Below are 114,514 nucleotides of genomic sequence, written 5' to 3'. Positions count from 1 at the left end.
GTGATCTCCCGGTCGCCGACGGCACCGAGGTCAGCGCCGATATCGACAGCCGGTTCTCCTCGCATCCGAGCCTGATCAAGACCGTCGCCATCTGGACGGCCGTGCTCGCCACCCTGGTCGCGCTGTTCGCCCTCTACCGCCTGGACCGGCTCGACGGCCGCCGGGTGCGCCGCTTCCTGCCGCAGCGCTGGTGGACCTTGCGGCCCGTGGACGCCGCGGTGCTGGGCACGCTGGTGCTGTGGCATTTCATCGGCGCCACCACCGCCGACGACGGCTACCTGTTCGGGATGGCCCGCACCGCCGGTCACGCGGGCTACATGGCCAACTACTTCGGTTACTTCGGCGTCCCCGAAACCCCGGTCGGCACACCGTATTACGACCTGCTGGGCCGGATGGCCGACATCAGCACCGCCAGCCCGTGGATGCGGCTGCCCGCGCTGCTGGCCGGCATCGTCATGTGGCTGGTGCTCAGCCGCGAGGTGATTCCCCGCCTCGGCGCGCGCATCCGCCACGACAAGCTGGCCCTGTGGACCGGCGCGCTGGGCTTCCTGGCCGTCTGGCTGCCCTACTGCAACGGCCTGCGCCCCGAGCCCATGGTGGCCCTCGGCGTGCTGCTGACCTGGGTGTCGGTGGAGCGTTCGATCGCCACCCGGCGGCTGCTGCCCTACGCGGTGGCCATTCTGATCGGCGCGTTCGCCTGTACCGTCGGCCCGTCCGGCATCATCTGCGTCGCGCCGCTGCTGGCCGGCGTCCGCCCGCTGTGGCGCACCATCGACCAGCGGGCCAAGGCCATGAGCGCCGCGGTCGCGCCGGGCGCGGGCCTGTTCCCGGCGCTGCGCGCCCGCTGGGTCTCCTACCTGGCGCTGGGCCTGCCGCTGCTGGCCGCCGGCGCGGTGGTGCTCGCGATCATGTTCAACGATCAGCCCATCTCGGCCATGTTCGAGATGCGCCGGGTGCACGACCTGGTCGGCCCGAACGTGCACTGGGACGGCGAATACATTCGCTACCAGTACCTGTTCATGCCCACCATCGACGGCTCCATGGCGCGCCGCTTCGGCATGCTCATGCTGTGGCTGGGCATGGCGGTGTGCGCGTTCGTGCTGCTGCGCAAGGGCGGCCGAATCCCGTTCGCGGCCGCCGGCCCGGCCCGGCGCCTGCTGGGCAGCTGCGTCGGCGTCATCCTGCTCATGATGACCACCCCCACCAAGTGGACCCACCACAACGGCATCTACGCCGGGCTGGCGGGCGCGGTGGCGGTGCTGGCCGCGGTCGCGGTCGGGCCCAAGGTGCTGCGCTCGCCGCGCAATCGGGCGCTGTTCGCCGCCGTGGTGTCGTTCGTACTGGCCATCTGCTTCGCCAGCATCAACGGCTGGTGGTACGTGTCGAACTATTCGATCCCGTTCAACGACAAGTCGATTCAGGTCGCCGGGTTCGAGCTGAGCAAGGCGTGGCTGGGGCTGGCGCTGCTGTTCCTGGCGCTGGCCGGCTGGTTCCATGTGCGCGCGCCCGAACCGGGTGCGCCGCACCGCATCTCGAAACGCGGCTGGCGGCTGGTGGCGCTGCCGCCGCTGACCGTGGCCGCGGCGCTCATGGTGATGCTCGAGGTGGCGTCGCTGGCCAAGGGCGCGGTGGCGCAGTACCCGGCGTTCTCGCTCGCCCGCTCCAATGTGGATGCGGTGCTGGGCAAGTCCGGCGGGCTGGCGCGCGACGTGCTGGTCGAGGTGGACCCCAACAAGGGCATGCTGAAGCCGGTGAACGGCGACGTGTTCGGCACCTTCACCGCGGACGCGACCGGCTTCACCGCCGACGGCGTATCGAAGGATCTGCGCGCCGACGACGAGATCGACACCGGCGGCGGCATGTCCAGCCAGGTCAGCAATCGCTCCGATCACACCGTGGACGGAACCACCACCACCGCACTGCCATTCCGGTTGAACCCCGGGACGACGCCGGTGCTCGGCAGCTACGGCAGTTCGGGCGTGTCCGCGCTGACCACCGGCTGGTACGCGCTGCCCAAGGCCGACGAGCGGTCGGGGATCATCGCCGTCACCGCGGCCGGGCGCATTCGCTCGGTCAACAAGGACGGCATCGTCACGCCGGGGCAGTCGGTGGAAATCGAGTACGGGACAACCGGTCCCGACGGCACCATGCAGCCGCAGGGGCGGGTCACCCCGATCGATATCGGTCCCGCGCCGACCTGGCGCAACCTGCGGGTGCCGCTGTCGGAGATTCCGGGCGCTGCCACCGCCGTGCGGATCGTCGCCGAGGATCGCAATGGCGATGCCAAGCAGTGGGTGGCGCTGACGCCGCCGCGCATTCCGCAGACCCGCACCCTCGATGCGCTGGTCGGCTCCGAGACGCCGGTCCTCACGGACTGGGAAGTGGGCCTGCAGTTCCCGAACCAGCGGCCGTTCAACCACCGGTACGGCATCGCCGAAGTGCCCGAGTACCGCATCCTGCCGGATCGCGGCGGCGCGGGCATGACCACGCTGTGGCAGAGCCACGACGGCGGCGGCGCGCTCGGCTGGAGCTCGATGCTGTTGCGCCCCTACACCCTGGCCACCTACGCCAAGGACGACTGGCGCAACGACTGGGGCGAGCTCCAGCAGCTCGCGCCCATCGACCCCACGGCGGTCCCGGCCAAGGCCGCGATCACCACCGAAACCCGTTCGGGGCGATGGACTCCCGGGCCGATCAATGTGACCGGCTGGCGCTGAGAGGGACAACTCTCGTACCTCTCAGGGGCAAGCCCCTGAAACCCACGTGGAATCGACGAGGCGGTTCAGCCCTGCATCATCTCGGCCATGCGTTTCTCCATCTCCTCGGGACTGACGTCCTCGACGTGGGTGGCGACGGTCCAGCGGTGGCCGAAGGGGTCTTCGAAGGCGGAGGTGCGGTCGCCGTAGAACTGGAGTGCCGGGGCCTGCATCTCCTTGGCTCCGGCGGCCAGGGCGGCCGCGTGGGCGGCATCCACGTCCTCTACATAGGTGTAGAGGTTGACGGGGGTGCCGCCGACCGCTTTCGGATCCAGGAAGCCGAGGGCCGGGGCCGGGTCGCCGAGCATGACCACGGAATTGCCGAACTGCATTTCGCAGTGGGCGATCTTGCCGTCCGGTCCAGGCATGCGCACGCGCTCGTCGGCGCCGAACACGTGTTTGTAGAAATCGATCGCGGCGGCCGCGCCGTCCACCGCGAGCGCGGGGGAGACGACCGGGTAACCCTCGGGAATGTGTTTGACATCGGACATCGGAAATCTCCGATCGAGGTTGTTGTCGGACACCCCAGATGCTAGGCCGGGGCACCGACAACGATCGCCGGAATCTTCGATGCTCTAGGGTCCGGTGGCGCCGCTGAGTTTGCGCACCTGCGCCGCCGTCAGGGCGCTGAGCTGCTGCGAATCCGGTTCGCTCGCACCGGACATATTGATTTGCACGACCGTGGCGCCCACCAGAATCACGCTTACCGCCGAATACAACGTGACGCCCTGGCTGGTGGTGTGAACGCGGAACGCGATCGACGCGTCACCCGCGTTCGGCTGTTCCAAACCGCCCAGCCGGAATTCGACTTTGGTATTGTCCGCGTCCGTTCCGGAGTATTTCGTGCATTCGCGCAACAGTGATTGCACCGCCGAGAAGGCTTGCGCCGCTCCGCCGTTCGCATAGGACGCGGCATCGATATCGACGCTGGCGAAATTCGGCCCGCCGAATTCGGCCACCGCCGACGCCGCCGCACCCGGCGCCTGATCCGCCACGGGCGCCAGCACCCGCGCGCACCGCGCCGGATCGGTCGTCGAACCCGCCCCGCTGGTACTGCCCGGCGCGGGATCCGGGAAAGCCGTATAGCCGCTGGGCAATTGGCCCGCGTCGAGCAGATCGTTGCGCAGGGTCACCTGGTCCAGCGCGGTCGCCGGCCCGGACCCGGCCGGCGGCGTCACCGACGGCCCGAGACTCGGCAGCGGCGACCCGGAATCCTTGGCGCCGCAGCCGCTCACCGCCAGGGTCACCGCCGCGGTGAGGGACAGCAGCGCGATCGTCCGCCGGATCATGCGCCCCACTGCACCTGGGTGCGCAGCGTCTGCCGCAGCACGACCGAACTGTGCGGGTCGCGATAGGTCTGATTGCCGCCGACCTCCACCGCGCCCGAAACCGGCAGCGGCAGGCCCAGATCCACGGTCACATCGCCGGTGCCGTGCATCAGGTAGTCCACGATCTCCAGCTGCCCCGCCTCGTTGGGCAGATGCCACACCGTCGATTTCGGCGTCTGCACCACGTTCAGCGCGATGGTCAGCAGATTGCCCTCGCGATGGGTCAGCGTCGCGGTGGTCACCTGCTCCAGCGGCACGCTGCCCGAGATCTGCTGGCGCACCGTCCACACCGCGCCCACGCCGACCGGTTCGTCCGGGAACGCGATGGACTGGTACACCGCCTGATAGAAGGCCTGCTCCAGCGCCGCGCGCGCCACATCGGTGGTGGCGGGCTTGGGCGAGAGCCGCAATGCCGTGATCGCGCCCAGATCGCTGATGTCGAACCCGACCTGCGAGCCGTCGGCGGGCAGCAGCGCCTTGGCCATCGCCGGATCCGGTGAGGTCACTGAACCCAGGGTCAGATTCACCCGATCGTTGCCGGCCTGCGCCGTCAGCGGAATGGTCACCGCCGGCGGGGAGAAGTCCCGCACCGCTTGGCTGTTGATCTGCTGCTCGATGTGATGATCGGTGCTCAAGGTCACCTGTTGGGTGGTGCCCTCCGCGACCGCGGGACGCAAGGCCGCGCGGGGTTCGGCGCCCGGTTCGATGACCGTGGTGGTCATCGTGGATATCGGCACCGTCACCTCTTTGCCGAGCCCGACCGGTTCGGTGCCGTCGGCCTCGGCCGAGGTTTCCGACCGGCTGCTGCATCCGGCTCCGAACGCCGACAACGCGACCGCGAGCGCCAGCAGCAGGACTCCGGAGCGAGCACCGCGCTGGAACCCCGGACGCGCTCGGCCGGGTGAACCGGTACAGCGTGCGGTGGCGTGCGCCGAGCTGGGGGATGAAGACAACACCGTCACGTCGAACAGGTTACGGCTCGTTCCTGATAATCAGCTTGGGATCGCGCCCGCGCCCGGGCAACCCATTGCCATAAGGAATGATGTGTCGGGTGAGTACCGACCGGCCGCGCGACCCCGACGCAGATGAAGCCGACGTTCCCGTCATCGCAGAGACGTCCGGAGCGGACGCAGCCGACCTGGCGAAGACCGATCCGGCCGCCCCCGCGCAGCCGAACGGCAACAGCGGAAGCGCCGATATCGCCGGTGCCGCGCGAGCCGAGCACGACAGCGAAAAGGCCGGTGCCGCAGCCGATACGCGGGCTGCCGGTGACGGCGAAGCAGCTGAACAGGCTGTTGCCGGGCGCAAACGCCTGCCGTTGCTGCTGACGCTCGCGGCCGTGCTGCTCGGCCTGGATCTGCTGACCAAGACCATCGTGGTGGCGCAGCTGAAGCCGGGGCAGCCCATCTATCTCATCGGCGACTTCGTGCGCCTGAGCCTGGTGCGCAATCCCGGCGCGGCCTTCTCCATGGCCACCGGCATGACCTGGCTGCTCACCCTGATCGCCACCGCGGTGGTGATCGGCGTGATCCGGATCGGGCGCACGCTGCGGTCGGTGCCGTGGGCCATCGGGCTGGGCATGGTGCTGGGCGGTGCGCTGGGCAATCTGATCGACCGGCTGTTCCGCGCGCCCGGCCCGCTGCAGGGTCACGTGGTGGATTTCGTGGCGGTCGGCTGGTGGCCGGTGTTCAATGTGGCCGATTCGGCCATCGTGTGCGGCGCCATCCTGCTGGTCGCGCTGACGGTATTCGGTTTCGAGCCGGACGGCACCCGGGCCGGCCGGAAAGAGGAGGACGAGATCGCGGAGGAGAAGACGGTATGAGGGAAACCCGGAGCATGCCCGTGCCCGACGGCCTGGACGGCATGCGGGTCGATGCCGGCCTGTCGCGGCTGCTCGGCCTGTCGCGCACCGCGGTGGTGGCGCTGACCGAGGAGGGCGCGGTCCAGCTGGACGGGGTGGCGGCGGGCAAGTCCGACCGGCTCACCGGCGGCGCCTGGCTGGAGGTCGAATTCCCCGAGCCCAAGCGCGAACTCACCGTCGAGGCCACGCCCGTCGAGGGCATGAAGATCCTCTACGCCGACGATGACATCGTGGCGGTGGACAAGCCGGTGGGCGTGGCCGCGCACACCGGCGTCGGCTGGACCGGACCCACCGTGGTGGGCGGGCTGGCGGCCATGGGCTACCGCATCTCCACCTCCGGCGCGCACGAACGGCAGGGCATCGTGCACCGGCTGGACGTCGGCACCTCGGGGGTGATGGTGGTGGCGCAGTCCGAGCACGCCTACACCCAGCTCAAGCGGGCGTTCAAGTACCGGACGGTCGAGAAGCGCTATCACGCGCTGGTGCAGGGACATCCGGATCCGAGCTCGGGCACCATCGACGCCCCGATCGGCCGGGCGCGCGGCAACGACTGGAAGTTCGCGGTCACCGCCGACGGACGGCCCTCGATCACGCACTACGACACCGTCGAGGCGTTCCAGTCCGCGAGCCTGCTCGACATCCATCTGGAAACCGGTCGCACGCATCAGATCCGGGTGCATTTCTCGGCGGTGCGGCATCCCTGCTGCGGTGATCTCACCTACGGCGCGGACCCGCGGCTGGCCGAACGGCTGGGCCTGGAACGGCAGTGGCTGCACGCCCGGCAGCTGGGTTTCAACCATCCGGCCGACGGGCGCTGGATCGAGATCACCAGTGCATATCCGGCCGACCTCGAGCACGCCCTGGATGTACTCCGTAGCGTGTAGCCGGTGAAACGTGCCGTAATCGCCGCGATCGCCGGGCTTCTGGTCCTGCTCGACATCGTCGTCGGGGTGGCGATCCCGCCCCGCGCGGGCGTCATCGCCACCGACCGGCTGGGCCCGGACTACGGCGAGCGGATCGACGATTACCTGCTGCGCGCACGGAACTCCTTGCAGGGCAACGACACCGGCGCGCACTGGGCGCTGCTCTCCTTCACGGCGGCGGTCACGGCCGACAGCGTGCCGGGATACGCTGCCGGGCACCGTATTTCGGAGGTCGACTATCACGTGGCCATCGACCGGGTGGCCACGCCCATCGTGTCGATCGGCGTCCCGGCCGGTGAAGCGGTGGCGGTGAAGTCCATCGACGCGGCCGGTTATCTGGTCACCGCCAACCCGTCCTACGACGAGCGTTCGGCCCGCGTCCAGCAGGTGGTGGCCGCGCGCCTGCACGCGCACTGCGCCTGCGTGGTCGGCGTCGTCGTGCACGCCCCGCTGCCCGATTTGCGGAACATGGCGGACCGTCCCGGCATCCGCGCGATCGAGGCCCTGCCCGCCGACGCCTCGGCCGGCGTGTTCGCGGTATCGCCGCTGCTCCCGGAGTATTCGGCCACGGTGACGGCGTCCCCCGACGACGGCCCGGTGCCCGCGAACTGACCCGTCCCGCGCCCGCAGTTCTAGAACGTGTTCTAATTACGGGGAGATCTTGGAGCGGAAAGGGATCGAACGAGATGGTCGCATTCTTCACGCCGGTGGACGGCAGCCTGGTACCGACCGCGATGTCGGTCAGCGCCTGGTCGCCGACCAATCTGGCCGGAACCGCCGTCTGCGGCCTGCTGGCCCGCGAACTGGAAATCCACGGTCCCGCCGCCGATTTCATCCCGGCCCGCTTCACCGTCGATCTGTTCCGCCCGGTGCTGAACGAGCCGATCACGCTGCGCGGCGAGGTGGTCCGCGACGGCACCCGGGTCCGGGTGGTCGACGCCGCCCTCGTGCAGCGCGACGAGGTCCGCGCCCGCGCCTCGGTCATGTACCTGGCGGTCGGCGAGCAGCCGCCCGGCGAGGTCTGGCAGGCCGGGCACGACCTGCCCGTCCCCGAATACGTACTCGACTCGCCATACGGCGAGGCCCCGCATTTCAAATCCGGCGACCAGGGCTGGACCCCTGACTTCGGGTCGGGCGCCAACAACCTGCGCAAAGCCGTCTGGCAGAACCTCCCGGCCCTGGTCGAAGGCGAACCCCTCACCCCCTTCCAGCGCGCCGCCTTCGTCGCCGACTGCACGAACATGGTCTGCAACTGGGGCACCGCCGGCGTCGGCTTCATCAACAGCGACGTCACCCTCACCCTGGCCCGCCTGCCCATCGGTCACGAGGTGGGCCTGCACGCCCAGGATCACATCTCCGCGGCGGGCGTCATGGTCGCCACCGCCACCCTCTACGACCGCACCGGCCCGCTCGGCGCCACCGTCATCACCGGCCTGTCCAACGCTCGCCGTCAGGTCGACCTGGCCGCCTTCGCCGAGGGCCGGTCCCTCCCCGTCACCGCGAACTGAGTTCGCCGCGACTCAGCGGAAGCGCCAGCGGGTCGCGCCGTGCGGGTCGGTGAGGCCGAGGGCGACCGCGGTATCGGGCTCGAAACGGTAGAGGTACCAGGGGGCGGGGCCGGCGCTCTGGGCGCTGTACGGAGCGGTGACCGCGTCGCCGTCGCGGGTCGCGGGCCAGCCGCCGGCGGCGAAAACGGCGGCCACCCGGTCGAGTTCGGCGTGATCGACGACGCGGGTGGCCGTGCCTTCGAAGATCAGGTCGGATTCGGGGAAACGGAACGAGAGGGTGCAGGCCGGGTTCGCGGCCAGGTTCCGGGACTTGCGGGTGCCCGGGCCGCTGGTGAAGTAGATGAAGCCCTGGGTTTCCACGGGGCCGATGCCGGTGGAATGCGGGCGGCCGTCGGGGCCGACCGTGCCGAGGAAGGCGGGGGTCTCGGGCAGGCCGATGCCCGCTTCGAAATGCTTGCGCACCAAGCTCCACGGCAGTTCGGCGGGCTCGTAGATATTGAGATCGGTGGCTTCGACGGGGTCGGGCAGCATGATTCCTCCTCGGGTCGGTGATACGAGTCGAGACGGGCGGCGCGGCGCGGATTCATCGGTCCGGTCCGGCAAGTATGTCCCGGGCCGGGTGCCTGTCGGAGGACTGTGCAAGATTGGAGGGAGCTCAGCTGAGGAGAGGGGTCGGGAACCGATGGTTTTGACTGCCGAACAGGCCGATCGGGCCAGGGGCGTGCTGCTCGGGACGGCGGCGGGGGACGCGCTGGGGGCGGGATACGAGTTCACGCATCCCAAACCGGACGTGGTCATCCGGATGAAGGGCGGCGGCGCGTTCGACTGGGCGCCGGGGGAGTGGACCGACGATACGGCGATGGCCATCGCGGTGGCGCGCGCGGCGGCCGAGGCCGGGAACCTGCACGAGGAATCCGGATTGGACGCGGTGGCGCGGGAATTCGTGGTCTGGTGGGACACCCGCCCGAAAGACGTGGGCGCGCAGACCAGCCAGGTGCTGCGGCACCGCGATCTGTCGGGGCGCGAGATGCAGATCCACGCGCACGAACTCGGCGGCCTGAAGGCGGGCAACGGCTCGCTCATGCGCACCGCGCCGGTGGCCCTGGTGTACCTGGACGACGAACCGATCAAATGCGCCAAGGCGGCCGCGGTGGTCAGCTCGCTCACGCACTACGACCCGCAGGCCATGCAGGCGTGCAAGATCTGGTCCCTGGCCATCCGGCACGCGGTGCTGCACGGCACGTACGACGGTGTGCGGGAAGCGCTTTCGATCGTGGACGCCGGATTCTGGGGGCCGCTGCTGGACACCGCGGAACACGGTGCGCCGGAAGACTTCCCGAAGAACGGCTGGGTGGTGCACGCCCTGCAGACGGCGTGGTGGGCCATCACCCACACCGATTCCCTGCCCGCCGCACTGGAAGCGGCGGTGCGGGCCGGCGGCGACACCGACACCACCGCGGCCATCGCGGGCGGGCTGCTGGGCGCGCGCTGGGGCGCCGCGGCGATTCCGGCGGAATGGCTGGAACTGCTGCACGGCTACCCGGGCTATCGCGCGGACGATCTGGACAAGCTGACCGAACGGATCCTCGAGCGCTGACGCGGGGCGCGCCCCGGAAAGGGGCGCGAAAGCCTCAGTCCGGCAGCCGGACCACGCCGTCGAGATACCGGCGGCACCGCCCCGACAGCCGTACCCGTTCCCCGGTGAGCGTGCATCGCAGGGCCCCGCCGCGCGGCGAGAGCTGGCGGGCCGACATGGTGGTGCGGCCGAGTTCCTTGGCCCACAACGGGGCCAGCTGCGCGTGCGCGGAACCGGTCACCGGATCCTCGGGGATGCCGACCCCGGGCGCGAACACCCGCGAGACGAAATCGATCTCGTCGCCGGTGGCGGTGAGAATGGCGGCGCGGCTGAGTTTCGGGAAGATCGAGAAGTTGGGCCGGGCGTCGGCCACCTCGTGCTCGGCGGTGACCACCAGCACGATGTCGGTGCCCTCGTAGGCGCGCAGCGGCCGCACCCCCAGCGCCTTGGCGAGCGCCTGCGGAATGTCCTCGTGCACATCGATTTCGACCGACGACACCACCGGCAGATCCAGCACCAGATCGTCGCGGTCGCGGTCCACCCGCAACCAGCCGCTGCGCGTGTAGAAGTGGACCCGGTCCGCGCCCGGATGCATATCGTCGAGGATCTGCGCGGCGGCGGCCAGGGTGGCGTGCCCGCACAGGTCCACCTCGACCGCGGGGGTGAACCAGCGCAGGTGGAAGGCCGGCGAATTGTCCGGCGGCGCACCGGCGTCCACGGGTAGCGCGGAGGTGTAGAAGGCGGTTTCGGCGAGGTTGTTCTCCTCGGCCAGGTGTTGCAGCAGCTCGTCCGGGAGCCAGTTCAGCAGTGGCATGACGGCTGCCGGATTGCCCGAGAACGGTGCGTCGGCGAACGCGTCGATCTGGTGCAGGAGGACCTCCATGAGGCCCAAGGTACCCGGGGATTCAATGCCTGCCCAGGACAAGGCAGTTCACGGCGAGCCAAACCATGCGACCAGTTTGGATGTAAAGCAGCGGCGGCGGGCCGTGAGGCCCGCCGCCGCGTACCGGCTCCGAATTCCGCTGAGATCAGCGCTTTTCGATCACTTCCTCGGGGGCGGTGGGCAGCAGGTGCGGCGTCTCGCCCTGCAGGCGCGCCTGCAACCACCACGCGGCCTCCACCAGCACCACGCCGATCGCCCCGCACACGATCGCCGAGGTCGTCAGCGCGACATTGGACGGATCGAGTTTGAAGAAGTGCCGGGTGAACGGGACGCTGAACAGGATCAGGTATCCCGCAACGGAACCCGCGACCAGCAGGATCTTCCACCAGTTCCACGGCCGCGCCACGATCGCCAGCACCCACACCGCGATGATCAGCAGTGTGATCAGCGCCGTGGTCCCGGCCTGCACCTTCTCGGTCTCCCCGGCATCGGGGCCCTGGTAGGCGATCAGGTAGGAGATGAACGTCATCACGCCGATGACCACGCCGGACGGGATCGCCAATCGCATGACGCGCCCGACGAATCCGGTGCGCGCCCGCTCGTTGTTGGGCGCGAGGGACAGGATGAACGCCGGAATGCCGATGGTGAACCAGGCCGCGATGGTCACGTGCCGCGGCAGGAACGGATAGCCGATCGCCTTGTAATGGAAGATCTGCGAACCGATTCCGGCGATGCCGATCAGGAACGCCAGCACCACCGAGTACACCGTCTTGGTGAGGAACAGGTTGGAGACCCGTTCGATATTGCCGATCACTCGGCGGCCCTCGGCCACCACGTAGGGCAGGGTGGCGAACTTGTTGTCCAGCAGCACGATCTGCGCGACCGACCGGGTGGCCGGGCTGCCCGAACCCATGGCGACGCCGATATCGGCGTCCTTGAGCGCGAGCACGTCGTTGACGCCGTCGCCGGTCATGGCGACGGTGTGGCCGCGCGATTGCAGGGCGCCGACCATGGCGCGCTTCTGATCCGGGCGCACCCGGCCGAAGACGGTCTGTTCCTCCAGCACGTCCGCCAGCTCGTTCTGGTCGGTCGGCAACTTGCGGGCGTCGACGGCGTGCGCACCGGCCGCCAGGCCCAGCGATTCGGCCACCGCGCCCACCGACACCGCATTGTCGCCGGAGATCACCTTGGTCGAAACGTGCTGGGAGGCGAAGTATTCCAGGGTGCCCTTGGCGTCGGGTCGCACCTTCTGCTCGAGCACGACCAGCGCCGCGGGGGTCACCTGGCCGGGCGCGTCCTTGGCGTCGACCGACCGGTCGCTACTGGCCAGCAGCAGGACCCGCAGGCCCTTGGCGCCGATCTCCTGTGCGACAGCGGCGGTTTCGGAGTCCGGATCCAGCAGCACATCGGGCGCGCCGAGCAGCCAGTTGCCGTGCTCGCCGTAGGAGAAGCCGCTCCACTTCTTGGCCGAGGTGAACGGCGCGATCCCGCTGACCTGCCAGCCGGGCGCGTCGGTGAGCGCCTCGGCGATCGCGGTGACCGAGGCGTTCGGCCGCGGATCATCGGAGGCCATGGCGGCCAGCACGGTGCGCAGTTCGGCTTCCGGAACCTCGCCCACCGGACGGACTTCCGCGAGCCGCATGCCGTTCTCGGTGAGCGTGCCGGTCTTGTCGGCGCACACCACGTCCACCCGGGCCAGGCCCTCGATGGCGGGCAGTTCCTGCACCAGGCACTGCCGTCGCCCCAGTCGCACCACGCCGACGGCGAAGGCGATGGAGGTCATCAGCACCAGGCCCTCGGGCACCATCGGCACCAGGGCGGCGACCATGCCGTTGACGGCGGGCCGCCAGGATTCCTTGGACGACACCAGCTGGTTGTAGATGGACAGCAGGCCCGCCGGAATCAGCAGGTAGGTAATGACTTTCAGAATGGTGTCGATGCCGTTGCGCAGCTCGGACTTGACCAGCGTGAACTTACTCGCCTCGTCCGCCAGCTTGGCCGCATAGGCGTCCTTGCCGACCTTGGTGGCCCGGTATGCCCCGCTGCCGGACACCACGAAGCTGCCCGACATGACCTGCGCCGCAACGCCTTTGTCGATCGGGTCGGCCTCACCGGTGAGCAGCGACTCGTCCACCTCGAGGAGTTCGGCCTCGACCACCTCGCCGTCGACCACGATCTGATCGCCGGGCCCCAGCTCGATGATGTCGTCGAGTACGACCTCCTGCGGCGCGACCGCGCTGGCCTTGCCCTCGCGCCGCACCACCGGCTGCGCCTGCCCGACGATGGCCAGCTTGTCCAGGGTGTTCTTGGCCCGGATCTCCTGGATGATGCCGACCGCGCTGTTCGCGACGATCAGCAGCCCGAACATCCCGTCGATGATCGAGCCGGTGGCCAGCACCAGAATGAACAGCACACCCAGGATGGCATTGATCCGGGTGAAGACGTTCGCCTTGACGATGTCCCGGACCGACCGGCTGGCGCGCTCGGGCACATCATTGGTCAACCCATCCCGTCGCCGCTGCTCCACCTCGGCTGTACTCAGCCCTAATGTGGGTGGACTGGGCGCACTCGACTCCTGCGTCGTGATCGACATGCCGAACAGCCTAGATGGCTGTCCGGAAAACGCAGGTGAGCGGCGCTCGGCCGACGTCAGCGGGTCGCCGGCCCGCTTCGGGGAATTCGTTTCGTCTGGTAATAACCGCGCGCTACGGTAGTTCGGTGAGCGAACGATCCCAGCAGGAACTAGGTGTCAGCTTCGGCGTCGGCGCGTACCTGCTCTGGGGATTGTTCCCGGCCTTCTTCGGTTTGCTGGCGTTCGCGAGCGCGGGCGAGGTGCTGGCCGAGCGGATTCTGTGGACGCTGGTGGTCTCGCTGGCGCTGCTGACGGTCTCCGGCCGGATCGGGGAATTGCGGCGGATCGACGCGCGGACCTGGCGGCTGGCGTTCGTGGCCTCGGCGGCGATCTCGATGAACTGGGGCGTGTACGTCTACGGCGTCATCTCCGGGCAGGTGGTGGAGTGCGCGCTCGGGTACTTCATCAATCCGCTGGTGACGGTGGCGTTCGGGGTGCTGATCTTCCGGGAGCGATTGCGCCGGACGCAGTGGGCCGCACTGGCGTTGGGCGCGGCGGCCGTGGTGGTGCTGACCGTCGACTACGGGCGGCCGCCGTGGATCGCCTTGATCCTCGCGTGCTCGTTCGCCACCTACGGGCTGGTCAAGAAGGTGATCAAGCTCGACCCGCTGCGGGGGCTGGCGGCCGAGGGGCTGGTGGCCGCGCCGTTCGCGCTCACCGCGGTGATCGCGCTCGGGGTGACCGGTCAGGCCACCTTCGGGTCGAGCGTGTCGCATACCGCGCTGCTCATGTCGACCGGGCCGGTGACGCTGGTGCCGCTGCTGCTGTTCGCGCTGGCCGCGCCGCGAGTTCCGTTGTCCACCATGGGGATCCTGCAGTATCTGACGCCCGCGTTGCAGCTGACCTGGGGCGTGGCCGTGGTGCACGAGGACATGCCCGCTTCGCGCTGGGCCGGATTCGCCTTGATCTGGCTGGCTCTGGCCGTATTCACCGTCGATGCCCTGCGGCGGTCCCGGAAGACGGTCGCCACTCCGGTCACCGTGCCGGAATAGCGCGGAACCGCGCACCCCTCATCAGATGCGCGGTTCCGGCGGGCTGGCTCAGGGTTGCTTCGTACCCTGCGCCTTTTCTACGAACTGGTTGGTATAGGTCGCGTCCAGGTCGATGCGATCGCGGACCGGTTTCACATTGCGCGAGTACTGGCCCAGGATGCGCAGGACGTTCTCCGCGCCTTCGCGTTTCATCAGGCCGTCGCCGTTGAACATGCTGATGGAATCGCGCACCGACTTCACGTACAGGTCCGGATTGCCGCCCGCGTACTGCGACGGCATCTTCGCGGCGATCTCCTCGGGGGAGTGCTGCTTGATCCACTGCAGGGTCTGCACGAACGCGGTGGCCAGCTTCTGCACGATATCCGGATGCGATTCGACCGTCTCGCAGCGCATGTAGAGCGAGGCCGCCGGGTAGAGGCCGCCGAGCGCCTTGCGGGTGCCCTCCTCGTTGCGCATATCGATGAGGATCTGCGCCTCGCCCGAGGTCACCATCTTGGCCACGGTCGGGTCGGTGGTCATGCCCGCGTCGATGCCGTTGTGGTTCATGCCGGCGATGAAGGTCTGTCCCGCACCGACTTTCACCCGGGTGTAGTCGGAGGTGCTCAGGCCCGCCTGACCGGCCAGGCCCTGGGTGAGGAAGTCGGTCGAGGAACCGAGCGAGGTGACGCCCAGGTTCCGTCCCTTGAAGTCGGCGGGCGATGTGATGGTCGCCGCGTCCTCCTTCGACACCAGCTCCACCTCGCCGGGCACATCGGCGAACTGCACGACGGTCTGGATGCACTGATCCTTGGCCTGCAGATCGATGGTGTGGTCGTAGAACCCCACCACCGCCTGCACATCGCCGGTGAGCAGCGCGGTTTCGGCGTTCGCGCCGGACTGTTCGCCCAGCAGCTGCACGTCGATGTCATTGCGTTCGAAATTGCCCAGCTGCTGGGTGAGCATGGCGGGCAGGTAGATGACCTTCTCCAGGCCGCCGACCATGATGGTGATCTGCGGGCGGCCGTTCTCGGTCGGGATGGCGCGCGAATCGCGGCAGCCGGTGGCCAGCAGCAGCGAGGCGGCGAGGGCGAGCAGCGCGAAAGGCTTGCGGTACTTCATGCCTCACACCCCGTGGCCCGAGCCGGACTGCGCCGGACGCCATTTCAGCAGGCGGTTCTCCGCGATGCCGATCAGCCATTCCGCCACCAGCGCCACCACCGTGATGATGATCATGCCCGCGTAGATGCCGGCCGCGTCGAAGGTGCCCTGGGCGTTGGAGATGAGCAGGCCCAGACCCTTGCTGGCGCCGGCGTATTCACCGACCACCGCGCCGATCAGGGCGAAGCCGAAGGCCGTGTGCAGGGAGGACAGGATCCAGGTGGTGGCGCTGGGCAGCACGATGGTGCCCAGGATCTGGGTGCGGCTCGCGCCCAGGATGCGGGCGTTGTTGATGACGTTGCCGTCGACTTCGCGGGCGCCGGTGAAGGCATTGAAGAACACCGCGAAGAACACCAGCACCACCACGGTCGCGACCTTGGAGCTCAGGCCCAGGCCGAACCAGATGATGAACAGCGACGCGAGCACGATGCGCGGAACCGCGTTGAGCGCCTTGATGAACGGCGCGAGGACATCGGCCCAGTAGCGGGAGCGGCCCAGCAGCACGCCGAGCACCACGCCGGCCACGGTGCCGATCACGAAGCCCAGCACGGCTTCCTGCACGGTGGTGTACAGCTGCAGCCAGATGGAGCCGAATTGCGTGCCGTCGGTGAACCATTCGACCAGGCGATCCCAGATGAGCGACGGCTTGGAGTAGAAGAACGGGTCGATCCACAGCGTGGCGGTCAGCTCCCACGAACCCAGCCACAGCGCCACCAGCAGGGCGCGCAGGCCCCAGGTGCGGGCCTTGGCCTTACGGGCGTTGTTGCGCACCCGCGCCAGAATCTGCTCCTCGGTCTCCACCTCGAATTCCGGTGCGCTCTTGGCGGTTTCGGCCATCACATCAAGCGACACGGGAGGCTCCCTTCTTGCGCGCCGCATCGACCTGATCGCGCAGCGTCTCCCAGATTTCCTTGTAGAGGTCGCGGAACTCCTCGGTGAGCCGCACCTCCTCGACATCGCGCGGGCGCTCCAGGGTGACGGTGAAATCACCGCAGACCGTGGCCGGGCTCGCCGTCATCACCACCACCCGGTCGGCCAGCACGATGGCCTCCTCCAGGTCGTGGGTGACGAAGATGACCGCCGCCCCGGTGCCCGACCACACCCGCAGCAGTTCGTCCTGCATGAGCTGGCGGGTCTGCACGTCCAGGGCGCTGAACGGCTCGTCCATCAGGATGATCTCGGGCTCGTTGACCAGGGTCTGGGCCAGGGCCACACGCTTGCGCATACCGCCGGACAGCTGATGCGGGTAGTACTTCTCGAACCCGGCCAGCCCGACCTTGGTCACCCATTCCTGGGCGCGCTCGCGGGCCTCGCCCTTGGCCTTGCCGCGGAAGCGCGGGCCCAGCGCCACATTGTCGATGACCGTGCGCCACGGCAGCACCGCGTCCTGCTGGAACATGTAGCCGACGCCGTCCGGGATGCCGCGCACGTCCTTGCCGTGCACCAGGGTCCGGCCCGCGGAGGCCGGTTCCAGGCCGGAGACGAGCGACAGCGTGGTCGACTTGCCGCAGCCGGTCGGCCCGACCACAGCGACGAATTCGCCCGGCGCGACCGTGAAATTCAGATCCCGCACGGCGGTGTGGATACCGCCGCCGGTGCCCGGGAAACGCTTCGTCGCGCCCCGCAGCTCGATCAGTGGGGAGTTCATTGACAGCTCCTGTTGTCCTGCGTCGCACGGGAGTGACGTGCAACCGATGTGGGTACGGTAAGTGCCCTGGGTCACACGGCCCGGGATTGTGCGCACAACCCGCGCAAGCGGCAATAGCGGCATTGTGCGCATTGTGCTCACGCCGGTGTGCTTTGATGGCCGGGTGAGCGTGTTCGGCCGCCGCGCGTTTCCCGTGCGGTTGCGGACACAGATCGTTCTGCTGCAGGTGGTACTCGTCGCGTTGACCCTCGGCATAGCGTTCGGGGTGTTCGCCTACGTCAGTGACCAGCGCCTGTCCGGCGAATACGGGCAACGCGCGCTGGCCGTCGCGCGCACCGTCGCCTCGGATCCCGAGGTGCGTTCCGAGGTCTCCCGCTACTCCGACGCAAACCTGAAATCCGGCCCGGCCCTCACCGCGGAACTGTCTTCGGGCGAGCTGCAGCAACTGGCGGTAGCCGCCGGCCAGCGCACCGCCGCCCTCTTCGTCGTCATCACCGACGACGCCGGCATCCGCCTGGCCCACCCCGACCCCACCCGTCTCGGTGAACGCGTCAGCACCGACCCCTCCCGCGCCCTGGCCGGCTCCGAAGTGGTGATCCGAGAACGCGGCACCCTCGGCGAATCCGTCCGCGCCAAAGTCCCCGTCCTCCGCCCCAACGGCGAATCCGTAGTAGGCGAAGTGAGCGTCGGCATCTCCACCGAGGCGGTCCGCGACCAACTCCTCCGCGACCTCCGCCGCGCCGGCCTCCTGGTCGGCCTCGCCCTCCTGGCCGGCGTAGCCGGCTCCCTCCTGCTGGCCCGCCGCTGGCACGGCCTCACCCTCGGCCTCGAACCCCAAGACCTCGCAGAACTGGTCCGCGAACAAGACGCCGTCCTGCACGGCATCGGCGAAGGCGTAGTAGCCGTCGACCCCCACTGGCGAGTCACCGTCGTCAACGACGAAGCCCGCCGCCTCCTCGGACTACCGGAGATCGACGGCGGAGCCGCCATCCAGAGGGGCGGCGCCAGCGAACTCACCGGTCGCGCCATCGACGACATCGGCCTCACTCCCCGTGTGCTGCAAGCCTTCCGGGCGGCGGACGGCGTGCCGGTGCAGGCCGCGGTCGGTGATCGCATCGTGGTGATCACCGCTCGCATGGTGCGGCGCGACGGGCGGGAGTTGGGTGCCGTGCTCTCCGTCCGGGACCGCACCGACGTCGAATCGCTCACTCGCCAACTCGACGCGGTCCGTTCCATGAGCACGGTGCTGCGCGCGCAGCGTCACGAGTTCGCCAACCGCCTCCATCTGCTCAACGGACTGCTGCACGACGACCGCGCATCCGAAGCCACCCAATACATTTCGGAACTCCTCGGCTCCGGTCCACTCGGCGCGGCACTGCCCGGCATGGACGCCGTCCACGACCCCTACTTGCAGGCCTTCCTCGCCGCCAAGGCCGCCCATGCCCGGGAAAGCGGTGTCACGCTGCGCCTCGGCCCCAATACCTGGGTGGACGCCAGTCTCGTGCTCCCCGTGGATGTCACCACCGTGCTGGGGAATCTCCTCGACAATGCGATCGAAGCGGCCCGTATCGGTGATAGCCCGCGCGAGGTCGAAGTCGAACTGCTGCAGGAGAACTCGACTCTGCATCTGGCGGTGTCCGACAGTGGCCCGGGCATCGACCCGGGCCTGGCCGAAGCGATCTTCACCGAAGGCGTCTCCACTCGCCCCGACACCGGTCTGCCGGGCGGTCGCGGCGTGGGGCTGGCGCTGGCTCGCCAGATCGCTCGCGCGTTGGGTGGTGAGGTCCGCCTGGCGCATACCGGTGGTGGTCGGGTCGAGAACTCGGGTGATACCGAGGCCGCGCCGTTGGGTGGAGCCGAGTTCATAGCGCGACTGCCGGGGGTATTGGTGGAAGGAGAATCGGCGTGGGCCGAACGGATTTGACGGTGCTGGTGGTCGATGACGATTTCCGGGTGGCGAATCTGCATGCCGGAATCGTCACGGCGCTGCCGGGTTTCACGGTCGGGGGCACCGCGAATTCGCTGGCTGCGGCGCGGGAGGTGCTCGGTGGTGCGACGGTGGATCTGGCGTTGGTCGACGTGTATCTGCCGGACGGGTCCGGGATCGATCTGGTGCGTGAGATGCGTTGCGACGCCATGATGCTCACCGCGGCCACCGAGGCGGAGACGGTGCGTGCGGCGTTGTCGGCGGGCGCGCTGGGGTATCTGGTGAAGCCGTTCGACCATGCCACGCTGGCCGCCCGGCTGGCTGGCTACGCGCGCTATCGCCGGATTCTGTCCGCGTCCGAGGTCACCGCCCGCGATGTCGATCACGCGCTCGAAGCGTTGCGGCCCGGGAGCGGCGGTGGGTCGGCGGCCGGCGTCGCTGCCGTGGCCTCGCCGACCAAAACGCTGGTGCTGGAAGCGATTCGGGCCGCGACCGCCTCGTTGTCGGCCGCTGAGGTGGCGGCCGCGACCGGCATGTCACGCGCCACCGCGCAGCGCCATCTGGCGGCTCTGGTCGGGTCCGGCGAACTGCGGATGCAATTGCGCTACGGCAGCACCGGGCGTCCCGAACAGGAGTACTCGCTGCCGCGCCGGTCCTGAGCGCTCACGGGGCGGTGGACATGACGGCACGGACGGTGTCGCGGAGCCAGATGTGGGCGGGGTCGGCGTCTTGGCGCGGGTGCCAGGCCATGGCGAAGGGGAGCGGTGCGAGGTCGAAGGGGAGGGGGAAGGTCACCAGGCCGAATCGTTCGGCTACCGGGCTGAGGCGGTGCGGGAAGTGGCCGACGAGGTCGCTGCCGTGCAGGAGGAACAGGGATGAGGTGAAGGTGCTGGTGGTGGCGGCCACGGTGCGGCGCAGGCCCTGCTTCTCCAGTTCGGTGTCGATGGGGCTGTGCGAGCGGCCGCGCCGGGAGACGATCAGATGTCTTGCGCGGGCGAAGGTTTCGGGAGTGACCGGAGCTTCGAGGAGCGGGTGATCGGGGCGGGCCAGACCGACCATGTGGTCGTCGAAGAGGGGCTCGGTGAGGATTTCCGGGGCACGGGTGTCGATGATGCCGACCTCGAGGTCGGCCTCGCCATCGCGCAGAACGGGCAGGTCGATGTGGCTTTCCTGGAGGAAGCCCAAGCGGAGACCGGGCGCTTCGGCCGCGGCGCGTGCGAGCAAGGCGGGACCGTAGGCCGCCGCGATGACGTCGGGCATGAGCAGGGTCATACCGCGCACCAGGGTGCGCAGATCCGTCGAAGTCGCCGCGGCGAACAGGGCTTGAACGCGTTCGACCAGGTCGCGAACCTCGGCTTCGATGGCGAGCGCGTGCGGGGTCGGGACCATCACGCGGCCCGCGCGCACCAGCACCGGATCGCCCAGCGCCTTCCGGATCCGGCCCAGGGCGCGGCTGACGGCCGGTTCGGACAGGTGCAGGCGGTCGGCCGCGCCGGTCACGCTGCGCTCGGAGAGCAGGGCGTCGAGGGTGACCAGCAGGTTGAAGTCCAGATTGCGCGGGTGCCCGGTTGATTGCGCCTGATGCATTTATTACTTTCCTGGATTGCATTTGAGTAATTAATGCAGGCAGCATACCGTCGAAGACGTCGCGACACCGATAACCACCATGACGCTCTCGTCAGGAGTTTCCGTGTCATCCCATTCCTCCGACGCCGTGCTGGACACGGCGTCCATCCCTGTCGAACACGCACCGCCGCAACGAATTCCGCGTGCGATCGTGCTCACGCTGTGCGCCTGCGTGGCGCTGGCGCAGAGCATGGTGGCCTCGGTCAATCTGGCCATCCCGCTGCTCACCAGCTCCCCGCTGCATCCCGGCGGCGAGCAGCTGCTGTGGACCGTGGACGCCTACGTCATCGTGTTCGCCGGGCTGCTCATCCCGGCCGGTGCGCTCGGTGACCGGTACGGGCGCAAAGGCGCGCTGCTGACCGGCCTGGCGCTGTTCGCGGCCGGTTCGCTGCTCAGCGCGGCCGCACCGAACATGGCGCTGCTCATTGCGGGCCGGGCGGTGTCCGGCGCGGGGGCGGCGTTCATCATGCCCGCCACCATGTCCATCCTGGTCGGCCTGGCCCCGGATGCGATGGCCCGCGCCAAGGCGCTCGCGGCCTGGACGCTCGCGGTCGGTCTGGGCGGCACGCTGGGCAATATCGGCGGCGGGCTGTTGCAGCAGTACCTGTCCTGGAGAGCGCTGTTCTGGGTCGTGGTGCCGCTGGCCGCGCTGCTGGCGCTCACCGTCCTCCGGGTCGTGCCGCGTACCCCGCGTCGCGCGGCGGCCCCCGATCCGTTCGGCGCGCTCCTGCTCACCCTGGGCGCGACGGCGATCCTGTACGGCATCATCGAAGGTCCCGGCCGGGGCTGGGGCGCACCGGAAGTGCTCGCCGGATTCGCGCTCGGCGCGGTGCTGCTCGCGGTGCTCGTCGCTTACCTGCTGCGGGCCGCGCATCCGCTCGTCGATCCGCGCGTATTCCGTTCGCGCCCTTTGCGAATCGCCCTGCTGGGCACCGCGGCCAGTTTCTTCGGCATGTTCGCGCTGTTCTACGTGAACGCCCAGTATCTGCAATACGCCAAGGGCTACTCGCCCGCGCTCACCGGCCTGGGCATCACACCGGCCGCCCTCGGCATGATGGTCATGCCCCGCTACGCCGTCCGCATCCAAATGCGTTACGGGCCGCGGCTTCCCGCCGCCGGCGGCTTGGCGCTCATCGCCCTGGGCCTGCTGGCGATGGCCACCGCCACACCGGGCACCCCGTACCCGCTCTACGCCCTGTACCTGATCGTGCTCTCCTCGGGCATGGGGTTGTGCGCGCCCGTGCTGACCACCGGCGTGATCGCCGGCCTCCCCGCCGAACAGGCCGGAATGGGCGCCGGATTGAACACCGCCGCACGGGAATTCGGCGCCGCGCTGGGCGTCGCGGTGGTCGGCACCGCGCTCGCGGGCCATGCGCACGCGGTCGCCGATCCGGCTGCTTTCGCCGACGCCATGGGCACCGGCCTGGCTCTGGTCGGCTCGGTGGTACTGCTGGCCGCGGCCACGGTGGCCCTGGGCTATCGCACCGCGCGAGCGTGAGAACGGCTCGTCAGCAGTGGTTTCCGGGAGTATTCAGCCCGGCCGGCGGCCGTCGATCAGCGTGCCGCCGGGAACCGCTGTTGCAACCACCCGGTCACATACCCCAGCACCTGCGGATCGATGGTGGTCTCGATCTTGGCGTACTCGTCCGGCAGCCCGGTGCCGGCGGGTTGCATCAGATGGTTCAGCCCGTCGAACACCACCACGGTCGCATCCGGATCCGTGCTCAGCAGCGCCCGCGCCGGACCTTCGTTCTGCTTGGCGGGCACCTGCAAATCCTTGCCGCCGTAGAAGGCCAGCACCGGAATTCGCATGGCGGACAACGCCGGAACCGGATCGTAGGTGAAGAGCCCGGCCATGTACTGCGTCACGGAGGCGTCGATCTCCGCGCTGGTCGCGCGTTCCTCGGCGGGCAGCGAATCATTGTGCTGGTAGGCGAAGTCCCGGGCGGCCGCCATATCCCCGATCCGGAAGATATTGGCCAGCCCCGACAGGAACCCGATCTGCGAGCTGAGCTGTTCGGAACTCGCGCCCTTGGCCCGCAGGATCAGGTCGTTCTGTTCCAGCACCACTTCGGAACCGGTCACCGACGGCCCCGCCATCAGGATCGCGAACGCCACCCCGCTGTCGGGTCGCGACGCGTACAGCGGCGCCAGATACCCGCCCTCGCTGTGCCCCAGCAATCCGATTCGCGCCCGGTCGATTTCGGCCCGCCCGCGCAGGAAGCTCACGCCCGCCCCCACATCGTCGGCGAGTTCCTGATAGGTGGAGGTGTCGAGATTCCCGCCGGTCCCGCCCACCCCGCGGTCGTCGGTGCGCAGCACCGCGTACCCGGCCCGGGTGAGCGTATCGGCGAGCAGCAGGAAGGGCTGATGCCCCAGCAGGCTCTCGTTGCGATCCTGCGGCCCGCTGCCGGTGATCAGCACCACCGCCGGGAACGGCCCGGTCCCGTTCGGCACGGTCAGCGTGCCCGCGACGGTGATCTCCCCGCTGCGATAGCCGACCTCCTCGGACCGGTACGGCCACGGCGGCTTCGGCTCCTGCGGCCGGGCCCCGGCGGGTTTCTCCGGCGCGGGCCGCTCGGCGCTGGTCACGGGCGGCGGAGCCGTCGCCGGCGGCTCGGAATCGGCACATCCCGAGGCGACCAGGGCGACGAGCAGGGCGGGCACTAACGACCGCGGCAGGCGCACGATCTCCAGCCTACGCGCGTCCTGTGACTCCAGTCACAGGACTGTTGGCGGATCCGGCGGCGATTCGCTAATTTCGAACGAGTGGCGGTGCTCCTGTCGGCCGACTTGTACCGGTCCAGGGTCGGGATCGCCACGGACACAGGAGAAATCCGATAACTATTCAGTTCAACCACACCATCGTCGGCTGCAACGACCACCGGGAATCCGCCCAATTCTGGGGCGACATACTCGGATTGGAGGTGGGGGAGCAATGGGGTCCGTTCATTCCGGTCAAAGTCGCGAATGACGTCACCTTCGATTTCGCGAACGTTCCCCCCGATCTTCCCGGTGGTATTCAGCCGCAGCACTACGCCTTCCTGGTTTCCGAAGCCGAATTCGATTCCGGCTACGCGAAAATCGTCGAACGCGGGCTCACCTACTGGGCGGACCCGCGCGGACAGGCGGAAGGCCAGATCAACCACAATGACGGCGGCCGCGGCATCTACTTCCGCGATCCCGCCGGTCACTACCTGGAAATGATCACCGTCCCGTACGGCGGCTGGCCGCAATAGCCGGCGTCAGGGCGTGACCGCCACGCCCAGGGTCAGCGCGCCATAGCTTTTCGGCGTGTGCGCTTCGTAGAAGACGTCGAGGTCGCGGATTTCGAACCCCGCGGCCTCGACCAGCCCGCGAATATCCCGATTCAGATGACAGCCGCCGGCGATGACCTTCTGAATCGGATTCAAACGGTTCTGCCAGGTCCGCACTTTCGCATCCGGCGCGCGCCCGTGCTCGACGAAATGAAAAGTCCCGCCGGGGGCCAGCACCCGCTGCACTTCGGCCAGCGCGGCCGCCACATCGGGAATGGTGCACAAGGTCCAGGTGGACAGCGCCGAATCGAAGGAATCGTCCGGGAACGGCAGCGACTGCCCGTCCAGTCCGGCGCGTTCCACCGGCGCCGTGGCCGCGGCGACGCGTTCGGCCGCCATCTTCCAGCCCAGGTCGGCGGGTTCCACGGCGCTCACCGATTTCACGGCCGCCGGATAGAACGGCACATTGCGGCCGGAGCCGAAGCCGATCTCGACCACCCGCCCGTGCAGTCCCGCGCAGGTCCGCTCCCGGGTCGCATCCAGGAACTTGGATCCGCACGTCAGGTCGACCAGGTGCGGCAGGAGCCGGTCTTCGTAGATGCCCACGTACCCATAATGCCCCCGTTTCACACCGCCGTCGCCATAACGCTCGCGTCACCACTCGGCAAACCGGAATAACCTCTCGGCCAACGGGAATAACTCTGGCGAGCGGGTCATTGCCCGCCGCGAGAAGGGACTCGTACCGTGGAACCCGTGAGCAATGACGCTTCCTCCCCGGGCCTATCGCACCTACCGGCCGGTGTCGGCGGTTACGCCGTCCCCGAATTAGGGCCGCTGGTACGGACTTTCGCACGACGCATGGGCGGGCGGCCCGGATCGGGGGGCGCCGTCACGGTGCGGCGGCACGGTGAAACCCTCGCCGAGATCTGGGTGGGGGAGCGCTCCGGCGGGAACGCCTGGACCGCGGACACCGGGTCGATCGTCTTCTCCGCCACCAAAGGCGTGGCCGCCACGGTCATTCATCGCCTGGCCGACCGGGGGCTGATCGATTACGACGCGCCCGTCGCCGCCTATTGGCCGGAGTTCGCGGCGGGCGGTAAGCAGGCCATCACCGTGCGGCAGGTGCTGACGCATCGGGCCGGGCTGTCCGGGCTGCCGTCGATCGCCCGCGGCCTGGACGACGTGCTCGATCACCGGTTGATGGAGGCGCAGCTGGCCGCCGCGAAACCCGATCGCCTGCTGGGTGTTCCGGCCTATCACGCGCTGACCTTCGGCTGGTTGCTGGCCGGGCTGGCGCGGGCGGTCACCGGGCGCGGCATGGCCGAACTGTTCCGCACCGAGGTGGCCGAACCGCTCGGCACCGACGGCATTCACCTGGGCCGGCCGCCCGCGAGTTCGGCGACCATCCCCGCGAACCTGGACGGCAACCGGCTCGCCCCGGTCGGCAGCACCTATGCCTCGATGTTCCTGGGCCGCGCCTACGGTTTCCCGGCCGTGCTCGGCACGCTCGCCCGCTGCCTGTTCCTGCCCGGGCTCGAAGGTCTGGTGGACGGTGACGAACCGCCGGTGCTCGACACCGAGATGCCCGCCGGGAACGGCGTCTGCACCGCCTCCGGCCTGGCCACCCTCTACGGGGCGATCGCGAACGGCGGCATGCACGAGGGCCGCCGCTACCTCTCGCCCGGCACCATCAAGGCCATGCGCCGCATCGAGACCTATCAGCTCGATCACGCCCTCGGCTACGCGCCGATGATGTGGCATCTGGGCTATCACTCGCTGCCGATGCCGGGCGCGCGCGGCGGTTTCGGGCATGTCGGGCTCGGCGGTTCGCTCGGCTGGGCCGATCCGAATTCCGGCGTGTCCATCGGTTTCGTGCACAACCGGCTCGGGATGGCCGCGCTGGTCAACGAGCAACTCGCGTCGGCATGGGTGCTGCCGCTGGCGGTCCGGGGCGCGCGTGCCGTGCGCCGTACCGCCGACCTCGTTCCGGTGCGCGAGGTAGCTTGACCGGAAGACGCAGGGCCCGGCCGGATTTCCCGGCCGGGCCCTGCGCCGCGGGTGGATCAGCGGCGGGCGATGGCTTCGAACACGGTGGGGTCCACCAGGGTCGAGGTATCGCCGAGCTCGCGGCCTTCGGCCACATCGCGCAGCAGGCGGCGCATGATCTTGCCGGAACGGGTCTTGGGCAGCTCCGGGACCACATGAATATCGCGCGGCCGGGCGATGGGTGAGATCTCCCGGGAGACTTCGGCTTTCAGCTCCGCCACCAGCGCGGAGCCGGTATCGGTGGCCTCGGCGGTCAGGATCACGAAGGCCACGATGCCCTGGCCGGTGGTGGCGTCGGACGCGCCGACCACGGCTGCTTCGGCCACGCCTGAGTGCCCGACCAGTGCGGATTCGACCTCGGCGGTGGAGATGCGGTGGCCGGAGACGTTCATGACGTCGTCGACGCGGCCCATCACCCAGAGATCGCCGTCGGCATCGAGGCGGGCGCCGTCACCGGCGAAATACCAACCGCTGGAAGCGAATCGATCCCAGTAGGTTTCCTGGAACCGCTGCATATCGCCCCAGATGCCGCGGGCCATGGCGGGCCAGGGCTGATCCAGGACCAGCAGACCGTCGGCGTCCTTGTCGCCCAGATCGTTCCCGTCCTCGTCCACGATCTTGGCGGAAATACCCGGCAGCGGGGTCATGGCCGCGCCGGGCTTGGCGGCGGTCACGCCCGGGAGCGGGGAGATCATGATGGCGCCGGTTTCGGTCTGCCACCAGGTGTCCACGATGGGGGTTTTGTTGCCGCCGACGACTTCGCGGTACCAGCGCCAGGCTTCGGGGTTGATCGGCTCGCCGACGGAGCCGAGCAGGCGCAGGCTCGACAGGTTGTGGGATTCGGGGATTTCGCGGCCCCATTTCATGAACGTGCGCACCAGGGTGGGGGCGGTGTAATAGATGCTGACCCCGTACTTTTCGATGATTTCCCAGTGGCGGTGCTCGTTGGGGAAGTTCGGGGTGCCTTCGTAGACGACCTGGGTGACGCGGTTGGAGAGGGGTCCGTAGACGATGTAGGAGTGTCCGGTGACCCAGCCGATGTCGGCGGTGCACCAGTAGACGTCCTGTCCGGCCTTGTGGTCGAAGACGTAGTGGTGGGTGTAGGAGGCTTGGGTGAGGTAGCCGCCGGAGGTGTGCAGGATGCCTTTGGGTTTTCCGGTGGTGCCGGAGGTGTAGAGGATGAACAGCGGGTGCTCGGCGTCGAAGGCCTGCGCCTCGTGCTCGGGCGAGGCGAGGGAGACGGTTTCGTCCCACCACAGGTCGCGCCCTGCGGTCCACTCCGTCTCGATCCCCGTGCGCCGCACCACCAGCACGTGTTCGACGGTGGCGGCGGCGGTCGAATCGCCTTGCGCGGCAAGCGCTTCGTCCACCGCCGCCTTGAGCGGGGCCGCCGTGCCCCGCCGCCACTGGCCATCGGAGGTGATGACCAGCCGGGCCTGTGCGTCGTCCACCCGCTGCCGTAGCGCGCTCGCCGAGAACCCGGCGAACACCACCGAGTGCACCAGCCCGAGCCGCGCGCACGCCAGCATGGACACGATCGCCTCGGGAATCATCGGCATGTAGATGGCCACCCGATCCCCGGCCCGCAAGCCGAGTCCGGTGAGAACGTTCGCCGCCCTGCACACTTCGGCCAGCAGGTCGGCGTAGGTGAGGTCGCGCGCATCCCCGGGCTCACCCTCCCAGTGGATCGCGACCTGATCCCCGTGCCCCGCCTCGACATGCCGATCCACGCAGTTGTAGGCCACATTCAGCTGCCCGTCCGCGAACCACTTCGCGACCGGCGCGCCGGACCAGTCCAGCACCGAGGTGAACGGCCGATGCCAGTGCAAGCGCCCGGCCTGCTCCGCCCAGAACGCGTCCCGGTCGGCGGCCGCCCGGTCGTACAGGGCGGCGCCGGTATTCGCCTGCGCCGCGAAGCCGGCACTCGGCGGGTAGGCGGCGAGACGGTCGTGCACGATGCTGGTCACTGCGTAATCTCCTGTCGAAAAGTCATGCGGGGCACGGGGATTGCCGATCAGTGCGCGATGGCCTGCTCGGCGCCGACGCCCGTGAGGGAACGGACTTCCATCTCCGCGGCCTTGCCCGGATCCTCCTTGCCGCGGCCGGCGAAGGTGCCGGCGATACCGAGCACGAAGGCCAGCGGGATGGACACGATGCCCGGGTTGGACAACGGGAACCAGTCGAAGTCCATGCTGGGCAGCATGGCCGTCTTGGAACCGGACACGGCGGGGGAGAAGACGATCAGCACGATGGTGGAGATCAGGCCGCCGTACATGCTCCACAGCGCGCCGGTGGTGTTGAAGCGCTTCCAGAACAGCGAGTACAGGATGGTCGGCAGGTTCGCCGAGGCCGCCACCGCGAACGCCAGGGCCACCAGGAAGGCGATGTTCTGGCCATTGGCGAGAATGCCCAGGCCGATGGCCATGATGCCGACCACCACGGCGGTGATCCGGGAGACCTTCACCTGCTCGGCGTCGGAAACCTTGCCGCGCTTGATGACTCCGGCGTAGATGTCGTGCGCGAAGGACGCCGACGCGGTGATGGTCAGACCGGCGACCACGGCCAGGATGGTCGCGAACGCCACCGCCGAGATGATGCCCAGCAGCAGCACGCCGCCCAGTTCGAACGCCAGCAGCGGGGCCGCCGCGTTCTGCCCGCCGGCCGCGGCCAGGATCTTGTCCGGGCCCACGATGGCCGCCGCGCCGTAGCCGAGCACCAGGGTGAACAGGTAGAACGCGCCGATCAGGCCGATCGCCCACACCACCGAACGGCGCGCTTCCTTGGCGGTCGGGACCGTGTAGAAGCGCATCAGCACGTGCGGCAGACCGGCGGTGCCGAGCACCAGCGCCAGGCCCAGCGAGACGAAGTTCAGCTTGGAGGTGCCGCTGCCGCCGTACTGCGCGCCGGGCGCGAGGACGTCACGCTTGGCGACCGCCTTGGTGGCCGATTCGGACACATGCTGCTGCGCCGAACCGAGGATCTCGGAGAAGTTGAACCCGAACTTGCCCAGCACCAGCACCGTCATGAACGCCGCGCCGGCGATGAGCAGCACGGCCTTGATGATCTGCACCCAGGTGGTGCCCTTCATACCGCCGATCAGCACGTACGCGATCATGAGCACGCCGACCACGGCGATCACCACGGACTGGCCGGTGCGGCTCTTGATATCCAGCAGCAGCGCCACCAGGCCGCCCGCGCCGGCCATCTGCGCCAGCAGATAGAACAGCGACACCGCGAGGGTGGTGAGGGCGGCCGCGGTGCGCACCGGGCCCTGCTTCAAACGGAAGCTGAGCACATCGGCCATGGTGAATTTGCCGGTGTTCCTGAGCATTTCGGCCACCAGCAGCAGCGCTACCAGCCAGGCCACCAGGAAGCCGATGGAGTACAGGAAGCCGTCGTAGCCGTAGACGGCGATGGCGCCCGCGATGCCGAGAAAGCTTGCGGCGGAAAGGTAATCGCCCGCGATGGCGATGCCGTTCTGCGGGCCGGAGAACCCGCGCCCGCCGGTGAAGAAGTCGGCCGCGCTGGCATTGTTGCGGCTGGCCTTGATCACCACCACCATGGTGACGGCGACGAACAGCGCGAAGATCGCGATATTGGCGGCCGGATTGCCGACGGTCGCGGCGGCGGCATAGGTCACGGTGCTCACGCCCGGCCCTCCATCTCATTGCGAATGGCCGCGGCGCGCGGATCCAGCTCCCGGTTGGCGAACCGCACGTACAGGCCGGTGATCAGGAACGTCGACACGAACTGCCCGAGTCCCAGCACCAGGCCGACGTTGATGTTCCCGACGACCTTGGTGGCCATGAAGTCGTGGGCGTACGCGCCGAGCAGCACGTACACCAGGTACCAGGTGAGGAACAGCGCCGTCATCGGGAAGACGTACCGGCGCAGCCGATTCCGCAGCTCCTGAAACTCGGGGCTGGCCTGCACCGCGGCGAATTCCGCCGCCGTGGGCGTGTGCGGCGGGGTGGATCCGCCGACCTCTGTCGTACTCATCGAACGTCCTAGCGTGTGACGTGGCTTACTTGCCGCAGACCGTATCCAGCCGACCGTGACCGGACCATGATGTGGGCTGGGTCACTCGCTGAACGCCCGCGGTCGTGCGCCGAACGGTCGATCCCGCGCGACGAACGGTTACGCCAATGGTCATCGCGGCAGGCTTGCAGCCGGGATTCACACGCCCACCGCATGGAACATGCCGGAATGACCGGGGGCGGTCAGCGGGCGCGCTGACCCGGTTCGCGATCCGCGCCCAATCCGAGCCGTTCGGGGGCGTGTAGCCGCACGAAGATTCGCGCGACCTCCGGCACCGTCTGGCCGCGCGTCACCCGGCTCACGAGGATCATGACGGCGAAGGCGAGTGGAACACTCACCGCCGCTGGATAACTCAGCACCGCCTCCAGCCAACCCCCGGCCAGCCGCTCCGACACACCCCCGGTCACCGACACCACGGTCGCACCGCCGGAGACCAGTCCGCCCGCGATCAACCCGGCTGCCGCACCGGCCGCCGTGAGCCGTCGCCACCAGATGCCCAGCACCAGCAGCGGGCACAGGGTCGAGGCCGCGACGGCGAACGCCAGTCCGACGGTGCGAGAAAGGTCCAGGGAGGCCACGGTCAGTGAAAGTCCCAGCGGGACCAGTCCGGACACCAGCGCGGCCAGCCGGAAGTCGCGAATTCGGCCGGGCAGCATATCCGTTCCGATCACGCCCGCGAGGCTGACCAGCAGGCCCGAGGAGGTGGACAGGAAGGCCGCGATCGCGCCCGCCGCGACGAGCGCGCCCAGCAGTTCACCGGGCAGCCCGTCGAGTACGGAACCGGGGAGCAGCAGCACGGCCGCGTCGGAGGCGTCACCGAGCTGCCGGGCCGGTACGTACAGGCGCGCGAAGACGCCCAGCAGGATCGGGAAAAGGTAGAACAATCCGACCAGCCCGATCACCGTCGATGCGGTCGTGCGCGCGGCCCGGCCGTCCGGGTTGGTGTAGAACCGCACCAGCACGTGCGGCAATCCCATGGTCCCGAGGAATGTCGCCACCATCAGCGAATACACCTGGAACAGCGGATGCGCCCCGCCCAATCCGCCACCGGGCGCGAGCCATTCGGCCGGCAGCGGTTCGGGCGCGTGTGCTCCGCGCAGGAAGTGCGCGGCCAGCACCAGTGCGGGAATCGCGATGGCGGTGAGCTTCAGCCAGTACTGAAACGCCTGCACGAAGGTGATGGACCGCATCCCGCCGCCCGCCACCGTCCCGATCACGATGGCCCCCACCGCGATCGCGCCCACCCAGTCCGGTACGCCCAGCAGAATCCGCAAGGTCAGTCCCGCGCCCTGGAACTGCGGAATCAGGTACACCCCGCACACCAGCACCACCACCAGCGCCGCGAGCCGCCGCAAACGCACCGAGCCCAGCCGGAATTCGGCGAAGTCCGGCACGGTGTAGGCCCCCGAGCGCCGCAGCGGAGCCGCCACGAACAGCAGCAGTCCGAGATATCCGGCGGTGAACCCCACCGGATACCACAGCGCGTCCGCGCCGTACTTCGCGATCAGTCCGGCGACGCCGAGAAAGCTTGCCGCCGAGAGATATTCACCCGAGATCGCAGCCGCATTCCACCGCGCCCCCACACTGCGTGACGCCACCAGGAAGTCGGAAGTGGTGCGCGCCAGCCGAACCCCGTACGCCCCGATCCCCACCGTCGCGACCGCCGCCAGCAGCAGCGCCGCCCAGGTGAACCCCGATGCCCGCGAATCCACCTCAGTCCCCGGTCAATTCGGCGAAGTCCTGCTCGTTCCGCTCCGACCAGCGCACATAAACCCGCCCCACCCCGTACAACAGCGGAAAAGCCAGCACCCCCAACAGCAACCACGGCAACCGCACCCCCAACACCTCCGCCCGCCCCACCGGCCCGAGAAACAGCACCGGCAAAACCCCGAGCAGCACCACCGTCCCCACCCCCAGCCGCGCCGCCAACCCGAACTGCGCCCGAATCAACCCACCGATCAACGCCGCCCCGACCTCGGTCTGCTCGGCCACCTCCACCCGCGTCCGCACCGTCCGCGCCCCACGGCGCTCGGCCAGCACCACACGCTCCCGCACAGGTCGCCGCTGCTCGGCATTCACCGGCTCATCCTACGAGCGCCCGACCGGAATCCGGCTCGGCTGCAACACCGAGTCGGGGTACGCCGTCAGGCCGGGAAGTAGCTGGGGTCGGGGTGGCAGGTCAGGTCGGTGGCGGGGAGGGCGCCGGTGGCGAGGTAGTCGTTGACGGCGGCGGTGACGCAGGGGCTGAGGCCGACGCGGAAGGCGCCGTGGATTCGGGCGCCGGCCAAGGTGACCAGGCGGGAGGCGGTCAGGTCCGCGTGCAGGGCGAGGCCTTCCTGGTAGGCGGTGCGGGTGTCGTGTTCGGAGACGAGAATGAGCGCCGGGGCGTCGTTGCGGACCGCGGTGGCGGGTTCGACCGGGTCGGGCCAGTAGGCGCAGGCGGTGATGTTGTTGGCGAACGCGCCGAATACGGGCTGGTCGGCGCGGGTGCGTTCGATATTGGCCTGGTAGTAGGCGGGGTCCTGCGGGGCGCGGTTGTCGCCGCACAGGACGGCGGCCAGGCTCGCCGCTTCCAGCGGAACCGCCGCGGTCACTTTGGCTTTGAGGTCGTCGAGGTCCAGGGGGAGACCGTCGACGCCGTCGGAGATCATGCGGACGACGGTGGCCAGGCGGGCGTTCCACTGCGGGTTGGCCAGCAGCGCGAAGATCATCAACGGGACGGTGTGCTCGTCGACCAGGTAGACCGAGCTGATGCTGGCGACGGGATGCGCGGCGGCCCGGCGGATCATGTCCTCGATGAAGGCGCGGACCGCGGGCGCAGTGGCGCCGAAATGGTATTCGTCGTCGTGTCGCGCCGCCCAGGCTGCCCAGTCGTCGAGGGCGTACTCGTTGATCGCGCCCATGTCCTGGTAGTGGCGGGTCCACACCTTGTCGGGATCCACGGCGCTGTCGAGTACGAAGCGGTCGGTTCGGCCCGGGAACATCTGCATGTAGACGGAGCCGAGGTAGGTGCCGTACGACGCCCCGAAGTAGCTGACCGTCTGCTCGTCGAGCGCGCTGCGGACGATATCCATATCGCGAGCGGTATTGCGGGTGGTGATGTTCCGGATCTTCTCGGCGTCGGGCGTGGTGCACGCGGTGGCGAGCGCGGCCGCGAGGGTGGTGTCGCGGGCGTAGCCGAGGGCGTCGAATCCGGCCGAGTAGAGGATGCTCGGCACGGGGAAGGCGCAGCTCACCTTGTCCGAGCGCCCGATGCCGCGCGGGTCCATGCCGATCAGGTCGTATTGCGCGCGTACCGAATCCGACAGGTTCTTCTGCGTGGCCACCATGTACCGCAGCCCGCTGCCGCCCGGCCCGCCCGGATTCGACAGCAGCACCCCGCGCCGCCGGGCCGGATCGGTGGCGGCGATCCGCGAGATCGCGATGCTCAGCGTGCGACCGTCGGGCTTGGTGTAGTCCAGCGGCACAGTGACATTCGCGCACAGTGCGCCCGCGTCGTCGAGGGTGGCGTCCTCGCACGACCGCCAGTCCAGCCGCTGCCCGTAGTACCGATCGAGGCCCGCCGGAATATCGGAGCCGGTCGCGCCCGCCACGGGTGTGGCCGCCGCCAGCAGCGTCACACTCAGCGCGATCCGTCGAATCCACCCGGCGGGCATGGTCTCTCCTTGCGGTCACTGGTCGGCCGTTGACATGACACCATCCGTCAGCGGAGCGTTCCAGCCCCGACTTCCGGGAGCCGCCAACGGTGCTCACGCGACGGATCGGCGTTCACCGTAGGCCCTTGCCGCGCGGCGGGACCAGCTTTTGCTTGAGCTCGCGCACCTGACGCCGCGCCACCGGCAATTCGACGGCGGGCGCGTCGCCCTCGGCGCGCAAGCGCACCACCGTCGCGGTCCCCGCTGTGCGCAATCCGGTGACCTCCCGCAGCGCCACCAGGTACGACCGGTGCACCCGCACGAAACCGGCCTCGCGCCACCGATTCTCCAACTCGGACAGCGGAATCCGCACCAGATGCGAACCGTCGCGAGTGTGCAGCCGGGCATAGTCGCCGTCCGCCTCCACCCAGCTCACGTCCGCGCGATCGACCAGCGTGGTGACGCCGCCGAGCTCGACCGGAATGACCTCGTGCGGATCCGATTGCCCCGGCGCGGGCGCGGCGACCGTGCGCGCGGCCACGATCCGCCGCACCGATTCCGCCAGCCGCGCCTCCCGCAACGGCTTCAGCAGATAGTCGACCGCCCCGAGATCGAACGCCGCGACCGCCTTGTCGTCGTGCGCGGTCACGAACACCACCGCGGGCGGATGCGCGAATTCGCTCAGCACGCCCGCGAGTTCGAGCCCGTCCAGCCCCGGCATATTGATATCGAGGAACACCGCGTCGACCGGATGCGCCCGCAGCACCCGCAGCGCCGAGGTCGCGTCCCCGGCCTGATGGATATCGCCCACCTCGGCCTGCGCGCGCAACAGGAACACCAGCTCGTCCAGAGCCGGCTTCTCGTCGTCTACGGCCAGCACCCGCAGCGTGCCGGGTCCGGTGTCGGTGGTCTGAGTCACAGCCGGACTATCGTACGGTGAAAGCTCCGAGCAGGACGGTGAGCGTCTCCCGCAGCTGTCCGGCATCCAGCGAATCCGCGCCCGCACCGGCCAGCTGATCGAACATCAACCCGTCGACGCAGCCCACGAACCCGAGCGCGCGCGCCTCCGCGTCCGGTGCACCCAATCCGGCGAGCAGTTCCGCCGCGAGCGCCCGGAATCGCGCCCCGCTGTCGGCGAGGGCGCGCCGCAGTTCCGGCCGCCGCGTGGATTCCAGGGCGAGTTCGTAGCGGGCGAGCATCCGTTTCCGATCCGGTCCCAGCCAGCGCGTCATGAGCGTGCACAGCAGCTCGGCGACCTGCTCGATACTGCCGAGTTCCAGTGCCCGCGAAGGCAACTCGCCACTGTCGCGCTCGGCCAGCCGGTCGACCGTGCCGGTGAGCAGCGCCTCGCGGGTGCGAAACAGATTGGAGCACGACCCTTCCGGCAGCCCCGCGGCCTGATCGACCGCCCGGTGGGTGAGCCCGCGCAACCCGCTGCGCGCCAGCACCGTGATGGCGGCATCGGCGAGTACGGCGCGGCGGTCCGTGGTGTCGGTCACGGTGTCTTCCTCTTTCCGCTCGGTCGGACTACAACTGTAGTGACGGCAAACTACAGCTGTAGTGGAGGATATCGTGAGCGAATCACGAACGGCGATCGTGGTGGGCGGCGGCATCGGCGGTCTCGCGACCGCCATCGCCCTGAGCCGGCGCGGCTGGCAGGTCGAAGTGCTCGAGCAGGCGGCCGAAATCGGCGAGGTCGGATCGGGTATCTCCCTGTGGCCCAACGGCCTTCGCGCCCTGGACGCACTCGGCATTGGCGACCGGGTACGCGCCGCCGGCCGCGTCGAACTGGACGCCGGCATCCGCGACCGAACCGGCCGCTGGCTGTCCACCACCGACAGCGCCGAACTCGAGCGCCGCTACGGATCGCTGGTGGTGCTACCCCGCGCCGAACTGTTCGCGATCCTGTCCGACGCCCTGCCCGCCGGCGCGCTGCGGCTCGGCACCACCGTCACCGGGATCGAGAACGGACCTGTCCTGCGACAGAACCTGAACGCGCGGCAGGGTTCGGTAGCGCGGCAGGAGTCGGTAACGCGGCAGGACCTGGCAGCGGGGATGGACGCGGCGGCGGACCAGGGACCGGCCGCGGCGCCGGGGTCGGCTGCGCTGAAGCTCGTGCATACGGGTGGTGTCTCGGAAGCGGATCTGATCGTCGGCGCGGACGGCATTCGCAGTGTGATTCGCGCGGCGTTGTGGCCGGACGCGCCCGCGCCCCGATACGCGGGCTACACCGTGTGGCGGGCGATCACCGCGCCGCTGGACTTCGCGTTCAGCAGCGGTGAGACCTGGGGGCGCGGTGAGCGTTTCGGTATCGCCGCATTGTCCGACGGTGGCGCCTATGTTTTCGGTTGTGCGAACGCGCCTGCGGGGGAGCGGCGGCCGGGGCGGGAATTCGAGGAGCTTTCGCGGCGGTTCGGTGACTGGGCGGATCCGATACCCGGCGCGCTGGCGGCCATCGATCCGAAAAGCGTGCTCCGGCATGACATCTACGATCTGCCGCCGTTGGACACCTTCGTCCGTGCGGGCGTGGCGTTGGTCGGGGACGCGGCGCATGCCATGACGCCGAATCTGGGGCAGGGGGCCAATCAGGCGATCGAGGATGCGGTCACTTTGGCGGCGGTGCTGGACGGGGTGCCGGTGGGGGAGGGGCTGGCGGAGTACGACCGGGTGCGGCGGCCGCGGACGCAGGCGATCGCGCGGCGGTCCCGGGTGATCGGCGCGGTCGCGCATTGGACGTTCCCCGGCGGAACTCGGTTGCGGGACATGCTCGTTCGGCTGACCTCGTCGCGTTCGATGCTGGACAGTCTCGACTCGGTGCTCTCCTGGGAGCCGCCTCAGACCTGAATTCCGGCGCGGAACTTGGGTATGCGCATACTCACCTTCGTGCCGGCGCCCACCGCGGTGTCGACGACCAATCCGTAGTCGTCGCCGAACGCGGCCCGCAATCGATCGTCGACATTGCCCAGCCCCACGTGCGCCCCCTCGGCGGCGTCGAGGCCGCCGGATCGCAGCAGTTCCGGATCCATGCCCACCCCGTCGTCCTCGACGCTCACCACGCAATCGGTGCCCTCGTCGACCGCGGTGATGACGATTGTCCCGCCGCCCGCTTTGGCCGCGAGCCCGTGCCGCACAGCGTTTTCCACCAGCGGCTGCAAGGCCAGGAACGGCAGCACCACGTTCAATACCTCGGGGGCGATCTGCAGGCGCACCTGCAGAGCATCGCCGAAGCGGGCGCGCTCCAGAATCAGATACCGGTCGATGTTCTTCAGTTCGTCGGCGAGGACGGTGAATTCTCCGGCGCTCCGGAACGAATATCGGGTGAAGTCCGCGAAATCCAGAATCAATTCGCGAGCGCGCACCGGATCCGTGCGCACGAACGAGGCGATGGTATTCAATGCGTTGTAAATGAAATGCGGTGAGATCTGGGCGCGCAATGCCCGCACTTCCGCCCGATCCAAGCGGGCCCGCGAGGCATCCAGTTCCGCGAGTTCGATTTGCCCGCAGGCGTATCGCGCCACCTCGGCCACCGCCCCCAGCATGCCCGGATCCGGGCGCTCGGAGGTGACCGCGCCGAGCACCCCGACCATACCGTTGTATTCGGTGACCATCGGCTGCGCCAGCAGGGTCCGTCCTTCGGTGCCCGCCCCCGAGACCAGCACCGGCCGCCCGGTTTCCACGGCCCGCCGCGCCGCATCGGCGAAGACCGGTTCGAGCGCTCCGTACGGACCGTCCCAGGCCAGCAACGCACCCGAGGAATCGGACAAACCGAGCGCCTCGGCTCCGGTCAGCGCCCGCAGCGAGGGCGCGGCCTCCCGGGCCGACTCGGCCGTGAGCCCGCGCCGCAACGGCTTCGCGGCCAGGGACGCGGTGTGCAGCGCCATGTGCACCGCCCGCTCGGCCGGCGTGGTGACGGTCCGGCGAAACCATCTCATCGCCCGATTATCACTGTGCCGCTCCCGCAGTGACATTCGCCACGGCCGAACCGGGGACGCAACGCGACACGCGAGGACGCCACGCCGATCTTCGCGCTCGGCTCCGCGTGGCTTCGAAACCCGTCGGTGGGGGCGCTTAGTATGTCTGGGTGTCAGCCTCGTCGGGATCATTCGTCCATCTCCATAACCACACCGAGTACTCGATGCTCGACGGCGCGGCGAAGATCACGCCTCTGTTCAAAGAGGCGAACCGGCTGGGTATGACCGCTGTCGGCATGTCCGACCACGGCAATATGTACGGCGCCTCCGAGTTCTACAACTCGGCCAAGAAGATGGACATCAAGCCCATCATCGGTATCGAGGCCTACATCGCCCCCGAGTCCCGGTTCAACACCAAGCGCGTGCTGTGGGGCGACCCGTCGCAGAAGAGCGACGACGTCTCGGGTTCGGGTTCCTACACCCACATGACCATGGTCGCGGAGAACGCCACCGGTTTGCGGAACCTGTTCAAACTGTCCAGCCTCGCCTCCATCGAAGGCCAGCTGGGCAAGTGGGCGCGCATGGACGCGGAGATCATCGCCGAGCACGCCGAGGGCATCATCGCCACCACCGGCTGCCCGTCCGGCGAGGTGCAGACCCGCCTGCGCCTGGGCCACGAACGCGAAGCCCTCGAGGCCGCCGCCAAGTGGCAGGAGATCTTCGGCAAGGACAACTTCTTCCTCGAGATCATGGACCACGGGCTGTCCATCGAGCGCCGGGTGCGCGAGGGACTGCTCGACGTCGGCCGCAAGCTCGGCATCCCGCCGCTGGCCACCAACGACTGCCACTACGTGCACGAGAGCGATTCGGCCAACCACGAGGCGCTGCTCTGCATCCAGACCGGCAAGACGCTCTCCGACCCGACCCGCTTCAAGTTCGACGGCTCCGGCTACTACCTGAAGTCGGCCGAGGAGATGCGCGCCATCTGGGACGCGGAAGTGCCTGGGGCCTGCGACAATACGGTGCTCATCGGCGAACGCGTGCAGTCCTACGACGATGTCTGGGCGCACCGCGACCGGATGCCGATCTTCCCGGTGCCCGAGGGCTACACCCAGGCCACCTGGCTCGAGCACGAGGTGATGGCCGGCCTGGACCGCCGGTTCGCGGGCCGCGAAGTACCGCACGACTACGTCTCGCGCGCCAAGTACGAGCTCGGCGTCATCAACGAAATGGGCTTCCCGGCCTACTTCCTCGTCGTCGGTGACCTCATCACCTACGCGCGCTCGGTCGGCATCAATGTCGGCCCGGGCCGTGGTTCGGCCGCCGGTTCGCTGGTCGCCTACGCCATGGGCATCACCAATATCGACCCGATTCCGCACGGTCTGCTGTTCGAGCGATTCCTGAATCCCGAGCGCGTGTCCATGCCCGATATCGATATCGACTTCGACGATCGCCGCCGCGGTGAAATGGTCCGCTACGCCACCGACAAATGGGGCAGCGACCGGGTCGCCCAGGTGATCACCTTCGGTACGATTAAAACCAAAGCGGCGCTGAAGGACTCGGCTCGCGTCCAGTTCGGCCAGCCCGGTTTCGCCATCGCCGACCAGATTTCCAAGGCGCTGCCGCCGCCGATCATGGCCAAGGACATTCCGCTGTCCGGCATCATGGATCCCGAGCACGAGCGGTACAAGGAAGCCGCCGAGGTTCGTGAGCTCATCAATACGAACCCGGACGTCAACAAGATCTACGAGACCGCCCGCGGCCTCGAGGGCCTGATCCGCAATGCCGGCGTGCACGCCTGCGCGGTCATCATGTCCAGCGAACCGCTCACCGACGCCATCCCGGTGTGGAAGCGCGCGCAGGACGGCGCCATCATCACCGGCTGGGACTACCCGTCGTGCGAGGCCATCGGCCTGCTGAAGATGGACTTCCTGGGCCTGCGCAACCTCACCGTCATCGGTGACGCGCTGGTCAATATCAAGAACAACCGCGGTATCGAACTCGACCTCGACACGCTGCCGCTGGAAGATCCCGCCACCTACGAATTGCTCGCGCGCGGTGACACTCTCGGCGTGTTCCAGCTCGACGGCGGCGCCATGCGCGATCTGCTGCGCCGCATGCAGCCCACCGGCTTCGAGGACATCGTGGCCGTGCTGGCGCTGTACCGCCCCGGCCCGATGGGCATGAACGCGCACAACGACTACGCCGACCGCAAGAACAACCGGCAAGAGGTCAAACCGATCCATCCGGAGCTCGAGGAGCCCCTTAAGGACATCCTGCGCGACACCTTCGGTCTGATCGTGTACCAGGAACAGATCATGCAGATCGCGCAGAAGGTGGCCGGTTACTCGCTCGGCCGAGCCGATATTCTGCGCCGCGCCATGGGTAAGAAGAAAGCCTCCGTGCTGGAAGCCGAATTCGAGGGCTTCGAAGCGGGCATGATCTCCAATGGCTTCACCAAACCCGCCATCAAGGCGCTGTGGGACACCATTCTTCCGTTCGCCGGTTACGCGTTCAACAAATCGCACGCCGCCGGCTACGGTCTCGTGTCCTTCTGGACCGCGTACCTCAAGGCCAACTACCCCGCCGAATACATGGCCGGTCTGCTCACCTCCGTCGGTGACGACAAGGACAAGGCCGCCGTCTATCTGGCCGACTGCCGCCGCCTGGGCATCCAAGTGCTGCCGCCGGACGTGAACGAGTCCGAACTCGAATTCGCCTCCGTGGGCAATGACATTCGCTTCGGCATGGGCGCGGTGCGCAATGTCGGCGCGAACGTGGTCGCCTCGATCATCGCCGCGCGCAAGGAGAAGTCGAAGTTCACCGACTTCTCCGACTACCTGAACAAGATCGACGCCATCGCCTGCACCAAGAAGGTCACCGAATCCCTCATCAAGGCGGGCGCTTTCGACTCGCTCGGCCATCCCCGCAAGGGCCTGCTGCTGGTGCACTCCGACGCCATCGACGCGGTCATGTCCACCAAGAAGGCCGAGGCCATCGGGCAGTTCGACCTCTTCGGCGGCCTGGACGAAGGCGATGATTCGATCGCCAGCGTCTTCAATGTGAAGGTCCCCGACGAGGAATGGGAGACCAAGCACAAGCTGGCGCTGGAGCGGGAAATGCTGGGCCTGTACGTGTCCGGGCATCCGCTCAACGGCGTCGAGCACGTGCTGGCCGCCCAGTCCGACACCCAGATCCCGGCCATTCTGGAAGGCGATGTCAAGGACGGCGCGCAGGTCACCATCGGCGGCATCTTCGCCAATGTGACCCGGCGCGTGAACAAGAACGGCATGCCCTGGGCGTCGGCGCAATTGGAGGACCTCTCCGGTGGCATCGAGGTGCTGTTCTTCCCGCAGTCCTATTCGGTGTACGGCATGGACGTCACCGAGGACGCCATCGTGCTGGTCAAGGCGCGCGTCAATGCCCGCGACGACCGCATCTCGCTGATCGCCAACGACCTGGTGGTGCCGGACCTTTCGCATATCGGCGTGGAGAAGCCGCTGTCGGTGATCATCCCGACCCGGCTGTGCACGCCCGACAAGATCGGCGCGCTGAAGCGGGTGCTGACCAGCCATCCGGGCACCGCGGACGTGCACATCAAGCATGTCGGTTCCCGCGACCGCACCACGACCCTGAAGGTCGCCGACAACCTGCGGGTCTCCCCGTCCTCGGCGCTCATGGGCGATCTGAAAGCGCTGCTCGGCCCGGGGTGCCTCGCCAGCTGATCCGCACCTCCCCGGAATCCGCTGGTCACGGCGGTAGGGTGCTGATCATGGCGGCCCTACCGCGTGTGCGCAGTCTCGCCGTGCTCACGGCCCTGGCGCTGCTGGCGGCCACGGCCTGCGAGGATCACCCGCATTCGGTGGTCACCACCTCGGTCCGGCAGGCGCCGGCGCCGGGCGGGCCGCCCGCGGCCGCAGCGGTGGTCAGCGCCGGGCCGGACGGTTTGCGCCTGCGCGGACAGCCGTGGTGGCCATCGGGTTTCAACGGGCCGCAGCTGGCCACCGACTACTCGATCAATTTCGGGTGCGGGGCCGAAGTCGATCTGGACGCCTTCTTCGCCCAGGTGCCCGAGCATTCACTGACCCGGTTCGGCATGTTCCAGGCCTTCGCCCTCGACAAGGAATCCGGCGAGCTCGACTTCCGGGCCGCCGACCGGGTTTTCGCGGCGGCCGAGAAACACGGGCGGCTGATCCTGCCCGTGCTCACCGACCAGGCCGGGCAATGCGGCGACGAGATCTTCAAACAGCGCGAGTGGTATATCGACGGCTGGAAGAAATCCAACCGGATCCTGGGCCGCACCATCATGAGCTTCCAGGACTGGGTGCGCACCGCCATCTCCCGCTGGCGCGGTTCGCCGGTACTGGCCGGATGGGAGCTGGTCGGGGAACCCGAAGTGAGCAAATGCAATCGGGGCGGCTGCGATCTGCGGCACCGGACCTGCCCCAGCGACGCGCCCCAGGTGCTGCGGCACTTCATGGACGAGGCGGGGGAGCTGGTGCGCGGACTGGACCCGCACCGGTTGATCTTCGCCGGTTTCGTGGGCGGCAGCCAATGCGGCATCGCCCGTGACGCTTTCCGCTACGTCAGCGAATCGGCGGGTATCGACGTGGTCGAGTATCACGACTACTCCGAGGACGGCAATCCGCTGCCCGGCGGCCCCAACAACGGTCTGGCGCGGCGCATCACGCTGGCCCGGGAGATCGGGAAACCGCTGCTGGTGGCCGAACTCGGCGAATACGCCGGCTCCTGCGAGACCCTGGAGGATCGCCGCGACATCGTGGACCGCCGCATGACCGGGCAGCGGGCGGCGGGTACGGCGGGCGCGCTGATCTGGGCCTATGTGCCCGATCCGCGGCCCGACGAATGCACCTACGATGTCGGCCCGCAGGACCCGCTGTGGGAGCTGGTGGCGGCCAAGACCACGCTCGGCTGAGCCTCAGCTGCCGATCACCCGGTACAACCGCCAATCCGGTTGCCCGGCGCCGTCATTGGGGATCTCCAGCTCCAAGGTGGCGATCTGCGCGCCGTTCTCGTACATGGTCGGATAACGCCGGTTGATGGCGTCGGAGGTGCCGCGACCGGTATTCGGCACCGCCAGAATGTATTTCACGCCGCGCTCCACCGGGCGATTGAGATTGCGCACGAAGTCCGAATCGGACGGGATGACGAACTGGTCCGGGCGATCGGAGGCGACCAGCACCGCGAAGCCGTACACGGTGTCCATGACGATCGAACCCGGCGGCAGATCCAGGGCGTCCAGATAGTTCGCCAGCTTCCGCTCGGTGGAGAAGGTGGCGGCGATGCGGGCCGCGTCGGCGTACTTGTCCGAGACATTGTCCGGGTCCGGGAACAATACGGCGCGCAACGGATACTCCTGCACCGCCATCAGCTGGCTGTTCATCCCCATCCCGGTCACCGGCAGCGAGCCGATGAGCAATACGGACACCAGCACCGCCGCAACCGTCACGGCCGCCCGAGGCGTACCGGCCCCCGTCATCCCGGCGTGCTCGTGGCCGGGATCCACACGCCCACTGCCGTTCTCGCTCGTGCTCTCACCGGGAACGTCCGCGTACTTCCCCAGCCGCTTGCTCGGCGGGAATCCACGCTCCGGCACCAGCGTCAACGCCAGAATCGCGGTCAATGGAATCGCCGCGATATAGAACCGCAGGAAGGCGAAGGTGGAACCGGTGACGTAGGTGAGGGTCTGGAACGCCAGCACCGCGCCGAACAGCAGGATCGGCACCGCCGGTTGCCAATCCCGCCGCCGCACCGCCAGCGCCGCGGCGACCGGCAGCAGCAGCGGCAGGATCGGCGCGAGAATCAGCATGGCCCCGATCGAATACTGCGCGGCCTCCAGGGGATGGTCCGGCTCCCCGGCCCCGGACTGCTGCAGGATCGCGGAATTGCCGTACTGCGAGGTGAACTGCTGGAACGCCTGCCCGGTGATCAGCCAGCTGGTGGCCGCCCACACCACGAACGCCAGCGCCACCGGCGCGATCAGCAAGGCGAAATCCATGACCGCCCCGGCCGTGCGCTGCGTGGTGCGTCGCCGGTAGCTGAACCCGAACACCAGCACCCCCGCCGCCATCGCGGGCGCGAGCGCGTCGTAGCGGGTGAGATAGCCCAGGCCGAGCGCGATTCCGGCCGCCACCAGATCGTGCACGCCGTCGGTGCGCACCCAGCGCATCAGCCGCCGCACCGCCCAGCAGCAGCAGAACAGGAACAGCGCCTCGCTCATCCCGTTGCCGCCGTAGAACACCACCATCGGATTGAGCGCGAACACGGCGGTGATCAGCACGCACAACCAGTGCGGCGCACCGCGATCCACGCCGATGCCCCAGACCATGGTGACCGCGCCCGCCATGAACAGCGCCGTCATCACCACCCCGGACAAACCCCAGCGGGTGATGGCCGGGAACCATTGCGAGAACGCCACGAACGGCAGCTGCGCCAGCGAGGTCAGCGGCGTGAACACGAACCCGATCGCCGACAGGTGCGGGTCCCGGCTGAACAGCGCCGACTGGGTGGCCGAGACCCGGCTCAGCGCATCGCCCACGAGATTCGCCCGCCCGGCGGTGAGGAAGGTCCCGGTCACCAGATACAGCAGCGTGGCGGCGGCGAACACCACCCGGGGCGCGCGGTTCACGACTTGTCCTCCGACGATGTGCCCAGACCGTGGAAGGTCTTCTCCCAGTAGGACGGATTGCGCACCAGCTGCCAGCACCCCTTGGCCGCCGCGACCGCCATCAGCACCCAGTACAGCGGCGAGGTCAGGCAGGCCAGGAGCAGGTCCGGCCGGTCGTTCTCCCGGCAGGCGATCATGTTCATGTACACGGTGGCGGCATTGCCGAGCACCAGCGCGATGAGCGCCGGGAAGTACACCGCCGCCGGGAACATCTTCTCGATCACCTCGGGCTGGCCGAAGATCCAGGCCAGCGTGACGAACCAGAACACCAGGTTCAGGCAGGCGATGATCGGCGTCCCGGCCAGGATGAGGGTGAACCGCAGGAAGCTGACCGGCCCGATCTTGCGCCACAGTTCGACCGGTCGCCGCGCGTGCACCAGCCAGCTCTGCAGATAGCCCTTGTACCAGCGCGACCGCTGCCGGATCCAGTTGATGGCATCCGGATTGGCCTCCTCCAGGGTCACCGAATCGATGACGGCCGTGGAGTATCCGCGCGCCGCGATCCGCACTCCCAGATCGGCGTCCTCGGTCACGTTGTACGGATCCCACGCCCCGATGGCGGTCAGCACATTGCGCCGGAAGTGATTCGAGGTGCCGCCCAACGGAATCGGCGCACTGCTGCGCATCAAACCCGGCAGCAGGAAGCTGAACCACAGCCCGTAATCCATGGTGAACCAGGAGGTCAGCAGATTCTGCCGGGCATTGTGAAAAGCCAGCTTGGCCTGAATGCACACCACCGACCGCGGCAGGCCCGCGAAAGCCGCCACCACCCGGCGCAATTGCAGCGGATCGGGAATGTCCTCGGCATCGTAGATGGTGACGATATCGCCGGTCGCGGCATGCAATCCGTAATTGCAGGCCTTCGGCTTGGTCCGCGGATCCGCCGCCGGCACCAGCACGATGGTGATGTGTTCACTACCGGCCGTACCGATTCCGGCCCGCCGCGCCGCCTCGATGGTCGGGGTGTCGTCCTCCTCGAGCAGCAGCAGCGCCTGCATCCGATCGCGCGGATAGTCCAGCCCGTTCAGCGCCGCGATCAGATCACCCACCACCTCCGGCTCACCGTAGGCCGGCACCAGAATCGTGTACGGCGGCAACTGCTCGTCGGGCAGCGCCCGCGCCGTGGCATCGTCGATGGTCAGGATGGCATCGCGTGACATGCCCCGCGCGAACACCAGCACCCGGTCCACCATCACCGCGATGTACCCGAGGGTGGCCGCCGCGATCACCACGGTGAGCGTGGGCATGGGCGCGAACACCGCGCACCCCAGCACCACCGCGCACACCGCCAGCACCGTATTGCGTTGCCACGGTAGGAAAGCCACCGACGCCGAGGCCATCGGATCGTCCTCGCGCAGCCCGTGCACCGCCGCGTGCAACGCCCGCTCGCGTTCGGCGGGGGTGGCCAGGCCGGGAAGTTCGCTCATCCGCCCGCTCCGATCCGGACCACCTCGCGCGCCACCGCGGTCAGCATGGGTTCGTCCTTGTACTCCGATTCCGGATCGCCCAGATCCGATTCCGGGTCGATGATCACCGCATTGCCGCGCAGCACCTGGTGCGCCTGATTCTGGATGAGCGCGGTCACCGAGGCGTTCGGCTGCGGGAACGCCGCGTCCGGCAGATGATTGTCGGCCGCGATGAGACTGACCCGTTCCGCGCCGTCGCGGCCCTCCCAGTTCCAGCTCAGCCAGGTCCAGCTGAGCAGCTGCCGGTCGTCGACCACGGTATTGAGCCGGCCGACCACGCCGTGCCCGAGATCGATGCGCCGCGGCGGGCTCACCCGCGGCTGCGCCAGCGCGTACATGGTGAACTCGGGGTAGTACTCCAGGCTGCGCGACTGCCGCACCCGGATGACGTCCACCATGATCCGACGGCGCCGGGATTCCTTGTCCCACTCCGGATTACCGCGCACCGCCCGCCACTGCTGCCGGCTCCAGCTGTTGTGCGAGCCGAAGTACCTCGAGGCCCACGGGTATTGGCGCTCGTTCAGCAGCTGCCAGCCCGGCGGTGTGGCGGGATTGCTCGCGACCGACATCCCGGGCAGGTCCGCGATCTTGATTTCGTATTCCTCGGGCGGCGGGATCAGCGCCACCAGGCCGGCCGCCACTACCGCCGTGGCCAGGGCGCTCGGCGAGCGGGATGCGGTGTGCGGCAGCATCGGCCGGTCCAGCGGCCGCGCGTGCGCCCAGTTCCGCTGATCGAAGTACATCACCGTGGTCGCCGAATACACCGCCGCCACCGGCGGAATCAGCTGATAGACCAGCAGCGGCGCGTCCGGGAACCACACCCACAGCACGAACAGCGTGATCGCGCCGGCCACCAGCGCGAGCAGGGCGCCCGCCAGTGCCCGGCCGCGGGTGCGTCCGGAACCGATGGCCGCCGCGGCCGCCGCCGGAATCAAGGTCACCGCGCCCGCCGCCACGTGCGAGCCGCCCAGCAGCACCACCAGCAGCCGGTACTGGACCGGGGTCGCGCACAGCAGCACCAGCAGCCACACCGGCCAGAACCGGAACACCGGCCGCAGCCCGAACAGCAGGATGCTCACGCTCATCAGGAACAGCGGCGCGGCCAGCAGATCCAGATGCCAGATCTCGTATTCGTAGCGGTAGCGCAGGACCAGCAGCCCGATCAGCGCGCCCGTGCACACCAGGCCGAGCAGACCGGCGATGATATCGGTCTGGCGGTCGTAGATGGGCAGTTCCGGGCCGCGCCGCAGCGCCATCCCGGTGGCGGCGAAGGCGGCCAGCACCGGGAGGGCGAAGAAATAGCCGATATCGGAGCCCTGTTCGATGTCCTCGATCAGCTCGGCCCACAGATTCCAGAACGCCGCTCCGGTCAGCGCCACCACCAGCACCAGCCGGAAGACGGTCAGCCACGGCACATGTCGTTCCGGCGCGCGGGTCTCCTCCACGGTGGCGGTCATGGCCGGGTCAGCGGGAACGCCGGCGCTGCAACAGGATCACGGCCCCGGCCAGCAGCCCGGCCACCAGGATGGCGCTGCCGACCAGGGTCAGCTTGCGCGCCAGCGGAATATCGCGATCGGGCTCGGCGCTCGTCACGAACTCTTCGGGGGAGGAGGCGACCGGATCGAAGAGCTCCGGTTCCCGGTCTCCGGCCTGCAACAGCACCGGCCCGGTCAGCTGGAAGGACCGCTCCGGATCGGCGACCAGCCAGTTCAGCAGGCGGTCCAGATGTTCCGGGGCCGCGGTGGAGGTGGCCACGACCACCGTGCGCTTACCGCTCCAAGTCGCTTGCAGCGAACCGAAATTCAGCGGCGGCGACAGATCGATGGTGGTCTTGAGATAGGCGTCGTCACCGTAGACGGTGAGGGTGTCGCCACTGCGCGACAACGGCATCGCGATCGCGGACGGAACCTCGCCGTCCGGCACGATCAGCACCGCGGGCAGGCTGCTGTTCGCGGCATCGCCGAAGGAGGTCAGTTCCGGCCGCAGCGGCACCGCCGTCAGACGCTGCAGGGCCACCAGCACCTGTGCGGCCCGGACGGTATCGGCGAACCCGGGGGTCTGCAATCCCACCCGCACCCGGGGCAGCAGCGCCTGCGGCAGCGCGCCCAGCCCGCCCGGCGCCGGCGGCGCGGACAGCGTGCTCTGCACCTCGCCCTCCGGATCGATGGTCAGCGTGACCGGCTGCTCCAGACCGCAACCGTGGGTCAGGCCCGCCTGTTGCAGGGTGACCGTCACGGTGGTGAACCGGCTCAGCAACTGATTCGGGATGGTCACCCACTGGTCGAAACGCCCGGACGGTTCCACCGGCCAGGCCGCGATCTGCCGGTCCCCGACCGCCACGCTCAGCTGCCCGTTCAAGGTGTCCGGCAGCGGAGTGTGATTGCCGTAGAGATTGATCCGCACGCCCTGCGACGGCCGCCCCAAGCGGGTCTGGTCGATGGCGAAGGACACCTGCACGTATCCGATGGCGGTGGCGCTGAGCTGGTTCTGCCCCAGCTCCTGCAGCGTGGTCGATTCCGGGGCCAGCTGCGGCGCGGCGGGCAGGCCGATGGCGGTGGCGTCGGTGCCCAGCGCCGCGCGGGCCAGATCGCTGGTGAGCAGGCGCATCTGGACCGGCAGCGACTGCGCGTCACCGGACACGGTCAGCACCGGCGCGGGCCCACCGGCCAGCCGCAGCCCCGGATCGCTCGATTCGCGCACCGCCACCTGGCGTTCCAGGAAGGCCGGGGGATGATCGGGAAGCGTCGCGCCGGAATCGAACCGGCGCACGTCCACCGCCACGGGCCGATTGACATAGCGCGCGGTCACCGCCGTCACCAGCTGCAGCGCGGCCGCCGACTCGGTCTGCGACGGGTTCGCGGGCAGATACACGGTGAGCCGGTCCAGTGCCGCCGGCAGGAACTCGGCCACCGTGGCGGGCTGCTGTTCCTCCCCGAAGTAGGTGACCGCGGCATCGGTGAGCGTCATCGGCTGCCCGGTCCAGTCGTCCGGGCAGATGCCGGGTTCGGGCACCAGCGCGGAGATCAGCGTGACCGCCACCGCATTGCCCTTCACCTCCGCCCCGGCCAGCGAGATGCGCAGTGGCGCACGGGGATCGGCGGGCAGATTCACCCTATCCAGCACCTTCTGCCCCGATCGCGCCTCCAGGGTGCCGCGCGCCAGGGTCGGCGGCAGCTGCACCGTGCCCACGAGGGCGGTGGGCGCCAGCCCGGGCAGGATGGGCAGGGTGAGCGTGATCTCGTGGGTCCGCCCCGGGAACCGCAGCGCCTTGCCCAGGCCCAGGCTCTGCAGTGCGAGCGGATGATCGGCGGGTTCGGCCGTGGCGATCACCGGGGTGGTGACGGCCAGCGCCGCGGTCGTGAGCGCCAGCAGCGCCAGGGCCGAGCGGCGCAGCACGCCGGAGGGGAGAGCACGCAGGGTCATCGCTGAGCTCCTGAGCTACGTCGGTGGGCGCGAAATCGCCCTACAGCCAAGTGGATTCGCCGAAAACCGCACCGCTGTCGTCGACCTCGGGGGATTTCGTGAAGAGATAGGTGTAATGCCGGATGGCGACCGGCCCGGTGCACTGGTTGACGATGATGTGGAAGTCGCGGATCACGATGGTCCCCACCGTGCCCGCCACCACCTCCTTCTCGCCGACCGGGACCTCCTTCACCTCACCGGCCGAGAGGTTCAGCGTGGCAACGGGATTCGGGTTCGCGCCGAGTATCAGCGGCGGAATGGCCGCGCCCGGGTCGGTGCCCAGGATCTTGCCCGGATCGATGGTGGTGCCGACGGTGAGGTCCGGGGTGGCGCCCACCGTGCCCGCGCCGATGCTCACCGCGCAACCGACGTGATAGCCGGTCTTGAGCACCCCGGTGGCGGGGCCGAGGATGTGCCCGTAGGCGATATTGTCGACGAACGCCTCGCGGGTGGTGCCCACCATATTGAGTGGGGCGACGCGATTGATCCGTTCGTCACGATGGCCGACGACGAAACTCCCGTTGAGCGATTGAATCGTGCGCTCGTGCGGCGGCAGCGCTTCGACGTCGGCATGCGCCGCTGCGGAGGGGGTGAGGGTGGCGGCTGCGATGAGAAGGCTTACGGTCCCGAGTTTGCTGGCCACCAGCAGACTGTAGTAGCCGACACGTATCAATCTCGGGAAGACACGCGGTGGTCAGTCTGGGAAATCCCTGCTCAGGACGATATGCGGTGTAGCCGCTCGGGGTGATTCCGGTTCAGCCGCGCGCGAGGGCGATGAGCCAGCGGGCCGAGGTGATGGTCGCCGCCGCCAGCACGGCGATCTGCGGCGAACCGGTGATCAGCGCCAGCAGCAGGCCGACGACCAGGCCCGCGCCCAGGGCTTCGAGCTTGTACACCGGCCACGCCGTGCCCGCGAGCTCCACGCTCGCCCGGCGTGCGGGAGAACGGTCGACTTGCGTGGGGTGAACCAGTGCCATCAGCTCAGGCTACCCGCGGACCATAAGTTCGGGCAACCGAACTTTGCTGTGGTGTGGTCCATGGAACAAGAACGCGGCGGCGCGTGTTGTGCCCGGCATGCCACTAACCGGAGAGTACGAACCCAGCACATCCGATTGGGCCCGCGAACAGGCCGAGAAGTTCGAGAATTCGGGCGGCACCGAGGGCACGACCATCAAGGGCAAGCCGATCGTCCTGCTCACCAGCCGCGGCGCCAAGACCGGCAAACTCCGCAAGACCGCGCTCATGCGCGTCGAGCACAACGGTGAGTACGCCGTGGTCGCCTCGCTCGGCGGCGCGCCCAAGCATCCGGTCTGGTACTGGAACATCAAGGCCGAACCGCACGTCGAGTTGCGCGACGGGGCCGTGGTCAAGGACTACGACGCCCGCGAGGTGACCGGCGAGGAGAAGGACCTGTGGTGGAAGCGGGCCGTGGAAGCCTGGCCGGATTACGCCGGATACCAGACCAAGACCACCCGCGAGATTCCCGTCTTCGTCCTCACGCCCCGCGACTGAGTTCGGATCGGACAGTGCCCCGGCAGTTGCTGCCGGGGCATTTTCGTAGGTGGCAAACCGGATGATTCGCCCGATTGTCGGCGCTGCCTCGAGCGCGCGCCCCGCTCCCGGCTAGCATGTTCGGGTGTCTGATCCGCTTGCTGTAGCCGAGAAAGTGTCCAATCCGCTGCCCGAACTGACGGCGGACGAGATCGATGCGGCCGCGAAGCGAATTTCCGACATTATCGAGCCGACGCCGCTGCAACGCATCGCACGGCTGTCGGCGCTGACCGGGGCCGAGGTCTACCTCAAGCGTGAGGACCTCACCGCCGTGCGCTCCTACAAGCTGCGCGGCGCCTACAACCTGATCGTGCAGCTGACAGCGGCCGAGCGCGCGGCCGGCGTGGTGACCGCCAGCGCCGGAAACCATGCCCAGGGCGTGGCTTTCGCCTGCAAGGCCATGGGCATCAAGGGCCGCATCTACGTGCCGACCACCACCCCGAAGCAGAAACGCGACCGCATTCGCGTGCACGGCGGCGAGTTCGTGGAGCTCATCGCCACCGGCGACACCTACGACGCGGCCGCCGCGGCCGCCGCCGACGATGTCGCCCGCACCGGCGCGACCATGGTGCCGCCCTTCGACGATCCGCGCACCGCGGCCGGGCAGGGCACCATCGCCGCCGAGTTCCTGGAACAGCTGGGCCGCGAACCCGATCTGGTGATCGTGCCGGTCGGCGGCGGCGGCTGCCTCGCCGGCGTCGGCACCTATCTGCGCGAAAGGTCGCCGCGCACGGCCATTCTCGGCGTGGAGCCCTCCGGCGCCGCGTCCATGACCGCCGCGCTGGTGGCCGGGGGACCGGTGACGCTGCCCGAGATCGATCCGTTCGTGGACGGGGCGGCGGTGCGCCGCATCGGCGCGGTGCCGTTCCAGGCGGTGTCGCGCTTCGGCGGCCACGTCCGCTCGCACGCCTCGCTGCCGCTGCTGACCAGCACCGAAACCGATTCCGGCGCAGGGTCTTTCCGCATGATGCAGGTCGACGAAGGCGCCATCTGCACCGCCATGCTCGAGATCTACCAGAACGAGGGCATCGTGGCCGAACCGGCGGGCGCGCTGTCGGTGGCCGCGCTGCGCGAGGTGCACATCGAACCCGGCTCCACCGTGGTGTGCCTGCTGTCCGGCGGCAACAACGACGTCTCCCGCTACGGCGAGGTGATCGAGCGCTCGCTGGTGCACCAGGGGCTGAAACACTATTTCCTGGTGGACTTTCCGCAGGAGCCGGGCGCGCTGCGGCGCTTCCTGGACGAGGCGCTGGGGCCCGACGACGACATCACGCTGTTCGAGTACGTCAAGCGCAACAACCGGGAAACCGGTGCGGCTCTGGTGGGTATCGAACTGGGCGCGCCGGAGGGACTGGACGCGCTGCTGAGCCGCATCAAGGCCTCGCGAATCCAGTGCGAGCGGCTGGATCCGGGTTCCCCGGCCTACCGCTACCTCACCTAGACGTGCAGCCGGTAGCCGGCGGCGGCCGGGTGAATCAGCTGGGGCGCACCGAGTTTGCGTTCCAGCCTGGTCATCAGGTCGTCGATGGCGACCGGTGACGGCTCGTTGCAGTATTCGGCGAGTTCGCCCCGGGTGACCAGACTGCCCGGCCGCGCCGTCAGCAGTTCCAGCGCGGCGAATTCGCGCATGGTCATGATCAGCAGCACCCCGCCGCGCTGCACCCGCCGCCGGACCCGGTCCACCACCAGATCGCCGATGGTCAGGATCGGCGACGGCGCGTGCGCGCGGCGCTGGCACAGCGCCCGCACCCGGGTGGCCAGCTCGCCGAGCGAGAACGGCTTGGCCAGGTAGTCGTCCGCGCCGCCCGCGTAGCCCTCGGTCCGGATCGCGGGACTGTCGCGGGCGCTGATCAGCAGCGCGGGGGTGTGATCACCCGATTCGCGCTGCCGGCGCACCAGATCCAGGCCGTCGCCGTCGGGCAGCCCGCGGTCGACGATCAGGCAGTCGTAGAGCCGGGCCCCGCAATGCCGGCACGCCTCGGCCAGATTCCGGGTCAGATCGACGGTGAATCCGGCATCACGCAAACCCTGGGCAACGCGTTCCCCCAGCTCGTCGTCGTCCTCGCACACCAGTACCCAGGCCGTGCGTCCGGTTCCTCGATCGTCGAGCATGGCGCCAGATTGTCACAGAGATCATGAACGAATCATGAGCGATCGCCGTATAGGTCCGCCGCGTTAACACTACGGTCGCGGTTAACAACCGCGTCGGGGGCGCGCGATGACTCGGGTAGTCCACTACGCATGAAACCGAACAGTCAGGGGCGGAGGCTAGTTTCATGAAGAAAAGGCTGGTGGTGTGCTGCGACGGCACTTGGAAAGCCGAATCCAGCGACACCGTTTCCAATATCGTGAAAATCGCGCAGGCCGTGAGCTTGCGAGGCACCGACGACAACGGGGAAGTCGTCGGGCAGCGGGTCTTCTACGTTTCCGGTCCGGGAGCGCGCGGATTCGCCACGGACAAGTTGCTGGGCGGCGCCTTCGGCTACGGGCTAGAGGCGAATCTGTCCTCGGCGTACTGGCAATTGGCGCTCAACTACGAACCCGGCGACGAGATCTACATCTTCGGTTTCAGCCGCGGCGCGTACACCGCGCGCAGCCTGGCGGGAATGATCGACCGGCTCGGAATCCTCAAGCCCGAGGCCATGATTCGCAAGCAGATCTACAAAGAGGCGCTCGATATCTATCGGACGCCGAAACCGCTGCGGGGTGATCCGGTTCCGGATCGCGCGGTGCAATTCCGCGCCGACAACTCCTTCCCCGAATCCAGCCGGATCCATTTCCTGGGCGTCTTCGACACCGTGGGCGCGCTGGGCATTCCCGGGATTTCGCGTCGGCGCTACAAATTCCTCGACGTGCACCTGTCCGCCGGCGTGCACTGCGCCCGGCAGGCGCTGTCCATCGACGACCGGCGGCGCGCGTTCGAACCGTGCCTGTGGACGGTGCCGGTGGAATTGCGGCACAAATATCGCCGCACCGACCGGGTCAAACAGGTCTGGTTCGAAGGTAAGCACAGTGACGTCGGCGGCGGTCTCGAACGTTGTGTGCTGTCGGATCTGTCGCTGCGCTGGATGATTCACGAGGCGCACGCCGAGGGCCTGGAATTCGATCCGGTGCGGCTGCGCGAGTTGCTGCCGGACGATCCGGCGCCGGCGCTGCGGCACGAGATCCGCACCTGGCCGGGCCTGGGTTACAGCATCCTGAATCTCGTTCGGCTGCTTCGGCATCCGCGCAGCAAGCGGTTCTACTGGGACGCGTGGCGGCGGCTGCTCACGGACGGCGATCAGAACAGCTACCTGGCCTCGACGGTCGATATCTCCCAGCACGCCAACCTGCGCCGCTGGGCGGCGGCGCTGCCGGACGACGCGGCGCTGTCCGGCCTGATCGAGCAGATACCCACCGGGCCGCTGCCGCAGCGGCGGCCGGCGCCGGTCACCCGGCCGATCTTCGTGCCCGAACCGGCCGCGACCGACACCGTGCTGGTGCTGGAGACGGCCGAACCGGACGACGAGTCGGCCGCCTGATCAGCGCACCAGCAGGGCCACGGGCAGGCGCGCGAAGAGCTTCTCCAAGCGCGCCCGGCCCGAGAAGGTGTGGCCGGTGAGCCGATCGGTCCAATGCCCCTGCGGCAGATCCAGGACCGTATCGGCCCAGCCGCCCTCCTCGTCGAGCCGGATGCTGTGCCGGGTGGCGGCCACGATCACCTCGGGCGTCTCCCCGGCGCGGCCGCGCGCGAAGGACACCAGGTGCGAGGCCTGCTCGCCGCCGGCGAAGAGCGGAGTGTAGGTGCCGCCGACGAAACAGTCCGGGCGTTCCCGGCGCAGCCACAGCGCATAGGCCGCGATCCACATCTTGACCGCGCCGGACGGGTCCAGATCCGGTGTGCCGGTGAGCGATTGCAGCAGCAGGGTGCGGTGGGTGAAGTCGACCGGGCGCCGATTGTCGGGATCGACGAGCGCGTCCTCCCACAGTTCGGTGCCCTGGTAGATGTCGGGGATGCCGGGCCCGCACAGCTGCAACAGCTTCTGCGCCAGCGCATCCGACCAGGCGTGGGTGGCCAGATCGGTGACGAACTCGCCGAGTTCCGCGCCGACCGGGCCGTCGATGACGGCGTCGATCCAGCGGTGCACCTGGTTCTCGAATTCGAGATCCGGTTCCTCCCAGGAGGATCGGGTGCCCGCCTCGCGCACGGCCTTCTCCGCGAACACGTGGATGCGTTCCCGGAAACCGGGCACCACCGCGGCCGGGCGGCCGTCGGCCGGCCAGGCGCCGAACATGTTCTGCAACAGGAACAGCGTGGTCGCGCCGTCCGGGCCGGGGGCCATCTCGTTCCAGGTGGTGACCGCGCGCGCCCAGATATCGGGCACCTGCGAGAGCATGCCGATACGGGCCCGCACATCCTCGCCGCGCTTGGTGTCGTGGGTGGACAGCGTGCTCATGGCGGCCGGCCAGCGCACGGCGCGTTCGGCATTGGCGAGATGGAACTCCACCAGCGAACGGCCCCAGCGGGTCGGGTCCGCGCCCAGCTCCTGCAGCGACACCAGGCGCGCGGCGCGGTAGAACATGGTGTCCTCCACGGCTTTCGCGCTCATGGCCACGCCGACCTGATGGAAGCGCATGGCCGCCTCGCCGTGCGCCGCGAGCGCGGTCGCCAGCACCTGCAGCGGCGCGGTGAGTTCGCCGTTGCGCCGGGCCACCTCGGCCACCACCGCGCGCACCACCCCGGCCAGCGGCGCGTAGTCGGTGCGGGCCACCGGCATGAACGAGAGCACTTCGATGACGGCGTTGGTGAGCGACATGGTGTCGAAGGTGCCGGCCCGCGCATCGTGTTTGACGGCATTGACCAGGCGCCGGATCTCGGGCACCAGCATCGTCTCGGCTACCGCGCGTTTGATGCGGTGCCGCTGTTCGTCGAACCAGGCGCGGTCGCTGCCGTGCCCCGTGAACTGCCGCGAGAGCTCGGTGAGTTGCTTCTCACCGTCCGGGTCGATGAGCACCCCGCCGATATCGGCGAGCGCGTCGTAGCCGGTGGTGCCGTCGATGGGCAGGGTGGCGTCGAGGGGTTCCTGATCCGAGAGCACCTTCTCGATCAGCAGCAGCCGGCCCGGGCCGATGAGTTTGCGCAGCCGGATCAGGTATTCGGCGGGGTCGGCCAGGCCGTCGGGATGGTCCACCCGCACGCCGTCGATCAGGTCGTGCTCGCACCAGGCCGCCAGTTCCCGATGGGTGGCGTCGAAGACCGCGGCCTCCTCCTGCCGCACCGCGGCCAGCCCGCCGACCGTGAAATAGCGCCGGTAGCCGCACAATCCGGACTTCCAGTTGACCAGCCGGTAGTGCTGCTTGTCGTGGATGCGCAGCGCGTTCTCACCGTCGGTGCCGGGTGCGATGGGGAAGCGCATATCGTGCAGCGCCAGCATCGGTTCCGGGCCGCTGCGATCCACGGTGAGCGCGGCCGGATCGTTCTCGTTGGCCAGCACCGGCAGCGCGATGCGCCCGCCCGCGCCGTTGGCGGGACCGAAGTCGATATCGAACCAGCGCGCGTACTGCGAATCCTTGCCGTTCCGCAGCACGTCCCACCACCAGGCGTTCTGCCGCGGGTCGGCGACGCCCACGTGATTGGGCACCAGGTCCACGATCAGGCCCATGCCGCGGCTGCGCACCTCGTCGGCGAGCGCCTTCAGCCCGGTCGGCCCGCCCAGCGCCTTGGACACCGTGGTCGGGTCGGTGACGTCGTAGCCGTGGGTGGAGCCGCGCGCGGCGGTCAGGATGGGCGACAGATACAGGTGCGAAATGCCCAATTGCTGCAGGTATTCGGCGATGCCGCGGGCATCGGCGAAGGTGAGCGCGTCGGGCCGCAGCTGCAGCCGGTAGGTGCTGCGCACGGGCGTCTGCCGGGCGATGGGTCCGGTGGTGTGTTCGGGCGAGCTGGTCATGGCGGTATCGATCATGCCGTACGGCGGAGGACGAGCAGACAACGTGCGGGGACTCGCACGGTGGACGCGGCGGGGTGCACGCGCGGCGCGGCGGGTATGCCGGTGGGGGCGGAGCAGTCCAGGGCTATCTCCCAGTTATTGCCGTGTTCCGGGTCGGGCAGGGTGAAATCGAGCGCCGCGTCGTGGGCGTTGAAGCAGAGCAGGAACGAGGCGTCGGTAATGCGTTCGCCGCGCGGCCCGGGTTCGCGAATGCCGTCGCCGTTGAGGAAGACGGTGAGCGAGCGGCCGAAACCGTTGTCCCAATCCGGATCGGTCATGGGCGCGCCGTCCGGAGTGAACCAGGCGATGTCGTCGGGATGGTCGTGGGTGGGGGCGGGGCGGCCGTCGAAGAAGCGCCGCCGCCGGAACACCGGGTGCGCGGTGCGCAGAGCGACTGCGCGGCGGGTGAATTCGAGCAGATCGGCTTGGGCGTCCAGCAGCGACCAGTCCATCCAGGACAGGGCGTTGTCCTGGCAGTAGGCATTGTTGTTGCCCTGCTGGGTGCGGCCGAATTCGTCGCCGTGCAACAGCATCGGGGTGCCCTGGGACAGCAGCAGGGTGGCGAGCAGATTGCGTTGCTGGCGGGCGCGCAGGGCCAGGATCGCCGGATCGTCGGTCGGGCCTTCGACGCCGCAGTTCCAGGAGCGGTTGTAGTTCTCGCCGTCCAGGTCGCCCTCGCCATTGGCGGCATTGTGTTTCTCGTTGTACGACACCAGGTCCGCCAGGGTGAAGCCGTCGTGCGCGGTGACGAAGTTGATGCTGGCCGAGGGGCGGCGGCCGGTGGCCTCGTACAGGTCCGAGGAGCCGGTGAGCCGGGAGGCGAACTCGCCCAGGGTGGCCGGTTGCCCGCGCCAGTAATCGCGCACGGTGTCACGGTATTTGCCGTTCCATTCGGTCCAGGCGACCGGGAAATTGCCGACCTGATACCCGCCCTCGCCGACGTCCCACGGTTCGGCGATCAGCTTGACCTGGCTGACCACCGGATCCTGGTGCACCAGATCGAAGAAGGTGGAGAGCCGGTCCACGTCGTGCAGTTCCCGGGCCAGGGTCGCGGCCAGGTCGAAGCGGAAACCGTCCACGTGCATCTCGAGGACCCAGTAGCGCAGCGAATCCATGATCAGTTGCAGGGTGTGCGGATGCCGGACGTTGAGGCTGTTGCCGGTGCCGGTGTAATCCATGTAATGCTGCGGATCATCGTCCACCAGACGGTAATACGCGGCATTGTCGATGCCCCGGAAACAGATGGTCGGCCCGAATTCATTGCCTTCGGCGGTGTGGTTGTAGACCACGTCGAGGATCACCTCGATATCGGCGGCGTGCAGGGCGCGCACCATGGCCTTGAACTCGCTGACCGCCGCACCGGGCGCCGGGCTCGCGGCGTATTCGGCGTGCGGGGCGAAATAGCCGAAACTGTTGTAGCCCCAATAGTTTCGCAGGCCGCGGTCCAGCAGGATGCGGTCGTGCAGGAACTGGTGCACCGGCATCAGTTCGACGGCGGTGATGCCCAGGCCGCGCAGATGCTCGACGATCGCCGGATGCGCCATGCCCGCGAAGGTGCCGCGCAGGGGCGGCGGGACGTCCGGATGGGTTTGCGTCATGCCCTTGACGTGGGCCTCGTAGATGACGGTCTCGTGATAGGGCCGCCCGGGCGCGCGGTCGCCGGCCCAATCGAAGAACGGGTTGATGACCACGCCGGTCATGGTGTGGCCCAGCGTGTTCTGACCGTGGTTGTAGGGCGCCGCATCGGCCCCGAATGCGCCCGTGAACGCCTTGCCGTACGGATCGAGCAGCAGCTTGGTCGGATCGCAGCGCTGCCCCAGCGCCGGATCGTAGGGTCCGTGCACGCGGAAACCGTAGCGCTGACCGGGGCCGACGCCGGGCAGATAGGCGTGCCAGACGTACCCGTCCACCTCGTCCAGGGGAATGCGGGTCTCGCGGTCGCGCTCGTCCAGCAGGCACAGCTCGACCCGCCGGGCGACCTCGGAGAACACCGAGAAATTGGTGCCGGCTCCGTCGTAGGTCGCGCCCAGCGGGTAGGCGGTTCCCGGCCAGACCCCGAGCGGGGCTTGGTCGGTGGTCGCGGGGGCCATGCCCAGACCCTATCGGTCCGGTGCGAGGTCCTCGCCGAGTGCCCTGCGCCAGGTCTGGCCGAGGAGATCGTGGCCGAAACTGTGGTGCGAATTCGATTCCGCCAATTCGAATCCGGCGCGCTCGTAGATGCGCCGGGCGGCGGTCAGCACGTCATTGGTCCACAGCACCAGTTCGCGATAGCCGGCCGCGGTGGCGAAGCGCAGGCATTCGTCCACCAGCGCGCTGCCGACGCCCAGCCCGCGGGCCGACGGTTCCACCAGCAGCAGGCGCAGCCGGGCGGTGGTATTGCTCTCCCGCATGCAGTAGACCGCGCCGACCGGGACGCCGTCGTACTCGGCGATCCAGGCGCGCTCCCGTTGCGGGTCAAGGGAATTCAGATAGTCGGCGACGATGCGGGCGACCAGCGCCTCGTACTCCTCGTTCCAGTCGTACTCCTCGGCGTAGAGCACCGCGTTGCGCTGGATCACCCAGCCGTGATCGCCCGGTTTCGGAGCGCGCAAGGTGACATGGGCCGGGTCCGGCTCGCCGGCGTCGAGAATGTTCTCGATGGTGCGCATGGCGCCGACCAGCCGGTTCCGCGCCGCCGGCGAATGCGGCCCCAGCAGCTCCCCGATTTCCCGCTGCGACCGCGAATCCAGCTCCGCGAACACCTCCCGCCCCGCCGCCGTCAACGCCACCACCTGCTTGCGCGCATCGGCCTCCGACCGCCGCCGCGCCACCAGCCCCCGTTCCTCGAACCGGGTCAGCATCCGGCTCAGATACCCCGCGTCCAGATCCAGATCCCGCCGCAGCGCCACCACCTCGGCGGCCCCGAAACTGGCCAGTTCGAACAGCACTCGCGCCTCGGTCAGCGAGAATTCGGTATCGAGCAACCCGCCCCGCAGCACTCCGATGATGCGCGTATACCGCCGGTTGAACGCACGCACCGCGGCGATGTGCCGCGCATCGACGGTATGACCGGTGTATTCGCCGGCGCTGGTGGCCATGGTCGGCTCCAATCCTTTGACTTGGTCAAAGAATACGCCACGCGGGCCGGTCGTGGCCGGATTCGCCGGGATTCCCGCTGACCGCACCCGGACTCCCGGAAACGCTGTTCCGGTGATAACTTGAACGGCGTTCAAGGCTGTCGCGGCGGGTGCCGGGCGGCCGGTCACCGACCCGGAGGACGACCCGTGGCAATGACCCCCGACGAGATCGGCGCCGTCGACGCGGCGCACGTGTGGCATCCCTACGGCGGGTTCCCGGCCAGTACCGAACCGCTGGTCGTCGCGTCCGCCTCGGGTACCCGATTGACCCTCGCGGACGGGCGGGAACTGGTCGACGGCATGAGCTCGTGGTGGGCGGCGGTGCACGGGTACGCGCATCCGGTGCTGGACGCGGCGCTGCTGGCGCAATCGCGGCGGATGAGTCATGTCATGTTCGGCGGGCTGACTCACGAACCGGCCGTGCGGCTTTCGCAATTGCTGGTGGAGCTGACGCCGGAGGGGCTGGACAAGGTTTTCCTCTGCGATTCCGGATCGGTGTCGGTGGAGGTCGCGGCGAAGATGTGCCTGCAATACCAGCGCGCGGTGGGGCGGCCGGAGAAGCGGCGGCTGTTCACCTGGCGCGGTGGGTATCACGGCGATACCTTCACGCCCATGAGCGTGTGCGATCCCGAAGGGGGCATGCACTCGCTGTGGACCGATGTGCTCGCCACCCAGGTGTTCGCGCCGACACCGCCGAGCGAGTATGAGCCGCAATACGTTTCGGAGCTGGAACGGCTGCTGGCCGAGCACGCGCACGAGGTGGCGGCGGTGATCGTCGAGCCGATCGTGCAGGGAGCGGGCGGGATGCGGTTCCACCATCCGCGCTACCTGCAAGATCTGCGTCGGCTCTGCGACGAGCACGACGTGCTGCTGGTGTTCGACGAGATCGCCACCGGATTCGGGCGCACCGGAACGTTTTTCGCCGCCGACGCGGTCGGGGTGCGCCCCGATGTGATGTGTGTGGGCAAAGCGCTCACCGGCGGGTACATGACACTCGCCGCGGCGCTGTGCACCTCCGAGATCGCCGAGACGATCAGCCGCGAGCACGGCGGGCTCATGCACGGGCCCACCTTCATGGGCAATCCGCTGGCCTGCGCGGTGGCGGTGGCATCCATCGAACTGCTGCTCTCGCGGGACTGGCAGGGCGAGGTGCGGCGCATCGAAGCGGAACTGAGAACCGGGCTCGCACCGGCGCGAGAACTCCCCGGCGTGGCCGAGGTGCGGGTGCTCGGCGCCATCGGCGTGATCGAACTAGACCATTCGGTAGACATGCGGAAGGCGACGCATGCCGCAGTCGACTCCGGCGTGTGGTTGCGGCCCTTTCGCAACCTGATCTACTCCATGCCGCCGTTCATCAGCGGCACCGCGGACGTCTCGCGGATCACGACGGCCATGCTCGCGGCCGCGGCCGTCTGATCGCGATCGGTCAACGGCTGGCGCGTTTTTCCTTCACCCGATCGGGACTCTCGCTGTCCGACAGCACTTCCCAGACGCGGAAAACGCAGTGATAGTCGTCGGACCAGCCCCGGGCGATCAGCATGAAGGTGTCGCCGTCGCGCAGGATGGTGCGGCGGCTGACCATCTTCGGATGATCGGGGATGAATTTCGACACGAGGTCGGGCACCTTCGCGAGGGCTTGTTCGCGGGTGCCCACCACCTCGGTGAGGACCTTCGGACTCCAGCTCTTGCTGTCCCCGAAGCCGGTCGTCTGCTCGACCACTATGGCCCACCGTGGCATCGCGCAGCCTCCTTACGCCTACCACCATAGCGCCGGCCGCCCAGTGACACTTGAACGCCGTTCAAGTATGCTTCCGAGCTGTGACCGCCGATCCCCTCAGCTGGCTGGACCGTCGCGCCGCCGAGCGCGTGGACGCCGGGCTGCGCCGTGAACTCCGCCCCCGCGCCCCCGAGACGGCGAGCATCGACCTCGCCTCCAACGACTACCTGGGCCTGGGCCGCCATCCCGAGGTCATCGAGGGCGGTATCGAAGCGCTGCGGAAATGGGGCGGCGGGTCCACCGGTTCGCGTCTGGTCACCGGCACCACCACCGAACACGAGGCGCTGGAAGCCGAACTGGCCGAATTCGTGGGCGCGGAAGCCGGACTGGTCTTCGCTTCCGGGTACGCCGCCAATCTCGGTGCGGTCACCGCCTTGGCCGGCCGGGACGCGCTCATCGTCTCCGACGCGGGCAGCCACGCCTCGCTGGTCGATGCCTGCCGGCTCTCGCGCGCCCGGGTGGAGATCGCGCCGCATCGGGATGTCGCCGCCGTGGACCGATTGCTGTCCGCGCGCACCGAGGAACGCGCGCTGGTGCTCACCGACTCCGTCTTCAGCGCGGATGGCGATCTCGCGCCCCTGGTGGACCTGCATCGCGTAACCCGGGCCAACGGCGCGGTTCTCATCGTCGACGAAGCCCACGGTCTCGGCGTGCGCGGCGCAGGCGGTCGCGGCCTGGTCCATGAGGTGGGCCTGGCCAGTGCGCCCGATCTCATCATCACGGCCACCCTCTCCAAGGCGTTCGGCTCCCAAGGCGGCGTGGTCCTCGCCTCCGCACGGGTCCGCGCCCACCTGATCGACACGGCGCGCACCTTCATCTTCGACACCGGCCTGGCGCCCGCCGCCGTCGGCGCGGCCCGAGCCGCCCTCCGCCTGCTGCGCGCGGATCCCGACATGGCCACCCGGGTCCTGGCCCGCGCCACCGATCTGGCCCGCATAGCCGGTGTCCCGCAACCCGATTCGGCCGTCGTCTCGGTCGTGCTCGGTGCAGCGCAGGTCGCCTACGACGCCGCTCGAGCCTGCCGGGCTCGCGGTCTCGACGTCGGCTGCTTCCGCCCCCCGTCGGTCCCCGAGGGCACCTCCCGCCTCCGCCTGACCGCCCGCGCCAACCTCACCGAACCCGAACTCGCCACCATCGCAACGGTTCTCGGCGAGGTGCTCGCCGAGGCGCGCACCCGCGAATCGGTTTCGGCGTGATCGCGTCCGGCATACGGCGATCGAACACGCGACCTGCCGTGCCGAGTCCTGACAACAGTCCTTCGAATCTGCCCACTCGATAGGTGACAGCGTGAGCCTGCTCTTCATCACCGGCACGTCGACCGATGTCGGCAAGACCGTCGCCACGGCCGCCCTCGCGGCGACCGCCCGCGCCGCCGGAGCCTCGGTGGCCGTGGTCAAACCCGCCCAAACCGGCGTGGCCCCGGGCGAACCCGGCGACCTGGCCGAGGTAGTCCGTCTCAGCAGCGTCACCCGCACGGTCGAACTGGCCCGCTACCCCGAGCCGCTGGCCCCCGACACCGCCGCCCGCCGCTGCGGCGCGCCACTGCTCACCCTCGCCGAAACCGCCGCCGCCATCGAGTCGTGCGCCGACGCCGACCTCACCCTGGTCGAGGGCGCGGGTGGCCTGCTGGTCCGCATCGGCGAATTCACCCTCCTGGATCTCGCACAGAAGCTCGACGCCCCCGTCCTGCTGGTGGCCGCCGCCGGTCTCGGCACCCTCAACCACAGCGAGTTGACCACCCGCGCACTGCAATCCGCCGGCGTGCGTTGCGCGGGCCTGGTCATCGGCTCCTGGCCGGAAACCCCCGACCTGGCTTCGGAATGCAACCGCACCGACCTGCCCGCCGTCACCGGCGTGGACCTGGTCGGATCGCTCCCCGCCGGAGCCGGCAGCTGGTCCGCGGACCGCTTCACCGCCGCGGCTCCCGGCTGGTTCCAGCCCGCGTGGTCGGCCCACTACCTGCACCGCGCGGGCTAGCTCTGGGGTGCGGTGCACGAACCCGGCGCACAACGCACCATCCGGTGAGTACTCCCTGGAGGCGGTGCTGTAATGCTCGGCGCGTCCGGTCAGCGGTTTACGGGCTGCCCGGGTAGAAGACGTGGTTCGCTGCGAGCAGTACTGCCGCAGCGGCGATTTCGCGTTCGGTGCCGTCCAACAGCGGTAGTACGTCGTCCGCGTGGAAGACCGGCAGGTGCAGAGAACCGTGCTGGTGAGCTTCGACGAGTCGCACGATCAGGTCGCCCGGGAGCCGGGGTGGCGGGGTGCGGTGGTCGGGGGAGGGCATGGCCGAGAGCATTCCGGGGTGGGGTGACAGGTGGCGGTGCGCGACTGTCGGCTCATGAATTCCTAATGGGTGGTTTGCCAGGGTTGGGGGATGGACGAGTTCGCGGCGATCGCGCACGTGCTGCGGCGGACGACCTTCGGGCCGTTTCCGGGGGAGGTCGAGCGCTGGGGCGGGCGGGCGGCGGTGCTCGACGGGGTGCTGAACGCGCCCGCGGTGGAGATGGGGACTCCGGTGTTCGACGACGGGGACGAGGTCGATGCCGGTGGGCCGGTGGAGGTTTGGCTGCGGGCCATGCGGGATCCCCGGGCTGGGGTGCACGAGAAGTTGGTGTGGTTCTGGCATGGGCATTTCACGTCGAGTCATGACAAGGCGGACTCCTGGGAGCTGATGTGGCGGCAGCATCGGGTGTTGCGGCGGCACGCGCTGGGGAACTTCCGGGAGCTGGCGCGGGCGCTGACCGTGGACGGGGCCATGTTGCAGTGGCTGGACGGGGACGGGTCGGTGGTGAGCGCGCCGAACGAGAACCAGGCACGGGAGTTGATGGAGCTGTTCACCGTGGGACGGGGGAATTACGGGCAAGCCGACGTGCGCGCGGCGGCGGTGGCGTTGTCGGGCTGGTCGGTGGATGCGGGCGGCGCGGTGTCGTTCGAGCGGGAATCGGGGAATTCCCGGCGGGTTTCGCTGCTCGGCCGGGAGGTGGTGGGGGCCCAGGATGTCGTCGATGTGCTGTGCGATCGGGTGGAGTGTGCGCGGCTGGTGGCCGGGAAACTGCATTACTTCTTTGTCGGAGAAGTGGCTTCCGAACAGCGGCTGGGGGAGTTGGCGACGATCTTCCAGTCGGCGGGCCTGGAGATCCGGCCCTTGGTCGAGGCGATACTGCGGCACGAATCGTTCGCCGGGGCGGTGCACACGCGGCCGCGCTATCCGGTCGAATGGGTGACCGCCGCGCACGCCGTATGCGGAATCGATGATCCGGCACTGGCTTTCGAGACCATGACCGGGCTCGGCCAGTCGCCGTTCTATCCGCCGAACGTCGCGGGCTGGCCGCCGGGCACGCGCTGGCTCGCCCCGGGCACGGCCGTCGCCCGCGCGGCGGCCGTGGTGGACGCCCCGGTGCTCGGCGAAATCGCCGGAGCCGCGGACCCGGTCGCCGTCGCGTTCGCGCGCGCGGGCATCCACGCGCCGACCGCCGCGACCACCACGGCGGCACGCGATCTCGTCTTCGCGCTGCGCCGCGATCCGCGGCAGGCCGCTTCCGCACTCCTGGCGCTGGTACTCACCGCACCGGAATTCGTGCTGGCATGAATTCGGCCTCCCCCGGTCCGGGCGTCGGCGCGGCACCGTCAGCCCCACGAGCACAAGGAATCTCATGATCGAATTCGATCGCCGCACCGCGTTGCGGGCCGGGCTCGCCGTCGGCGCGCTGGGCGTGGCAGGCGGGTTCGCGGCCCGCGAACTGACCCGTACGCCGTCACCGTCGGCGACCCGCCCACCGGCCCCACCACGCCCCGCCGCACTCGCGCATCGCAAACTGGTCGTCATCGAAATGGCCGGGGGCAGTGACGGATTGTCGATGACCTTGCCCTACAACGATTCTCGCTACCGGGACCTGCGCCCCGCCACCGCGATCGACGCCGAACGTGTGCACCCCATCGACTCCGCGCTCGGCTTCCACCCCGAACTGGCGCTGCTCGCCGCGGGCGGGGCGGCGGTGGTGCCCGGCGTCGGCATCGCCACCCCGGATCTCTCCCACTTCGAGATGCTGCACCGCTGGCAGACCGGCGACCCGGACGGCGCCGTCCGCCCCGGCACCGGATTCCTCGGCCGGCTGTGCGACCACCTCGGGGAGGCGAGCGCCCCGGCCGTCGGCGTGGCCCTGGGCGCGGGCGACAGCCGGGCGCTGGCCTGCGAGAAGGTCACCACCCTGTCGGTGGACGCCGAAAACGACGGCCTGTTCCCGGTTTTCGAGGACGAGAACGTACGCGCCGCCTGGCTGGCCGCCCAGCGCGCCATGGCGCACCCCGACCGCGCGGACACCCCGCTGTTCGCCACCGCCCGCGCCGGATCCGCTGCCGCCCTGCGCTTCTCGGACGCCGTCGCGACCCTGCCACCCGCCGCGGACGGCTACCCCGGCACCGATCTCGCCGTCCAATTGCGGCTGGCCGCCCGCCTGCTCGCCGACGACGCCCTCGGCCTGCGCATCATCCACATCCCCATGGGCGCGGACTTCGACACCCACACCGACCACCCCGCCCGCTACGCCGCGCTCATGTCGGACCTGGACGCCGCCCTCGCGGCCTTCCGCGCCGACATCGCCGCCCGCCGCCTCACCGACCGCGTGCTGATCTCCACCTACAGCGAATTCGGCCGCCGGGTCCCCGACAACGGCTCGAGCGGCCTGGACCACGGCGCAGCGGGCACCGCCCTGCTCCTCGGCCCGGTGAACCCCGGCGTCTTCGGCGAGATCCCGTCCTTGCGCGCGTTAGACGCCGACGACAATCTCCGCGCCACCACCAACATGACCGAGTTCTACGCCACCATCGCCGAATCCTGGTTCGGCGTCCCCGCCACCGACGTCCTCCCCGGCGCACCCCGCCCGATCCCGGGGGTGATCGCAGCATGATCCGCCGCGCCTCAGGGGCAGCTCTCGTCTCGGTTCTGGGGGTGGTCGCAGCATGACCGGCCGCGTCTCGGGGGCAGCTCTCGTCTCGGTTCTGGGGGTGGTCGCAGCATGACCGGCCGCGTCTCGGGTGCAACCTCCCTCCCGATCCCCGTAATGGTCGCCGCAGACCGGCCGCGCCTCTGGTGCACCGCCGCCCCGACCGCCGGAGTGATCGCCGCATGACCGGCGGCACCTCAGCGGCAACCCTCGTCAGCGGCACTCCTGTAGGTGATTTGCCTGGTTCGTCCGCGGTGGTGCGCCACCTGCCCGGACTCCTTCGGGTGCTGTAATGGCGAGGGTGCGGGTGCTGGTGTGCGAGGACGATCGGGAGCTCGGCGACGAGGTCGCCGCGGGATTGCGGGCCGCCGGGTTCGCGGTGGACCTGGCGCGTGATTACGCCGACGCGGACCTGAAGATCGCGGTCAATCACTACGACTGCCTGGTGGTCGATCGCGGCCTGCCGGACGGTGACGGCTTGGATCTGGTTCGGGCGCAGCGCGATTCGGGCCGCCGCACCCCGGTCCTGATGCTCACCGCCCGCGACGCCCTCGCCGACCGCCTGGACGGTTTCGCGCACGGCGCGGACGATTACGTCGTCAAACCGTTCGCCATGGACGAACTCGCCGCCCGCGTCCGCGCGCTCTGCCGCCGTCAGGAGCTCCCCGAACCGACCCGCACCACCGTGGCCGACCTGGTGGTCGACCGCCCCCGCCGGCGCGTGCATCGTGCGGGCACCCTGCTCACCCTGACGCCCAAGGAGTTCGGCGTGCTGGAGTTGCTGGCGGTCCGCGCCGGCACCGTGGTCACCCGCGCGGAACTCATCGAATGCTGCTGGGACGAAATGGCCGAGCCCGCGTCGAATGTCGTCGACGTCATCGTCCTCCAGCTCCGCCGCAAACTCGGCGACCCGCCCCTCATCGAAACCGTCCGCGGCGTCGGCTTCATGATCGGCCCGGTGAGCAATGCGCCGTAACCGAGTGATTCGCGTATCGATCCGGCTCCTGCCGGGATCAGGCCGCTCGCCGCTGCGTCTTTTCCACTGCGGCGCGCGGTGATTCGAGTGCGGTGGGTGCCGAAGCGGATACCGGCGCGACGGGCGCACGCGCGTCGCTCGTCGCGCGGCACCGGCCGGTCGGCGCTGACGCCGGGCCGGTTCCGGCGGACGCGCTGGGCGTTGACCGGGTTGTTCACGGTGATCACGGCGCTGTGTCTGATCGTGCTGGGCGGCGTTGCGGCGTCGATCGATTCGCAGTCGCGGGACCGGGCGCTGAACGACGGGGTCGACCGGGTGGTGACCGGATTGGCGCGGGAGGTGTATTGGGACGAGGACGGGAACGCCGATCTGGAGGTGGTGCGTGACGACGACCTCGCCCAGGGGACCACGGCGGTGGCGGTGCTGGTTCGGGACGGGGAGGGGCGTTGGCGGGAAGCGTTCGCGCACGAGCGTGCCGGACTGCCGGAGCAGCTGACCGAACTCGCCGCGCATACGGCCGACGCCGAGGAGCTGGTGCTGAGTACGCTGCCGGATCGCGACGGGAACCGGGTGCGGGTGGCGGCGGAACCGGTGTGGGGCAATGAATCCGAGGTGAGTGCGGTGGTTTTCGCGGCGGCGGGGACCGCGGCGGGTGAGCGGGATCATCGGCGACTGCTGCTGGCCTTGGAATTGGGCGGGCTGGCGCTGGTCGCGGTGGCGGCGCTGGCCGGGCATCTGCTGTCGGGGGTGAGCATGCGGCCCGCCGCGCGCATGCTGGCCGAACAGGAGCGATTCCTCGCCGACGCCTCGCACGAACTGCGCACCCCGCTGACCAAGCTGCGCCTGTATCTCGATGCGGCCCTGCGTGATCCGGCGGATGCCCGGCGCGCGGTCACCGACGCCCGGACGCTCACCGACCGCATGGGCCGCCTGGTCACCGGCCTGCTCGCGCGCACCCGCGCCGAGACCGGCATCGGCGAACTCGACACCCAGCGCCTGCATCTGGACCAACTGGTCGAAGGCGTGGTGGCCGAGAGCGGCCTGCCCGGCATCGACCTGCGCACCGAACCCGCTGCGGTACAAGCCGATCCGGACCTGCTGGCTTTGGCGGTGCGGAATCTGATCGACAATGCCGCGGTGCACGGCGGCGCACCGATCGAGGTGACGGTGGCGCGGGGCCGCGTCACCGTGCGCGACCACGGCCCAGGATTGGATCCCGCCCTGGCAGATCCGTTCGAGCGCGGCGCGACCGGCACGGGTGGGCGGCACGGCATCGGGCTGTCGATCGTGCGCTGGGTGGCCCAGGTACACGGCGGCTCGGTCGAGATCACCGACGCGCCCGACGGCGGCGCGGTCGCCACACTCGCGCTGCCGCCCGCCCCCGAAGCGTGATTTCGCCCCGCCCCGAAGGCCGGCCTGCCGCGCGTCGCCACCTCGGGCCGGGGGCGGCGACCCACCCCGCCGAGGACGATCGTGAGCCGGGCGTATTCGGCGCGACACGCAAGCCCCCTGGCGGTTCCACCCAACCTCCTGTGATCTAGGTCACCTCGGGCGTATGGTGCTCGCGTGACCGCCACCAATGTCGAATGGCTCGTGAGTGCGCAGCGTCCGAACGTTTTCCGCGCGCTGCTGGACGCGCGCTCGGTCCGGACCTGGATGGTGCCGGACGGAATGACCAGTCGCATCCACGAATTCGATGCGCGGGTGGGCGGGCGCTTCCGCATCTCGCTCACCTACGACGTGCCGAACGCGACGGGCAAGACCTCGGCGCGCACCGACACCTTCCACGGCTGTTTCGCCCGGCTGGTCCCGAATTCCGAAGTGGTGCAGACGGTCGAGTTCGAGACCGACGATCCGGAATTACAGGGTGAGATGACGATCAGCTACACCCTGGCCGACGCGCCCGGCGGCACCCGCATCGTGGCCCGGCACGACAATCTCCCGCCCGGCCTGTCCGCCCAGGACAACGAGGTCGGCTTCCGGATGGCACTGTCCCGGCTGGCCGCGGTGGCCGAACGCTGGGTGGCCGCGCATCCCGAACCCGAGTGACCCGGCCGGCTCCCCGGTAGGGCTTGATCGTTTCCGGCTCGTGCTTACAGTGGGTTGGTATGGCCTTGCCGGATTACCCCAATCCGTCCACGGTCGCCGAGTACGACGACCGGCGGCGCCGGGCCCGCCTGCTCGACACCCGCTGGGGGCAGGACTGGGTGCGCTGGCGGCGCGCCCGGCTGATCCTGTTGCGGCTCAGCCTGATTCCGCTGGTGCTGCTGGTGATCTTCGCCCAGTACATGGCGCGCGACGTGGCCCCGGAACGCGCCCGGCTCGCCCGCACCACGCCCGCGGTGCTGCCCATCGCCGGTCCCGCCGACCCGCAGGCCCGGGACGCCGCCGTATTCGACCTGGTCGGGCTCGGCGTGCTCGACGCCTCCGACACCGCCCGCGCCCTGCCCGCCCTCGCCCGGCTGGGTTCGGTGTGGGCGGTGCGCTACGACAATGCCGGTATCGACACCAAGGTGATCGCGGACCTGATCGTGAAGGTCACCGAGGCGGCGAAGATCCCGAACGTCACCCTGGTCGGGCACAGCATGGGCGGGGTGATCGCGCTGGAGATCGCCGCCCACCTGCACACCGAGAGCACCCGGAAAGTCGTTGCGGTGGTACTGGATTGCACCCCCGTCGACCTGCACGCGGTGCGCCCGGAGAGCCGCGACCAGGGCGAGAACATGCAGCGCTGGATGGGCTGGATTCCCGGCGCGCGGGAGAGCCGGATCCTGCGCTTCACGGTCGAGACCTATGCCCGCCACGAGCGATTCCTGCGCGGCCGCAACGGTTTCCGCGCCGATGAGTTCCGCGAGGTGGTGCTGGACGTGCTGGAGGACAAGATCTTCAATGCCGACACCGCCAGCAACGGCCTGATCGAAGCCCAGTTCAAGGCGATCGTGTCGGGCGGCGCGGTCGACGATCTGCGCGCCCTGGCCAAACCGGCCGACGGCAAACCGCGCCCGGCCATCGTGTTCATCCGGCCGCACGAGGCCTACCGCGATCCGATCGTGGACGTCGAGTATTCGCATCGGGCCTTGATCGACCGGGTGGGCGGCGTGGACGGCACCCTGCTGGTGGTGACGACCCGGACCACCGCCCACGCCAATCCGATTCAGCGTCCCGAGGAGTACAACACGGTCATCGCGCAGCAGATCGTGCCGTTCGTGCGGCTGGTGCAGCGGGAATCCGGGACGGGAGCCACGGCGGGCGGATAGCTCGCCTCGCGAACCGGCGGCTCACGCTGCGGGCCGGATCACGCCGCCGCGGTGGCCAGTTCGGACAGCCGCGCGAACTGGGCGTCGGACAGGCGCACCGAGCGGGCCGCCACGTTCTCCGCGAGATGTTCGAGCGAGGTGGTGCCCGGAATCGGCAGGATGGTGGGGGAGCGGTGCAGCAGCCAGGCCAGCGCGGTCTGGGCGGGCGTGGCCCCGATTTCGGCGGCGACCTCGGCGACCGGCGAACCCGGGCCGGTCACCGCGCCTCCGGCGACCGGGAAGAAAGGAATGAACGCGATGCCTTGGGCGGCGGCGTAATCCACCACTTCCTCGTGACCGCGTTCGGCCAGGTTGTACATGTTCTGCACGCTGGCGATCGGGGTGATCTCCTGCGCGGCCCGCAACTGTTCGACGCTGACCTCGGACAGGCCGATATGCCGCGCCTTGCCCTCGTCGACGAGCTGCTTCAGCGCGCCGATCTGATCCTCGAGCGGGTACGCCGGATCCAGGCGATGCAGCTGCAACAGGTCGATACGGTCCACTTTCAAACGGCGCAGGCTCAATTCGGTCTGCTGGCGCAGGTAGGCGGGGTGCCCGAGCGGTACCCATTCGACCGGGGAGGGCCGCAGCACGCCGACCTTGGTGGCGATCACGACCTGATCGGCGTACGGGTGCAGCGCCTCCGCCACCAGTTCCTCGTTCTCGCCGAGCGCGTACGAGTCGGCGGTGTCGATGAGGTTCACGCCCAGCTCGACGGCCTTGCGCAGCACGGCCTGCGCCGATTCCCGATCGGCCGGCGCGCGCCAGATATGGCCCATGCCCGCCTCGAATCCCGGTTCCGGGGCGGCGGCCAGCCGCATGGTGCCGTAGCCGAGCCGGTCGACCGTGAGATCGCCGCCGAGTTCGAATGTGTTCGCCATCGCCATATCCCTTCGCACTGTGGTTGCGGTGGGGTTGAACTCGGCTGCGGTGCGGGGCATTCCCGGCGGCTAGCGGACCGTGTCGTCGAATGCCGGGCGGATGCCGGAACGCGGCGCCAGGTTCCAGGTCTCGAGCTGGACGCGGACCTGTTCGGCGGCATCGATGTTCAGCGGGCCGCTGGTCCACAGCGCGTACGGCAGATTCAGGAACCGGCTCGCGGTGACCGCGCGCAGATTCTGGATGCCCGGTTTGGCGCGCAACAGATCCACCTTCTGCTGGAAGGTCTGCGGCGGATAGTCCACGAAGACGATGGCATCGGGATCGGCCGCCGCCAGGCGCTCCCACGACACGGCGGTCCAGGTGTCGGAGACGTCCTCGAGGGCATTGCGCGCACCCGCCGCTTCCAGGATCGCCTGTGGCGCACCGAATTTCCCGCTGGAGAACACGGTGTCGGAAGCGCTGTCGAAGACGAAGATCACCGGCTTGCGCTCCGGCTGCGGGGCCGCACGCAGGGCCGTGAGCCGCTGGTCGATATCGGCGGTGAGCTGGCCTGCCCGCTCACCTTTCCCGGTAATGGCCCCCAAATCCGTGAGATCGGTCCGCAGCGCCGTCCATGCGTCGGTGATCCCGCGCTCCCCGTCGGCCTGGCGGCAGCTCTCGGTCAGCACATACGGCGCGACCCCCGCCGCCCGCAGCGAATCCGGCGTCAGATTCGTGGCCTCGGAATAGCCGTAATTCCATCCGGCGACCATCACGTCCGGCCGCTGCGCCAGCACCGTCTCCCGCGAAGGATATTCCGGCGCAACCTGATTCAGCTTGTCCACGACGTCCCCGTAGTGCCGCCGCAAGGTATCGGCATCCCGCTTGAGGCTCGACACCGCCACCACCTGCTCCTGCGCACCCAGCGCCAGCGCCATCGAGATCAGATTCCCGTCATTGACGAACATCCGCTGCGCCGGCGCCGGAAACGCCGCCTCCACACCGCAATTCCGTACGGTCAGATTCCCGCTCGCCGCCTGCGGACTCCCGCATCCCGCCACCGCGATCGCCGCCACCGCCGCGACCCCCGCGACCTTCGTAATCCTTTTCACGCCTGAGCCTTTCGCGCAGTGATCAGTAAATGTGTTTCCCCGGTCTCCGGATGCGCCACCCGCGTCGCACCCACCCCGAAAACCTTCTCGAGCACCTCGTTCCGCAGGGCCACCCCCGGCTCCGCCAGCGGTTCGGTCCGCCCGTCGTGCACGACCAGCACTCGATCGCAGTACCGGTCCGCCAGCGCCAGCTCGTGCAGGCTCATGACCACTGTCCGGCCCAATCCCCTTGCCAGTTCCAGCAATTCGAGCTGATGCGTCACATCGAGATGATTGGTCGGCTCGTCCAGCAGCAACACCGGCGTCTCCTGCGCCAGCGCCCGCGCCAGCATCACCCGCTGCCGCTCGCCGCCCGACAGCCGGTGCACCGCCCGGCCTTCGAACCCCGCCAGATCCACCCGCCGCAGTGCCTCCGCGACCACCGCCTGCTCCCCGCCTCCACCCGCACCCCACGGCGGCAGATACGGCGTCCGCCCCAACGCCACCAATTCCCCCACCAGCAGATCCTCCGGCGGCCGCTCGTCCTGCCCCACCAACGCCACCAGCCGAGCCCGCTCCCGCCCCGAAACCCGGTGCACCGCACGCCCTCCGACCAGCACCTCCCCGCTCACCGGCCGTGTCAGCCCGGCCAGCGTCCGCAACAGTGTGGTCTTCCCGCTCCCGTTCGGCCCCACGATCCCCACGACCTCCCCGGCCCGCACCGAGAACTCCACCCCCGTCACCACGGTCCGCCGCCCCGCCGCACAAGCCAGCGCCCGCACGTCGATCCGGGCCGCGTTCATGGGCGGTGTCGCGCTCGCCGCCGCAGCTCCGCTGAGCTCGGTCGTCGTGCGCCGCCACCTCATGCGGCACCGAATCGGTAGCGGCGGCGGCCCATGAGCAGCAGGAAGGCGGGGGCGCCGATCAGGCCGGTGAGGACGCCGACCGGGATTTCGGTGGGGCGCACCAGGACCCGGGTGGCCGCGTCGGCGGCTACGAGGAAGATCGCGCCGCAGAGCGCGGACGTCGGCAGCAGCATGCGGTGCCGCGGACCGACCAGCAGGCGAGCGGCATGCGGTACCACCAGGCCGACGAACCCGATACCGCCGGAGACCGCTACCAGGACGCCCACCAGGATCGCGAGGAGTATGAATAGCGCGATGCGCAGCTCGCGCACCGGAACTCCGATGGAGGCGGCCGCGTCCGGGCCCAGGTTCAGGGCGTCGAGCCAGTTGGCGGCCAGCATGAGGGCCCCCGCGCAGACCGCTACCACGGTGGCGGGCAGCAGGATTCGGGTCCAGTCCGCGCCGGACAGGCTGCCGAGCAGCCAGAACAGGACCGATTGGGCGGCGGCGGGATCGCTGCTGCGGAAGACCAGGTAGCTGCTGAACGCCGCGAACGCGGAGCCGAGCACGGTGCCGGTGAGCACCAGCCGCAACGGAGTCAGTCCGCCCTGCGCGATCGCGATGATGAAGACCGCGGCCGCCGCGAGCAGGGCCCCGGCGAGCGCGCCCGCCGACAGCGCCCACAGCCCAGCCCCGGCGAACACCCCGGATGTGATGACCGCCGCCGCACCGACTCCCGCACCGGAGGAGACGCCGAGCAGATAGGGGTCGGCGAGGGGATTGCGCACCAGGGTCTGCATGGCGGTCCCGGCGAGCGCGAGACCCGCGCCCACGATGGCGGCGAGCACGGTGCGCGGTACCCGCAATTGCCACACGATGGTGTCGAGACCGGAGTTCGCGGGGTTCCCGCTCAGCCGTCCGGCTAGTACCTCGATGACCGAGCGCACCGGCACGATCTCGGCGCCGAACCCGGTCGCCACCACCATGGCGACGATCAGCAAACCCCCGAGCAGGGGTAACCACAACGATGTCCGCGCACGGCTCATCGACCTAGCTCCACAGGCAAATCGCGGCCTCTCCAGAATGCTGCCCGGTGGGGGAGGTCTGACTCGCGCACGAAATTCGCACGCTCACAGTGGCGCGACCGTTCCGGATTCACACCGGATTCCCGCACCCGCCGGGGATGACGGCCGAAACTCTACCGTTCGGTATTAATTCGGCGGACGGGGGTCGTGACCTCAGCGCACCCGGGTGCCCAGCAGATGCCGCACACCGGACACGAACAGCTGCAAGCCGAAATCGAAGCGCGCCGTCGCGTCCACGGTGTCGTGCAGCGGGGAGTTCTCCTCGGTGAGCGCGCCCGCCGAGTCCATCTGGATGCGCGACTGCTCGTCCACGGTCTGACCGAGCACGTAGTACAGCAGGGTGAAGGCCGCGAGATCGGCTTCCTCCCGGGTCATTCCGGCGCGAATGGCCGCCGAGGCCAGGCGCTCGCGGCCCTTGGAGGTGGTGAGCCGGGAGGCGTAGGTGGACGAAACCAGTTCCGCCCCATCGCGATAGGCGAGCAGGCAGGACCGCAGCCGATGCGCGAGCTCGGTGATCTGACTCGACCACTCGGTCGCCTCGACGGCCTCGTCCATGGGCGCGAGAATCCGGTCCGCCACCGCGCCCAGCAGCGCCTGCTTATTGGGGAAATGCCAGTACAGCGCCCCGGGCTGGACATGCAGCGATCCGGCCAGCCGCCGCATGGTGAGATCCGCGAGGCCGTACTGATCGAGAATGGCGATGGCCCCGTCGACCACATCCGTGCGGTGCAGTTGCACTGATTCCGACCCCTTCGTGTTCCGGCTCACGTTTCCGGCTGCTAGCCTACCCTGAACACCGTTCAAGTTGCTCGGCCTACGGGGCCGGACGAAGGGATTTGCGCGCCATGACCCAGGCAGCCGTCACCACCGAAGCCGCCGGCTCGGCCAGCGACGACATTCTCGCCATCGCCCGCGAGCAGGTGCTCGAACGCGGCGTCGGCCTGAACCAGGAACAGACCCTCGAGGTGCTGCGGCTGGGCGACGACAAGCTCGAGGAGCTGCTCGCCCTCGCGCACGACGTGCGCATGAAGTGGTGCGGTCCCGAGGTCGAGGTCGAGGGCATCATCTCGCTCAAGACCGGCGGCTGCCCCGAGGACTGCCACTTCTGTTCGCAGTCCGGCCTTTTCCAGTCGCCGGTGCGCGCCGCGTGGCTGGACATCCCATCGCTGGTCGAGGCCGCCAAGCAGACCGCCAAGACCGGCGCGACCGAATTCTGCATCGTGGCCGCGGTGCGCGGACCCGACGAGCGTTTGATGGCGCAGGTCGCGGCCGGCGTGGAGGCCATCCGCAACGAGGTCGACATCCAGGTCGCCTGCTCGCTCGGCATGCTGAACCAGGATCAGGTGAATCAGCTGGCCGCCATGGGCGTGCACCGCTACAACCACAATCTCGAGACCGCGCGCTCGCACTTCCCGAACGTGGTCACCACCCACACCTACGACGAGCGCTGGGAAACCCTGCGCATGGTGCGCGAGGCCGGTATGGAGGTCTGCTGCGGCGGCATCCTCGGCATGGGCGAATCCCTGGAGCAGCGTGCCGAATTCGCCGCCGACCTGGCGTCGCTGGAGCCGGACGAGGTGCCGCTGAACTTCCTCAACCCGCGCCCGGGCACCCCCTTCGGCGACCTCGAGGTGCTGCCGGCCGCCGACGCGCTGCGCGCCGTGGCCGCCTTCCGCCTCGCGCTGCCGCGCACCATCCTGCGTTTCGCGGGCGGTCGCGAGATCACCCTCGGCGACCTGGGCGCCAAGCAGGGCATCCTCGGCGGCATCAATGCCGTCATCGTCGGCAACTACCTGACCACCCTGGGCCGGCCCGCCGAATCGGATATCGATCTGCTCGGCGAACTGAAGATGCCGATCAAGGCGCTGAACGAAACGCTCTGAGATAGTAGGAAGGTGGTCGTGGACATCGAGGAGCGATACAACCCGTTCACGGGTAAGCGCGTGGTGCCGGGTCTGGACGACCCGATTCCACCTTCCGCCGCACTGGGATTGGAGCCGCCGCGCTTCTGCGAACAGTGCGGCCGCCGGATGATCGTGCAGGTCAGCCCCGACGGCTGGTGGGCGAAGTGCTCCCGGCACGGGGTGCTCGACTCCAGCGATCTGGAACGCCGCTAGTGGCAGCCACCGTGGCCGGCGCCGCGCCCGGGAGGCTATCCGCCGAGGTCGTCAAGCGGGAGGGCCGGGCCGCGGCGCTGGTCTTCCTCGCCGTCGCGGCGTTCAGCGCGCTGGGCGGGGTGGTGTGGGCGTATCTGGCTCCCGCCGAACAGCTTCTGGTGGTGGAGCCCGATCGCGGGGCGCCGCTGACGGGGGAGAGCACGCATCGGTTCGATGCCGTGGCCATCTATGTGCTGATCGCCATGGTGGTCGCGGTGCTGACCGCGGTGGCGACCTGGCGATGGCGGCGGGTGCGCGGGCCGATCCTGCTGGTCGGTCTGCTCGCCGGTGCGGCGCTGGGGTCTTCGCTCATGCGCTGGGTGGGGGAGGCGGTGGCCGAGCAATTGCATACCCGGCCGGCGCATCCGCCCGTGCGGTCCATCGTGGAGATAGCGCCGATCGTGGAAGGCTGGCCGGTGCTACTGGTGCAGCCGCTGCTGGCGGCGCTGGTCGTGCTGATCATGGCCGCGCTCAGCACTTCTGACGATCTGGGCAGCGGTGAATACCTGCCGTTCGGTGGGGAACTGCCGCAGCCCGAGGTCGTCGCACCCGGCTTCGGCACCGCCATGACCTACGGCCCGTACGCCAATGGCGCTCCGGCGCAACCGCTCGGCCCCCGAGATCCCGTGGTGCCGTTCGAGGCTCCCGGCTCCGTGCCGGAATCCGATCGCACCCGCTGAAATTCGCTGGCGACCTGTCAGTGGGTGCCCCTACCGTGGAGCCGGACTTCACGGATGTAAGGGGGACCGGCCATGGGCGCCGTCGCTTCTCAGCCCGGTCCCGCCCCGCAAACCGCCGGGGAGCGACCGGACCTCACCGCGTGGCGGCAGCGCCACGAACTACGCCGATCCAATGCGGCGCAACCCGTTCCGAGCGGACGGGCCTACAAGCGCGCCGACAAACACCGCAAGCGCGACCGCGATTAGTCGGCGCGCCCGAAGTGGCGGTTAGCTGGGCGGTCGCAGGGCTGCGAATTCGTCCGTTACTCGAATCTCCGAGTCGGTGAATCGGTAGACCGCCGCGGGCCGCCCGCCCGCGCGCCCGGGCGATGCCGTCGCACCGGTCGGTGTGATCACCTTGCGCCGGGACAGGACTCGCTGCAGGTTCGTGGTGTCCACGTCGTATCCCAGCGCCGCACAATAGATCTCGCGCAGCGTGGACATGGTGAACCGCTCCGGCGCGAGCGCGAAGGCGATATTCGTGTACGAGAGCTTCGCCGCCAGCCGCGTGCGCGCGTGCTCCACGACGATGCCGTGATCGAAGGACATGGCGGGCAGTGCCGACACCGGATGCCAGCGGGTGTCCGGCGGCAGTTCCGGCTCCGCCGTCAACGGCACCAATCCCAGATAGGCCGAGGCGATCCGGCGATCCCCGGGCACCCGATGTGGATCGCTGAACACCGACAGCTGCTCCAGGTGCGTCAGCTCCCGCACATCGACCTTCTCGGCCAGCTGCCGGGCCGCCGAGGCGTCCAGGTCCTCGTCGTCGCGCAAGCGCCCGCCGGGCAGCGACCAGGTGCCCTTCGCCGGGTCCAGCGCCCGCTCCCAGAGCAGTACCGCGAGTTCGGTGTGCTGGCCCGGTGGGCAGCGCTGGGTGACGGCCGCGGCCTTCCCGTCGGTTCCGGCGGTATTGCGTCCAGCGGCCGCGGAACTCGGCGCTGAACCGCGATTCGCATGTCCTGCACCACTTTCCGATCCGGTGCTAGCACTTCTACCTGCACCGACGGCGTCCGGGAAGCGACGAACCTGGAACACCGCGGTGAGCGTTTCGTGGATGGTGCTACTATGGGGCACGTTTTCGATTCTAAGTCGAAAACCGGTTGTATGCGAATCGGCGAAGCTGCCGGGCGCATGAGAGAAGGAGCCATGCCATGGCTGCACTAGGTGCGACGATCGCGCTGTCCGAGCGCATCGTGGACGGCCCGTCGGGATTCGCGGGCGTCGAGGCGACGCCGGAGTGGGCGGCGGAGATCAAGCGGCTGGCGCGCGAGCGCAATGCCACCATCCTGGCGCACAACTACCAGCTGCCGGAGATCCAGGACGTGGCCGACCACGTGGGCGACTCCCTGGCGCTGTCCCGGATCGCGGCCGAAGCGCCCGAGGACACCATCATCTTCTGCGGCGTGCACTTCATGGCCGAGACCGCCAAGATCCTCAGCCCCGAGAAGACCGTGCTCATCCCGGATCAGCGCGCGGGCTGCTCGCTGGCCGACTCCATCACCGCCGAACAGCTCGCCGAATGGAAAGCCGAGCACCCGGGCGCGCTGGTGGTCTCCTACGTCAACACCACCGCCGCGGTGAAGGCGCTCACCGACATCTGCTGCACCTCCTCCAATGCCGTCGACGTGGTCGCCTCCATCGACCCCGACCGTGAGGTGCTGTTCCTGCCGGACCAGTTCCTGGGCGCGCACGTCAAGCGCCTCACCGGCCGCGAGAACATGCACATCTGGATGGGTGAGTGCCACGTGCACGCCGGCATCAACGGCGACGAGCTCAACGAGCAGGCCCGCACCCACCCGGATGCCGAACTGTTCGTGCACCCCGAATGCGGTTGCGCCACTTCGGCGTTGTACCTGGCCGGTGCGGGCGAGTTCCCGGCCGACCGCGTGCACATCCTGTCCACCGGCGGCATGATCGACGCCGCCAAGGCCGCCAAGTCCAAGCAGGTCCTGGTCGCCACCGAGGTCGGCATGCTGCACCAGCTGCGGAAAGCGGCCCCGGGCATCGACTTCCAGGCCGTCAACGACCGCGCCTCCTGCGCCTACATGAAGATGATCACCCCCGCCGCCCTGCTGCGCTGCCTGGTGGAGAACCGCGACGAGGTGCACGTCGACCTCGAGACCGCCGCCCGGGCCAAGAGCTCCGTGCAGCGCATGATCGAGATCGGCAACCCGGGCGGCGGCGAGTAGCCATGGCCCCCGCCGGGGCCGCGGGCTGTGCGCCCGCGCCGTGGAAGAACTTCACCATCCCCTCGGCCATGTGTCCATCATGGCGGCGGGTACGCACGGTCTCCCCGGAAAGGGGTGGATGTAGTGAACACATCCGTATCGATCACCTGGGAAGCCGAGGCCGACCTGGTGGTGGTGGGCGGCGGCGTCGCGGGATTGACCGCGGCGCGCACGGCGTCGCTGCGCGGGCTGCGCGTGCTGACGCTCAGCAAGGGCGGGCCCACCGACACCTCCACGCAGTACGCGCAGGGCGGGATCGCCGTGGTTGCGCCGCACGGGGATTCGGTGGAATCGCATGTGCACGACACCGTGGTGGCGGGGGCCGGGCTGTGTGATCCGGCGGCGGTGCGGTCGATCGTCGAAGGCGGCGTGGATGCCGTCGCGGCGCTGACCGATCTCGGGGCGGTGTTCGATCTCGGTCGGGACGGCGAGGTTTCGCGGACCCGGGAGGGCGGGCACAGCACCCGGCGGATCATTCACGCCGGGGGCGATGCCACCGGAGCCGAGGTGCAGCGGGCGTTGAACGCGGCCGGGTTGCCGGTGCTGTTCGGGGCCGCCGTCCTGGACATCGTGACCGGACCCGAAGGGGTGCGGGGCGTGATCGCGGTGTCGGAGCAGGGTTTCGGCGTGGTGCACACGCCCGCCGTGCTGCTGGCCACCGGCGGGCTCGGGCAGTTGTACGCCTGCAGCACCAATCCCGCCGGGGCCACGGCCGACGGCATCGCGCTGGCTTTGCGGGCGGGTGCGCTGGTGTCGGATCTGGAGTTCCTGCAATTCCATCCGACCGTGCTGTTCACCCCCGGCGGGCTGGGGCGGCGGCCGCTGATCAGCGAGGCCGTGCGCGGCGAGGGCGCGACTCTCGTGGATTCCCAAGGTGAATCGGTCATGGCGGGCGTGCACGAACGCGGAGATCTCGCACCCCGTGACATCGTCTCGCGCGCGATCGCCGCCCGGATGCACACGCTCGGCACCGACCACGTCTACCTCGACGCGCGCCGCCTCGACGGCTTCGCCCAGCGCTTCCCCAACATCACCGCCTCGTGCCTGGCAGCCGGAATCGACCCGCGCAACACCCTCATTCCGGTCGCCCCCGCCGCCCACTACCAGTGCGGCGGCGTGGTCACCGACACCTCCGGCCGCACCGCCGTCCCCGGCCTCTACGCCGCCGGCGAGGTCGCGCGCACCGGCCTGCACGGAGCCAACCGCCTAGCCTCCAACAGCCTCCTCGAGGGCCTGGTGGTCGGCGAACGCGCCGGTGCCGCCGCCGCCGAACGCGAAGGCAAAGCCGCCCCCATCACCGAAGTCGGCCCCCTCCGTTTCCCCCGCGCCGACCGAAAACTCCTGCAAGAACTCATGACCGAACGCGCCTCGGTAGTCCGCGACGGCGACGGCCTCCGCTCCGCCGTCCTCCGCATGGTCGGCCTCATCTCCGACGTCAGCGCCCCCGACCTCCCCGTCCGCTTCGCCCTCGGCAAAGCCACCCCGCCCGCATCGCCGAACGGACAAGCCTCGGACGCCGTCACGGAAAACTCCGATTCGGCCCCAGCACGTTCGGATTCCGCCGCCGCGGTAATCCGCGAACTCGAGGACTCCGCACTCACCCTCACCGCCCGAGCCCTCCTGCTGGCCGCCGCCGCCCGCACCGAAAGCCGCGGCTGCCACACCCGTTCCGACCACCCCGACCCGCGCGAGGAACTCCGCCGCAGCACCGCGGTCCGCCTCGGCGCCGACGGCCGCCCCAAACTGATCACCGACGGCTGGGCGGAAGACCTCGCCCCCTCGATGCGGTCCGCGTCGTGAGTCGCGCTGTCCACCGCAGGTCGGGAGGCGGCGACGCCGCCCATGCCGGTCTGCACCCCGACGCGGACTTCGGTGGCCCGTCGGCAGCCCCGCTGCCACCGCCCATCCCGGGCGGAGGGCCTGCCGCCCCTCACCACCGACCCGGCATACCGACCGGTCGCGGCAGTCGGGTTCCCCGGCGCGGCGACTTAATCCGGCACGCTTCACCTTTCACGCGAGAAGGAACGTTGTAATGGCACTCGATTCCGCATTGGATCGCGACGAGGTCGTCGCGCTGATTCGTACCGCGCTGGATGAGGATCTGCGGTATGGGCCCGATATCACCACGGTGGCGACGGTTCCCGCTGATGCGGTGGCCAAGGCGGCGATGGTGTCGCGGCAGCCGGGGACGGTGGCCGGGCTGGATGTCGGGTTGCTGGTCCTGGACGAGGTGATCGGGGCGGGCAATTATGAAGTGAGCGAACGGGTCGCGGACGGGACCCGGGTGCAGCCGGGGGATACGGTGCTGCGGCTTGTCGCGCCTACGCGGCAGTTGCTGACCGCGGAACGCACGCTGCTGAACATCGTGTGCCATCTGTCGGGTATCGCCACCGCCACCTCCGCGTGGGTGGATGCGGTCGAGGAGACCGAGTGCAAGATTCGGGACAGCCGTAAGACGCTGCCCGGGCTGCGGGCGCTGCAGAAGTACGCGGTGCGGGTCGGCGGGGGCGTGAATCACCGCATGGGACTGGGTGATGCGGCGTTGATCAAGGACAATCACGTGGTCGCGGCCGGGTCCGTGGTGGCCGCATTGCGCGCGGTGCGTGAGCTGAACCCGGAGATCGAGTGCGAGGTCGAGGTGGACAGCCTCGAGCAGCTCGACGCGGTGCTGGCCGAGGACGTGCAGCTGGTGCTGCTGGACAACTTCCCGTTGTGGATGACGCAGGCCGCGGTGCAGCGGCGCAACAAGACCGCGCCGGGCACGAAACTCGAGTCCTCCGGCGGCCTTTCCCTCGATATGGCCGCCGACTACGCCCGCACCGGCGTCGACTATCTCGCCGTCGGCGCCCTCACCCATTCGGTGCGGGTGCTGGACCTCGGTCTCGATATGTGAGTCTCAGAGCCCGAACTCGCGCGGGTCCAGGTGCAGCACCTGGCAGGCCTCCTTGACGGCGGCGATCTCGTTGGCATCGAAATTGCCGTCCGCATTGCCGATCATGATGCCCATCTGCACCACCGCGCGGGCCTCGGTGTCCTTACCGGTGGCCTTGGCGATCTGCTGCATGACATAGGCGCGCCCGAACGCCGGATCCATGGTGATCCGATTGCAGTTGTCCTCGAACAGCGTCCGCAGTTCGTCGGTGGGGAAATGCTGCAGGATGGAATCCGAGCCGATGAGCTGCGCCACCCGCATGCGCTCACCCGGATCGATGCTGCCGTCCGCCGCCGCGACCAGTGCGCAGATGCCCATGGTGGCGTCCCGGAACGTGCCGCCGCGCAGATCGTTTCGCTTGGCCAGTAGTTGTTCTCGCCATTTCGGCGCGCTGTCCATCAATTTGCTGATGGACGTGGCATGCGAGATGAGGCGATTGAGGAAAGCCATGACACACTCCGAGAATTCTTCCCGGACCGACACCACAACCCCCGTGTCCAGGTCCGGACTGCGCGACGTTACAAGCAGACCCTAACAGCCGGTCGGCCGGTAGGGACACGAAAATTATTCGGCGACAATCGTACTCGTATCGGCCGCGGTACGGGGGCGTGACCAGCGAGTTAAGCGGTGAGTTCGCGTTCGAGCGGAGTACGGAAGCGTGGGATGGGCCGTACTTCGCCGTACCAGGCGCGCAGGCGTTCGGCTTCGGCGGCGATGGCGGCGGTCGCTTCCGCGCCGGCGTCCGCCAATAGCTTCCAGGCGATCTCGCCGTCGGCGCGCTGGGCCCAGCCGCCGACAATGTGCCCGTTCCACCAAATGGTCGGTCCGACATTGCCATTGCGATCGAACAGCGCCGGGCCGTGCTCGCCGAGATACCAGTCGCGGGACTGCCAGCCCATCGGCGTCGGATCGAGCGCGGGCAGCAGCGCGGCCCACGGTTCCGGTTCCGGGGTCGGTTCCAGATCGTCGGACAGTACGAGTCCGGTGACGCCGTCCAGGTCCACCTCGGTGACATCCAGTGCCGCCAAGGTTTTCTTGACCTCGCCCGCGGTCCAGCCGGTCCACCATTTGATATCGCTCACCGGCGCGGGCCCGAAGGTCCACAGCCAGCGCCGCACCAGTTCGGCGCGCGCCCGGTCCGCCGCGAGCGCCGGAATCCCCTGCGGCACCCACGATTCCACCGGCGCCCAGGTGTATTGACTGCTGCCCCAGGACCCGTTCGGCCGCCCGCGCACGATCCGGCCTTCCGCGCCGAGGGTCACCAGCACCCAGGTGGTGATGTTGGTCGGCTTCGAATACGGCTTCCCCGGCGCGGTATCGACCTGCGTCCGTAGTCGCGGCACATCCTTGCCCAGCTGTGCCCCGGTGGCGGCCCCGCGCGCCAGCAGCGCCGCATGCGTCTCCGCTTCGACCTCCGCCCACCACGCGGCCACGTCCCCCTCGACCGCCCCGAACTTCTCCAGATAGCCCGCGTAGGTCTTGCGCTGCTTGTGCGCCAGCCCGTCCCCGCACGCGGCCTGCAGCGCGGGCACCAGATCCAGCGGCGCGACGAACATGGTCCGCCGCATGGCCAGCATGCGCAGCAGCGTCCGATCCTCGTACAGCGCCTTCTCCACATGCCCCGGTTCGGCGATCTGGCTGCGCGCCGCCACCGACAGGAACACCGTCGCCGGATCGGTGGCATGCAACACCACCATCGACCGCACGATGTCCTCCACGTCATCGCTACGATGCGCGGCCGCCAGCCGATGCCGCACCCCCACCCGGGCCCGCCGCTCCGCCACACTCATCGAACGCACGATCGGACTGTAGCCCGGCCCACCGACATCCAGCCGCAAGACCAGCCCTCCCGGGACGACGAGGGACGGGTACGCCGGGATGACGAGGGACGCGGATGCGGGGGTGCGGCGCGGGTGACCGGAGCAAGGGTGCGGACGTGCGATGATGCGGCGATGCGAGGTCGGAGCGCGGGTGTGGTGGTCGGGGCGGTGCTGGGGGTGCTGGCCGCGACCGGGGTTGCGGTGCCGGAGGTTTCGGCCGAGGCAGGGGACGGGGTGCGGGTCGAGGTTCGGGATGTGACGCTGACGGTCGACGGGGAGACGGCGACGGGGCGGGTGTACGAGCCGTATCGGGAGCGGCCGGGGGATGTGGAGGCGCGGGATCTGATCGTGGCGGTGCACGGGCATGCGGGGAGCGCGGCCGACTTCGAGGGGTATATGAGTTCGATCGTGCGCAATACCGGTGCGCCGCTGCTCACCATGGATCAGCGGTCGGCGGCGAGCGTATGGCGGACGGGGGAGTGGAATGTGTGGGCGGGCTGGCGGGACACGGTCAGTGCCACGCAGTGGTATCGCGGTGCGCACCCGGCGATTTCGCGGACCGTGCTGTGGGGGTGGAGTCAGGGCGGGGTGACCAGCGGGCTGGCGGCGGCGTACGCGCCGGCGGGGACCTACGACTATTGGGTGGATACCTTCGGACAGTCGGGCGATTTCACCGGCTGGCTGGAAGCGCCACTGGCGGGTCCTGCCTTGCGTCCGGAGATCGAGCGCGACGCGGGCGGCTGCACGCCGTGGATCTGCCCGCAGGCGTACGCGGACCGGACGCCGACCTTGCTCGCGGACCGCATGAGCATCAAGCGCGCCTTGCTGATTCACGGCACCGCCGACGCCCTCGTCCCCTACGCCTCCGGCCTGGAGACCCGCGCGGCCATGACCCTCACCGGCAAACCGGTCTCCATGTACACCGTGGTCACCGGCCGCGATCTCGACGGCAGCGTGGTCCCCGGCGGCCACGGACTCGGCCCCGTCTTCTACGAATCCGGTTGCGTAGTCCAGCGACTGCTGCTCGACACCGAACCACTCGGCGGCGACCACGACTACCTGATCGATATCGCCGCCGGCATCGACACCGCGCCACCGTCCCCGCCGAACACCCTGTGCGGCGGCTGATCCGCGCTGTTCCGTCAGTCCGCGCTGACGGCTTCGACGATATTGAGCCGGGCCGCCCGTAGCGCCGGGGGAATGGATCCGAGCAGGCTCAAAGCCAGTGCGCCACCGGTGAATACGAGCAGCATCGGGCCGGGCTGGAACTTCACGTCCAGGCTCATCAAGTCGGTGGCCAGGAACGAATACAGGAGCTGGTTGGTCAAACCGAACAGCACCCCGAGTCCGGCCCCCACCGCGCCGATGCCCAGCGCCTCCGCCAGCACCATGCGTAGCGCGAACCGGCGGCTGGAGCCGACCGCGCGCAGGATGCCCAGTTCCCGGCGGCGTTCCAGCAGCGCCAGGGTGAGCGTGTTGAGCAGACCCATGGCCGCGATGATCGACACGATGACCAGCATGATGCGCGACAGCGCGAGCCCCTGCTCCATGGCGCTGCTGACGCCGTCCAACGCCGCGTCCCCGGTGTAGACGTGCACATCCGGCGGCGCGACCTGCCGGACCGCCGCCGCGAGGGCCTCGCGATCCGTGCCGGGTGCGGCGGTGATCTGCAAGGTGGAGGACCCGGGCCGCTCGAACCATTCCCGCATGAGACCGAGGCTGAGCGAAGCGGTTCCGGTGAGCGCCGAGAAATAGGAGACGGTGGCCAGCACCCGCACCTGCCGTGCCCCACTGGGCGTTTGCAAGGTCAAGTCATCACCGGTCGCCACCTCGAGGGTGTGCGCCAGATCCCGCGAGAGCACGATCCCCTCGCCGGCCAGCACCCGGCGCTGAGTGTCGGCGTCCAGCGCCACGAGCATGGCGTAATGACTGTCCGGCTCGACCCCGTACAGCAGCGCCTTGGTGCCCGCCAAGGTGGCGAAGGACAGTTGCCCCTCCACCACTTTCGCCACCCCCGGCACCGACGCCACCCGCTCGGCCAGATCGTCGGGCAGCAGCGCGGTCGGCACCGCGTCCTCGGGCGGCACGGTGACCCAGACATCGGTATCGGCCAGTGACGCGAAAGTCGAACGGGCCGAACGCACCGCGTCCGCATTGGACCCGGTGATGGTGATGGTCATGGCCACCGCGATGGCGACCGTCATGAGCGTGGCCCACACCCGGCGCGGCGCGCGATCGATATTCACGCCCGCGAGCACCCCCGCCGCGCCCAGCCGCCGGGTGAGCGCGCCGGTGACCCGCACGATCGGCCCGGTGCAGGCGAACGCCAGCGCGATCTCGGCGGCGAACGCGAAACCCAGTGCGACAGCGGCGAACAGGCCCAGGTGCGCCCGCGTGATCAGCACCGTCGCGACGATGAGCAGCGCCCCCACCGCCGCAGCCACGAGCCGCAGCCGCCGGGGTACGGCGTCGATGGTGGAGCCGCCGACCGGGGCCAGCGCCTCCACCGGCGACACCCGGTACACCTGCCGGGCCGCGATGGCCGTGGCCGCGAGGGTGGTGAGCACGGTCGCCGCCACCGCGGCCGGAATCGCGTAGGCGGGCAGGAAGTATTGCAGCCGCGCATCGGTCACCTGGGTGAACGCGCCGGGCAGCAGCCCGATCGCATACTGCCCGGCGAAGATACCGGCCACCGCGCCGAGCGCCCCGCCGGCCAGGCTCATGACCAGCGCTTCCATCAGCACGTCCCGCACGATGGTCTGTTTGCGCCCGCCGATGGCCCGCAGCATGGAGATCACCGGCCGCCGCCCGGCCAGCGCCATGCTCATGGTGTTGTAGATCAGGAACGCCGCCACCACGAAGGCGATGCCCGCGCCCATGGTGCCGATGAACTGGATCATCACGATGCCGTTGCCGGTCTGCGCCGCCTGCGCGCCCGGCAGGCCCACCACCGCGCGCCCCGCCACCGCCGCGATGACCGCCGATTTCAATTGCGCCGCATCGGTATCCGGCGCGGCGACGATGAGCACCGAATCCAATTGCTCGCCGCGATCGGTGATGCGCTGCGCCAGCGGCAGCGGGGCCACCAGGAAGTGGCCGCCGTTCAACCGCGCCGACTGCTCGTCGTCGAGCACCGCCGCGACCGTCACCTGATGCTGCCCGATCTGCACCGTCTCGCCTTCGGCGTAGCCCGCGCCGGGCCCGGCGAGCACGCCGTCGCGAACCCGGGTCAGCTTGCCCACCGCGTCCCCGGCGACCGCACCGCGCAGATCCGAATCCAGTGCGGCACTGGACCCGTCGACGCCGAGGATCAGCAGCTGACCCGAATGCGGCCCGACATTGGACCGCAGCATGGGCACCGCGGCCCGCACCCCCGCCACCTTGGCCACATCGTCGCGCACCGACTGCGCGAAGCCCGCGTCGGTCACTCCCGAGATCTCCAGCGCCGCATTGCCGGACAGCCCGGCCGCGAGCCGTTCGATGGACCCGGTCAGCGACCCGGAGATGCCGAGCACCGTGACCAGGAAAGCCGACGACACTGCCATTACGAATACCGACGCCGCGGTCCGCCCCCAGTGTGTCGCGAACTCGCGAACGGTGAACAACCGCAGGCGATCCAGTAGCGCGATCATGGGTTCAGGCTAGGGTGCCGGGTGAACCGGTGTCCACGATCGCGACGGCTTCGCACGAGGGCGGCGTCCCGCGCGTGTCGGGGCCGATCGGACCGGATATTCCGGTGGTGAGCAGGGTGGCTCGCGATACCGGCGGGTAACCGTCCCAGACGGTAGGCTCGCGGGTGGCGTACGCATGTGAAACAGGGTGGTAGGCAATGAAGATCATCGTGGCCGGGGCGACCGGGACGATAGGAAGACCGCTGGTGACGGCACTGCGCCTGGGCGGGCACCGGGTGTACGCGCTCACCCGCGGCGGCCGCGGCGCGGAGGTGGCACGCGCGCTGGGCGCGACCCCGCTGATCGCCAATGTCCTCGACGCCAAGAGCCTGACCCGCGCCACCGAACGGCTCACCGCCGACGCGGTCGTCCACCAGCTCACCGGATACCGCAATTCCCCGCCCACGCACTATCACAGCCCGGGCCTGCTGCGCACCAACACCCTGCGCGAGACCGGCAGCAAGAACCTGGTCGAGCTGGCCGAAAGGGTCGGCGCCACCCGTTATCTCACCCAATCGCTGGTACTCGGTTACGGAATCCGGGACCACGGCGCGGAACTCGTCACCGAACAGGCGGGTTTCGCCCGGCTGCAAGGCGATCACAACGACGAATTCCTGGCCGCCCTGCACGAGGCCGAAGCGCATGCCTGGCGGGCGCGCGGGCTCGACGGCATCGCCCTGCGCTACGGCGTGATCTACGGTCCCGGCGGCGCGTCCGATCTCATGCTGCGCGCCATGAAGCTGCGCTTGGTGCCGGTGCCCGCCCGCGGCGTGGGCCGAATGAGCTTCGTGCACATCGACGATGTCGTGAGCGCCACCGTCGCCGCGCTGGAACACGGCCGCGCGGGCCAGAGCTACAACATCGTCGACGACGAACCGGTCTCCTGGACGGTCCTTTTCGACGCGATGGCCGCCGCCGTCGGCGCCCGCCGGCCGCTGCGGGTGCCGGGCCGGGCGATGCGCATGAGCTCCCCGCTGGCCGCCGCACAGATGCTGGACCTGTCCATCGGCGTCTCGAATGCCAAGGCCAAGGCCGAACTCGGCTGGAAACCGGCCTTCCCGACCTATCGCGAAGGGGTGACGACCCTCGCCGGTGCGCTGCGCTGACCCGGGAACAGTCCCGTCTCGCCTACCGTTGGCGGTGTAAACGAGGCTCGGCAGAGAGGCAGTCATGACGACTCCGGTGGACCCGTCCTATCGATGGAACGGCGACGACTTGGACCTGGACGGCTACCTGTCCCGGATCGGTTTCACCGGGGAACGCACCCCCACCCTGGCCACCCTGCGCGAATTGGTCGGCCGCCACACCACCACCGTCCCGTTCGAGAACCTCGAGATCATCCTCGGCCGCGGCATCCCCCTGGACGTGGAGTCCTTGCAGGACAAGCTGATCCGCCGCCGGCGCGGCGGCTACTGCTACGAGAACGTGGGCCTGTTCGCCGCCGTCCTGGAACGCCTCGGTTTCGAATTCACCGGCCTGTCCGGCCGCGTCACCATGGGCGCGCCCGGTCTGCGCCCGCCCACCCACGCCCTGCTGCGGGTCACGCCCGCCGACGACGACCGGGCCTGGCTCTGCGACGTCGGCTTCGGCTCCGGCCCCCTCGAACCGGTCGAGCTGAACCCCGATCGCGGCGAAATCGCCCTGGGCGCTTGGCGTTACCGCCTGGAGCTGGGTTCCGGCGCGCTCGGCAGCGAGCTGTGGACGCTGCATCAGTTCGGCCGCGACGGCTGGATCGACCGCTATACCTTCACCATGAACCCGCAGTACCGCATCGATTACGCGGTCGGCAATCACTTCGTATCCACCTCGCCGCGTTCGCCGTTCACCATGCGGCCGTTCGTGCAGCGGTTCGGACCCGAGGTGCATCACCAGCTCGACGGCACCACCTGGACCCTCGCCCATCCGGACGGAACGGGCGAAACACGCGAATTGTCAGCGGCGGAACTGCCCAAGATCCTTTCGGAGGTGTTCGACATCGATCTCGACGACGCCGACGCGGCCGTCCTCGCCCGCGGCGCCTGGCCCGCGGCGGCGCGCCCGGACTGACCGCGCGCGCTCTCGCGCGTCGCTGCGCGCCGGTGTGCGTTCGCAAACTCGCACCGCGCCGACCAGGGAATACAGGTGATCTGTCACGCCGAGGTCACGTGAATGCGATCCAGATCTCACCGAGATCTCGCTCATATCTCACGCTGACGTCGGCGTGACGCGCTGCGCCCGCTACACTCGTGCGGGGAAACACGCGGGCAACCGCCTCGTCACAGTCGTCTCGAAGAACTTCGGAGTAGTGCCATCGAAACCGGCCAAGTGATCGCAGGGCATTACCGCCTGGTCGAACGGATTGGTAGCGGCGGCACAGGTGTCGTCTGGCGTGCCGTCGACGAACGGCTGGAACGTTCGGTGGCGGTCAAACAGATCCTCACCCAGCCGAGCCTGTCGCAAGCCGATAAGGACATCGTGCGGCAGCGCGCCGCACGGGAAGCCCGCAACGCGGCCCGCTTCCAGCATCCAAATGCCATCGTGGTGTTCGACATCACCGAGCACGAGGGAGACCCGTGCCTGGTAATGGAATACCTGCCGTCGCAGAGCCTGGCGGTGGTGCTGTCCGCGCAGGGCACACTGCCGTTGCCGCAGTGCGCGCGCATCGGTGAGGCGGTCGCGTCCGCGCTGATCGCCGCACACCGCGCGGGCATCGTGCACCGGGATGTGAAGCCCGGCAATATCCTGCTCGGCGACAACGGGGCGGTGAAGATCACCGACTTCGGCATCGCCAAGTCCAAGGGCGATGTCACGCTCACCGCCACCGGGTTGATCTCCGGCACCGCCGCCTACCTCGCCCCCGAGGTCGCGCGCGGCGCCGAACCGACCCCGGCGGCGGACGTATTCGCCCTCGGCGCAACGCTTTTCCACTCGCTGGAGGGGGAGCCGCCCTACGGCACCAACCCCAATCCGCTGGCACTGCTCTATGCCGCGGCCAACGGCCAGATCAGCGAACCGCGCAATGCCGGACCGCTCAGCGACCTGCTGCTCAGCCTGCTCAGCTTCGAACCCGAGGACCGTCCGAGCATGCTCGAGGTCCGCGACATCATGGCCGAGTTCGCCGAGGTCGGGCCCGACGCCGACGCCACCCGGGTGTTGCAGGCACGCCGCAATGGCGCGCCCGCCGCACCCCGCCGGCAGGAGCCGCCGGCCCCGCGCCCGGCGCCGCAGCGTCAGGTCACCCGGCAGATGGAACGGCGGCCCTCGGCCAATGCCGATATCCCGACCGGCGCCATGAGCCAGGCCCAGTTGCTGGAAACCCCGCCCCCGCGGCCCGCCGCGCCGGGCGGCCCGCCCACCCACAACGGCTTCGCGCCGCACGAGGAGGACGAGCCCCGCTCCAAGCGAAAGCTGGTGTGGGCGGCCCTGGTCGCGGCGGTCGTGGTCGGCGGCGGCGTGGTGTTCGGCATTCTGAGCTCCTCCGGATCGGACAGCCCGAGCAAGCAGACCGGCGGGGTGAGCGCCTCCAGTTCGGCGTCGGCCACCACCACCGGCAAGGGCGGTGCGGCGGGCCTGGGCCAGACCAAGAGCGCCTCGCAGGTGTCGGTGCTGTCGGCGGCCGATGTGATCGAGCGGTTCTACGACGGGCTGGTCTACCAGAGCTACGACGACGCGTGGAATCGCCTGACGCCCGCGGCGCAGAAGGTGTACGGCAGTCAGTCGGCGTTCCAGCAGTATTGGACGCAGAACCGGGTCACCCGGTACTCGAGCATCAGCGGTGCACGCGGCAATGACAGCAACAATGCCGACGGTTCGGTCGACATCGCGCTGGGCAGCCTCACCGCCGGCGGGCAGAACAAGTCGCTCAACCTGCGCGTCATCGACGCGGGCGGCGGCAATCTGCTCATCGACAGCGACACCCGCTAGCTTCCCGCCGTCAGCTCCCCGCCGTCATCCCGGGCAAATTGTGCCGGAATGGCGGCGGCGTGCGTTCCGGCCTATCGGCGGACTCCTTGTCGTGATTAGGCTTTCGCCATGAACGTGCGGCAGCTGCTCGAGGACGAGCGCGGGGAACTGGTCGAGCTGCTGCGGTCGCTGACCGACGCGGAATGGGAGACGCCGTCGCTGTGCGCCGGGTGGCGGGTGCGCGATGTGGTCGGGCATCTGCAGACCGATACCGTCTCGCTGCCCTCGTACGTCATGCTCGGTCTGCGCACCGGACCGTCGGTCGATCGGGTGAACGAGGCGCTGGTGCAACAGTTCCGGAAGCTGCCGCCCACCGAGCTGGTCGATCGGCTGGCGCGGTCCAACGGCTGGTTCTCACGATTCCTGCCGGCGGTCGCGCTGGCCGATATGTGCGTGCACCAGCAGGACATTCGCCGGCCGCTGGGCTATGAGCGAAAAGTCCCGGCGGAGCGCCTGATTCAGGTGCTGGGCAGCCCGGACCCGTTCGCCTTCCCGCGCCGCTACCTCAAGGGCTTGCGCTGGGAGGCCTCGGATGTGAACTGGGCCAAGGGATCCGGGCCGGTGGTGCGCGGACCCGGTGAAGCGCTCGCCCTGGCCATGGTCGGCCGGGCCGTCGCGCTCGACGATCTCGACGGCGACGGCGTGCCGGAACTGCGGGCGCGGCTCAGCGCCTGACGTTCTCGGCGGTCAGGCCCGCCAGCAGTCGCAATGCGGTGGCGCTGGGAGAGTCCGGTTCCACCGTGTGCGCGACCAGCGCCTGATCCGGATCGTCGGGCAGGCGCAGGGTTTCGAAGCCGAGATCCAGCCGGCCCACCACCGGATGCAGATACACGTATCGGCCGTGCGTCTTGTCCTTGAGTTCGTGCTGTTCCCAACGGCTTTCGAACTCCGGACTGCCCTGGCGCAATTCCTCGATGAGTGACGCGATCCCGTCGTCGCCGGGATTGCGGGCCGCGTCCAGGCGCAGATACGCGACCACATCCGCGGCCTTGGCGGGCCAATCCGCGTACAGCTCGCGCATGCCCTCGTCCAGGAACACCAGCCGGGCCAGATTGCGCTCTCCGGGCGGCAGCGCGCCGAAATCGGTGATCAGCGCGGCCGCCAGGCGATTCCAGGCCAGCACGTTCGTGCCCCGGCCCACGATGTAGGCGGGCACATCGGCGGCCGAATCCAGCAGCCGCTTCAACCCCGGCCGCACCTGCTGTTCCGCGTGCGGCTCCTCACCCGACCAGGGGCGGGCCAGCCGGTAGAAGTGTTCGCGCTCCAAGGGATTCAGGCGCAGCGCCCGCGCCACCGCGTCCAGCACCGACTCCGAGAAATGCAGCGTCCGGCCCTGCTCCAGGCGCACATAGTGATCCACGCTCACCCCGGCCAGCAGTGCCAGCTCCTCGCGGCGCAGGCCCGGCACGCGGCGGCGCGCACCGTGATCGACCAGTCCCACCTCGGCGGGAGAGAGCCGGGCGCGGCGCGAGCGCAGGAATTCGCCGAGTTCGGCACGTCGATCCAAGGTCATGGCACCCAGTATCCCGGGCTCCGGCGAGCGCATCCTGGTCATCCCGTGCCCAGGCTCGCGCGGCACTGTTTACCCCGCTTGCCGGCCGCGAAAGTAGTGGTCACAGCCGGAACGATCCGGCCCCGGAGCAGTCCTCCGGGATGCAGCATCAGGAGATATCGAATGACCAACACCCGTCCCTTCGGCGACACCGGCATGGACATCACTCCGCTCGGCTTCGGCACCTGGGTCATCTCGGGACCGAACTGGGAGTACTCGTGGGGCGCCACCGACGACGCCGATTCCATCGCCGCCATCCGGCACGCGGTCGAATCCGGGATCAACTGGCTCGACACCGCCCCCGCCTACGGGCTCGGCCACGCCGAAACCCTGGTCGGGCGGGCGCTTTCCGGCATTCCGGAAGCCGATCGGCCGTACCTGTTCACCAAGACCGGCCTGATCTGGGAGGACGGCGACGACCGGCAGGGGCCGCCGCGCCGCGTCATGCGGCCGGAGAGCGTGCGCGCCGAACTGGAGGGTTCGCTGCGCCGGCTGAACGTCGAGCAGATCGACCTGTACCAGGTGCACTGGCCGGACACCGGTGCGGTCTTCGTCTACGGCGGGGAGGGCGAGAGCATCGCCACCCCGACGCCGCTGGAGGAGTACTGGCAGGTCATGGCCGATCTGAAGAAGGAGGGCAAGGTCCGGGCGATCGGGCTGTCCAATCACAGTGTGGCCGAACTGGATCGGGCCGAGGCCGTCGCGCACGTCGATGCCATCCAGCCGCCGTTCTCGGCCATCAACCGCTCCAATGCCGATGAGATCGCCTGGGCGCACGCGCATTCCACCGGCGTGATCGCCTACTCGCCGATGCAGTCCGGGCTGCTCACCGGCGCGTTCACCGCCGATCGGGTGCTCGCGGCCGACGACTGGCGTTCCGCCAACCCGGATTTCACCACCAACCTGCCCGCCAATCTCGCGCTGGTGGACGCTATGCGGCCGATCGCGGCCCGGCACGGTGCGTCCGTGGCCGAAGTGGCGCTCGCCTGGGTCAATGCCTGGCCCGGACTGACCGGTGCGATCGTCGGCGCGCGCACGCCGGCGCAGATCGACGGCTGGATCGGGGCGCTCGCGCTGGAGCTCACGGCCGCCGACCTCGAGGAGATCGCGACCGCCATCGTCGCCACCGGTGCGGGTTACGGCCCCGCCCGGCCCTGACCCGAACCGCTTCTGCTGGAATCGATTCGGCTTTCCCTTGAACAGACCGTCACCCAACCGAGGAGCATTCATGTCCCTGCACGTCGTCGCCGAATTGCGCGCCGAGCCCGGCCAGGAAGACCGCCTGCGCACCGCCCTCGAATCCATGATCGAGCCGTCGCTCGCCGAACCCGGCTGCATCTCCTACCAGCCCTACGTCAATCCCAACGACGCCGCCCAGATGGTCGTGGTGGAGGAATGGACCGGCGCCCCCGCCCTCGAAGAGCACTTCGCCACCCCGCATTTCAAGCACGTGGCCGAGGTCCTCGAGGGCATCCTCGCCGAGCCGCTCACCATCCGCCGCCTCGTCGCGGAGTAGTGCGCCCCCGTCATTCCGGCGTGCTTTCGGCCGGGATCCACACGGTTCGCCGGGTGTGGATCCCGGCCAAACCCATGCCGGGATGACGGGGTGACCCATCGCGGGATAGCGGGGTGACCCATGCCGGGATTACGGGTGTGACGGATTCCGGGATGACGGGGCATGCCCGCCGGGGTGTTCACCGGTACGCTCGTCAACGTGATGATGCGGATCCGATCGACAGCGCTGCTGGTGAGCGCGCTCGTCATCTCCGCATTGGCCGTCCTGTATCTGGCGGCGGCCGAACCCAATTCACTGTTCGTGCTCGGTGCGGTGGCCGTCGTCGCGGTCACCGCCGCCATGCTTTCGGCGCAACGGCTGCCCATCGCGGTCGTCGCCAATGCCGGTCCGCCGGAATCGGCGAGTCAACGCCGCCGCGGGGCCTATCTGCGGCAGAGCAATCCCGACACCGCCGGGCGTCCGCGCCCCCGCGCACCGGGGACCATTACCGCCTGACCTGCGCCTACTCGGCCGGTCGGGCATTCGCTGCCATCCATTCCCTCGCCCTCGCGTCCGCGCGCGGGCGTCTCGCAGTGAGGTCCCCCATGCTCGATTTCATCTATTACCCCGTGTCCGCGGTGCTCTGGCTGTGGCACACCCTCTTCGCGTCGGTGCTCGGCGCCGCCAGCGGTCTGGCCTGGGTGCTGGCCATCGTCTTCCTGGTCATCACCTTGCGCGCGCTGCTGCTGCGGCCCTTTCTCGCGCAACTGCGGTGGCAGCGCGGGCTGACTCGAATGCAGCCGGCGATCCAGGAGATCAAGCGCAAGCACGCCGGAGATCTGGAACGGCAGGGCCTGGAAATGCGGAAGCTGCAGCGCGAGCACGGCGTCAGCATGCTCGGCGGCTTCCTGCCGATCGTCGCCCAGATCCTGGTCTTCCTCGGCCTCTTCCACGTCCTGCGCTCGTTCCAGAACCCCGAGGTCGCCAACTACGTCTTCGGGCCGGACCAGGTGCGTTCCTTCCTGGACGCCGACCTGTTCGGCGTCTCGCTGAACGCGGTGCTGACCGGCGCCGGCAGCGGTTTCGCCGCGGTGGCCGTCGTGGCCGTCCCGCTCATGCTGATCGCGGCGCTCGCCACCCATCTCACCGCCCGGGCGTCCATCGCCCGGCAGCGTGACGCCGGCGCCGAACCCAACGCCCAGACCGGCATCATGAATGCCCTGTCGCTCTGGATCTTCCCGGCCGGCGCCCTGCTGTCGGGCCTGATCTTCCCGGTCGCGATCCTGCTCTACTTCGTCACCCAGAACGCGTGGACCTTCGCCCAGCAGCATCTGGTCTATCGGCGCTGGGGCGTGGAAACCCCGGTGGGGTCCTGATCGCCGGGGCGGCGAGTGTGACCCGGGTCGCAGCACGGCGCGACCCGGGGCCACGCGGGCCGGTCTGGCGGATAAGCGCTGGCGGTGACCGGATAGTCTGGTAGCTGGTCGTGAGCGGTATTCGATGCCTGCGCGGCCTCCGTGAATCAGCACAGACAAGGACTCTTGAGCGCTATGACAAGCCGCATCGAGCTCGCCCGCGTGGATCTGCGCGGTCGTACTCCCACTGCTGCCGAACTGCGCGCGGCACTGCCGCGTGGGGGCGTCGACGTGGACTCGGTGCTGCATCATGTGCGGCCGGTCGTGGAAGCGATTCGCGATCGAGGGGTCGAGGCGGCGCAGGAGTACAGCGAGAAGTTCGACGGGGTGCGGCCCGCGTCGGTGCGGGTGCCCGCGGCCGAGCTGGAAAAGGCGCTCGCCGAGCTGGATCCGGCGGTGCGGACCGCACTGGAGGTCGCCATCGAGCGGACCCGCAAGGTGCACAACGATCAGCGGCGGACCGACAAGACCACGCAGGTGGTGCCGGGCGGCACCGTCACCGAGCGGTGGGTGCCCGTCGAACGGGTCGGGCTGTATGTGCCGGGCGGCAATGCCGTGTACCCGTCCTCGGTCGTGATGAATGTGGTTCCGGCGCAGGCCGCGGGCGTGGACTCGCTGGTGGTGGCCTCGCCGCCGCAGGCGCAGTTCGGCGGGCTGCCGCACCCGACGATCCTGGCGGCCGCGCAGTTGCTGGGCGTCACCGAGGTGTGGGCGGTCGGCGGGGCGCAGGCCGTGGCGCTGCTGTCCTACGGCGGCATCGATACCGACGGGGCGCAGCTGGAACCGGTGGACATGATCACCGGGCCGGGCAATATCTATGTGACCGCGGCCAAGCGGCTGTGCCGGGGCCTGGTCGGCATCGACGCCGAGGCCGGGCCGACCGAGATCGCCATCCTGGCCGATGCCACCGCCGACGCGGCGCACGTGGCCGCCGACCTGATCTCGCAGGCCGAGCACGATGTGCTGGCCGCCAGTGTGCTGGTCACCGACAGCGTCGAACTCGCCGATGCCGTGGACGCCGCGCTCACCGCGCAGATGGCGGTGGTCAAGCACCACGATCGCGTCGCGGAAGCGCTGTCGGGCAAGCAGTCCGGGACCGTGCTGGTCGACGACATCGCCCAGGGGCTGCGCGTGGTGAACGCCTACGCGGCCGAGCACCTGGAGATCCAGACCGCCGACGCCGCCAGGGTCGCGGCCCAGGTGCGCAGTGCCGGAGCGGTTTTCGTCGGCGCGTGGTCGCCGGTCTCCCTCGGCGACTACTGCGCGGGATCCAATCACGTGCTGCCGACGGCCGGATGCGCCCGGCACTCTTCGGGTTTGAGCGTGCAGACCTTCCTGCGCGGCATCCACGTCGTCGAATACTCCGAAGACGCCCTGAAGGACGTCGCGGGACACGTGGTGGCGCTGGCCAATGCCGAAGACCTGCCCGCGCACGGTCAGGCCGTGTCGATCCGGTTCGGAGAACTGTCGTGAGCGCTGTGACCGTCCCCGGCTCGAACATCACCCTCGACGATCTGCCGCTGCGGGACAACCTGCGCGGCAAGAGCCCTTACGGCGCACCGCAATTGACGGTGCCGGTGCAGCTCAACACCAACGAGAACCCGCACCCGCCCAGCAAAGCGCTGGTCGACGATGTCGCCGAATCGGTGCGCGCCGCGGCGGCCGACCTGCACCGGTACCCGGACCGCGACGCGGTCGGGCTGCGCGGTGATCTCGCCGCCTACCTGACCGGGCAGACCGGCATCGCCGTCGACACCGCGAACGTGTGGGCGGCCAACGGCTCCAACGAGATCCTGCAGCAGCTGTTGCAGGCCTTCGGCGGACCCGGGCGCAGCGCACTGGGTTTCGTGCCGTCGTATTCGATGCACCCGATCATCTCCGAGGGCATCGACACCGAATGGGTGGAAGCCAAGCGCAACGGCGACTTCTCCCTCGATATCGACTACGCCCTCGCGGTGATCGCCGAACGCCGACCCGACGTGGTGTTCGTGACCAGCCCCAACAACCCGACGGGGCACAGCATTCCGGGCGCGGACCTGGAGCGGATCCTCGAGGCCGCGCCGGGCATCGTGGTGGTGGACGAGGCGTACGGGGAGTTCTCCAGCGCGCCCAGCGCCATCGGGCTGATCGATCGGTTCCCGGCGAAACTCGTTGTCAGCCGCACCATGTCGAAGGCGTTCGCGTTCGCCGGCGGGCGGCTGGGATACCTGGTGGCGGCTCCGGCCGTCATCGATGCCATGCTGCTGGTGCGCTTGCCGTACCACCTGTCGGTCGTCACCCAGGCCGCCGCCCGCGCCGCCCTCCGGCACGCCGACGAGACCCTCGCCAGCGTCGCCGAACTCGCCGCCCAGCGCGACCGCGTCGCGATCGCCCTGCGCGGCATGGGTTTCGAGGTCGTGCAGTCCGACGCCAACTTCCTGCTGTTCGGCCGCTTCACCGACGCGGGCCGGGCCTGGCAGCGCTACCTCGACGACGGCGTGCTCATTCGCGACGTCGGCATCCCGCACTACCTGCGCGCCACCATCGGCCTGGCGGCCGAGAACGACGAATTCCTCCGCGTCAGCGAGAAACTGGCGTCCGACGAGCTGATTCAGCTGTGACCACGGAAGCGACCATGGACCGTATCGCCCGGGTGGAACGCACCACCAAGGAATCCAGCATCGTCGTCGAGATCAACCTCGACGGCTCCGGCAAGACCGATATCGCCACCGGCGTGCCGTTCTTCGACCACATGCTGACCGCGCTCGGCCAACACGGCAGCTTCGACCTGACCGTGCACGCCAAGGGCGATATCGAGATCGAGGCGCATCACACCGTCGAGGACACCGCCATCGTCCTCGGCCAGGCGCTCGCGCAGGCGCTCGGCGACAAGAAGGGCATCCGCCGCTTCGGCGACTCCTTCATTCCGATGGACGAGACCCTGGCTCAGGCCATCGTGGACGTCTCCGGGCGGCCGTACTGCGTGCACACCGGCGAGCCGGAACACATGCTGCACACCATCATTCCGTCGGCGGGGCCCGGCGCGTCCTACTCGACCGTGCTCAACCGGCACGTGTTCGAGTCCATCGCGCTCAACGCCCGCATCGCCCTGCACGTGCGGGTCCTCTACGGCCGCGACCAGCACCACATCACCGAAGCCGAATTCAAGGCCGTGGCAAGGGCTTTGCGCGCCGCCGTCGAAAACGACCCGCGCGTGACCGGTGTCCCGTCGACCAAGGGAACCCTGTGACCAAGAAACTCGCCCTCCTGGACTACGGCTCCGGCAACCTGCACTCCGCCAGCCGCGCGCTGGCCCGCACCGGCGCCGAGGTCACCATTACCGCCGATCCCGAAATCGCCCTGGCCGCAGACGGTCTCGTCGTCCCCGGCGTCGGCGCCTACGCCGCCTGCATGGAGGGCCTCAAGTCCGTCCGCGGCGACCGCATCATCGGCAAGCGCCTGGCGGGCAGCCGCCCGGTCCTCGGCATCTGCGTCGGCATGCAGATCCTCTTCGAACGCGGCGTCGAATTCGGCGTCGAAACCGAAGGCTGCGCCGAATGGCCCGGCACCGTGGAACGCCTCGACGCCCCCGTCCTCCCGCACATGGGCTGGAACACCGTGAAGGCCCCCGAGGACTCGGTCCTCTTCGCCGGCATGGACGCCGACACCCGCTTCTACTTCGTCCACTCCTACGCCGCCCAGCACTGGGCCTGGAACGACAACGACAGCCAGATCGCCCCCGCCAAGCTAACCTGGGCCGAACACGGCGTCCCGTTCCTGGCGGCCGTCGAGAACGGCCCCCTCAGCGCCACCCAATTCCATCCGGAGAAATCCGGCGACGCCGGCGCCCAGCTCCTGCGCAACTGGGTCGACTCCCTCTGAACCCCCGAAACCCCCGCCACCGGCGGGGGTTTCGCATTCCTGCGGCTGATACCGCTCAGACGATCTCGATCTTGCTCGCGAGCCAGCGCCCGTCCACATTCGTCACGTCCACCTGCATCGTGTACTGCTTCTGAAACGGCTTCCCGCCGCTCCCGTCATTGCTGATCCGCTGCGTCACCTTGACCCGCGCCTGCGCGTTCTCGCCATCGCCGGTCGCCCGGCCGCATTCGATCGATGCCACCGAGGCGCGCGTGTGCGCGTTCTCCAGCGCGGACCGATACCGGTCAGTCTGGGTCGCCATGTCGGCGTGGAGCTCCCCGGTGCTGAGTTCCAGCATCCGGTCGATGTATTCGCCGGTGCGCTCGTAGTCGGCGGTGGCGAGAGCCTTCACCGCTTCGCAGGCCGCCACGCCCGCCTCGGCCGGTGCTTCCGCGTACGCGTTCGGTGCGCCGAGCGCGACCGCTGTCGCCGCCGCGGCCGACAGACCGGTGGCGAGCAGGATTCGAGATCTGATGATTCCCCCAAAGACGTGGAACTTCACCGGCATTCGCACCGGTCGCAGCATCGTAACCGGAGCGTCCGACATCAGGGTCGTCCCCGAGTGGAAATGCGGGTGGACACCGGATTCGGTGGGCGGGGCAGCGGCCTAGCGTCGAGTGACGAGGAGGTCGTCATGAGATCCACAGCGGTTCCGCTGGGCGTCATCGGCTTCTACGCGGTGGTGGCGAGCTTCGCCTTCGCGACCACCGCGGCGGAGACGATGTTGCTGTACCCGAATATTTTCAAGGACATTCCGGACTCCCTGGCACAGACCCAGGAGTTCATGAGCGTGGTCGCGGTCGGGGACGTGATGCGGCCGATGGGCGGCGCGCTGACCCTGTGCGCCCTCGCGGCCGTCATTGTGGCGTTGTGGTACCGCATCGGCCGCGGCTGGCTGGCGGCATCGCTGCTCTCACTGATCAGCGGCCAATTCCTGCTGTCGATCCTGTACCAGTGGCCGCGCGCGAACATCCTGTTCGACGACCGAGACAAGCACACACGAGCCGAAATCGACCGCGCGGCAAACGAATTCCTGGTCGCGCAGGGCTTCCGGATCGGTGCCGCGTTGCTGACGGCGGTGTTCGCGGTGGCGGCGGCGCTGGTCTGCTATCGGGCGCGGGTGCTGGCGAAGGCGAGGCTGGCGGATGACGCGGGTCTAGCGCGGGCGGGTGCCTGATTCCCAGACGGAGCTGGTTTCGACTCGGGTGAGCCGCCAGCCCTCGGGGGTGCGCCGTGCGTCGAAGCGGTAGACCTCGCCCAGAGTGTATTCGGGATTCGGGGTCGGTCGAGCGGGATCGGTTGCGGCGGGGGCGAATACGGCCATGAGATTGGCGCGGACGGTGGCGGTGTCGCCGTCCAGGTCGACGATCGTATTGGTGATGAAGTGCTGGATGTGGCGGTCGGGGGAGTGGTTTCGTGCGGCCTGGGCGACGAGTGCGGCGCGGTCCGGTGCGAAACCGCCGGGAGTCTTGGCGGTCGCATCGGGGGTGTACAGCGCCCCGAGTTCGTCGAACCGGCCTTCGTCGAGTGCTCGGCCCAGCCGATCGACCAAGTCGGCGATCTCACTGCGATCGACGAGTTCTTGCAGCTGACGGGTGATCTCGAGGGTGGTGCTCATCGGAAGTCCTCTGTGCGAAATTATTGGCCAAGCCAACGTTGGTGACGCCAACGGTATCAGATTGTGGGTGACGCCAACAACCTTTGCTAGATTCCCTGCATGGACACCGCGCCCGAAGGGGCATCCGGCCGGTTGCGCGCCCTGCCCACCCGTCTCGTCGGCCAGGTCGCGATCATTGCCAATCGCGCCACCGAGAAAGCCTTGGCCGACACCGGTTCCCGCCGCTACCACTACGCGCTGCTGGCCACCCTCGACGAGTCCGGCCCGCTCAGCCAGGCCGCGGTGGGTCGCCGCACCGGCATCGATCGCAGTGATGTGGTCGCCGCGGTCAACGATCTCGCTGACCGCGGCTTCCTGAACCGTGCGCCGGACCCCACCGACCGGCGCCGGAACATCCTCACCCTCACGCCCGCCGGCCGTGCCCACCTGCACGAACTCGACGACCGCCTGGAACAGGCACAGCAGGAGTTGCTGCCCGGCTTCAGCGCCGCCGAGCGCGCCAATCTCGTGCTGACCCTGACCCGCGTCCTCGAACTGCATGCGCGGCAAGCGGAGTGAGGCGGATCAGCCGGAGGTGCGGGCCGTCCGCCAGCCGCCGCAACCGGTGCGGTCGAGGTGGCACACATTCAGCGCGTACGGCGGGGCGAGCAGCGTCCGGGTGAACTTCCGGCCCGCGCCGACCTCGTAGGAGTCGTCGAACTTCTCGCCCTCGCGGGCCTGGTAGCGGATCTTCACGAACGCGCCCTGCGGGCCACCGTCCATATCCAACTGCATACTGCCGCAGAGCGTTCCGGCGCTACGCCAATTGTCGGTATAGGCATCGATGTAGCAGATGCCGTCGGCCGGCTGCGCCGCGCCGGTTCCGGTGGTGAGCAGTGCGCCGAAGGCGATGGCGGCGACCGCCGCAGCGAGCGAGGCGCGAGCGCGCGGGTGCGAAATGTGCATGTTCTCTCAGCCTTCCTGCCGGCCGCAGCCGGTGCAGAGGTAGTAATTGACGAAGCCGTTGGAGCGCAGCACCCAGGTGGTGGTGCCCCGGCAGGTCGCGCAGTAGCGGCGATAGCTCGGCATGGTGTCTTCCCTTCGGTGAGTGGGTATTTCAATCCCTGTCGAACAGGGCGGCCCAGCAGGTTCCCAGCGCCGCCGACGTGGCGAAGACGGCGACGATGAACCCGAGGAACGGATGGGGACCGGTCAGTTGCGGCCAGGTCCAGGTCAGCAGGACCGCCACCACGAGCCCGGCGAGCGCCAGCTTCGCCAGCCACCACAGGGCGCGCAGCGGCCCGTCCGGATCGGCGAGCGCCAGGGCGAACAGGGGGATCGCCACCAGTAGCAGTGGCCACAGGGCGGTCCAGAAGTCGTGCAACATGTTTCGGCTCGATTCAGGCGACGAAGGCTTTGACGGGAATCCGGTCGATATCGATCCAGCGGACCGCGTCGACGTCCTCGAAGCCCGCGCGACCGGCTGTCGGATCGGCGATGAGAACGCGGTCGCCGTCGATCCCGGCGACCACCACCCAGTGGCCGACCGGCCTGGGGTAACCGGGCAGCGCGCCGTTGATGGCCAAGGCGATCGGGTGGTCGGCGGGCAGGTCCTGCCGTGCCCACGCCCGCAGCTTCCGGCGTGCGTCGCGTTCGGTATCGCGGGTCGCGGTGGCGTCGCCGGAATTGCTGACCCGGTAGGTGTGGGCGCGCTGGTGCCGGTTGAGCGCGTCGGCGACGCCGTAGCGGTCGGCCCCGCGCTGCCGCGACCAGCCGACGGCCGGCTTCAGCGCATCGACCGATACGTCGATCCCGTAGGCGCGCAGGATCATTCGGACCGTCGCCGGTGCACACGTGTAGGCATCCGGTTGCTGCGTCCACGGCAGATCGATCCGGGTGCGCGGGATCATGAGGTTCGGGTCCAACGGGAGGCGATCGTCTGCCGGCCCCGGTCGTCATTGCCGTTCTTGCCGGTGTAGCCGCTGCCGCTGTCGTTCCAAGTGTTCATCTGTCTGCTCGCTTCGATTGCCGATGGACTGTCTGTGACCAACCGTGTGGCCGCACACTGTCGGCACGGAAGTGCAGAAATCGAAATCGGTCTGCGGAAGTCATTGTGGCCAGGCGTTTTTCGGCGGCCGCCGTTAGACTTCCGGGCGTGGTGGAGGTTTCGGCGGAGTCGGGGTCCGCATCGCCCGAACCGGCGATCGGGCCGTTCGATCCGGCGGAACTGCGCGATCGGGCCGCCGCGGTCGAGACCCGCAAGGAATTCGGCGCGCTGCTGCTGGCGACAGCCAAGGCGAGCCCGATCTCGGTCGGGACGATCAAGACCCGGCTGCGCAGCAGCGGCACCGTGTACGACTGGTTCCGCGGGAAGACCCTGCCCCGCGAGGCCGGGGACGCGCGGCGGCTGGCGGACGAACTCGGCGCGGCGCTCATCCGCATCCGGCGGGTGGACGCCGAGGACGCGAATGCGATCGCCGATGCGGTGTTCGACGCCTGGCAGCGGCTCGACGAGGAGCGCCAGGCGAGCGCGGCGGAACGAGCGCTGGCCAATCGCGTCGGCGCGGGGGCTGCCGCTCAACCGGAGCCCGCGCCCGAACCGGAGCCCCCTGCGGAGCCAGAGCTCGAGCCCCCAGGAAAACCGGAGCCCAGGATCGGCTTCACCGCGATCGGCGAACTCGATTCGGCGGGCGATGGTTTCGGAGGCGGAGGGGCGCTACCCGATGCCGTTGTTCCGGCACGGCGATCGAATCGCCGCGGGTGGCCGGTGCTCGTGGCCGTTTCGGCGGTGATCGGGTTCGCCGCGGCCTTCGCCATCACCCGGATCGCGCTCACTCCCGATCCGATCCCGAAACTCTCCTGCGCCGAATCCACGAACGTCGATGCGGGGCACGGGTTCGTGCAATTCGGCATCGCCTACGGTCCGCCCGGCGACCCGTATCCCAAGCAGCACACCGAGATCCGGATTCAAACTCACGAATCGGGTGGCTGGCTGGTGTACGCCTACCTGGCCAAGCCGAGTTCGGATCGGGATCAGATCCGCCTGGAGTGGAGTGACGCGCAGAAACCGGAGGACGATCAGGTGCACCGGTGCGACGGCCGGCCCGTCAACCTGATCCAGCAGACGCCCGGGATTCGCGCGCGCGGTCCACGCGGTGAACCGCGCTGGTTCCGGGCCTGCGGCACGGTCGTGACGGAATTTCAATGGCCGGGGCGCGGTCTGACCGCCTGCACGGGATGGAATCGGCCCGATGATTATTGAACGGCCTTCACGCCGAACCATATTCGCGTGCGTGCTGGCGACCTTGGCGGGAGCGGCGGCGGGTATCGGCGTGGGCATGGGCTGGGACGACTGGACCGATCCGGCGAGTTCCTTCACGCCCAACACGACCTCGCCGCTGCTGGCGTTCGGGATGTGCGGGGAACGGCTGCAACCCGATCCGGCCGTACCGTCCGTGACCGTCGGCGACCCGTCGACCGCCTTCGACACGCCCATCCGGAACCGGCAGATCGAATTGCGCGCCCAGCGGCATCCGGAATACGGATGGATCGTCTGGGCGGAGCTGGTCGCGTCGGCTTCGCCGCAGGATCATCTGTGGCTGGACTGGACCTACACGCGCGAGCAGGACACCAACCCGGCGCTGTGGCGGATGTGCGAGCAGCCTGTCACCGCCGGCCGCGCCACGCCCGCATTGCGGGTGTACGACGACCACGGCCGGTCACGGTGGTTCCAGGCGTGCGGGCAGGTGCCGCCGCAGGATCGCGGGTCGCGGGCCTCGGGGACCTTCTGCACGCAGGATTGGAACCGGCCGAATTGACCGGTCGGCCCGGAAACGGGGGATCGAGGGGTAACCAATAAGATGCTTGCGTGAGTCTTGTGCTGCTACCTGCCGTCGATGTCGCCAATGGTGAGGCCGTGCGCCTCGTTCAGGGAGAGGCCGGCAGCGAAACCTCCTACGGTTCGCCGCGCGACGCCGCCCTGGCCTGGCAGCACGCGGGAGCCGAGTGGGTGCATCTGGTGGATCTGGATGCGGCGTTCGGCAAGGGCAGTAACCGGGACCTGATCGCCGGGGTGATCGGTGAGCTGGATGTGAAGGTCGAGCTGTCCGGCGGCATTCGCGACGACGAGTCCCTGAAGGCGGCCCTGGCCACCGGGTGCGCGCGGGTGAACATCGGCACCGCGGCCATCGAGAACCCGGACTGGTGCGCGCGGGCCATCGGCGAATACGGCGACAAGATCGCGGTCGGGCTGGATGTGAAGCTCATCGACGGCGAATGGCGGCTGCGCGGACGCGGCTGGGTCACCGACGGCGGCGACCTGTGGGAGGTGCTCGAACGCCTGGAGCGCGACGGGTGCTCGCGGTACGTGGTCACCGACGTCTCCAAGGACGGCACCCTGACCGGGCCCAACCTGGAACTGCTGAGCCAGGTCGCCAACGCCGCCGAAGCGCCGGTCATCGCCTCGGGCGGCATCTCGGTGCTGGACGATCTGAAGGCCATCGCGACGCTGGTGGAGGAAGGCGTCGAAGGCGCGATCATCGGTAAAGCCCTGTACGCGGGCCGGTTCACCCTGCCCGAAGCACTGGCCGCGGTTCGCTAGCGCCGATGGAACTCGCCGAGCTGCTCACCATCGCCAGCGATGTGCTCGACACTGCCGCACCGCGTTTCGTGGAGGGGATCGGCGCTCCCAGCGCAGTCCAGAAGGGGCGCAACGATTTCGCGACCGCCCTCGACCTGGAGCTCGAGAAGCAGATCTCGGCGCAATTGGCCGAGCGCACCGGAATCCCGGTGCACGGTGAGGAATTCGGCGGACCGCAGCTGACCTCCGGGACGGCGTGGGTGCTCGATCCCATCGACGGGACCTTCAATTACTCACAGGGACACCCGCTCTGCGGCATGCTGCTGGCGCTGGTCCGCGACGGCGTGCCGGTGCTCGGCCTGACCTGGCTGCCCATGCAGGGTCAGCGCTATGCCGCGGCCGTCGGCGGGCCGGTGTTCCTGAACGGAAAACCTTTGCCGCCCTTGGAAGCCGCGAAACTCTCGGACTCCATGATCGGCTTCGGCACCTTCAATATCGACGGCGCGGGCCGTATCCCCGGCATCTTCCGCTTCAACCTGCTGGGCGCGCTCAGCCGCCTGTCCGGCCGCCTGCGCATGCACGGCTCCACCGGAATCGACCTGGCCTACACCGCATCCGGCGTGCTCGGCGGCGCGGTCGTGTTCGGCCACCACCCCTGGGACAATGCCGCGGGCGTCGCCCTGGTGCGCGCCGCCGGCGGCGTCGTCACCGACCTGCTGGGCCGGGACTGGACCATCGAATCCGGTTCGGTGCTCGCGGCCGCCCCCGGCGTGCACGAAGAACTACTGGACATGATCACCGTCACGGCCGATCGCGTCCGAGGAGAGGTATCGCAATGAGCTTGGCAGTCCGTGTCATCCCCTGCCTGGATGTCGACGCCGGCCGCGTCGTCAAGGGCGTCAACTTCGAGAACCTGCGCGACGCGGGCGATCCCGTCGAACTCGCCGCCACCTACGACGCCCAGGGCGCCGACGAACTCACCTTCTTGGACGTCACCGCCTCCACCGGCGACCGCGGCACCATGATCGACGTCGTCACCCGCACCGCCGAACAGATCTTCATCCCGCTCACCGTCGGCGGCGGCGTCCGCACCGTCGAAGACGTCGACCGCCTCCTGCGCGCCGGCGCCGACAAGGTCTCGGTCAACACCGCCGCCATCGCCCGCCCCGAAGTCCTGCGCGAAATGTCGGAACGCTTCGGCTCCCAGTGCATCGTGCTCTCGGTGGATGCCCGCACCGTCCCCGAAGGCGGTCAACCCACCCCGTCCGGCTGGGAAGTCACCACCCACGGCGGCAAACGCGGCACCGGCATCGACGCCGTCGAATGGGCCATCCGCGGCGCCGAACTCGGCGTCGGCGAAATCCTGCTCAACTCCATGGACGCCGACGGCACCAAAGCCGGCTTCGACCTCCCCATGATCCGCGCCGTCCGCGCCGCCGTCTCGGTCCCCGTCATCGCCTCCGGCGGCGCCGGCAAGGTAGCCGACTTCGCCCCCGCCGTCCAAGCCGGCGCCGACGCCGTCCTCGCTGCCAGCGTCTTCCACTTCGGCGACCTCACCATCGGCGAAGTCAAAACCGCCATGCGCACCGAAGGCCTCACCGTCCGCTGACCCCGACGCGCCCCGCTCCGAAGCATGACGAACGACCTTGCTATAACCGAGGCATGAGTCTCGACCCCGCTATCGCCGCCCGTCTCAAGCGCAATGCCGAGGGGCTGTTCGCTGCCATCGCGCAGGAGAAGAGCACCGGGGATGTGCTGATGATGGCTTGGATGGATGACGAGGCCCTCGCCCGGACGATCGAGACGCGGAAGGGGACGTACTACTCGCGGTCTCGGGAGCAGTACTGGGTGAAGGGGGAGACCTCGGGGCATACGCAGTATGTGCACGAGGTGCGGTTGGATTGTGACGGTGACACCGTGCTGCTGATCGTGGATCAGGAGGGGGCGGCCTGCCACACGGGGACGCATACCTGCTTCGATACCGATGTGCTGCTGGCGCAGGGGGACGTGCTGCTGGGGGACGCGGAGTAGCTGGGGCGCAGGCGTTCTCAGTGGACGGGGGGTCGTCCGGAGCGGCCGAGGCCGCGGGCCATGCCCTTGTCGAGCTGGGCGACCAGGGTTTCGCCGAGTTCGAGCAGCTGTTTGGTCTGTTCCTTGTCGAGGCCGTCGAAGACGAGGCCGCGCACGGTTTCCAGATAGCCGGGGGCGGCCTCGGTGACCTTGCGGAAACCGGCCTCGGTCAGGACCGCCTGGGCGCCGCGCCGGCCGGTGATCGAGACGCGTTGCGCCCAGCCGAGGCGTTCGAGTTTGGAGATCACGTGCGAGAGGCGCGATAGCGATGCGTTTGCCTTCTGGGCAAGCTCACTCAGTTGCAATCGGTGCCCTGGTTCTTCGGAGAGCAGGGTCATCACGAAGTATTCGAAATGGGTAATCCCGGACTCGCGTTGCAGCTGAGTGTCCAGTGCGGCGGGCAGGCGAGTGGTGAGGGCCACGAGGGTACGCCAAGCTCGCTGTTCCATCGGATTCAACCACTTGGTCACCGTGCGCGCCCTCTCGTAGCAGCCAAGTGACTTGTTGTGCCGGTGGCTCTGTCGGCCGGCGGAAGAGGAACGGCGAGTCACCCGCACGTTGAAGTTTGCCACGATTTCGCTCAACCGTCACGGGGTTGCTCAATGACGTGACATCGATCACGCGTGTCGCCACGCGGCTCAGTTCGCGCCGAGGTCCGGGGGATTAGCTGGGATTTCCGGCGACACGCGCTGCTTTTCTTGTTCCGCCCGTTGTTTCTCGGCACGATGCCGGCGGAATCGCCTGCGCACCACCAGAAATGCCACCAGCAGGAACAATACGGCGGCGGCGATGGCGCCGGTCATCGCCGCTCCGCGAAAGGCCGGCGCGTCGACATCGAGAATGCGTTCTCCGGCGTGTGCGGCATTGGAGTTGCCGAGCACGATGGTCAGCGTCATCAAATTCGGGACGGCGAGCACGACGGCGAGAACGGCGGAAGCGCCCGCAATAAACGGACCACCCCGTTTTTTCCAAGTGGTGCCCGCGAACAGGAACAGCAAAAGCGGGATCAGCGTGCACAGCAATCCGATGACCAAGCCGTACCAGATGCCCTTGGAGAAACTGCCCGACACCATTTCCGCGATGCGCTGCGCCCACCAACGCGGAATGAACGCCGCCAGAATCAGATAGGCGATCCACAGCACGAGTGCCAGCAACAGCAGGGCAATGATGCGATTGCGCCACGTGACGAAGGACGAACTCTTCCGTTCCGGCTGTTCTGTACTGGGCGTAGTCATGCCAGCAGCGTATGCCGGAGGCGCCGGACAGCGCCGGAACGCCACTCCGGCTACGCCCCAGCGCCGCTGCGGACCAGCGCCCAGCCGCGCCGGACGCCGACGAACCGCAGCGCCGCGCCGAGAATGATCAGATACACGATCACGTACATGTTCAGCAGAATCGGCGAAACCGGCCACGACGGCGGGAACAGGAACCAGCCCACCACCACCCAGGTCTCGGTCCAGTGGTAACTCCACGCCCCGACCGCCAGATACAGCGCCCCGGCCGCACCCCACCAGCGGGGTGCGGACTGCGCCCGGTGCACGCAGTACACGAACAACGGCACGAACCACACCCAGTGGTGATTCCACGCGAACGGCGAGACCGCGCACGCCGTCATCCCACTCAGCGTGACCCCGAGCAGCCGTTCCCCGCGCTGGTACAGCGCCGCGCTCACCAGCAGCCCGATAACCGCGACCGGCACCGCCAGCAGCAGCCAGTACCGCATCTGCACCGGATGATCCAGCAGATGCGCGACCGCCCCGCGCAGTGACTGATTGGCCGGCTGGGTATCGGGTGCGATCCGATCCGAATGGAAGAACGTCGAGGTCCAGTACTGCCGCGAATCCGCCGGCAGCACGATCCACGCGATCAGCACCGTCGCCAGGAACGTCGCCGCCGCCGTGAGGGCCGCCCGCCACTGCCGCAGGACCGCGAACTGCACCACGAAAAACAGTGGCACCAGCTTGATTCCGGCCGCGATCCCCACCCCGATGCCGCGCGCGCGGCTGCCGTCCGGCCGTGAGAATCCCAGCAGCACCAGCGCCATCAGAATCAGATTGATCTGCCCGTAGTACAGCGTCGACCGCACCGGTTCCAGGAAGGTGCAGGTCAGCGTGATCAGCGCGCTCACCGCCGCGAGCCGCCGAGTCAGCGTGTACCCCAGCAGTTTCCAGCACAGCAGCACACACCCGAACAGCATGACCAGGTTCAGCGCCGCCCAGGTCCCGTTCACCCACCCCCACGGCACCGCCGCGATCGGCAGGAAACTCAAGGTGGAGAACGGCGTATAGGTGTAGGACAACCCCGCCAGCGTCGGGTCCTCGTACAGCGGGATATCGCGCAGCACCCGCAGCGCCCCGTCCCGGTAGATGTGCGTGTCCAGCCCGCCCGCCAGCATCCCCACTTCGCGCAGGTGGGGGTCGACCGTGGCGAACAGCAACACCCCCGACAGCACCGAGGTGCAGGCGAGGATGAAAAACGTTGTGCGCCCGAAGTTTTGCGCAGGCACCCGTCCATCATCCCGCGATGGCGCGCCCGCGTCCTCCGTTCTCGCACCGGTGGTGGTCGTGCTGGTCAAGCTGGGCCCCCTCGGAATTCGAATTCACGTCAGGTCGCTCGAGCAGGTGCGCACCGGATCAGGGTGCGCTGAAAGACAGATCCAGGGTTTCGAAATCGGTGACCCGCGGCGGCTGCGGGAAGGCCCGCCCGGCCGCCCGGGCCAGGGCGGGCAGGAAATGCGCCTGGTTGAAGGCGTCGAGCTGGGCGCGGGTCTCCCAGACCTGCACCACCTGCCAGCCGCCGTCGGCCGGTCCGGCGGCGAAAAGCAGCCGCCCGGGCGGGAATTCGACGTCGTCGAGTTCGGCCCCGATGGCCAGATAGTGCCGCTCGGTACCGCCCGGGAAGAACGCCAGCCGCACGAAGGCCATTCGATCAGCCCCGGGTCCGCAGGAATTCGAGCGCTTCGTCGGCATGCACGTTGGCGCGCAGTTCGCTCGAGATGACCTTGGCGATGGTGCGGTCCGGGTCGATGACGAAGGTGGTGCGCTTGACCGGGACCAGGGCGCCGAGCAGGCCGCGTTTGACGCCGAATTCGGCCGCCACCTTCGCGCCCTGATCGGAGAGTACGGGGTAGCCGAGGGACTGCTTCTCGGCGAAGCCGGACTGCACGTCCACCGAATCGGCGCTGATGCCGACGCAGGTCGCGCCCAGGGCCTTGAATTCGCTTGCCAGATCCCGGAAATGGCAGGCTTCGGCGGTGCAGACGGGGGTGTTGGCGGCGGGGTAGAAGAAGAGCACCACCGGGCCGTCGGCCAAGAGGGATTCCAGGGTCCGCGGAGCGCCGGATTGATCGGGGAGAGAGAAGTTCGGGGCGAGCTGGCCAGCCTTCATGTTAGGCAGACTAACTGAATGAGGGTCCCGGGAGCGCAACCCCCGGGACCCCCGAAAAACCGGGTCACCCACCGTGAGCCCGTGGATCACACGCCGATCAGGGCGGCGACTTCCGGGTTCTTGATGTCCATGACATCGAGGATGCCGTGCGCCCGCAGGAACGGCTTCAGCTCCCGGATCCGGTCGGTGTGCTCGGCGTACTCGTCCGGGAAGCTGCGCGGATCCAGCGCCTCCAGGGCCTTCACATACGTGACGAAAGAGGCGATGGCGGAATACTTGCCACCGCCGTTCATGCTCATCATCCGCGGCGGCTGGCCCGGCATCATGCCGTGACCGACCTGCGGAGCTGCGTGCCGTGGACCCTCCGGTGCGACCGGTTGCGAGGGGTACATCTGTGTTGAACTCCTCTCGAATGGGATACCGCGTGCGACCTCTCCAAGTACTGCTGAGCAGAGTCTTCTGCCGGAGCAGGATGCCGCGAGTGTAGTGATGACCGCTTCAGGTATTCGCGGCGGAGGGTCCTGCGGCTGGGAGGGGATAGCGATTTATATCCCGGCCCCCGGGCCTGGAATGATGTGGTCATGCACGGCTCGCCTAATGACAACACCACGTCCCGGGAACAGTTCCGTGAGCTCGCGGCCGACCACCGGGTGGTCCCCGTGACCCGAAAGGTGTTGGCGGACTCGGAGACTCCGCTCTCGGCCTATCGCAAGCTGGCGGGGGACCGGGCCGGGACCTTCCTGCTGGAGTCCGCCGAGAACGGGCGCTCCTGGTCCCGATGGTCGTTCATCGGCGCGGGCAGCCCGTCCGCGCTGACCGTGGTGGACGGCGAGGCGGCGTGGCTGGGGCAGACGCCGGCCGACGCGCCCGTGGGCGGCGACCCGCTGGTCGCGCTGCGGGAGGCGCTGGAGGTGCTGCGCACCGAGCGGGTGCCCGGTTTGCCGCCTCTGACCGGCGGCATGGTCGGGTATCTGGGCTATGACGCGGTGCGGCGCATCGAGCGGCTGCCGGTCCTCGCGGCCGATGATCTGCGATTGCCCGAGATGGTGCTCATGCTGGCCACCGACCTGGCCGCGTTCGACCATCACGAGGGCGCGATCACGCTCATCGCCAATGCCGTCAACTGGAACGGCACCGACGAACGCGTGGACGAGGCCTACGACGACGCGGTGGCGCGGCTGGATCGCATGACCGAGGCTCTCGCCGCGCCCGCCGATTCCACGGTGTCGGTCTTCGACCGCCCCGAACCGAACTACCGCCGCCAGCGCACCTCCGAGGAATTCGGGGCGGGCGTGCGCCGCCTGGTCAAGGAGATCGAGGCCGGCGAAGCGTTCCAGGTGGTGCTGTCGCAGCGGTTCGAGATGGAGTACGGCGGCACGCCCATCGACCTGTATCGGATGCTGCGGGCGTCGAATCCGAGCCCGTACATGTACCTCATGCACATTCCGGACGGCTCCGGCGAGACCGCGTTCTCCATCGTCGGCTCCAGCCCCGAATCCCTGGTCACGGTGAAGGACGGCGTCGCCACCACGCACCCGATCGCGGGCACCCGCTGGCGCGGGGCCACCGAGGAGGACGACCTGCTGCTGGAGAAGGGCCTGCTCGCCGACGAGAAGGAGAACGCCGAGCACCTCATGCTCGTCGATCTCGGCCGCAACGATCTGGGCCGCGTCTGCGAACCCGGCACCGTGCGCGTCACCGAATACCGCCACATCGAGCGCTATTCGCACGTCATGCACCTGGTGTCGACGGTCTCCGGCCGCCTCGCGCCCGGCAAGGTCGCCCTCGACGCGGTCAACGCCTGCTTCCCCGCCGGCACCCTGTCCGGCGCACCGAAGGTCCGCGCCATGGAACTCATCGAGGAACTCGAACCCACCCGCCGCGGCATCTACGGCGGCGTGGTCGGCTACCTCGATTTCGCCGGCGACGCCGACACCGCCATCTGCATCCGCACCGCCCTCCTCAAGGACGGCACCGCCTACGTCCAGGCGGGCGCGGGCGTGGTCGCCGACTCCGACCCGGAATACGAGGACGTCGAATCCCGCAACAAGGCGATGGCGGTGCTGAAGGCCGTCGCCGCCGCGGAAACGGTGCGCGCCTTCCGCCCGAGCGAGCCGCAATGAGCGACCCGGAGGGCGATCCGTCCGCGGCCGCCAGAGCGACGCGGCCTACCGCCGCAGCGGGAGAGGATTCGGATTCCGCTGCGGCGCAGGACGGTTCGCAGGCCGGGCCGGCCGTAGC

Annotated in this window: 110 protein-coding genes and 1 riboswitch (1 of these 111 cut by a window edge); of the genes, 56 read left to right on the top strand and 54 right to left on the bottom strand. The window is 69.1% G+C overall.

Translation table 11 applies throughout. The features are described from left to right. Positions 1–2,717: the 3' portion of an arabinosyltransferase domain-containing protein gene (locus tag NY1_RS23540; RefSeq protein ID WP_084535253.1), read on the top strand. It extends 586 nt beyond the left edge of the window; only the last 2,717 of its 3,303 coding nucleotides appear in the window; its start codon lies off the left edge, out of view; the stop codon is at positions 2,715–2,717. Positions 2,718–2,782: 65 nt separating this feature from the next. On the opposite strand, the gene NY1_RS23535 is transcribed toward NY1_RS23540, so the two are convergent. From NY1_RS23535 to NY1_RS23525, 3 genes are all read right to left on the bottom strand, one after another. Further along, the gene (locus NY1_RS23535; protein ID WP_067717298.1) at positions 2,783–3,247 is read right to left on the bottom strand and encodes a VOC family protein; all 465 of its coding nucleotides are present in this window, start codon (positions 3,245–3,247) and stop codon (positions 2,783–2,785) included. Between the two features lie 84 nt (positions 3,248–3,331). Continuing rightward, complete coding sequence (locus NY1_RS23530; protein ID WP_084535276.1) at positions 3,332–4,045, bottom strand: hypothetical protein; 714 nt, start codon at positions 4,043–4,045, stop codon at positions 3,332–3,334. Beyond that, on the bottom strand, positions 4,042–4,938 hold the full coding sequence (locus NY1_RS23525) for a hypothetical protein (RefSeq protein WP_067717735.1): 897 nt from the start codon (positions 4,936–4,938) through the stop codon (positions 4,042–4,044). The genes NY1_RS23530 and NY1_RS23525 overlap by 4 nt, the downstream gene beginning before the upstream one ends. A gap of 344 nt (positions 4,939–5,282) precedes the next feature. Between NY1_RS23525 and lspA the strand changes: the two genes are divergently transcribed. The 4 genes from lspA to NY1_RS23505 all read left to right on the top strand — a co-directional run bounded on the left by lspA (position 5,283) and on the right by NY1_RS23505 (position 8,376). Next, on the top strand, positions 5,283–5,906 hold the full coding sequence (lspA, locus tag NY1_RS23520) for a signal peptidase II (protein ID WP_067717732.1): 624 nt from the start codon (positions 5,283–5,285) through the stop codon (positions 5,904–5,906). Then, complete coding sequence (locus tag NY1_RS23515; RefSeq protein WP_067717293.1) at positions 5,903–6,829, top strand: RluA family pseudouridine synthase; 927 nt, start codon at positions 5,903–5,905, stop codon at positions 6,827–6,829. The genes lspA and NY1_RS23515 overlap by 4 nt, the downstream gene beginning before the upstream one ends. Positions 6,830–6,832: 3 nt before the next feature. Beyond that, positions 6,833–7,480 carry a hypothetical protein gene (locus NY1_RS23510; RefSeq protein ID WP_067717291.1) on the top strand — a complete coding sequence of 216 codons (648 nt, stop codon included), beginning with the start codon at positions 6,833–6,835 and terminating at the stop codon, positions 7,478–7,480. 74 nt (positions 7,481–7,554) lie between these two features. Next, positions 7,555–8,376, top strand: coding sequence for an acyl-CoA thioesterase domain-containing protein (locus NY1_RS23505; protein ID WP_067717288.1), 822 nt, complete (start codon positions 7,555–7,557; stop codon positions 8,374–8,376). 12 nt (positions 8,377–8,388) lie between these two features. On the opposite strand, the gene NY1_RS23500 is transcribed toward NY1_RS23505, so the two are convergent. Next, complete coding sequence (locus tag NY1_RS23500; RefSeq protein ID WP_067717285.1) at positions 8,389–8,907, bottom strand: pyridoxamine 5'-phosphate oxidase family protein; 519 nt, start codon at positions 8,905–8,907, stop codon at positions 8,389–8,391. 151 nt (positions 8,908–9,058) lie between these two features. Here NY1_RS23500 and NY1_RS23495 point away from each other — a divergent pair, with 151 nt between their 5' ends. Beyond that, positions 9,059–9,973, top strand: a complete 915-nt coding sequence (locus NY1_RS23495; protein WP_067717282.1) for an ADP-ribosylglycohydrolase family protein — start codon at positions 9,059–9,061, stop codon at positions 9,971–9,973. Positions 9,974–10,007: 34 nt separating this feature from the next. On the opposite strand, the gene NY1_RS23490 is transcribed toward NY1_RS23495, so the two are convergent. Continuing rightward, complete coding sequence (locus tag NY1_RS23490; protein ID WP_067717279.1) at positions 10,008–10,835, bottom strand: PhzF family phenazine biosynthesis protein; 828 nt, start codon at positions 10,833–10,835, stop codon at positions 10,008–10,010. Positions 10,836–10,980: 145 nt separating this feature from the next. Then, positions 10,981–13,428 carry an HAD-IC family P-type ATPase gene (locus NY1_RS23485; RefSeq protein WP_067717276.1) on the bottom strand — a complete coding sequence of 816 codons (2,448 nt, stop codon included), beginning with the start codon at positions 13,426–13,428 and terminating at the stop codon, positions 10,981–10,983. A 125-nt stretch (positions 13,429–13,553) separates the two neighbouring features. On the opposite strand from NY1_RS23485, the gene rarD reads away from it, so the two are divergent. Continuing rightward, entirely contained in the window at positions 13,554–14,459 is a 906-nt protein-coding gene (rarD, locus tag NY1_RS23480; protein WP_067717273.1) for an EamA family transporter RarD, read from the top strand. Positions 14,460–14,507: 48 nt separating this feature from the next. On the opposite strand, the gene NY1_RS23475 is transcribed toward rarD, so the two are convergent. The 3 genes from NY1_RS23475 to NY1_RS23465 are packed head-to-tail and all read right to left on the bottom strand — an operon-like array spanning position 14,508 to position 17,244. Continuing rightward, positions 14,508–15,557, bottom strand: coding sequence for an ABC transporter substrate-binding protein (locus NY1_RS23475; RefSeq protein WP_067717270.1), 1,050 nt, complete (start codon positions 15,555–15,557; stop codon positions 14,508–14,510). Between the two features lie 3 nt (positions 15,558–15,560). Beyond that, positions 15,561–16,448, bottom strand: coding sequence for an ABC transporter permease (locus NY1_RS23470; protein ID WP_067717267.1), 888 nt, complete (start codon positions 16,446–16,448; stop codon positions 15,561–15,563). After that, entirely contained in the window at positions 16,438–17,244 is an 807-nt protein-coding gene (locus NY1_RS23465) for an ABC transporter ATP-binding protein (RefSeq protein WP_067717264.1), read from the bottom strand. The genes NY1_RS23470 and NY1_RS23465 overlap by 11 nt, the downstream gene beginning before the upstream one ends. Before the next feature lie 193 nt (positions 17,245–17,437). Between NY1_RS23465 and NY1_RS23460 the strand changes: the two genes are divergently transcribed. Next, positions 17,438–19,168 (top strand): ATP-binding protein, encoded by a 1,731-nt coding sequence (locus tag NY1_RS23460; RefSeq protein WP_067717729.1) that lies wholly within the window; start codon positions 17,438–17,440, stop codon positions 19,166–19,168. Continuing rightward, positions 19,150–19,830: a response regulator gene (locus tag NY1_RS23455; RefSeq protein ID WP_067717261.1), complete on the top strand. Its 681-nt coding sequence runs from the start codon at positions 19,150–19,152 to the stop codon at positions 19,828–19,830. The genes NY1_RS23460 and NY1_RS23455 overlap by 19 nt, the downstream gene beginning before the upstream one ends. A 4-nt stretch (positions 19,831–19,834) precedes the next feature. Here the strand turns inward: NY1_RS23455 and NY1_RS23450 are convergent, their stop codons facing one another. Beyond that, positions 19,835–20,758, bottom strand: a complete 924-nt coding sequence (locus NY1_RS23450) for a LysR family transcriptional regulator (protein WP_067717258.1) — start codon at positions 20,756–20,758, stop codon at positions 19,835–19,837. 103 nt (positions 20,759–20,861) lie between these two features. Between NY1_RS23450 and NY1_RS23445 the strand changes: the two genes are divergently transcribed. Then, complete coding sequence (locus NY1_RS23445; RefSeq protein ID WP_218028416.1) at positions 20,862–22,295, top strand: MFS transporter; 1,434 nt, start codon at positions 20,862–20,864, stop codon at positions 22,293–22,295. Positions 22,296–22,351: 56 nt separating this feature from the next. Here the strand turns inward: NY1_RS23445 and NY1_RS23440 are convergent, their stop codons facing one another. Next, entirely contained in the window at positions 22,352–23,485 is a 1,134-nt protein-coding gene (locus tag NY1_RS23440; RefSeq protein WP_233434445.1) for an alpha/beta hydrolase family protein, read from the bottom strand. Between the two features lie 152 nt (positions 23,486–23,637). Between NY1_RS23440 and NY1_RS23435 the strand changes: the two genes are divergently transcribed. Continuing rightward, positions 23,638–24,036 carry a VOC family protein gene (locus tag NY1_RS23435; protein WP_067717252.1) on the top strand — a complete coding sequence of 133 codons (399 nt, stop codon included), beginning with the start codon at positions 23,638–23,640 and terminating at the stop codon, positions 24,034–24,036. A gap of 6 nt (positions 24,037–24,042) precedes the next feature. On the opposite strand, the gene NY1_RS23430 is transcribed toward NY1_RS23435, so the two are convergent. Continuing rightward, the gene (locus NY1_RS23430) at positions 24,043–24,660 is read right to left on the bottom strand and encodes a class I SAM-dependent methyltransferase (protein ID WP_067717249.1); all 618 of its coding nucleotides are present in this window, start codon (positions 24,658–24,660) and stop codon (positions 24,043–24,045) included. Positions 24,661–24,807: 147 nt separating this feature from the next. Here NY1_RS23430 and NY1_RS23425 point away from each other — a divergent pair, with 147 nt between their 5' ends. After that, positions 24,808–26,061: a serine hydrolase domain-containing protein gene (locus NY1_RS23425; protein WP_067717723.1), complete on the top strand. Its 1,254-nt coding sequence runs from the start codon at positions 24,808–24,810 to the stop codon at positions 26,059–26,061. Positions 26,062–26,117: 56 nt separating this feature from the next. Here the strand turns inward: NY1_RS23425 and acs are convergent, their stop codons facing one another. The 8 genes from acs to NY1_RS23385 form a co-directional block, all read right to left on the bottom strand. Continuing rightward, positions 26,118–28,067, bottom strand: a complete 1,950-nt coding sequence (acs, locus tag NY1_RS23420; RefSeq protein WP_067717246.1) for an acetate--CoA ligase — start codon at positions 28,065–28,067, stop codon at positions 26,118–26,120. A 47-nt stretch (positions 28,068–28,114) separates the two neighbouring features. After that, positions 28,115–29,740 carry a monocarboxylic acid transporter gene (locus NY1_RS23415; protein WP_067717720.1) on the bottom strand — a complete coding sequence of 542 codons (1,626 nt, stop codon included), beginning with the start codon at positions 29,738–29,740 and terminating at the stop codon, positions 28,115–28,117. A 5-nt stretch (positions 29,741–29,745) separates the two neighbouring features. Beyond that, entirely contained in the window at positions 29,746–30,099 is a 354-nt protein-coding gene (locus tag NY1_RS23410; RefSeq protein WP_067717243.1) for a DUF485 domain-containing protein, read from the bottom strand. Between the two features lie 221 nt (positions 30,100–30,320). Then, entirely contained in the window at positions 30,321–31,850 is a 1,530-nt protein-coding gene (locus NY1_RS23405; protein WP_067717240.1) for a sodium/solute symporter, read from the bottom strand. Between the two features lies 1 nt (position 31,851). Further along, complete coding sequence (locus tag NY1_RS23400; RefSeq protein WP_067717717.1) at positions 31,852–32,181, bottom strand: hypothetical protein; 330 nt, start codon at positions 32,179–32,181, stop codon at positions 31,852–31,854. Between the two features lie 101 nt (positions 32,182–32,282). Beyond that, the gene (locus NY1_RS23395; RefSeq protein WP_067717237.1) at positions 32,283–33,794 is read right to left on the bottom strand and encodes an alpha/beta fold hydrolase; all 1,512 of its coding nucleotides are present in this window, start codon (positions 33,792–33,794) and stop codon (positions 32,283–32,285) included. Between the two features lie 112 nt (positions 33,795–33,906). After that, positions 33,907–34,692, bottom strand: a complete 786-nt coding sequence (locus NY1_RS23390) for a LytR/AlgR family response regulator transcription factor (RefSeq protein ID WP_067717234.1) — start codon at positions 34,690–34,692, stop codon at positions 33,907–33,909. 7 nt (positions 34,693–34,699) lie between these two features. Next, positions 34,700–35,272, bottom strand: a complete 573-nt coding sequence (locus tag NY1_RS23385) for a TetR/AcrR family transcriptional regulator (RefSeq protein ID WP_067717231.1) — start codon at positions 35,270–35,272, stop codon at positions 34,700–34,702. A 73-nt stretch (positions 35,273–35,345) separates the two neighbouring features. Between NY1_RS23385 and NY1_RS44690 the strand changes: the two genes are divergently transcribed. After that, a complete protein-coding gene (locus tag NY1_RS44690) occupies positions 35,346–36,617 on the top strand; it encodes an FAD-dependent monooxygenase (RefSeq protein ID WP_067717715.1) in 1,272 nt (423 codons plus the stop codon). On the opposite strand, the gene NY1_RS23375 is transcribed toward NY1_RS44690, so the two are convergent. Next, complete coding sequence (locus NY1_RS23375; RefSeq protein WP_233434444.1) at positions 36,608–37,705, bottom strand: sensor histidine kinase; 1,098 nt, start codon at positions 37,703–37,705, stop codon at positions 36,608–36,610. The two genes, NY1_RS44690 and NY1_RS23375, sit on opposite strands and share 10 nt — an antisense overlap. Before the next feature lie 149 nt (positions 37,706–37,854). Between NY1_RS23375 and dnaE the strand changes: the two genes are divergently transcribed. Continuing rightward, positions 37,855–41,409 carry a DNA polymerase III subunit alpha gene (dnaE, locus tag NY1_RS23370; protein WP_084535248.1) on the top strand — a complete coding sequence of 1,185 codons (3,555 nt, stop codon included), beginning with the start codon at positions 37,855–37,857 and terminating at the stop codon, positions 41,407–41,409. Positions 41,410–41,456: 47 nt separating this feature from the next. Beyond that, the gene (locus NY1_RS23365) at positions 41,457–42,620 is read left to right on the top strand and encodes a beta-mannosidase (RefSeq protein ID WP_084535275.1); all 1,164 of its coding nucleotides are present in this window, start codon (positions 41,457–41,459) and stop codon (positions 42,618–42,620) included. Between the two features lie 3 nt (positions 42,621–42,623). Here NY1_RS23365 and NY1_RS23360 read toward each other — a convergent pair whose 3' ends face one another. The 6 genes from NY1_RS23360 to NY1_RS23335 form a co-directional block, all read right to left on the bottom strand. Then, on the bottom strand, positions 42,624–44,333 hold the full coding sequence (locus tag NY1_RS23360; RefSeq protein ID WP_233434443.1) for an ArnT family glycosyltransferase: 1,710 nt from the start codon (positions 44,331–44,333) through the stop codon (positions 42,624–42,626). After that, entirely contained in the window at positions 44,330–45,799 is a 1,470-nt protein-coding gene (locus NY1_RS23355) for a glycosyltransferase (protein WP_067717223.1), read from the bottom strand. Before NY1_RS23355 ends, NY1_RS23360 begins: the two co-directional genes overlap by 4 nt. Further along, complete coding sequence (locus NY1_RS23350; protein ID WP_067717220.1) at positions 45,796–47,295, bottom strand: hypothetical protein; 1,500 nt, start codon at positions 47,293–47,295, stop codon at positions 45,796–45,798. Before NY1_RS23350 ends, NY1_RS23355 begins: the two co-directional genes overlap by 4 nt. 7 nt (positions 47,296–47,302) lie before the next feature. Beyond that, positions 47,303–49,261 (bottom strand): hypothetical protein, encoded by a 1,959-nt coding sequence (locus NY1_RS23345; RefSeq protein WP_067717216.1) that lies wholly within the window; start codon positions 49,259–49,261, stop codon positions 47,303–47,305. A gap of 40 nt (positions 49,262–49,301) precedes the next feature. Beyond that, positions 49,302–49,943, bottom strand: coding sequence for an MspA family porin (locus tag NY1_RS23340; protein ID WP_067717213.1), 642 nt, complete (start codon positions 49,941–49,943; stop codon positions 49,302–49,304). 112 nt (positions 49,944–50,055) lie between these two features. Then, positions 50,056–50,277, bottom strand: a complete 222-nt coding sequence (locus NY1_RS23335; protein WP_067717210.1) for a hypothetical protein — start codon at positions 50,275–50,277, stop codon at positions 50,056–50,058. Between the two features lie 97 nt (positions 50,278–50,374). Between NY1_RS23335 and NY1_RS23330 the strand changes: the two genes are divergently transcribed. Then, positions 50,375–50,812 (top strand): nitroreductase family deazaflavin-dependent oxidoreductase, encoded by a 438-nt coding sequence (locus NY1_RS23330; protein WP_067717207.1) that lies wholly within the window; start codon positions 50,375–50,377, stop codon positions 50,810–50,812. Between the two features lie 124 nt (positions 50,813–50,936). Continuing rightward, positions 50,937–52,292: a threonine ammonia-lyase IlvA gene (gene ilvA, locus NY1_RS23325; RefSeq protein WP_067717204.1), complete on the top strand. Its 1,356-nt coding sequence runs from the start codon at positions 50,937–50,939 to the stop codon at positions 52,290–52,292. Here the strand turns inward: ilvA and NY1_RS23320 are convergent. Then, positions 52,289–52,963, bottom strand: coding sequence for a response regulator transcription factor (locus NY1_RS23320; RefSeq protein ID WP_067717201.1), 675 nt, complete (start codon positions 52,961–52,963; stop codon positions 52,289–52,291). The two genes, ilvA and NY1_RS23320, sit on opposite strands and share 4 nt — an antisense overlap. A gap of 164 nt (positions 52,964–53,127) precedes the next feature. Between NY1_RS23320 and NY1_RS23315 the strand changes: the two genes are divergently transcribed. Continuing rightward, positions 53,128–54,372: a T6SS phospholipase effector Tle1-like catalytic domain-containing protein gene (locus NY1_RS23315; protein WP_067717197.1), complete on the top strand. Its 1,245-nt coding sequence runs from the start codon at positions 53,128–53,130 to the stop codon at positions 54,370–54,372. Here NY1_RS23315 and treY read toward each other — a convergent pair whose 3' ends face one another. Genes treY through NY1_RS23300 form a run of 3 tightly spaced genes read right to left on the bottom strand, consistent with a single transcriptional unit; the run spans position 54,373 to position 59,897 of the window. After that, entirely contained in the window at positions 54,373–56,781 is a 2,409-nt protein-coding gene (gene treY, locus NY1_RS23310) for a malto-oligosyltrehalose synthase (RefSeq protein WP_067717195.1), read from the bottom strand. Between the two features lie 11 nt (positions 56,782–56,792). After that, the gene (gene glgX / locus NY1_RS23305) at positions 56,793–58,910 is read right to left on the bottom strand and encodes a glycogen debranching protein GlgX (protein ID WP_067717192.1); all 2,118 of its coding nucleotides are present in this window, start codon (positions 58,908–58,910) and stop codon (positions 56,793–56,795) included. Positions 58,911–58,919: 9 nt separating this feature from the next. Then, the gene (locus NY1_RS23300) at positions 58,920–59,897 is read right to left on the bottom strand and encodes a bifunctional helix-turn-helix transcriptional regulator/GNAT family N-acetyltransferase (protein ID WP_067717190.1); all 978 of its coding nucleotides are present in this window, start codon (positions 59,895–59,897) and stop codon (positions 58,920–58,922) included. Between the two features lie 192 nt (positions 59,898–60,089). On the opposite strand from NY1_RS23300, the gene NY1_RS23295 reads away from it, so the two are divergent. Beyond that, a complete protein-coding gene (locus NY1_RS23295) occupies positions 60,090–61,352 on the top strand; it encodes an adenosylmethionine--8-amino-7-oxononanoate transaminase (RefSeq protein WP_067717187.1) in 1,263 nt (420 codons plus the stop codon). A gap of 10 nt (positions 61,353–61,362) precedes the next feature. Here NY1_RS23295 and NY1_RS23290 read toward each other — a convergent pair whose 3' ends face one another. Next, a complete protein-coding gene (locus NY1_RS23290) occupies positions 61,363–61,674 on the bottom strand; it encodes a hypothetical protein (RefSeq protein ID WP_157762446.1) in 312 nt (103 codons plus the stop codon). An 80-nt stretch (positions 61,675–61,754) separates the two neighbouring features. Between NY1_RS23290 and NY1_RS23285 the strand changes: the two genes are divergently transcribed. Next, positions 61,755–62,909 carry an 8-amino-7-oxononanoate synthase gene (locus NY1_RS23285; RefSeq protein WP_067717182.1) on the top strand — a complete coding sequence of 385 codons (1,155 nt, stop codon included), beginning with the start codon at positions 61,755–61,757 and terminating at the stop codon, positions 62,907–62,909. Positions 62,910–63,000: 91 nt separating this feature from the next. Then, on the top strand, positions 63,001–63,690 hold the full coding sequence (gene bioD / locus NY1_RS23280) for a dethiobiotin synthase (protein ID WP_067717180.1): 690 nt from the start codon (positions 63,001–63,003) through the stop codon (positions 63,688–63,690). A gap of 97 nt (positions 63,691–63,787) precedes the next feature. Here bioD and NY1_RS23275 read toward each other — a convergent pair whose 3' ends face one another. Further along, positions 63,788–63,997, bottom strand: a complete 210-nt coding sequence (locus NY1_RS23275; protein ID WP_067717177.1) for a hypothetical protein — start codon at positions 63,995–63,997, stop codon at positions 63,788–63,790. A 90-nt stretch (positions 63,998–64,087) separates the two neighbouring features. On the opposite strand from NY1_RS23275, the gene NY1_RS23270 reads away from it, so the two are divergent. The 6 genes from NY1_RS23270 (at position 64,088) to NY1_RS23245 (ending at position 70,889) form a co-directional block, all read left to right on the top strand. Beyond that, a complete protein-coding gene (locus NY1_RS23270) occupies positions 64,088–65,302 on the top strand; it encodes a DUF1800 family protein (protein ID WP_067717174.1) in 1,215 nt (404 codons plus the stop codon). Between the two features lie 64 nt (positions 65,303–65,366). Then, positions 65,367–66,620 (top strand): DUF1501 domain-containing protein, encoded by a 1,254-nt coding sequence (locus NY1_RS23265; RefSeq protein WP_067717171.1) that lies wholly within the window; start codon positions 65,367–65,369, stop codon positions 66,618–66,620. A 328-nt stretch (positions 66,621–66,948) separates the two neighbouring features. Beyond that, the gene (locus NY1_RS23260) at positions 66,949–67,632 is read left to right on the top strand and encodes a response regulator transcription factor (protein ID WP_233434442.1); all 684 of its coding nucleotides are present in this window, start codon (positions 66,949–66,951) and stop codon (positions 67,630–67,632) included. Positions 67,633–67,728: 96 nt separating this feature from the next. Beyond that, the gene (locus NY1_RS23255; protein ID WP_157762445.1) at positions 67,729–69,024 is read left to right on the top strand and encodes a sensor histidine kinase; all 1,296 of its coding nucleotides are present in this window, start codon (positions 67,729–67,731) and stop codon (positions 69,022–69,024) included. Between the two features lie 174 nt (positions 69,025–69,198). After that, positions 69,199–69,681, top strand: coding sequence for an SRPBCC domain-containing protein (locus NY1_RS23250; protein ID WP_067717164.1), 483 nt, complete (start codon positions 69,199–69,201; stop codon positions 69,679–69,681). A 59-nt stretch (positions 69,682–69,740) separates the two neighbouring features. After that, positions 69,741–70,889 (top strand): alpha/beta fold hydrolase, encoded by a 1,149-nt coding sequence (locus NY1_RS23245; protein ID WP_067717161.1) that lies wholly within the window; start codon positions 69,741–69,743, stop codon positions 70,887–70,889. Between the two features lie 38 nt (positions 70,890–70,927). Here NY1_RS23245 and NY1_RS23240 read toward each other — a convergent pair whose 3' ends face one another. From NY1_RS23240 to NY1_RS23220, 5 genes are all read right to left on the bottom strand, one after another. Continuing rightward, positions 70,928–71,815 carry an aldo/keto reductase gene (locus NY1_RS23240; RefSeq protein ID WP_067717158.1) on the bottom strand — a complete coding sequence of 296 codons (888 nt, stop codon included), beginning with the start codon at positions 71,813–71,815 and terminating at the stop codon, positions 70,928–70,930. Positions 71,816–71,878: 63 nt separating this feature from the next. Next, positions 71,879–72,901 carry an ABC transporter substrate-binding protein gene (locus NY1_RS23235; RefSeq protein ID WP_084535247.1) on the bottom strand — a complete coding sequence of 341 codons (1,023 nt, stop codon included), beginning with the start codon at positions 72,899–72,901 and terminating at the stop codon, positions 71,879–71,881. Continuing rightward, positions 72,898–73,746: an ABC transporter ATP-binding protein gene (locus NY1_RS23230; RefSeq protein ID WP_369690448.1), complete on the bottom strand. Its 849-nt coding sequence runs from the start codon at positions 73,744–73,746 to the stop codon at positions 72,898–72,900. Before NY1_RS23230 ends, NY1_RS23235 begins: the two co-directional genes overlap by 4 nt. Beyond that, on the bottom strand, positions 73,743–74,771 hold the full coding sequence (locus NY1_RS23225) for a FecCD family ABC transporter permease (RefSeq protein ID WP_067717153.1): 1,029 nt from the start codon (positions 74,769–74,771) through the stop codon (positions 73,743–73,745). The genes NY1_RS23230 and NY1_RS23225 overlap by 4 nt, the downstream gene beginning before the upstream one ends. 33 nt (positions 74,772–74,804) lie before the next feature. After that, a riboswitch (cobalamin riboswitch) is annotated at positions 74,805–74,942 on the bottom strand. Between the two features lie 21 nt (positions 74,943–74,963). Beyond that, entirely contained in the window at positions 74,964–75,548 is a 585-nt protein-coding gene (locus NY1_RS23220; protein ID WP_067717150.1) for a TetR/AcrR family transcriptional regulator C-terminal domain-containing protein, read from the bottom strand. Between the two features lie 107 nt (positions 75,549–75,655). Between NY1_RS23220 and bioB the strand changes: the two genes are divergently transcribed. The 4 genes from bioB (at position 75,656) to NY1_RS43790 (ending at position 77,892) form a co-directional block, all read left to right on the top strand. Further along, on the top strand, positions 75,656–76,693 hold the full coding sequence (bioB, locus tag NY1_RS23215) for a biotin synthase BioB (protein ID WP_067717147.1): 1,038 nt from the start codon (positions 75,656–75,658) through the stop codon (positions 76,691–76,693). A gap of 18 nt (positions 76,694–76,711) precedes the next feature. Continuing rightward, positions 76,712–76,927, top strand: a complete 216-nt coding sequence (gene bsaP / locus NY1_RS23210; protein ID WP_157762444.1) for a biotin synthase auxiliary protein BsaP — start codon at positions 76,712–76,714, stop codon at positions 76,925–76,927. Then, positions 76,927–77,646 carry a DUF2567 domain-containing protein gene (locus tag NY1_RS23205; protein WP_067717145.1) on the top strand — a complete coding sequence of 240 codons (720 nt, stop codon included), beginning with the start codon at positions 76,927–76,929 and terminating at the stop codon, positions 77,644–77,646. The genes bsaP and NY1_RS23205 overlap by 1 nt, the downstream gene beginning before the upstream one ends. Before the next feature lie 72 nt (positions 77,647–77,718). Then, a complete protein-coding gene (locus NY1_RS43790) occupies positions 77,719–77,892 on the top strand; it encodes a hypothetical protein (protein WP_169815389.1) in 174 nt (57 codons plus the stop codon). A gap of 21 nt (positions 77,893–77,913) precedes the next feature. Here the strand turns inward: NY1_RS43790 and NY1_RS23200 are convergent, their stop codons facing one another. Next, positions 77,914–78,759 (bottom strand): NUDIX hydrolase, encoded by an 846-nt coding sequence (locus tag NY1_RS23200; protein ID WP_269821585.1) that lies wholly within the window; start codon positions 78,757–78,759, stop codon positions 77,914–77,916. Between the two features lie 77 nt (positions 78,760–78,836). Here NY1_RS23200 and nadA point away from each other — a divergent pair, with 77 nt between their 5' ends. The 3 genes from nadA (at position 78,837) to nadC (ending at position 82,806) form a co-directional block, all read left to right on the top strand. Then, entirely contained in the window at positions 78,837–79,874 is a 1,038-nt protein-coding gene (gene nadA, locus NY1_RS23195; RefSeq protein WP_067717142.1) for a quinolinate synthase NadA, read from the top strand. 123 nt (positions 79,875–79,997) lie between these two features. Further along, a complete protein-coding gene (locus NY1_RS23190) occupies positions 79,998–81,713 on the top strand; it encodes an L-aspartate oxidase (protein ID WP_067717139.1) in 1,716 nt (571 codons plus the stop codon). Positions 81,714–81,945: 232 nt separating this feature from the next. Further along, positions 81,946–82,806 carry a carboxylating nicotinate-nucleotide diphosphorylase gene (gene nadC / locus NY1_RS23185; protein ID WP_067717136.1) on the top strand — a complete coding sequence of 287 codons (861 nt, stop codon included), beginning with the start codon at positions 81,946–81,948 and terminating at the stop codon, positions 82,804–82,806. Positions 82,807–82,809: 3 nt separating this feature from the next. On the opposite strand, the gene NY1_RS23180 is transcribed toward nadC, so the two are convergent. Both NY1_RS23180 and NY1_RS23175 read right to left on the bottom strand, forming a co-directional pair. Further along, entirely contained in the window at positions 82,810–83,295 is a 486-nt protein-coding gene (locus NY1_RS23180; RefSeq protein WP_067717697.1) for a tellurite resistance TerB family protein, read from the bottom strand. Between the two features lie 170 nt (positions 83,296–83,465). Beyond that, positions 83,466–84,635: a winged helix DNA-binding domain-containing protein gene (locus tag NY1_RS23175; protein WP_067717133.1), complete on the bottom strand. Its 1,170-nt coding sequence runs from the start codon at positions 84,633–84,635 to the stop codon at positions 83,466–83,468. Positions 84,636–84,797: 162 nt separating this feature from the next. Between NY1_RS23175 and NY1_RS23170 the strand changes: the two genes are divergently transcribed. Continuing rightward, a complete protein-coding gene (locus NY1_RS23170; protein ID WP_067717131.1) occupies positions 84,798–85,793 on the top strand; it encodes an alpha/beta hydrolase family protein in 996 nt (331 codons plus the stop codon). A 14-nt stretch (positions 85,794–85,807) separates the two neighbouring features. On the opposite strand, the gene NY1_RS23165 is transcribed toward NY1_RS23170, so the two are convergent. Then, positions 85,808–88,297: an FtsX-like permease family protein gene (locus NY1_RS23165; RefSeq protein ID WP_067717128.1), complete on the bottom strand. Its 2,490-nt coding sequence runs from the start codon at positions 88,295–88,297 to the stop codon at positions 85,808–85,810. Between the two features lie 197 nt (positions 88,298–88,494). Here NY1_RS23165 and NY1_RS23160 point away from each other — a divergent pair, with 197 nt between their 5' ends. From NY1_RS23160 to NY1_RS23145, 4 genes are all read left to right on the top strand, one after another. Next, positions 88,495–89,442, top strand: a complete 948-nt coding sequence (locus NY1_RS23160) for an NAD-dependent epimerase/dehydratase family protein (protein ID WP_067717126.1) — start codon at positions 88,495–88,497, stop codon at positions 89,440–89,442. 64 nt (positions 89,443–89,506) lie between these two features. Beyond that, the gene (locus tag NY1_RS23155; protein ID WP_067717124.1) at positions 89,507–90,382 is read left to right on the top strand and encodes an arylamine N-acetyltransferase family protein; all 876 of its coding nucleotides are present in this window, start codon (positions 89,507–89,509) and stop codon (positions 90,380–90,382) included. 258 nt (positions 90,383–90,640) lie between these two features. Further along, the gene (locus tag NY1_RS23150) at positions 90,641–92,239 is read left to right on the top strand and encodes a serine/threonine-protein kinase (RefSeq protein ID WP_067717121.1); all 1,599 of its coding nucleotides are present in this window, start codon (positions 90,641–90,643) and stop codon (positions 92,237–92,239) included. 108 nt (positions 92,240–92,347) lie between these two features. After that, positions 92,348–92,953: a maleylpyruvate isomerase family mycothiol-dependent enzyme gene (locus NY1_RS23145; RefSeq protein WP_067717118.1), complete on the top strand. Its 606-nt coding sequence runs from the start codon at positions 92,348–92,350 to the stop codon at positions 92,951–92,953. Here NY1_RS23145 and NY1_RS23140 read toward each other — a convergent pair. Beyond that, the gene (locus NY1_RS23140) at positions 92,943–93,791 is read right to left on the bottom strand and encodes a helix-turn-helix transcriptional regulator (RefSeq protein ID WP_067717116.1); all 849 of its coding nucleotides are present in this window, start codon (positions 93,789–93,791) and stop codon (positions 92,943–92,945) included. The two genes, NY1_RS23145 and NY1_RS23140, sit on opposite strands and share 11 nt — an antisense overlap. A 162-nt stretch (positions 93,792–93,953) precedes the next feature. Here NY1_RS23140 and NY1_RS23135 point away from each other — a divergent pair, with 162 nt between their 5' ends. From NY1_RS23135 to hisH, 8 genes are all read left to right on the top strand, one after another. Then, a complete protein-coding gene (locus NY1_RS23135) occupies positions 93,954–94,988 on the top strand; it encodes an aldo/keto reductase (protein WP_067717113.1) in 1,035 nt (344 codons plus the stop codon). 70 nt (positions 94,989–95,058) lie between these two features. Continuing rightward, entirely contained in the window at positions 95,059–95,346 is a 288-nt protein-coding gene (locus NY1_RS23130; protein WP_067717110.1) for a putative quinol monooxygenase, read from the top strand. A gap of 201 nt (positions 95,347–95,547) precedes the next feature. Further along, on the top strand, positions 95,548–95,841 hold the full coding sequence (locus NY1_RS23125; RefSeq protein WP_067717694.1) for a DUF6412 domain-containing protein: 294 nt from the start codon (positions 95,548–95,550) through the stop codon (positions 95,839–95,841). An 89-nt stretch (positions 95,842–95,930) separates the two neighbouring features. Then, positions 95,931–96,701, top strand: a complete 771-nt coding sequence (gene yidC, locus NY1_RS23120) for a membrane protein insertase YidC (protein ID WP_067717107.1) — start codon at positions 95,931–95,933, stop codon at positions 96,699–96,701. A gap of 174 nt (positions 96,702–96,875) precedes the next feature. Then, a complete protein-coding gene (gene hisD / locus NY1_RS23115; protein WP_067717104.1) occupies positions 96,876–98,213 on the top strand; it encodes a histidinol dehydrogenase in 1,338 nt (445 codons plus the stop codon). Beyond that, positions 98,210–99,340, top strand: a complete 1,131-nt coding sequence (locus NY1_RS23110) for a histidinol-phosphate transaminase (RefSeq protein ID WP_067717102.1) — start codon at positions 98,210–98,212, stop codon at positions 99,338–99,340. The genes hisD and NY1_RS23110 overlap by 4 nt, the downstream gene beginning before the upstream one ends. 14 nt (positions 99,341–99,354) lie before the next feature. Next, positions 99,355–99,969: an imidazoleglycerol-phosphate dehydratase HisB gene (hisB, locus tag NY1_RS23105; RefSeq protein ID WP_067717691.1), complete on the top strand. Its 615-nt coding sequence runs from the start codon at positions 99,355–99,357 to the stop codon at positions 99,967–99,969. Further along, positions 99,966–100,601 carry an imidazole glycerol phosphate synthase subunit HisH gene (hisH, locus tag NY1_RS23100; protein WP_067717098.1) on the top strand — a complete coding sequence of 212 codons (636 nt, stop codon included), beginning with the start codon at positions 99,966–99,968 and terminating at the stop codon, positions 100,599–100,601. The genes hisB and hisH overlap by 4 nt, the downstream gene beginning before the upstream one ends. Before the next feature lie 55 nt (positions 100,602–100,656). On the opposite strand, the gene NY1_RS23095 is transcribed toward hisH, so the two are convergent. After that, positions 100,657–101,148 carry an Rv1363c family protein gene (locus NY1_RS23095; protein ID WP_501193564.1) on the bottom strand — a complete coding sequence of 164 codons (492 nt, stop codon included), beginning with the start codon at positions 101,146–101,148 and terminating at the stop codon, positions 100,657–100,659. A 126-nt stretch (positions 101,149–101,274) separates the two neighbouring features. Between NY1_RS23095 and NY1_RS23090 the strand changes: the two genes are divergently transcribed. Continuing rightward, on the top strand, positions 101,275–101,817 hold the full coding sequence (locus NY1_RS23090) for a hypothetical protein (protein WP_067717688.1): 543 nt from the start codon (positions 101,275–101,277) through the stop codon (positions 101,815–101,817). Here the strand turns inward: NY1_RS23090 and NY1_RS23085 are convergent. Continuing rightward, entirely contained in the window at positions 101,797–102,258 is a 462-nt protein-coding gene (locus NY1_RS23085; protein WP_067717092.1) for a nuclear transport factor 2 family protein, read from the bottom strand. The two genes, NY1_RS23090 and NY1_RS23085, sit on opposite strands and share 21 nt — an antisense overlap. A 99-nt stretch (positions 102,259–102,357) precedes the next feature. On the opposite strand from NY1_RS23085, the gene NY1_RS23080 reads away from it, so the two are divergent. Then, complete coding sequence (locus NY1_RS23080) at positions 102,358–102,816, top strand: MarR family winged helix-turn-helix transcriptional regulator (protein WP_067717089.1); 459 nt, start codon at positions 102,358–102,360, stop codon at positions 102,814–102,816. Positions 102,817–102,822: 6 nt separating this feature from the next. Here NY1_RS23080 and NY1_RS23075 read toward each other — a convergent pair whose 3' ends face one another. From NY1_RS23075 to NY1_RS23065, 3 genes are all read right to left on the bottom strand, one after another. Beyond that, complete coding sequence (locus tag NY1_RS23075; protein ID WP_067717085.1) at positions 102,823–103,203, bottom strand: hypothetical protein; 381 nt, start codon at positions 103,201–103,203, stop codon at positions 102,823–102,825. Positions 103,204–103,354: 151 nt separating this feature from the next. After that, positions 103,355–103,624: a hypothetical protein gene (locus NY1_RS23070; RefSeq protein ID WP_067717083.1), complete on the bottom strand. Its 270-nt coding sequence runs from the start codon at positions 103,622–103,624 to the stop codon at positions 103,355–103,357. A gap of 13 nt (positions 103,625–103,637) precedes the next feature. Beyond that, positions 103,638–104,147 carry a C39 family peptidase gene (locus NY1_RS23065; protein ID WP_067717080.1) on the bottom strand — a complete coding sequence of 170 codons (510 nt, stop codon included), beginning with the start codon at positions 104,145–104,147 and terminating at the stop codon, positions 103,638–103,640. Between the two features lie 203 nt (positions 104,148–104,350). On the opposite strand from NY1_RS23065, the gene NY1_RS44055 reads away from it, so the two are divergent. The 6 genes from NY1_RS44055 to hisI are packed head-to-tail and all read left to right on the top strand — an operon-like array spanning position 104,351 to position 108,847. Then, complete coding sequence (locus NY1_RS44055) at positions 104,351–105,499, top strand: hypothetical protein (protein ID WP_174567218.1); 1,149 nt, start codon at positions 104,351–104,353, stop codon at positions 105,497–105,499. A gap of 31 nt (positions 105,500–105,530) precedes the next feature. Next, positions 105,531–106,055 carry a hypothetical protein gene (locus NY1_RS23055; RefSeq protein WP_067717076.1) on the top strand — a complete coding sequence of 175 codons (525 nt, stop codon included), beginning with the start codon at positions 105,531–105,533 and terminating at the stop codon, positions 106,053–106,055. A gap of 50 nt (positions 106,056–106,105) precedes the next feature. Next, complete coding sequence (priA, locus tag NY1_RS23050) at positions 106,106–106,837, top strand: bifunctional 1-(5-phosphoribosyl)-5-((5-phosphoribosylamino)methylideneamino)imidazole-4-carboxamide isomerase/phosphoribosylanthranilate isomerase PriA (RefSeq protein ID WP_067717073.1); 732 nt, start codon at positions 106,106–106,108, stop codon at positions 106,835–106,837. A 5-nt stretch (positions 106,838–106,842) separates the two neighbouring features. Next, complete coding sequence (locus NY1_RS23045) at positions 106,843–107,655, top strand: inositol monophosphatase family protein (RefSeq protein ID WP_067717070.1); 813 nt, start codon at positions 106,843–106,845, stop codon at positions 107,653–107,655. Next, positions 107,652–108,425 (top strand): imidazole glycerol phosphate synthase subunit HisF, encoded by a 774-nt coding sequence (gene hisF / locus NY1_RS23040; protein WP_067717068.1) that lies wholly within the window; start codon positions 107,652–107,654, stop codon positions 108,423–108,425. The genes NY1_RS23045 and hisF overlap by 4 nt, the downstream gene beginning before the upstream one ends. Before the next feature lie 53 nt (positions 108,426–108,478). After that, complete coding sequence (gene hisI, locus NY1_RS23035) at positions 108,479–108,847, top strand: phosphoribosyl-AMP cyclohydrolase (RefSeq protein ID WP_067717066.1); 369 nt, start codon at positions 108,479–108,481, stop codon at positions 108,845–108,847. 17 nt (positions 108,848–108,864) lie between these two features. Here the strand turns inward: hisI and NY1_RS23030 are convergent, their stop codons facing one another. The 6 genes from NY1_RS23030 to NY1_RS23005 all read right to left on the bottom strand — a co-directional run bounded on the left by NY1_RS23030 (position 108,865) and on the right by NY1_RS23005 (position 112,665). Continuing rightward, complete coding sequence (locus tag NY1_RS23030; protein ID WP_067717063.1) at positions 108,865–109,335, bottom strand: MarR family winged helix-turn-helix transcriptional regulator; 471 nt, start codon at positions 109,333–109,335, stop codon at positions 108,865–108,867. Between the two features lie 189 nt (positions 109,336–109,524). Further along, positions 109,525–110,121: a permease gene (locus tag NY1_RS23025; protein WP_067717060.1), complete on the bottom strand. Its 597-nt coding sequence runs from the start codon at positions 110,119–110,121 to the stop codon at positions 109,525–109,527. A gap of 50 nt (positions 110,122–110,171) precedes the next feature. Beyond that, positions 110,172–111,392: a glycosyltransferase 87 family protein gene (locus tag NY1_RS23020; protein WP_067717058.1), complete on the bottom strand. Its 1,221-nt coding sequence runs from the start codon at positions 111,390–111,392 to the stop codon at positions 110,172–110,174. Positions 111,393–111,519: 127 nt separating this feature from the next. Further along, on the bottom strand, positions 111,520–111,810 hold the full coding sequence (locus NY1_RS23015) for a hypothetical protein (protein WP_067717055.1): 291 nt from the start codon (positions 111,808–111,810) through the stop codon (positions 111,520–111,522). Between the two features lie 4 nt (positions 111,811–111,814). Then, positions 111,815–112,273, bottom strand: a complete 459-nt coding sequence (locus NY1_RS23010) for a peroxiredoxin (protein ID WP_067717053.1) — start codon at positions 112,271–112,273, stop codon at positions 111,815–111,817. 86 nt (positions 112,274–112,359) lie between these two features. Then, positions 112,360–112,665 (bottom strand): hypothetical protein, encoded by a 306-nt coding sequence (locus NY1_RS23005; RefSeq protein WP_067717050.1) that lies wholly within the window; start codon positions 112,663–112,665, stop codon positions 112,360–112,362. A gap of 189 nt (positions 112,666–112,854) precedes the next feature. Between NY1_RS23005 and NY1_RS23000 the strand changes: the two genes are divergently transcribed. Next, positions 112,855–114,396: an anthranilate synthase component I gene (locus NY1_RS23000; RefSeq protein ID WP_067717685.1), complete on the top strand. Its 1,542-nt coding sequence runs from the start codon at positions 112,855–112,857 to the stop codon at positions 114,394–114,396. Positions 114,397–114,514: the final 118 nt, after the last annotated feature.

The sequence above is a fragment of the Nocardia yamanashiensis NBRC 100130 genome (genome assembly GCF_001613325.1).
Lineage (GTDB): Bacteria > Actinomycetota > Actinomycetes > Mycobacteriales > Mycobacteriaceae > Nocardia > Nocardia yamanashiensis.
The sequence above is the reverse complement of the archived record's forward strand: the minus strand, read 5'-3'. Positions and strand labels throughout refer to the sequence as shown.

Coding starts and splice junctions, on each gene's coding strand:
- NY1_RS23315 (WP_067717197.1), top strand. CDS start 53,128: ATGAAGAAAAGGCTGGTGGTGTGCTGCGACGGCACTTGGAAAGCCGAA.
- glgX (WP_067717192.1), bottom strand. CDS start 58,910: ATGGCCCCCGCGACCACCGACCAAGCCCCGCTCGGGGTCTGGCCGGGA.
- NY1_RS23175 (WP_067717133.1), bottom strand. CDS start 84,635: ATGAGTGTGGCGGAGCGGCGGGCCCGGGTGGGGGTGCGGCATCGGCTG.
- NY1_RS23130 (WP_067717110.1), top strand. CDS start 95,059: ATGTCCCTGCACGTCGTCGCCGAATTGCGCGCCGAGCCCGGCCAGGAA.
- bioB (WP_067717147.1), top strand. CDS start 75,656: ATGACCCAGGCAGCCGTCACCACCGAAGCCGCCGGCTCGGCCAGCGAC.
- NY1_RS23005 (WP_067717050.1), bottom strand. CDS start 112,665: ATGTACCCCTCGCAACCGGTCGCACCGGAGGGTCCACGGCACGCAGCT.
- NY1_RS23265 (WP_067717171.1), top strand. CDS start 65,367: ATGATCGAATTCGATCGCCGCACCGCGTTGCGGGCCGGGCTCGCCGTC.
- NY1_RS23535 (WP_067717298.1), bottom strand. CDS start 3,247: ATGTCCGATGTCAAACACATTCCCGAGGGTTACCCGGTCGTCTCCCCC.
- NY1_RS23485 (WP_067717276.1), bottom strand. CDS start 13,428: ATGTCGATCACGACGCAGGAGTCGAGTGCGCCCAGTCCACCCACATTA.
- NY1_RS23505 (WP_067717288.1), top strand. CDS start 7,555: ATGGTCGCATTCTTCACGCCGGTGGACGGCAGCCTGGTACCGACCGCG.
- NY1_RS23180 (WP_067717697.1), bottom strand. CDS start 83,295: ATGGCTTTCCTCAATCGCCTCATCTCGCATGCCACGTCCATCAGCAAA.
- NY1_RS23015 (WP_067717055.1), bottom strand. CDS start 111,810: ATGGCCTTCGTGCGGCTGGCGTTCTTCCCGGGCGGTACCGAGCGGCAC.
- NY1_RS23270 (WP_067717174.1), top strand. CDS start 64,088: ATGGACGAGTTCGCGGCGATCGCGCACGTGCTGCGGCGGACGACCTTC.
- NY1_RS23335 (WP_067717210.1), bottom strand. CDS start 50,277: ATGGCACTGGTTCACCCCACGCAAGTCGACCGTTCTCCCGCACGCCGG.
- nadC (WP_067717136.1), top strand. CDS start 81,946: ATGGCACTCGATTCCGCATTGGATCGCGACGAGGTCGTCGCGCTGATT.
- NY1_RS23475 (WP_067717270.1), bottom strand. CDS start 15,557: ATGAAGTACCGCAAGCCTTTCGCGCTGCTCGCCCTCGCCGCCTCGCTG.
- NY1_RS23300 (WP_067717190.1), bottom strand. CDS start 59,897: ATGGCCACCAGCGCCGGCGAATACACCGGTCATACCGTCGATGCGCGG.
- NY1_RS23375 (WP_233434444.1), bottom strand. CDS start 37,705: ATGAGATGGTTTCGCCGGACCGTCACCACGCCGGCCGAGCGGGCGGTG.
- NY1_RS23170 (WP_067717131.1), top strand. CDS start 84,798: ATGCGAGGTCGGAGCGCGGGTGTGGTGGTCGGGGCGGTGCTGGGGGTG.
- NY1_RS23140 (WP_067717116.1), bottom strand. CDS start 93,791: ATGACCTTGGATCGACGTGCCGAACTCGGCGAATTCCTGCGCTCGCGC.
- NY1_RS23145 (WP_067717118.1), top strand. CDS start 92,348: ATGAACGTGCGGCAGCTGCTCGAGGACGAGCGCGGGGAACTGGTCGAG.
- NY1_RS23095 (WP_501193564.1), bottom strand. CDS start 101,148: ATGCCGGTGAAGTTCCACGTCTTTGGGGGAATCATCAGATCTCGAATC.
- hisI (WP_067717066.1), top strand. CDS start 108,479: ATGAGTCTCGACCCCGCTATCGCCGCCCGTCTCAAGCGCAATGCCGAG.
- NY1_RS23515 (WP_067717293.1), top strand. CDS start 5,903: ATGAGGGAAACCCGGAGCATGCCCGTGCCCGACGGCCTGGACGGCATG.
- NY1_RS23045 (WP_067717070.1), top strand. CDS start 106,843: ATGGAACTCGCCGAGCTGCTCACCATCGCCAGCGATGTGCTCGACACT.
- NY1_RS23065 (WP_067717080.1), bottom strand. CDS start 104,147: ATGATCCCGCGCACCCGGATCGATCTGCCGTGGACGCAGCAACCGGAT.
- NY1_RS23365 (WP_084535275.1), top strand. CDS start 41,457: ATGGCGGCCCTACCGCGTGTGCGCAGTCTCGCCGTGCTCACGGCCCTG.
- NY1_RS23125 (WP_067717694.1), top strand. CDS start 95,548: ATGATGCGGATCCGATCGACAGCGCTGCTGGTGAGCGCGCTCGTCATC.
- hisF (WP_067717068.1), top strand. CDS start 107,652: ATGAGCTTGGCAGTCCGTGTCATCCCCTGCCTGGATGTCGACGCCGGC.
- NY1_RS23530 (WP_084535276.1), bottom strand. CDS start 4,045: ATGATCCGGCGGACGATCGCGCTGCTGTCCCTCACCGCGGCGGTGACC.
- NY1_RS23025 (WP_067717060.1), bottom strand. CDS start 110,121: ATGACTACGCCCAGTACAGAACAGCCGGAACGGAAGAGTTCGTCCTTC.
- NY1_RS23010 (WP_067717053.1), bottom strand. CDS start 112,273: ATGAAGGCTGGCCAGCTCGCCCCGAACTTCTCTCTCCCCGATCAATCC.
- NY1_RS23330 (WP_067717207.1), top strand. CDS start 50,375: ATGCCACTAACCGGAGAGTACGAACCCAGCACATCCGATTGGGCCCGC.
- NY1_RS23275 (WP_067717177.1), bottom strand. CDS start 63,997: ATGCCCTCCCCCGACCACCGCACCCCGCCACCCCGGCTCCCGGGCGAC.
- NY1_RS23260 (WP_233434442.1), top strand. CDS start 66,949: ATGGCGAGGGTGCGGGTGCTGGTGTGCGAGGACGATCGGGAGCTCGGC.
- NY1_RS23160 (WP_067717126.1), top strand. CDS start 88,495: ATGAAGATCATCGTGGCCGGGGCGACCGGGACGATAGGAAGACCGCTG.
- NY1_RS23030 (WP_067717063.1), bottom strand. CDS start 109,335: ATGGAACAGCGAGCTTGGCGTACCCTCGTGGCCCTCACCACTCGCCTG.
- NY1_RS23290 (WP_157762446.1), bottom strand. CDS start 61,674: ATGCCACGGTGGGCCATAGTGGTCGAGCAGACGACCGGCTTCGGGGAC.
- yidC (WP_067717107.1), top strand. CDS start 95,931: ATGCTCGATTTCATCTATTACCCCGTGTCCGCGGTGCTCTGGCTGTGG.
- NY1_RS23155 (WP_067717124.1), top strand. CDS start 89,507: ATGACGACTCCGGTGGACCCGTCCTATCGATGGAACGGCGACGACTTG.
- NY1_RS23495 (WP_067717282.1), top strand. CDS start 9,059: ATGGTTTTGACTGCCGAACAGGCCGATCGGGCCAGGGGCGTGCTGCTC.
- NY1_RS23465 (WP_067717264.1), bottom strand. CDS start 17,244: ATGAACTCCCCACTGATCGAGCTGCGGGGCGCGACGAAGCGTTTCCCG.
- NY1_RS23355 (WP_067717223.1), bottom strand. CDS start 45,799: ATGAGCGAACTTCCCGGCCTGGCCACCCCCGCCGAACGCGAGCGGGCG.
- NY1_RS23225 (WP_067717153.1), bottom strand. CDS start 74,771: ATGAGCCGTGCGCGGACATCGTTGTGGTTACCCCTGCTCGGGGGTTTG.
- NY1_RS23490 (WP_067717279.1), bottom strand. CDS start 10,835: ATGGAGGTCCTCCTGCACCAGATCGACGCGTTCGCCGACGCACCGTTC.
- NY1_RS23450 (WP_067717258.1), bottom strand. CDS start 20,758: ATGCATCAGGCGCAATCAACCGGGCACCCGCGCAATCTGGACTTCAAC.
- NY1_RS23135 (WP_067717113.1), top strand. CDS start 93,954: ATGACCAACACCCGTCCCTTCGGCGACACCGGCATGGACATCACTCCG.
- NY1_RS23500 (WP_067717285.1), bottom strand. CDS start 8,907: ATGCTGCCCGACCCCGTCGAAGCCACCGATCTCAATATCTACGAGCCC.
- NY1_RS23395 (WP_067717237.1), bottom strand. CDS start 33,794: ATGCCCGCCGGGTGGATTCGACGGATCGCGCTGAGTGTGACGCTGCTG.
- NY1_RS23240 (WP_067717158.1), bottom strand. CDS start 71,815: ATGGCGATGGCGAACACATTCGAACTCGGCGGCGATCTCACGGTCGAC.
- NY1_RS23245 (WP_067717161.1), top strand. CDS start 69,741: ATGGCCTTGCCGGATTACCCCAATCCGTCCACGGTCGCCGAGTACGAC.
- NY1_RS23230 (WP_369690448.1), bottom strand. CDS start 73,746: ATGAGGTGGCGGCGCACGACGACCGAGCTCAGCGGAGCTGCGGCGGCG.
- NY1_RS23000 (WP_067717685.1), top strand. CDS start 112,855: ATGCACGGCTCGCCTAATGACAACACCACGTCCCGGGAACAGTTCCGT.
- NY1_RS23410 (WP_067717243.1), bottom strand. CDS start 30,099: ATGAGTACGACAGAGGTCGGCGGATCCACCCCGCCGCACACGCCCACG.
- NY1_RS23085 (WP_067717092.1), bottom strand. CDS start 102,258: ATGAGCACCACCCTCGAGATCACCCGTCAGCTGCAAGAACTCGTCGAT.
- NY1_RS23345 (WP_067717216.1), bottom strand. CDS start 49,261: ATGACCCTGCGTGCTCTCCCCTCCGGCGTGCTGCGCCGCTCGGCCCTG.
- treY (WP_067717195.1), bottom strand. CDS start 56,781: ATGACCAGCTCGCCCGAACACACCACCGGACCCATCGCCCGGCAGACG.
- NY1_RS23320 (WP_067717201.1), bottom strand. CDS start 52,963: ATGCTCGACGATCGAGGAACCGGACGCACGGCCTGGGTACTGGTGTGC.
- hisD (WP_067717104.1), top strand. CDS start 96,876: ATGACAAGCCGCATCGAGCTCGCCCGCGTGGATCTGCGCGGTCGTACT.
- NY1_RS23080 (WP_067717089.1), top strand. CDS start 102,358: ATGGACACCGCGCCCGAAGGGGCATCCGGCCGGTTGCGCGCCCTGCCC.
- nadA (WP_067717142.1), top strand. CDS start 78,837: ATGGCTGCACTAGGTGCGACGATCGCGCTGTCCGAGCGCATCGTGGAC.
- NY1_RS23165 (WP_067717128.1), bottom strand. CDS start 88,297: ATGATCGCGCTACTGGATCGCCTGCGGTTGTTCACCGTTCGCGAGTTC.
- NY1_RS23075 (WP_067717085.1), bottom strand. CDS start 103,203: ATGCACATTTCGCACCCGCGCGCTCGCGCCTCGCTCGCTGCGGCGGTC.
- NY1_RS23295 (WP_067717187.1), top strand. CDS start 60,090: ATGACCCCCGACGAGATCGGCGCCGTCGACGCGGCGCACGTGTGGCAT.
- hisB (WP_067717691.1), top strand. CDS start 99,355: ATGGACCGTATCGCCCGGGTGGAACGCACCACCAAGGAATCCAGCATC.
- NY1_RS43790 (WP_169815389.1), top strand. CDS start 77,719: ATGGGCGCCGTCGCTTCTCAGCCCGGTCCCGCCCCGCAAACCGCCGGG.
- NY1_RS23350 (WP_067717220.1), bottom strand. CDS start 47,295: ATGACCGCCACCGTGGAGGAGACCCGCGCGCCGGAACGACATGTGCCG.
- NY1_RS23070 (WP_067717083.1), bottom strand. CDS start 103,624: ATGTTGCACGACTTCTGGACCGCCCTGTGGCCACTGCTACTGGTGGCG.
- NY1_RS23090 (WP_067717688.1), top strand. CDS start 101,275: ATGAGATCCACAGCGGTTCCGCTGGGCGTCATCGGCTTCTACGCGGTG.